We start from the raw sequence: 90,924 nt of genomic DNA on the forward strand, positions 1-90,924 counted from the left end.
CCCCTACCCCAACGCCCCCCCGTCCGAAGCCCGCCAGCGGGCGCTTCTCATTTGCCCGAAACCCCGCTGTCTGCTAGTGTCGCGCCGGTTTAACGTCAACCGGGATAGCCGCCATGGCCCGCAAAAAAGCTGCCTTAGATTTCGAACAATCCCTCGCCGACCTGCAAACCCTGGTCGAGCGTCTGGAGAACGGCGAGCTGTCGCTGGAAGACTCGTTGACCGCCTTCGAGCAAGGCATCGGCCTGACCCGCGATTGCCAGGCGGCCCTGGCCCAGGCCGAGCAGAAGGTGCAGATCCTCCTGGAGCGCGATGGCGAACTGGCGGAACAGCCCTTCGATGCGGAACAGCCGGAATGATTACCGCCTATCAGGCCTCCAGCCAGGCCCGCGTCGACGCTGCAATGCACACCCTGTTCACCGCCCCTAGCCCCGAACTTGCCCGCCTCTATGAAGCCATGCGCTACAGCGTGATGAATGGCGGCAAGCGCGTGCGCCCGCTGCTGGCCTATGCCGCCTGCGAGGCCCTGGGCGGCAAGCCCGAGCAAGCCAACGGCGCCGCCTGCGCGGTGGAGCTGATCCACGCCTATTCCCTGGTGCACGACGACCTGCCGGCCATGGACGATGACGACCTGCGCCGCGGCCAGCCCACTACCCACAAGGCTTTCGATGAAGCCTGCGCGATCCTCGCCGGCGACGGCCTGCAGAGCCTGGCCTTCAGCGCCCTGCTGGACCCGGCCCTGAGCGACGCCAGCGCCGAGATCCGCCTGCGCATGGTCACCACCCTGGCCCAGGCCGCGGGCCCGGCGGGCATGGTCGGCGGCCAGGCCATCGACCTCGGCTCCGTGGGGCTCAAGCTGGACCAGCAGGCCCTGGAATACATGCATCGGCACAAGACCGGGGCACTGATCGAAGCCAGCGTGATCCTTGGCGCCCTGGCCAGCGGCCGGGCCGAAAAGGGCGAGCTCAAGGCCCTGCAAACCTACGCTCAGGCCATTGGCCTGGCGTTCCAGGTGCAGGACGACATTCTCGATGTCGAAAGCGATACCGCCACCCTGGGCAAGCGCCAGGGCGCCGATATCGCCCGGGACAAGCCGACCTACCCGGCCTTGCTGGGCCTGGCCGCGGCCAAGGAGTACGCCCTGGAACTGCGCGACCAGGCGCTGCATGCCCTGCGTCCGTTTGACGCAGCGGCCGAGCCGCTGCGCGAGCTGGCGCGCTATATCGTCGAACGCCGCAGCTGATCGGCGGTCCGTAGCAGGACCGCATATCGGCCAAGTTCGGCGCTCTGCGTGGGCAGCTTGCGATGCATAAGGTAAACTGCCGCCTCTTTCTATACCTATAACGATTCGCCTGATGCCCACGACGTTTCATGAGATTCCCCGCAAACGCCCGACCACGCCGCTGCTCGACTGCGCCCAGACGCCGGACGGCCTGCGCCGGTTAGGCGAAGCCGAGCTGGAAACCCTGGCCGATGAGTTGCGCCTGGAATTGCTCTACACGGTCGGCCAGACCGGCGGGCACTTCGGTGCCGGCCTCGGAGTCATCGAGCTGACCATCGCGTTGCATTACGTGTTCGACACCCCGGACGACCGGCTGGTGTGGGACGTGGGTCACCAGGCGTATCCGCACAAGATCCTCACCGGGCGCCGTGAGCAGATGGCCAGCCTGCGCCAGAAAGACGGCCTGGCCGCCTTCCCGCGGCGCTCCGAGAGCGAGTACGACACCTTCGGCGTCGGCCACTCCAGTACCTCCATCAGCGCTGCCCTGGGCATGGCCATCGCCGCCCGCCTGCAGAACAGCGAGCGCAAGGCCATCGCCGTGATCGGCGACGGCGCCCTGACCGCGGGCATGGCCTTCGAGGCCCTGAACCACGCACCGGAGGTGGACGCCAACATGCTGGTGATCCTCAACGACAACGACATGTCGATCTCGCGCAATGTCGGCGGGCTGTCCAACTACCTGGCCAAGATTCTCTCCAGCCGTACCTACGCCAGCATGCGCGAAGGCAGCAAGAAAGTGCTGTCGCGCCTGCCCGGGGCCTGGGAAATCGCTCGCCGCACCGAAGAATACGCCAAGGGCATGCTGGTCCCCGGCACCCTGTTCGAAGAACTGGGCTGGAACTACATCGGCCCCATCGACGGCCATGACCTGCCGACCCTGATCGCCACCCTGCGCAACATGCGCGACCTCAAGGGCCCGCAGTTCCTGCATGTGGTGACCAAGAAGGGCAAGGGCTTCGCCCCGGCGGAAGTCGACCCGATCGGCTACCACGCCATCACCAAGCTGGAACCCCTGGACGCCCCGGCGGCCACGCCGAAAAAGGCCGGCGGGCCGAAGTACTCCGGTGTGTTCGGCGAATGGCTGTGCGACATGGCCGCCGCCGACCCGCGCCTGGTGGGCATCACCCCGGCGATGAAGGAAGGTTCGGACCTGGTGGCCTTCAGCGAGCGTTTCCCGCTGCGCTACTTCGACGTGGCAATTGCCGAGCAGCACGCCGTGACCCTGGCGGCCGGCATGGCCTGCGAGGGCGCCAAGCCGGTGGTGGCGATCTATTCGACCTTCCTCCAGCGCGGCTATGACCAGTTGATCCACGATGTGGCGGTACAGAACCTCGACGTGCTGTTCGCCATCGACCGCGCCGGCCTGGTGGGCGAAGACGGCCCGACCCACGCCGGCAGCTTCGACCTCTCCTACCTGCGCTGCATCCCCGGCATGCTGGTGATGACCCCAAGCGACGAGAACGAGCTGCGCAAGATGCTCAGCACCGGGCACCTGTACAACGGCCCTGCGGCCGTGCGCTACCCGCGCGGCACCGGCCCCAACGCGCCGATCGACAAGAGCCTGGAACCGATCGAGATCGGCAAGGGCGTGATCCGCCGCCAGGGCAGGCAAGTGGCCTTGCTGGTGTTCGGCGTGCAACTGGCCGAAGCCCTGCAAGTGGCCGAGAAGCTCGACGCCACGGTGGTCGACATGCGCTTCGTCAAGCCACTGGATGAAGCCCTGGTACGCGAGATCGCCAGCAGCCACGAACTGCTGGTGACCATCGAGGAAAACGCCATCATGGGTGGCGCCGGCGGTGCGGTCAGCGAATACCTGGCACGGGAAAACATCCTCAAGCCGATCCTCCACCTGGGCTTGCCAGACGCCTACGTCGAGCACGCCAAACCGGCGCAGATGCTCGCCGAGTGCGGCCTCGACGAAGCCGGCATCGAGGCCTCGGTGCGCCAGCGCCTGGCGCTGCTGGGCCTGGCTTGATCCACAACGGCCAGCTGTAGCCGCTGTTGCACGCCCGCCATGCGGGCGTCGCTTTTTGGCCTTCACTGTGCAGCCTCTCCCACTCTGCGGCGAAGGCCGAGCCGCGCCAACGGAATAGCCATGAAACTCTCTCGCCTGGCCCTGCCGCTTTGCCTTTTGCCTTGCGCCGAACTCTTTGCCGACACCCCCGACCGCGATCAGGCCCTGAAACTGCCGGAGATGCTGATCAGCGCCAACCGCCAGGTGGAAGCACGCAACGACAGCAGCGCCGCCAACACCGTATTCACCCGGGAAGACATCGACCGCCTGCAACCCGGCAGCCTCACCGACCTGCTGCAGCGGGTGCCGGGGGTGCAGGTAGCCCAGGGCGGCGGGCGCGGCAACCTGCCGAATATCTTCATCCGCGGCACCAACTCGGCCCAGAGCCTGGTGCTGGTGGACGGCCAGCGCATCAGCAGCTCATCGAGCGGCGACAGTAACCTGCAGTTCATCAGTATCGAGCAGATAGAAAGGGTGGAAGTACTGCGTGGCTCGCGCTCAGTGATCTATGGCAGCGACGCCATTGGCGGGGTGATCCAGATCTTCACCCGGCGCGGAGCGGACTCAGGGCTCCATGGGCGCATGCGCGTCGCCGCTGGCAGCAACCAGACCTGGGAGCGCAGCCTGGGACTGTCCGGTGGAGATCAACAGACACGCTTCAGCCTCGGCGCCAACCTGGATGAAACCGCCGGGATCGACTGGACCCACGAATCGTTCCCCAGCGATGCCGACCATGATGGTTACCGCAACAAGTCGTTGAGCTTCACCCTCAGCCATGCGCTGAACGATGACCTGGAGGTAGGCCTCAACCTGCTGGATAACCGTGGTCGCACGCGCTATGACAACCCCTTCGGGCGCTACGACTCAAGCTACGACGTCTTCGCCCAGGATCCTTACACCGATTTCAGTGTCAGCAGCGTCAGCGGCTATCTCGATGCGCACATCAATGATTACTGGACGTCGCGAGTAGAGCTGGGGCATAGCGAGAACCGCGACCTCAAGCGCGACAAACTCAGTGACGAACGAAACGTATTCAATACCTACCGGGACTCGCTGAACTGGCAGAACGATCTGCGCCTGGACGAACACAACAGCCTGATCCTCGGCGCTGACTGGTACGAAGACCGGCTCAATACCAGCCCGACGCGATTTGCCGAAGACAGCCGCTGGAACCGGGCAGCCTTCATTCAGCACCGCTTTCGCGGTGACAGTTTCTCCACCGAGCTGGGTCTGCGCCGCGACCAGAACCAGCAATATGGCAGCCAGAACACCTGGAGCGGCACCTTTACCCTGCCGCTCAACCCGGACAATGACTTGCTGCTCTCCTATAGCGAAGGTTTCCGAGCGCCCAACTTCAGCGACCTGTATTACCCCGGCTTCAGCAACCCCGACCTCAAGCCGGAACACTCCAAGAGCTATGAATTGCAGTGGCGTAACCAACTGACGCAAAGCACTCGCCTGGAGACCTCGATCTTCCGCACCGATATCAAGGACGCAATCATTTATGACCGCATAGCCCAACGCCCGGAAAACGTTGGCGCAGCGAGAATCAACGGTTTCGAAGCGGCCCTGAAACAGGAACTGTTCGGCTGGCAGACCAGCATCGGCACCGCGATCATTGATCCGCGCAATCGCAAGGATGGCCATCAACTGCCGCGCCGTGCCCGCCGCACCTTGAATCTGGATCTAGACCGGCAGTTCGACCAATTGGCGCTAGGTGCCAGCTGGCAACTGGTGAGCAAGAGCCGTGAGGACTTGAGCACGAAAAAGCAGGTCCCGATTGGCGGCTACGGCCTGCTCGGACTGCGAAGCAGTTGGGCGATCAATCAGGAAGTGAAGCTGGACCTGAAACTCGACAACATCTTCGACAAGTCCTATAGCCGCGCGCTCTACGAGTACAACGGCAACAACCATGGCTACCGCAGCGAAGGCCGTACCTGGATGCTCGGCGTGACCTGGACACCTGAGCTGTAAGGTCCGCCGCCTTCGCCGACAAGCCGGCTCCTACAGGCCCCCGAGGGCAAGGTCTGCCGGCGAAGGGGCTCAGCGCTCAGGTGCGATCAAGGCACAGAGCCTGGCCGTCGCGGCAATCATCTGCCCGCTGGGCCGCTCCAGGCCCTTGTCCCTTACCAGCAGCAACCGCCCCTGCTGCACCGCCGCGATCTGCGGCCAGGCCTTCCAGGCATCCAGCTGCCCCTGGGCGGTGGCCAGGATCGCCTGCGGATTGCGCTGCAACACCGATTCGATACTGACCTGGGGCGCCGGCAGGTGCTGGTCGGCAAACACGTTGCGCGCGCCGCAGACGCTCAAGGCGTCGCTGATGATCTGCCCACCGCCCACGGTGTACAGCGGCTGGTCCCAGACCTGATAGAACACCGGCAACGCCGGTTCGCGGTGATAGCGGACGCGCAATGCAGCCAGTTGCCCGTTCAACTCGGCGGCCAGCTCGCGGCCGGCCGTCGGGCGACCCAGGCGCTCGCCGATCTCGGCAATCTGCGCGGTCAGTTGCGGGAAGTCATGGGGTTCGGCAACCAGGGTGGGAATCCCCAGGCGCGCCAGCTGATCGCGCTGGGCCGGGCCGACACTGCCCGGCCAGAGCAACAGCAAATCAGGTTTGAGGCTCAGCAGGCGCTCGATATCCAGCTGGCCGTAGCGCCCCACCGAAGGCAGGTCCTTGAGCGGCGCGGGCCGTTCACCGGCATCCAGCACGCCCACCAGCAGCTCGGCGGCGCCTAGCTCTACAACGATTTCCGAGAGCGATGGCGCAAGACTCACCACCCGCTGCGCCGCCAGCGCCGAAACACTGGCCAGCAGGCACAGGACCGCCAGCCAGCGAAGCATCAGCCCAGTTGACGCGGAATGCGATAGAGGTAGAACAGCACCGCCGTGGACACCGCCAGAAGCATCAGCGGCACCGCTTCCAGGCCGACGAACACCGCCAGGGTACCGATCCAGGCCGGCAGCGACGCCGCCAGGAACGCCACCCGCCGGCTGGCCGCAAGGTTGATCCAGGCCGCCGGTTCCTCGGGAGTGTCCAGGGCTTTCTGGGTGGCGATCAGGGCGTGCTTGTAGCCGCCGAAGAAGCGCAGGCTGACGAACATCGATGCCACCCCGGCAATGAAGAACGGCATCGCCAGCACCGGCAGGATGGGCTCGCCCTGGCCGAACAGCGCGTTGATCACGAACAACGGCAACAGGCCCAGGGCCAGGTATTGCCACCAACTGACGGTCAGGCGCCGCTTGACTTGGCCCCGGGTCACGCGCGGTCGACCTCGCCCTGATGCTCGTTGCCCATCATGTGGTCGAGCTTGCTGGCCTTGGTCGCCAGGTAGAGTTTGTTGTGCGGGTTATGGCCGGTGTGCAGCGGTACGCGCTCGGCGACCTGGATCCCCATCTCGGTCAAGGCCTTGACCTTGCGCGGGTTGTTGGTCATCAGGCGCAGGGACTTGACCCCCAGGTGCTCCAGCATCGGCAGGCACATGGCGTAGTCGCGCTGGTCGGCGGCAAAGCCCAGGCGTTCGTTGGCCTCCACGGTGTCGGCGCCACCGTCCTGCAGTTCGTAGGCGCGGATCTTGTTCAAGAGGCCGATACCCCGGCCTTCCTGGCGCAAGTACAGCAACACCCCACGACCTTCGCGGGCAATGGCCTGCAGGGCGGCTTCCAGTTGCGAGCCGCAGTCGCAACGCTGGCTGAACAGTGCATCGCCGGTCAGGCACTCGGAGTGCAGGCGGCCGAGAACCGGAGCGCCGTCGGCGATATCGCCCAGGCTGAGCACCACATGCTCGCGGCCGGTAGCTTCATCGAGAAAACCATGCATGGTGAATTGCGCAAAAGGCGTAGGCAGCTTGCAAGCAGCAACAAAAACGACGGGCACTGTTGTGCTCCTGATCTGTATGAGGACTGGAGATTCGCAGAGGCGGCATTGTAACAGCAGCCTCCACTGGACGCTTAGGCTGAATTATCGGAGATAAAGATCGATAAGTTTGATCAACGCACCGCCGGCTAAGGGCTCCCGTCAAAGGGATAAGGCTGTTTCCAGCGCTCGAAGATCGGCCGCAAACGCCCGGTGCTCACCAGCTGTGCCATGCGCTGGTCGTACAGTTCGCGCATTTCCCGCCCGCGCGGGTTGCTGGCGAACCCCAGGTACAGCGGCAGCTCGGTCAGATGGGTACGCTTGAACTGGCTCGGATCGGAGGCCTGCCCCAGCACGTAGTCGATCTCGGTCTGGGCATCGATGTAATAGTCGGCGCGGCTGTACAGCAGCATCGGCAGGATGCCGATGCGCCGGCGGATCTCGTTGTAGCGACGGATATTGGGCAGGTAGTCCTGGTACTTGTAGCCGCGCACCCAGACCAGTCGGTAACTGGCGATAGTCGCCAGGCTCAACTCGGGGTTGCTGGCCAGTCCCAGGGCGTAGATGTGATCGGTGTCGTAGTTCCAGTGGGGGTAAAGCACACCCGGCGACTCATCACGGTAGGCACCCATGTGGGCGTCCACTTCGCCGCGCTGTACCAGCCCGACCGAACGGGTATAGGGCACGCTGCAACGTTCGATGGTCACACCCTGCGGCTCGAAGACTTCGCGCAGGATGTCCCAGCCCAGCCCCTCGCCGTTGGCTTCGGTGTAATCGCTCCAGACCTCGCTGGCGATGCGAATGTGCCTGGGCTGCGCCTGCGGCTCCGCGGCCCGGACGCTGCAACAGCTCAAGGCAACCAGCAATACCAGCAGCGCGCGGCACACACCCATGCCTATTTCCTCAGCTGAAGCACCACACCAGCCCTTGCATCGCCAGCCAGGCAAACACCCCGGCGAGGACGTCGTCGAGCATGATGCCGACGCCGCCATGCACATGCCGGTCGATCCAGCGAATCGGCCAGGGCTTGAGAATGTCGAAGAAGCGGAACATCAGGAAACCTGCCAGCAGCCAGTACCAGCCTTCGGGCACCAGCCACAGGGTGATCCACATGCCGACCATTTCATCCCAGACGATGCCTTCGTGGTCATGCACCCGCAGATCGTCGGCCACCTTGCCGCACAGCCAGAAGCCGAACAGCATGGTGATGCCGAGCATCAGCCAGTAGCCCCAGTCCGGCAACATCTGCCACAGCGGGATAAAGGGTAGCGCAACCAGCGAACCCCAGGTGCCCGGCGCCTTGGGCAAGGTGCCGGAACCAAAGCCGAAGGCCAGGAAATGCCAGGGGTTGCGCCACACCGACGGCGGTACGAACTCCGCCGGGACCTGTTTGGGATGATCTGTCACTGTGTCTCCGGAAAGTGTTGATAACCCCGGGTGCCGGGGGTGATGTCCTGCCCATCGGCATCCAGCAGGGTCACCCCCTGCCCGGCCACCACTCGCCCGACCACCCGCACTGGCCAGCCGGCCGTCAGTAGCGGCGCCAGTTCGGCCGGTGGCAGGGTGAAGGCCAGGACGTAGTCGTCACCGCCACTCAGGGCCGCGGCGCGAGCGCCCTGCTGGCCGAGAAAGCCCAGCAGCGCCGGCGACAGCGGCAGCTTCTCGACCTCGACCTGCAAACCAACCGCCGAGGCCGTGGCGATATGGCCGCAGTCGGCCAGCAAGCCATCGGAGATGTCCAGCGCCGCTGTGGCCTTGCCCCGCAGCGCCTGGCCCAGGGCCAGTTGCGGTTGCGGCGACCAGTAATGGGCCAGCAGTGGCTCAGCCAGCGCCGGCTCGGCGCTGCGCTGGCCCAGAACCAGCGGCAAGGCGCCGGCGGCGTTGCCCAGGTCACCGCCGACGCACAGCAGATCGCCTGCCCGAGCACCGCTGCGGGTCAGGGCCAGGCCGGCAGGTACCCGGCCGAATACCGTCAGGGTCAGGGTCAAGGGGCCGCGGGTGGTATCGCCACCGATCAGGCGCACCCCGCAGTTCTGCGCCATGGCATTCAAGCCTTGGGCATAGGCCTGCAGCCAATCGGTGCTTACCGTCGGCAGGGTCAGGGCAAGGGTAAAGGCCAGTGGCGTGGCGCCCATGGCGGCCAGGTCGCTGACAGCCACCGCCAGGGAGCGTTGGCCAAGAAGAAAGGGCTCGCAGGGATCGGCGAAATGCACACCGGCCACCAGGGTGTCGGTGGAAATCGCCAACTGCTCGCCAGGGGCAACTGCCAGCAAGGCGCAGTCGTCGCCGATCCCCAGGGCAACACCCTCGCCGCCCTGCGCACAAGGCGCGGCAGCGAAGAAGTTACGGATCAGCTCAAACTCGCCCATGGCAGCTGCAAGCGCGGTTCAGCGCTTGAACGCCTTCACTTCAGCTTCGCGCAGGCGTGGGGCCAGCTTGTCGAGTACGCCATTGACGAACTTGTGGCCATCGGTGGAACCGAAGACCTTGGCCAGTTCGATACCTTCGTTGATCACAACGCGGTACGGCACGTCGACGCGCTTGAGCAGTTCCCAGGTGGACAGGCGCAGAACCGCCAGCTCCACAGGGTCCAGCTCATCGATGGCCAGGTCCAGGCAAGGCACGAGCGCGGTGTCGATCTCGTTCTTGTTGGCCGGAACCCCGTGCAGGATTTCACGGAAGTAGGCGCCATCGATGTCAGTGAAATCGTTGTCGACCCGGAACTGCGCTTCGATCTCGTTCAGCGAATGCTTGGCCATGTGCCATTGATACAGCGCCTGGGTCGCGAGCTGACGGGCTTCGCGACGCTTGGCGCTCTTGGATGGCTTGCCGGCATTGGCAGGCTTGGGATCGCGCGGGTTGAAACGATCGCTATCGTCGCTAATCACTTGGCCTCCAACTGCGCCAGCAGGCTGACCATTTCCAGGGCGGACAGGGCAGCTTCAGCACCTTTGTTGCCGGCCTTGGTGCCGGAACGCTCGATGGCTTGTTCGATCGAGTCAACGGTCAGCACGCCGAAGGCCACTGGCACGCCGAACTCCATGGACACCTGGGCCAGGCCCTTGGTGCACTCGCCAGCCACGTATTCGAAGTGCGGAGTACCGCCACGAATGACCGCGCCCAGGGCGACGATTGCCGCGAACTCACCCTTTTGTGCCACTTTCTGTGCAACCAACGGAATTTCGAAGGCGCCAGGAGCACGGATGATGGTGATGTCGCTTTCGCTCACGCCGTGGCGAACCAGGGCGTCAACCGCGCCGCTGACCAGGCTTTCGACGACGAAGCTGTTGAAACGGCCGACCACCAGGGCATAGCGGCCTTTAGGGGCGATGAAGGTACCTTCGATGGTCTTCAGGGTCATTCGACAAATCTCTTAAAGAGCCAGAGCGTGTCTAGTACACGCTCTTCAGTGATATTTGAACCGCGAATAGGCTGCCGGAAACAGGCGGCTTTTATTCGGAGGGCACGTATTCTACAACTTCCAGGTCGAAACCGGATATCGCATTAAACTTCATCGGCGCACTCATCAGGCGCATTTTGCGTACGCCCAGGTCGCGCAGGATCTGCGAACCGGCACCGACGATGCTGTAGGTGGTGGGCTTCTTCGCCGGCTGGTGCTCCGCGGTTTCACGGATATGTGCCAGCAGCACGTCGCCATCCAGCGGGTGCCCGAGCAACAGCACCACGCCACTGCCGGCCTCGGCCACCGTGGCCATGGCCGCCCGCAGGCTCCAGCGGCCCGGTTGCTTGACCATCAGCAGGTCGCGCAGCGGATCCATGTTGTGCACCCGTACCAGGGTCGGCTCTTCAGCGCAGATCTCGCCCAGGGTCAGGGCCATGTGCACGTCGCCTTCCACGGAATCACGATAGGTCACCAGGTTGAACTGGCCCAGTTCGCTATCCAGCGGCTGCTCGGCAATCCGCTGAACGGTACGTTCGTGGATCATCCGGTAGTGGATCAGGTCGGCAATGGTGCCGATCTTGATGTTGTGCTCGGCGGCGAAGGCTTCCAGTTCGGTGCGACGGGACATGGTGCCGTCGTCGTTCATCACTTCGCAGATCACCCCGCTGGGCTCGAAACCGGCCATGCGCGCCAGGTCGCAGGCGGCCTCGGTGTGGCCAGCGCGGGCCAGGGTGCCGCCGGGCTGGGCCATCAGCGGGAAGATGTGGCCCGGGCTGACGATGTCCTCGGCCTTGGCGTCCTTGGCAGCGGCGGCCTGCACGGTACGGGCGCGGTCAGCGGCGGAGATGCCGGTGGTCACGCCTTCGGTGGCCTCGATGGAGACGGTGAACTTGGTGCCAAACCCCGAACCGTTGCGCGGCGCCATCAGCGGCAGCTTGAGCAGCTCGCAGCGCTCGCGGCTCATGGGCATGCAGATCAGGCCGCGGGCGTGCTTGGCCATGAAGTTGATGTGTTCGGCCTTGCAGCACTCGGCGGCCATGATCAGGTCGCCTTCGTTCTCGCGGTCTTCGTCATCCATGAGGATGACCATCTTGCCTTGGCGGATGTCTTCAACCAGTTCTTCGATGCTGTTGAGCGCCACTCGGCACCCCCTTGAGTCAGGATTTGAGATAGCCGTTAGCGGCCAGAAAACTTTCGGTAATGGTGCCGCCCGTGGCCTCGGCCGCCTTGTCGCCCAGCAGCAGGCGCTCCAGGTAGCGCGCCAGCAGGTCCACCTCAAGGTTGACCTGCCGACCCGGCCGGTAGTCGGCCATGATGGTTTCCGCCAGGGTGTGGGGAACGATGGTCAGCTCGAACTCGGCGCCATTGACCGCGTTGACCGTCAGGCTGGTGCCGTCGACGGTGATCGAGCCTTTATGGGCGATGTACTTGGCCAGCTCTTTCGGTGCGCGGATGCGGAACTGGATGGCCCGGGCATTTTCTTCCCGCGCCACCACTTCACCGACGCCGTCGACATGGCCACTGACCAGGTGACCGCCCAGGCGGGTGGTCGGGGTCAGGGCTTTCTCCAGGTTCACCCGGCTGCCGGCCTTCAACTGATGAAAAGCGGTGCAGTCCAGGGTTTCACGGCTGACATCGGCCCAGAAACCATCGCCAGGCAGTTCAACAGCGGTCAGGCAGACGCCGTTCACCGCGATGCTGTCGCCCAGTTTGACGTCGGCCAGATCAAGCTTGCCGGTTTCTACATAGACCCGCACATCTCCGCCTTTTGGGGTCAATGCGCGAATGCTGCCGATGGATTCGATGATGCCGGTGAACATGGAGTCCTCCTCGAGAACAGGGCCGCCGGGTAGGCGAAAGTCGGGAATTATACGCTCGCTGGCGGGGCCGGGATGGCAGTGACTCGCCAGTCATCGCCCACCGCACGCATTTCTATGATCTTCAGCAATGGCGCCTGGCTCATCTGCGCCAGCGGCCAGTCCAGCAACGGCCGCGCAGAGGAACCGAGGAACTTGCCGGCGACGAATATCTGGTACTCGTCCACCAGGCCCTGCTGGGCAAAGGCCCCGGCTAGGCGTGGGCCGGCTTCCACCAGCACTTCGTTGACCCCACGGGCCGCCAGCTCCAACAGCAGGCGACGCAGATCCACCTGGCCATCGGGGCCGGGAACAATCAGGCATTCCGGGCCGTTGGCGTATTGCTCTTCCACCGCCGCACAAGTGGCAACCAACGCTGGGCCGGCCTTGAAGAATGGCGCATCCAGAGGCACCCGCAGGCGGCCGTCGATCAGCACCCGCAACGGCGGCCGGCTCATGGCCAGGGCGGTCTGCTCGGCATCCAGGCCCAGTTCGGCGGCGCGCACGGTCAGCCGCGCGTCGTCCGCCAGCACTGTGTCGGCGCCGGTCAGTACCACGCTGGACTCGGCCCGCAGGCGCTGCACTGCAGAGCGCGCCGCAGGGCCAGTGATCCACTGGCTCTCGCCACTGGCCATGGCGGTGCGGCCATCCAGGCTCATGGCCAGCTTGACCCGCACATAAGGCAAGCCGTGCTCCATGCGTTTCAGAAAGCCTTTATTGATCGCCCGCGCCTCGCCTTCCAGCACACCGCCATGGGTGTCGATGCCGGCCTGGGCCAGGCGCTGCAAGCCACGGCCGGCCACTTCCGGGTTGGGGTCCTGCATGGCCGCGACCACCCGTGCCACACCGGCATTCACCAGGGCGTCGGCGCAGGGCGGCGTACGCCCGTGATGGCTGCAGGGTTCGAGGGTCACATAGGCGGTGGCGCCACGGGCCAGTTCACCGGCCGCGCGCAGGGCATGCACCTCGGCATGGGGCTCGCCGGCCCGCACGTGCCAGCCCTCGCCCACTACCTGGCCGTCGCGCACGATGACGCAGCCGACACGTGGGTTGGGATGGGTGGAGTAGCGACCCTTGCGCGCCAGTTCCAGAGCACGGGCCATGTAGTGGGCGTCGAGGACCGCTTGCTCGGCAGGCTGGCTCATTGCTTGGCCGGCTCACGGGCGAGACGGTCGATCTCTTCGCGGAATTCGTTGAGGTCCTGGAAACGGCGATAGACCGAGGCGAAGCGGATGTAGGCGACTTCATCGAGTTTTTGCAGCTCGGTCATCACCAGCTCACCCACGACCAGCGACTTGACCTCGCGCTCGCCGGTGGCGCGCAGCTTGTGCTTGATGTGCACCAGCGCCGCCTCCAGACGCTCGACACTCACCGGGCGTTTTTCCAGGGCGCGCTGCATACCGGCGCGCAGTTTTTCTTCGTCGAAGGGCTGACGGCTGCCGTCAGTCTTGATCAGGCGCGGCATCACCAGTTCGGCGGTTTCGAAGGTGGTGAAACGTTCACCACAGGCGAGGCATTCACGCCGGCGGCGCACCTGTTCGCCCTCGGCGACCAGACGCGAGTCGATGACCTTGGTGTCGTTGGCACCGCAGAAGGGACAGTGCATGGTGGCAGGCAACAAAAAAAGGGAGGGCCATGGTAGCGCATCCCACTGGCAAGACAAGCCATAGCCTTTACGGTATACAGACCGACTATTATGTTTCGCACACGGAAATTCGCCTTGTTGGAGCTTCAGATGCCGCTCAGACCGCTCGTTCTGCTCAGTCTTGTCAGCCTGTTGGTCGCTTGCAGCAGCGATGCGCCAAAAACCGCGGCCCCCTCCACTTCACAGCAGCAGGCGGTGAAAAAAAATCAGGAACCGGCCGATCCAGGCCCCTTGCCGGCCTACCAGCGCGAGTTGAGTGGCACCCTCGAGGGCGTACCGGCCGGCGCCGACGTCGAGCTGGCCCTGCTGGTGATCGATGAGCGCGGCCGTCCGCAACGCCTGCTGGCCAGCAGCAACCTGAGCGGCACCAGCCAGGCCCTGCCGTTCCGCCTGCGCTTTGCCACCGAAGCCTTTCCGGCCGGCGCCCGGGTCGAACTGCGCGGCCGCGCCAGCCAGTCCGGCCAATTGATCCTGCACCTGCCGGCCCAACGCATCGACCAACCCACCAGCCAGGCCCTGGGCCAACTGCAATTTGTCAAAGCCCCATGAATGTCCCGCTCGACCTGCAAGCTGCCCTCAGCGAACTGCTGGGGGACGCGCGACTGGTAGCCTGCGAGCTGCCCGATACCACGCTGAAACTCTGGCTGATCGACGCCGACAACATGGACCGCGCCTTCACCCCGGAAGAAACCCGGCGCATCCTCCACGAGCCGCCCTACTGGAGCTTCTGCTGGGCCAGCGGCCTGGCCCTGGCGCGCTACCTGGCCGAGCAGCCGCATTGGGTCGCGGGCAAGCGGGTGCTGGATTTCGGTGCCGGTTCCGGCGTGGCGGCGATTGCCGCGGCCAAGGCCGGGGCCCGGGAAGTGGTGGCCTGTGACCTTGACCCGCTGGCCATTGCCGCCTGCCGGGCGAATGCCCGACTCAATGGCGTCGAGCTGAGCTATTCCATGGATTTCTTCGCCGAGGCCGACCGCTTCGACCTGATCCTGGTGGCGGACGTGCTCTACGACCGGGCCAACCTGCCGCTGTTGGACCAGTTCCTCAGCCGTGGCCGCCAGGCCCTGGTGGCGGATTCCCGCGTACGGGACTTCCAGCACCCGCTCTATCAGCGCCTGGAAATGCTCAATGCCCTCACCCTGCCCGACCTGGCCGAACCCTGGGAATTTCGCAACGTGAGCCTCTATCACGCACAGCGGCGATAGCGATTTTCAGCCTCCCGGCCAGCCTTTATAGTGGTTCCATTCCCGCTTATTCGAGATACCCCATGAGTCAGGAAACGCCCTACATCTTCGACGCCCGCACCGCTGATTTCGACCAGTCGGTGATCGAGAACTCCTTTCACAAGCCGGTCCTGGTGGACTTCTGGGCCGAGTGGTGTGCGCCCTGCAAGGCGCTGATGCCGATGCTGCAGCAAATTGCCGAGAGCTATCAGGGCGAACTGCTGCTGGCCAAGGTCAACTGCGACATCGAGCAGGACATCGTCGCCCGCTTTGGCATCCGCAGCCTGCCCACCGTGGTGCTGTTCAAGGACGGCCAGCCCGTAGACGGCTTTGCCGGTGCGCAACCGGAATCCGCGGTGCGGGCCATGCTCGAACCCCATGTGCAGATGCCGCCACCGCCGGCCGCCGATCCGCTGGAACAGGCCGAAGCCCTGTTTGCCGAAGGTCGTATCGGCGATGCCGAGGCCCTGCTCAAGGTGCTGCTGGGCGAAGACAACAGCAACGCCAAGGCGCTGATCCTCTACGCCCGCTGCCTGGCCGAGCGTGGCGAGCTGGGTGAAGCCCAGACCGTGCTCGACGCGGTCAAGAGCGATGAGCACAAGGCGGCCCTGGCCGGAGCCAAGGCGCAGATCACCTTCCTCAAGCAGGCCGCGGACCTGCCGGACGCCGCCGAGCTCAAGGCGCGCCTGGCCAAGGACCCGCAGGACGATGAAGCGCTGTACCAACTGGCGATCCAGCAACTGGCGCGCCAGCAATATGAAGCGGCGCTCGAAGCCCTGCTCAAGCTGTTCATGCGCAACCGCAGCTACAACGAAGGCATCGCCCACAAGACCCTGCTGCAAGTCTTCGACCTGCTGGGCAACGACCACCCGCTGGTGACCGCCTACCGCCGCAAGCTGTTCGCCGCCCTGTACTGAGCCGGCTGGTGCAGGAGCTGGCTTGCCAGCGAAAGCGTTCTGACAGGCCGAACGCGTTCGCCAGCAAGCGGGCTCCTGCAGGGTCATTGCACCCAGCTGTAGATCGGCGTATCGGCGCCGCTCACCACCTTGACCTCGGCGCAGTGGCGCAAGCGCACCAACAAGCGCTTGCCTGCCGCAGCGCTACCGGCCAGCCCTTCCAGTTGCTCCAGCAACTCCGGCCCGCTGAGCTGCCCGGCCTTGCGCAGCAACTCCTTGGTGGTCTGCCACAGGGCATCGTCCTGGCTGGCCGGCTTCGCCGCCACCGCGACGCTCTCGGGCTTGGCCGCCTGCAACTGCGCACCCAGTTGCGCCCAGTCGCCTTCGTCCAGTTCCAGGGTCAAATCCACCGGCCAGTCGCCGATGCTTCCACGAATCCGCAACATTGCTGTGCTCCTGAGTTTTTCTGACGAGCATGCTCCCACGCGTCTTGCGCAACGCCAAGCGGACGGTCAAACTCAGCAGCCGATTGTTATAAGATCACATAACATTTATTTCATCTTCGCTCCGGAGACTTGCTATGCGCCGTCTGCTACTCGCCCTGCCGTTCGCCCTGTTGCCACTGGCCGCCGCCCAGGCCGCGCAAGCCCATGATCACGAGCATGAACATGGCAGCCTCGGCGCCCACGAACATGGAGTCGGCCGTTTGAACGCAGTGCTCGACGGCCAGACCCTGGAACTGGAGCTGGAGAGCCCGGCAATGAACCTGGTGGGCTTCGAACACGCTCCGAGCACCGACGCCGACAAGGCCAAGGTGGCTGCCGCCCGCACCCAGCTGGAACAGCCGCTGGTACTGTTCAGCCTGCCCAAGGCGGCGGCGTGCGTGGTGGCCAAGCAGGAGCTGGAGAGCCCGTTGTTCGGCGACAAGCCCGATGCCGATGATCACGATGACGACGACCACGACGAAGATGCCAAGGACACCGCTGGCCACGAGCATCACCATGAGCACAGCGAGATCCACGCCCACTACCAGTTCACCTGCGCCAAGCCGGATGCCCTGAAGACCCTCGATCTGGGGCAGGTCTTCAAGACCTTCCCCGCCACCCAGAAAATTCAGGTACAACTCATTTCGCCGAATGGCCAGCAGGGCGTCGAAGCCAGCGCCACGGCGGCAACCCTGAAGTTCTGAGCGCCACCCCTGTAGCCGCTGCCTTCGGCGGCTACAACACTCATCCGATGATCGACCCGACATGACCCAAGCACTTATCGAACTGTCCAACCTGGGCTTCAACTGGCCCGGTCATCCACCGTTACTGGACATCCCGGACTTTCGCCTGGAAGTCGGCGAAACCCTGTTCCTCAAGGGCCCCAGCGGCAGCGGCAAGACCACCCTACTGGGCCTGCTGGGCGGCGTGCAGAAACCCAACCAGGGCAGCATTCGCCTGCTGGGCCAGGAGCTGACCGAGCTTTCGGCCGGCGCCCGCGACCGCTTTCGCGTCGATCACACCGGCTACATCTTCCAGCAGTTCAACCTGCTGCCGTTTCTCTCGGTACGCGAGAACGTCGAGCTGCCCTGCCACTTCTCCAAGCTACGGGCCGGCCGCGCCGCACAGCGCCATGGCAGCGTCGACCAGGCCGCAGCCACCCTGCTGGCCCACCTGGGGCTGAAGGACCCGGAGCTGCTCGGCCGCCGCGCCGATTCGCTATCCATCGGCCAGCAGCAGCGGGTCGCTGCGGCCCGGGCGCTGATCGGCCAGCCGGAACTGGTGATTGCCGACGAACCGACTTCGGCGCTGGACCACGACGCCCGGGAAGCCTTCCTCCAATTGCTGTTCGCCGAATGCCGTGAAGCCGGGGCCAGCCTGCTGTTCGTCAGCCACGACCAGAGCCTGGCAGCGCTGTTCGATCGCAACCTGTCGCTGGCCGAACTCAATCGCGCCGCCAAGCCTGCAGAGGTCTGAGATGTATCTGTTCCGTCTAGCCATGGCCAGCCTGGCTAACCGTCGCTTCACCGCGATCCTCACGGCCTTCGCCATTGCCCTCTCGGTCTGCCTGCTGCTGGCGGTGGAGCGGGTGCGCACCGAAGCCCGGGCCAGTTTCGCCAGCACCATCAGCGGCACCGACCTGATCGTCGGCGCCCGTTCCGGTTCGGTGAACCTGCTGCTGTACTCGGTATTCCGCATCGGCAACGCCACCAACAACATCCGCTGGGACAGCTTCGAGCACTTCGCCAGCAACCCCAAGGTGAAGTGGGCGATCCCGATTTCCCTGGGCGACTCCCACCGCGGCTACCGGGTGATGGGCACCACCGACGCCTACTTCCAGCACTACCAGTACGGCCACCAGCAGAACCTGCAACTGGCGGTGGGCCGGGCCTTCGCCAGCGACCCCTTCGAAGTGGTGCTGGGGGCCGAAGTCGCCGATGCCTTGCACTACAAGCTGGGGGACAAGCTGGTACTGGCCCATGGCGTGGCGGCCATCAGCCTGGTCAAGCACGACGACAAGCCCTTCACCGTGGTCGGCATCCTCAAGCGCACCGGCACTCCGGTGGACCGCACCCTGCACATCAGCCTGGGCGGCATGGAGGCGATCCACATCGACTGGCACAACGGCGTGCCGGCCCGTGGCGAGGGGCGCATCAGCGCCGACCAGGCGCGCAACATGGACCTGACGCCCCAGGCCATCACCGCCTTCATGCTGGGCCTCAACAGCAAGATCTCGACCTTCGCCCTGCAACGGGAGATCAACGAATTCCGCGGCGAGCCGATGCTGGCGATCCTGCCCGGCGTGGCCCTGCAGGAACTCTGGAGCCTGATGGGCACCGCCGAGAAAGCCTTGTTCGTGGTGTCGCTGTTTGTGGTCCTGACCGGCCTGATCGGCATGCTCACGGCGATCCTCACCAGCCTCAATGAACGCCGGCGGGAGATGGCCATCCTGCGCTCGGTGGGCGCGCGCCCCTGGCACATTGCGACCCTGCTGATCTTCGAAGCCTTCGCCCTGGCGCTGTTCGGGGTGCTGGCCGGGCTTGGCCTGCTGTACCTGGGCATCGCCCTGGCCCAGGGCTACGTGCAGTCGAATTACGGCCTGTACCTGCCACTGTCCTGGCCCAGCCAGTATGAGTGGACGCTGCTGGGCGGTATTCTGATCGCCGCGCTGCTGATGGGCAGCGTGCCGGCCTGGCGCGCCTACCGGCAATCCCTGGCCGATGGCCTGTCGATTCGTTTATGAGCCCTGGTTTATGAAGACCCAACGCTTGCTGCGCTCTCTGCTTGCCCTGTCGCTGCTGTTCAGCTCACCGCTGTGGGCGGCGGGGGCTCCGAAAGACCTGACCTGGTCGGAAATGATCCCGCCGGACGCGCCGCCGGAAGTGCCGAACATGAAGCCGCTGCACGACCTGTCGCAGATGAGCGATGCGCTGTCCGCCGAATCGGCCCCCGCTGCCAAGCAGGACCTGCCCAATGCCCCGGTGGTGAAGAGCCTCGACGGCCAATCGGTGCGCCTGCCCGGCTACATCGTGCCCCTGGAAGTGAGCGAGGAAGGACGTACCACAGACTTCCTGCTGGTGCCCTACTTCGGCGCCTGCATCCACGTACCGCCACCGCCGTCGAACCAGATCGTCCACGTCACCAGCGAAGTCGGGGTGAAACTCGATGAGCTGTACCAGCCGTACTGGATCGAAGGCGACATGCAGGTCAAGCCCTCCACCAGCGAGCTGGCGGATGCCGGCTACCAGATGGCGGCGCAGAAGATCTACGTCTACGAGTTGCCGGAGTAAAAGAGTGCGGGTGGGCGACGCCCGGGGAACGTCAAAAGAGTGCGGGGCAAAAGAATAGTTCACCCCGCCAACCGGGGTTTGCCATTTCATTGAGCTGAGTCAAGGCGGTCAACTTGACGATCCTTACCATTGGACATAGCCAATCTGAATCGTCCTTTGGAGCTCCCATGCACAAGTCTCTGCTTAGCGCCTCCCTGATCGCGCTCGCACTCGCCGCCCCGATTGCCAACGCCCACGAAGCTGGTGACATCATCGTTCGTGCCGGTGCGATTACCGTCAAACCCAAAGCCAACAGCTCCGACGTCAAGGTCGACAGCGGCCCACTGGCTGGCGCCAACCTGGGCGGCAAGGCGACCATGGACAGCGACACTCAGCTGGGCTTGAACTTCGCCTACATGCTGACCAACAACATCGGTATCGAGTTGCTGGCCGCCACCCCGTTCGAACACGACGTGAAGATCCGCAACACGTCCCTGGCTCCGGCCAACGGCAAGCTGGGTACTCTCAAGCACCTGCCACCGACCCTGAGCGTGGTGTACTACCCGCTGGACCACAAGTCGGTGTTCCAACCCTACGTCGGTGCCGGTATCAACTACACCTGGATCTACGACGAGCACGTCGGCAGCCGCGCCCAGTCCGAAGGTTTCGACAACTTCCGCGCCAAGAACTCCTGGGGCCTGGCCTGGCAGATCGGTGCCGACTACATGCTGACCGACAACATCATGATCAACGCCCAGGCACGCTACATCGACATCGATACCCGCGCCTACGTGGACAACAACGCCCTGGCCGCCGGCACTCGTGCCAAGGTCAATGTGGACGTCGACCCATGGGTCTACATGGTGGGCCTGGGTTACAAGTTCTAAACCCGCCAGCAATAAAAAAGGCGCCTTGCAAGGCGCCTTTTTCATGTGCGTGTTTTCCCTCAGCGCCCCATCAGGCGGGCGAGGCCGACGCTCATCGGGGTCGGCTCGGGGAACTTGAAGCGCTGCAGCAGGCGCTGGTTGCCAGCCCGCGAATGGCGGATATCGCCCGCCCGAGCCGGGCCGTAGCTGATGGGTGGCAAGGCACCCACCACCTCGGCCAGGGCCGCGAGCATCTGCTTGAGGGTCGTGGCCTGGTTCAAGCCAACGTTGACCGCTCCCACTTCCAACTGCGGCGCCTCGATGGCCTGCACCAGCACCTGAACCAGATCGCCGACGTAGACGAAATCCCGGGTCTGCTCGCCATCGCCGAACACGGTGATCGGCAAGCCTTGCTGGGCCCGTTCGCTGAAGATGCTGATCACCCCGGAATAGGGCGAAGACGGATCCTGGCGCGGGCCGAAGATGTTGAAGAAGCGAAAGATCGCCGGTTCCAGCCCGTGCTGGCGCCGGTAGAAATCCAGGTAGTGCTCGCTGGCCAGCTTGTCCGAGGCATAAGGGGTCAGCGGCGCCTTGGCCGTGTCCTCGTCGATGGACTGGCCTTCCCCGTTGTTGCCATACACCGCGGCGCTGGAAGCGAACAGCACTCGCTTGACGCCGTGCTCACGCATGGCCTCACAGACATTCAGGGTACCGATGAAATTGCTCTGGTGGGTCTGCACCGGGTCGTCCACCGAGGCCTGCACCGAAGCCACCGCTGCCAGGTGCGCCACAGCGCAGCAGCCTTGCATGGCCTGGCTGACCAGCGACGCATCGGCCACATTGCCCTCGATCAGCTCGACCCGCGGATCAGCCAGCGGCAGGTTGCTCGGTTTGCCGGTGGACAAGTCGTCCAGCACCCGCACCGCGTAGCCCTTGGCGAGCAGGGCATCGGCCAGGTGCGAGCCAATGAAACCGGCACCGCCGGTGATCAATACGAGGCCTTCAGCCATGACGATAAAACCTATCCAGTAAAGCCGGGAGCGCGGCACGCCAGGCGCGCGGCTTGATCCCGAAGGTATGAAGGATTTTCTTGCAGGCCAGTACTGCGTGCTGCGGTTCCTCGGCGGCATCGGCGCTGGCGGCATGGGCCTGGGCGGTCGGCGCCTCGATGGCCAGCGGGTGCAATTGCCGGGCTTCGGTCAGCACCGCCTGCCCCAGGGCCAGGGGCGTGGTCGCTTCCTGGCCGGCATAGTGGTAGGTGCCCCAAAGCGGCGCGGCGCAATCGAGCTGCTTGAGCACCGAGATGATCACCCGCGCGGCATCGTCCACCGGAGTCGGATTACCCCGCCGGTCGTCGGCCATCAACAGTTCGTCCGGGGATTCGGCCCGGGCCAGGAAACGCCCGAGAATACCGTCCGGGCTGTCATCCAGCAGCCAGCCGAAACGCAGCAGCACGTGCTGCGGGCAGGTGGCGCGAACGCTTTGCTCGATCCGCCACAGAGCCTGGCCGCGCAGGCCCAGGGGCACCGGCTCGTCCTTTTCGCTGTAGGCAGTCGCCCGGGAGCCGTCGAACACCCGGTAGCTCGAAGGTTGCAGGAGGATGATGTTGTGATGCTGGCAAAGCTCTGCCAGGCGCTCGACCGCCCGTTCCTGGCCGCTCAAGCGCGCCTCGCTCACGCTCTCCGCCTGAAACCAGTCGAAGTAGTAAGCCAGGTTGATCAAGGCATCCGGGCGGGTGTCGTCGAGCAGTTGCGTAAGGCTCGCGGCATCCCAGCCGTCTTGCGGCGGACGGGGGGCGAGGAAACCGATGTCTTCCTCCGCACCCAGGCGAATCAGCGCCTGCCCAAGGGCATTTCCGCCGCCCAGTAACATAAGGCGCATTCGCATAGAGTCAGCAGGCCCAGTCTGTTCAGAACGATGGTTGGAGTCGGCCAGTCTCGTGGGGCTGGCCGTCGATAATTGCCGGAATCGTTGCATTTTGCGGGTTTGTGGCGCAAGCGTCACTCAGAAAGTGTCGAGGCCCCATGGAATCAACGGTGCTTGCAAGTTGCCGGATGCGGCCGCATAAATCCATCCATGAACCTTGCCCAATCCGTGAATCCGGTGCTGGACGGCTTCCACCCCGCTGTCAGCGCCTGGTTCAAGCATACCTTTGCCGCTGTGACCCCGGCCCAGGCCCGCGCCTGGCCGCTGATCGCCCAGCGCCGCTCGACCCTGATCGCCGCGCCCACCGGCTCCGGCAAGACCCTGACCGCCTTTCTCGCAGTGATCGATGACCTGGTGCGCCAGGGGCTGGCCGGCGGTGGCCAGCTGCCGGACGCCACCCTGGTGGTGTATGTGTCGCCACTCAAGGCCTTGAGCAATGACATTCAGATCAACCTGCAGCAGCCACTGGCGGGCATCACCGAGCAATTGCGCCGCATGGGCCTGCCGGAACTGTCCATCAGCACCGCGGTGCGCACCGGCGATACTCCGCAGAAAGACCGCAACGCCATGCGCAAGAGCGCGCCGCAGATCCTCGTCACCACCCCGGAATCCCTCTACGTGCTGCTGGGCTCGGATTCCGGCCGCAGGATGCTGGCCAGCACCCGCAGCGTGATCGTCGACGAAATCCACGCCCTGGCCGGCAGCAAGCGCGGCAGCCACCTGGCCCTGAGCCTGGAACGCTTGCAGGCCTTGTGCGCCGAACCCTTGCTGCGCATCGGCCTGTCCGCCACGCAGAAGCCCATCGAAGCCGTGTCGCGCTTTCTGGTGGGCCACGGCCGCCCTTGCGAAATCGTCGATATCGGCCACGCCCGGCCCCGGGACCTGGACATCGAAGTGCCGCCGGTGCCGCTGTCGGCGGTCATGGCCACTGACGTCTGGGAGCTGGTGTACGAGCGCCTCGCCAACCTGGCCAGGGAACACCGCACCACGCTGATATTCGTCAACACCCGGCGCCTGGCCGAGCGCCTGGCCCGCCACCTCAGCGAGCGCCTGGGCAAGCAGGCGGTGGCCGCGCACCACGGCAGCCTGGCCAAGGAGCAGCGCCTGGAAGCCGAGCAGCGGCTCAAGGCCGGCGACCTGCAAGTGCTGATCGCTACCGCTTCCCTGGAGCTGGGGATCGATATCGGTGATGTCGACCTGGTGTGCCAGATCGGCTCGCCGCGCTCGATCTCGGCCTTTCTGCAGCGGGTCGGCCGCTCCGGTCACCAGGTGGGCGGCACGCCCAAGGGCCGGTTGTTCGCCCTGACCCGCGACGACCTGATCGAATGCGCCGCCCTGCTCGACTGCGTGCGCCGGGGCGAACTGGACACTCTACTGATTCCCCATGCCCCCCTGGATGTGCTGGCCCAGCAGATCGTCGCTGAAGTCAGCTGCCAGGAGTGGTCGGAAGCCGCGCTGCTGGACATGCTGCGCCAGGCCGCGCCCTACGCCGACCTGGATCAGGCCCACTACCAGGCGCTGTTGCAGATGCTCGCCGAGGGCTTCAACGGGCGCCAGGGCCTGCGCAGCGCCTACCTGCACCGCGACGCCCTGGCCCGCACCCTGCGCGGGCGCCGAGGCGCCCAACTGACCGCGCTGACCAGCGGCGGGACCATCCCCGACAACGCCGACTACAGCGTGCTGCTGGAGCCCCAGGGGCTGAACATTGGCAGCGTCAACGAAGACTTCGCCGTGGAAAGCATTGCCGGCGACGTGTTCCAGCTGGGCAACACCTCCTATCGCATCCTGCGGGTGGAAACCGGCAAGGTGCGGGTCGAGGATGCCCAGGGCCAGCCGCCGAACATTCCCTTCTGGCTCGGCGAAGCCCCCGGGCGCAGCGCCGAACTCTCCGGTGCCGTGGCGCGCCTGCTGGCCCAACTCGACGAGTTGCTCGGCGCCACGCCCGGCCAGTTGCAAGCGGCCATCCACTGGTTGCACCACGAACTGGGCCTGAACCTGGCCAGCGCCGAGCAACTGGTGGATTACCTGGCACCGGCGCGCCTGGCCCTGGGCGCGCTGCCGTCCCAGGACACGCTGATCATGGAGCGCTTCTTCGACGAGTCCGGCGGCACCCAACTGGTGATCCACAGCCCCTTCGGCAGCCGCATCAACCGCGCCTGGGGCCTGGCCCTGCGCAAGCGTTTCTGCCGCACCTTCAATTTCGAATTGCAGGCGGCCGCCAGCGAGGACGCGATCGTCCTTTCCCTGTCCACCAGCCACAGCTTCGCCCTGGACGAGGTCTGGCGTTACCTGCACAGCAACAGCGCCGAACACATCCTGGTCCAGGCGCTGCTGGACGCACCGCTGTTCGGCGTGCGCTGGCGCTGGAACGCCGGAGTGGCGCTAGCCCTGCCGCGCTACAGCGGCGGGCGCAAAGTGCCGCCGCAGATCCAGCGCATGAAAAGCGAAGACCTGATCGCCAGCGTGTTTCCCGACCAGATCGCCTGCCTGGAAAACCTGGCCGGCGAGCGCGAGATTCCCGACCATCCGCTGGTGGAGCAGACCCTCGACGACTGCCTGCACGAAGCCATGGACAGCGAAGGCTGGTTGAACCTGCTGCGGCGCATGGAACAGGGCCAGGTGCGCCTGCTCAGCCGCGAACTGCCGGCGCCCTCGCCCCTGGCGGCGGAAATCCTCAGCGCCAAGCCCTACACCTTTCTCGATGACGCGCCCCTGGAGGAACGCCGTACCCAGGCGGTGCTGGCCCGGCGCTGGAGCGACCCGCAAGCCACCGACGACCTGGGCGCCCTGGATGCCGAAGCGATTGCCGCGGTGGCCGCCGAAGCCTGGCCAGCCCCGGCCAGTGCCGATGAAATGCACGAAGCGCTGATGAGCCTGGCCTGTATCAGCGAAGCCGAGGCCCAGGCCAACCTCCACTGGCCCGAGTGGCTGCAAGCCCTTTCCAGCCAGGGCCGCGCCTGCCGCTTGCAGGCCGGCCCGGGCGGCGGCTTGTGGCTGGCCCTGGAGCGCATCTGCTGTCTGCGGGCGCTGTACCCTCAGGCCGCCTTGCAACCCGCGCTGCAACCGGTCCCCGGTTTCGACCAGGCCTGGGAGGAACAGCCGGCCCTGGTGGAGCTGATTCGCGCCCGCCTCAGCGGCTTCGCTCCCCTGACCCTGGCGCAGATCGCCGCGCCCCTGGGCCTGCCCGCTTCCAGCATCCACCAGGCGCTGATCCAGCTGGAGAGCGAAGGTTATGTGCTGCGGGGGCGCTTCAGCCCTGGCGGCGATGAAGAACAGTGGTGCGAGCGTCACCTGCTGGCGCGGATCCACCGCTACACGGTGAAGCGCCTGCGCCGGGAAATCGAACCGGTGGCCTTGCAGGATTTCATGCGCTTTCTGTTCGACTGGCAGCACCTGTCGCCGGGTACCCAGGGCCAGGGCAGCGCCATGCTGGCCGAGCTGGTCGCGCAGTTCGAAGGCTACCCCGCAGCGGCCTCGGCCTGGGACAGCGACCTGCTGCCGGCGCGCCTGAAGGATTACTCCGCCAGTTGGCTGGATGACCTGTGCCGCAGCGGCAAGGTGGTCTGGAGCCGGATCAACAGCAGCGGCAAGATCGCCGGCAGCGCCCTGCGCAGCACCCCTATCGTGTTGCTGCCCCGGGCCCGCGTGGCGCTCTGGAACGCCCTGACCTGCCCCATCGACAGCAATGACCTGTCACCCAAGGCGCAGAAGGTTCACGCCGTACTGAGCCAGCTGGGCGCACTGTTTTTCGATGAACTGCTGCAGGAAGCCCACCTGCTGCGCAGCGAACTGGAAACCGTGCTGCAGGAACTGGTAGGCGCCGGATGGGTGAACGCCGACAGCTTCGCCGGGCTGCGGGCCCTGATCACCCCGGCCAGCAAGCGCCAGAACCGCAGCAGTCGACGGGGTCGCGGCGCCTTCGTCGGAGGAATGGACGACGCGGGGCGCTGGGCCTTGTTGCGCCGCGCCGCCAGCGAGGATAGCGCCGCCACCCTGGAGCACGTGGCCATGACCCTGCTACGCCGCTATGGCGTGGTGTTCTGGCGCCTGCTGGAGCGCGAGGCCGACTGGCTGCCCAACTGGCGCGATTTGCTGCGTACCTTCCATCGCCTGGAAGCCCGCGGAGAAATTCGCGGCGGGCGCTTCGTCAGCGGCCTGGCCGGCGAGCAGTTCGCCCTGCCGGAAGCCATACCGCTACTGCGCGAAGTGCGCCGCCGGCCCCATGACGGCAGCCTGATCGCGGTGTGCGGCGTCGACCCGCTGAACCTTGCCGGGACCCTGCTGCCCGGGCCCAAGGTCCCGGCCCTGAGCGGCAACCGCCTGGTGTTCCGCGACGGCCTGCCGGCGGCCGCCGACATCGGCGGCACCCAGCACCTGTGGCTGGAGCTGGAACCCCAGGCCGCCCAGGCCCTGCGCAACAAGCTCATCCGGCACTGACCTCCCCCCGAAGGAGCCGGCTGCCGGCGAAAGGGCCCGTGAGCCCTGAGCCACATCCAGCGGCCTCTTCGCTGGCAAGCCAGCTCCTACCCAGGCAGCAGGCGCCCTTCCAGACAATCCACGCCCACCCTCGTAGGAGCCGGCTTGCCGGCGAAAAGGCCCGTGAGCCCTGCGCCAGATCCAGCGGCCCTTACGCTGGCCGTCGTTGCGCAATCATTGCGGGCGTGGGGATTCGGGGAGCAGCAGCGCCGAGTCGTCCTGTTCCGGTTCGTCTTCATGCACCCGCCGCGCCGGTAGCACCACCGGCTGTGGATAAGTCTGGGCGAAATGCACCCAGGGGGAGTTATCCACAAGCTTTTTCAGACGCTGGTTGAAGGCCCGGCTCACCGCGTACTGGCCGCCGGACACCGTGCGGAACTGGGCCGTCAGCACCACGCCGTTGAGGTCCATCTTGTCCACCCCGAACACGTCCAGGCCGCCTTGCAGGTTGTAGCGCAGGAAGCTGTCCTCGCTGATGGAGCGCCCGGCTTCGCGGATCAGTTCGATGGCCTTGTCGACGTCGGTGTCGTAGGTGAACTGCACCGAGAAGAAGGCATAGGCGAACTGCCGCGACTGGTTGGTGACCGCCTTGATCTGGCCGAACGGCACCGAATGCACGAAACCCTTGCCGTCGCGCAGGCGCAGGGTGCGGATGGTCAGGCCCTCGACGGTGCCGGCATGGCCGGAGTCGAGCACCACCCAGTCACCAATGGACAGGGTGTCTTCGATGATGATGAACAGGCCGGTGATCACGTCCTGCACCAGTTGCTGGGAGCCGAAACCGATGGCCAGGCCCACCACCCCGGCACCGGCCAGCAGCGGCGCGACGTTGATCCCCAGGTTGGCCATGGTGGTGATCGCGCAGATCACCACCAGGATGATTTTGATCGCATTGCGCAGCAGCGGCAGGATGGTCTTGACCCGGGTACTGGGCTGACGCGCCGAACGCTTGTTGGCCGGTGGCTTGAGGGCCTCCTGGATCGCTGTGTCGAGCACCACCCACAGCAGCCAGGTCACCAGGAAGATCAGGCCGATGCTGCTCAGGGAGTCGCTGATGGCCCGGCCCACGGTATTGCGCTGGGCGAACTCGAACAGCGAGATCCCCCAGATGCGCCCGAGGATCTCGATGAAGGTGATGGCCATGACGATCCGCAGCAGGGCGTGCAACAAGCTCAGGAAACGCTCCTTGTAGGCGCTGCTGCGCTGAATCGTCTGGGCGCTACGGGACTTGAACAGGTGCTGCAGCACGGTGCTGAGGAACACCGTGGCGATCAGCAGCACGGTGGTCAGCAAGGCGCAGCGCAGGGCCTGCTGGCTGTCCTCGCCGGCACCGATCAGGCTCACCGCCGAGACCAGCACCATCAGCAGGATCGGCCAGTACCAGAGCCCGGAAAAGATCCGCAGCGACTCCTGCAACGCCGGCTGTTTCAGACGCTGGGCCAGAGAGCGGTTGCGGATCAGGTGCGCCACCGGCCGGCGCAGGCGGATCACCAGCACCGCGAAGATCAGCGAGGCCAGCAGGCCGGTGAATACCGCCACGCTGCTGGTGATATTGCCCCCCAGCTGGCGGGCGATCTGCGGGCTGGTCAGGGCATCGCTGAGAGCCGCAAGGAAACCGATCAGAAACAGCGGTTTCGGGCAGTAGCCACGGATGATCCGCACCGCGGGCCGCTTGTGCCCGACGTTGAACATCACGATCAGGCACAACAGCACCGAGGTCGAGACGATGCCGCTGCTGGTGGCATAGGCCAGGCACAGGGCCAGCGCCCGCCCCACCGAACCGTTCAGGGAATGGCTGACGTAAAGCGTCAGCGGCAGGCAGACCAAGGCCGGCAAGGTGTAAGGCAGCAGGTATTCCAACAGGCCCTGGCCTCGGGGCCGGGCTTGCAGCCAGGGCCGCTGGCTCAGCCGCCGTACCAGCAGCCCGGCCAGCACCGTGAGCAGGGCGAAGCTGCCCAGCCAGGTGCCGGACAAGGTGAGGAAATCCCCGGCCACGCTCCAGCCCGAACGGTCCGAGGGTTGGTTCACCAGGCGCCCCACTTCGTCCGCCGCGCGGTCGGCCCGCAGGCGCCAGGCGTCGATCAGGTTTTCATTGAGGTCGAGCTTGTCCTGGACATCGTCGATGCTCGAACTGATGGCGCCCAGCAGGCCCCCTTCCACCAGCAGTTCCGGCTTGGCCGGGGCCGCCGCCGGGGCTGTTGCGGCAGTGGCGGCGCAGAGCTCGCTGCTGCCCAGAACGAGCAGCATCCCGAGCAAGATCGCGGTCTTGAAATTCAACACAACGCAGGGCTCCTTCAGCAGGGTCTGTAAGGAACTGATCAGCAAACGCCCGGCAAGTTCGCTTCAGTTGCCCCCGGGGCCGGCGCGCCGGTGAACGACGGGCTCCGGGATCCTTGACCCACAGGCAAATATCTTGTGCCGATAGGGCTATTTTTCCGCACGAGTCAAACCCGGACACTGCGCGCCAATCCCACTTTCACCGGAGTTGCAGTGATGCCCATTGCCCTGCTCGCGCTGACCCTCAGCGCATTCGCCATCGGCACGACCGAGTTCGTTATCGTTGGCCTGCTACCCACCATAGGTACCGACCTCGGGGTCAGCCTGCCGTCCGCCGGCCTGCTGGTCAGCCTCTACGCTCTGGGCGTGGCGATTGGCGCCCCGGTGCTCACCGCCCTCAGCGGCAAGGTGCCGCGCAAGCTGTTGCTGCTGTCGCTGATGGTGCTGTTCACCCTTGGCAACCTGCTGGCCTGGAAGGCACCCGGGTATGAATCCCTGGTGCTGGCACGGATTGTCACGGGCCTGGCCCACGGGGTGTTCTTCTCCATCGGCTCGACCATCGCCACCAGCCTGGTGCCCAAGGAAAAAGCCGCCAGCGCGATCGCCATCATGTTCACCGGGCTCACCGTGGCCCTGGTCACCGGCGTACCCCTGGGCACCTTTATCGGCCAGCATCTGGGCTGGCGCGAAACCTTCCTCGCAGTGTCCGCCCTGGGGGTGATCGCCTTTATCGGCAGCCTGCTGTTCGTGCCGAAGAACATTACCCACCGCCCGCCGGCGTCGCTGCTGCAACAACTGCAGGTGCTCAAGCAACCGCGCCTGCTGCTGGTGTACGCCATGACCGCGGTGGGCTACGGCGGCTCGTTCATCGCCTTCACCTTCCTGGCGCCGATCCTCCAGGACATTTCCGGCTTCAGCGCCGGCACCGTGAGCCTGGTGCTGCTGGTGTACGGCGTGTCGGTGGCGGTGGGCAATATCTGGGGCGGCAAGCTGGCGGACCGGCGCGGACCGATCGGCGCCCTGAAGATCATCTTCGCCCTGCTCGCCGCGGTGCTGCTGATGCTCAGCCTCACCGCCGGCAACCCATGGCTGGCGCTGCTGACCGTGCTGCTGTGGGGCGCGGTGGCGTTTGGCAACGTACCGGGGCTGCAGGTCTATGTGGTACGTCAGGCCGAGCACTACACACCCCAGGCGGTGGACGTGGCGTCCGGCCTGAACATTGCCGCCTTCAACCTGGGGATTGCCGGTGGAGCCTGGCTGGGGGGCTTGATCGTCGCTCACCTGGGGCTGATCCACACCGCCTGGATCGGCGCGCTGGTGGTGCTGGTGGCCCTGGCCCTGACCGTCTTGAGCGGCCACCTGGATCGCCGCAACCCGCTAGCGTTCGCGCCGGCCGGCGGCAGCGTCCGGGCAGTGGCCGGCCACTGAACAGGCCGCAGCCGGGTTACGGTACCCGGCTTGCAGCCGTTGAGGTGGCACCGAAGCGATTGCGATATTCACTGGGCGCCAGCCCGGTGATTTTCCGGAACAGGCTGCGAAAGGTGGCAGGGTCCTGATAACCCACGGTCCAGGCGATGTGATCGATGCTGCCGTTGGTGAACTCCAGCAGTTCCCGGGCCTTGCCCACCCGCAGGTGCTGACAGTACTGGGTCGGCTTGAGGCCGGTGGCCGCCCGGAAGCGCCGCAGCAAGGTGCGCGGCTCAAGCCCCGCCTGCTGCGCCATCACCGGCAGCGAAACATCCACCGCGCCATTGGCCTGCAACCAGTGCTGGAGCTTGAGAATCGCCCCGTCGCCGTGGCTGAGGATCGGTGCGAAATTGCTGCCGCACTGGCTCGCGCTGGCACTGTGTTCCATCACCAGAAAGCGCGCCGTGGCACTGGCGATGCTCGGCCCCAGCAAGCGGTTCACCAGGCGCAGACCAAGCTCGGCCCAGGCCATCAGCCCGGCGCTGGTGATCAGGTCGCCGTCATCGACAATGGGTTTGTCCGCTTCCAGGCGCACCTGTGGGTAACGCTCGGCGAAGGCCTGGGCCGAGGTCCAGTGGGTGGTGGCGCTGCGGCCATCGAGCAGGCCGCTTTCGGCCAGCAGGATCGAGCCCACACAGACCCCGCCCAGGGTGGCTCCGGCGGCGTGTTGCTGGCGCAGCCAGTCCATCAGGGCGGCAGATGACTGATGGCTTGAGAAGCCCGCCAGCGAAGGCGGGATCAATACCGCCAACAAGGCCCCGGGGGCTTCGGCCAGGCTGTCGTGGACCCGCACCGGAGGCAGTTCGCCGCTGGCCTGCCAGTGGCTGACGCGCAACCGCGGCAACTGCGCCTGCGGCTGTTCGCCGGCAATCCGGTTGGCCACCTCGAACAAGTCGCTCAGGCCATGTACCGCCGCCATCTGCACACCGGGATAGAGCAGTACCCCCAATTCGGCGTGCGTGCCTTGAATACCCACTGTCAGTTTTCCCCCGGTTAATGTCGGTGCGGCCAATCCTCGAAGGAACGACCGATGGCGATACTGGCTCCCACGTCAATCACTCACCCGCAGGTATTACCCATGGCCAGACAGGCACTCATCGTAATCGATATCCAGAACGACTACTTCGCCGACGGCAAGTGGCCCCTGATCGGCGTCGACGCTGCAGCGGACAACGCCGCCCGGCTGATCCAGGCATTTCGCCAGAACGCTGAACCTGTGGTGCACATCCGCCACGAATTCACCTCCGACGACGCTCCCTTCTTCACTCCCGGCTCCCCAGGTGCGCAGTTGCACCCCAAGGTCCAGAACCACGCCGATGAGCCGGTGGTGCTCAAGCATTTCGTCAACGCATTCCGCGACACCGAGCTGCAATCGCTGCTCACGCGGCAGGGCATCGAAGAACTGGTGATCGTCGGCAACATGAGCCACATGTGTGTGGAAGGCACTGCCCGGGCCGCTGCCGACCTGGGCTACCCGGTCAAGGTAATCCATGACGCCTGTGCCACTCTCGACCTGGAGTTCGCTGGCCAGCGCGTGCCCGCCGCCCAGGTACAAAGTGCGGTGATGGCGGCCCTGGCGTTCGCCTATGCCAGCGTGCTGTCCACCGAGCAGTTTCTGGCGGCCGGGCAGGCCCCTGCGGCTTGATCACCCGCAAGCGGTGAGCCGTGGCTCACCGCAACTTCATGGCACCAGGCATTTCCCGGATTAAGTTCGCCGCTGTTTACCGAGAGGTTAATAGCGGCAAATGCCAATAGTTGCAGGACCTACAAGTTAACCACAATGCGCACGAATGATTCCTATTAACAAAAAAACACTCCCCGACAACCCGCTCGGACAGCTCTATGGAACAACTAAATAACTCCCCATTAATAAGCAAGCCATTAAATAGCTGACTAATAGTAATCAAGGGTTAATCCGTTATTTCAAAACCTGATTTGAAACATTTGTAAAAATCCATCAAGAGCTGCCCTCGCACATGACTTAGTGCGCTTTCATGAAACGATTTTTTCTATATATCCAATTTTCATAATATTTATAGCAAAGTAAAAAACAGCCCCACCGCCTATACCACCCCCAGCATTCATTGAGCAAGAACAGCCTCCATCAGACTTCTTGCAAGACGTTCAGCGGAGCCGTCCCGGACTAAACACGCACTTTCCCCTGAGGCCATAAAAATGCCTTGCAGGCCACTTCATTCAACTTACTTGCAAAACCCTCGGCCTTGACTAAGTTGATAGCTACTCGCCACTGAAGTGTTCTTCAGCCGCCAGAAGATCAATAAAAACCGTCGAGGAATTCAATAACCAGACGCCCTCCTGCCCTACCCAGCTGACACTGACACGGAATCCAGTCATATCAATCAAGAGGGACGCTTGATGAAGCGCAGCTCGTTGTCTCGTGCCTTTTCACTCAAGGGTGCGGCCGAAAATTACTGGCTCTCGTTATTACTATTCTCGATCCTGGTTATCGCCAGTTTCCTGTTGTTTGAACAGCAGATCCAACAGCTGCTGAGTCACCTGGGCACCTTCCTTCCCACCGATCCCGTACAGCGCCTGAGCCTGGCCCTGTTGCTGGTAACCCTGTTGGCCCTGGACGTGCTGCTACCCGTGCCCTCCAGCCTGGTGGCACTGCTGGCCGTGGCGGCCCTGGGCGCCATTGGCGGCTACCTGGTGATCTTCATCGGCCTGTGCCTGGGGGCCAGCCTTGGCTACTGGCTGGGGGCCGGCTACTTCCGCCTGCTGTCCAATTGGCTGGGGCTCAGGACCTGGCAACCCGGGCAACTGGCCTATCGCCTCAGCACCCTGTCGCTCGTGTGCCTGCGTGGCGTGCCGGTGCTGGCAGAAACCTCGGTGCTGGCCGCCGGCATGCAACGTTATCCGCTGCGCCAGTTTCTCCTGGTCACCACCCTGGCCAACGCCGGGCTGGCCCTGGCCTATGCCGCCATCGGCAGCCTGCTGGTGGAACAGAACGCCCTGCTGGCAACCATTCTCGCCAGCATGGTGCTGCCCGGGCTGTTCCTCGGCACCCGCAGCCTGTTCAAGAGCCGCCTGGCCCAGCCCCGGTACGATCAGGCGCAGTCTCTGGAGGGCCGCTTCCAGGTGAGCTACCACTACCCGGTGCTGTTCACCGATCACATCTTCCAGGCCGACAACCCCTGCCTGCACCAGCAACTGACCCGGCAGAACCCGGGGCGCACCACGGTGCTGGTATTTGTCGATGAACAACTGCTGCTGTGCTCGCCCCAGTTGCCGCTGCAGATCGACCACTACTTCAGCGCCCACGCCGCCGACCTGCATCTGCAGGCCGCACCGATCGCGGTGCCGGCCGGCGAATTGAGCAAGACCCCGGACGTGCTCCAGCAGCTGTACGCGCAGATGCTGGAACACGGCCTGGATCGCCACTGCTATGTGCTGGCCCTGGGCGGCGGCGCAGTGCTGGACGCAGTGGGCTATGCCTGCGCCACCTTCCACCGGGGCATGCGCCTGATCCGCATCCCGTCCACCGTGCTGGCGCAGAACGATGCCGGCATCGGGGTGAAGAATGGCATCAACGCCTTCGCCCAGAAAAACCTGCTGGGGGCCTTCTACCCGGCCACAGCGGTGATCAACGACTTCCAGCTGCTGCTCAGCCTTTCCCACCGGGACCAGATTGCCGGCCTGGCCGAAGCGGTCAAGGTCGCGGTGATCAAGGATGCCGCGTTCTTCCAGTGGATGGAGCAGCAGGCCGAAGCCCTGGCCGGCTTCGAGCACAACGCCAGCCGCTACGCCATTCGCCGCTGCGCCGAACTGCACCTGGGCCATATCACCGGTGCCGGCGATCCGTTCGAACGGGGCAATGGCCGCCCCCTGGACTACGGGCACTGGGCCGCCCACAAGCTGGAGAACCTCAGCCAGCATCGCTTGCGCCACGGTGAAGCGGTGGCCGTGGGCATGGCCCTGGATGCGCTGTATGCCAACGCCAGCGGCCTGCTGTCCGACGCCGACTGCCAGCGCCTGCTGCGACTGCTGGACAGGCTCGGCTTCAACCTCTGCCCGCCGGAACTGAGCCTGCGGGACAACCAGGGGCGTTCGCCGATCCTGGTGGGCCTGGAAGAGTTCCGCCAGCACCTGGGGGGCCAGCTGTCGATCCCGTTGCTCAACCGCCTGGGCCAGTCGGTGGATGTGCACCAGATCGACATGCCGCTGATGGAACAGGCCCTGCTGCGCCTGGCGGGTTTCGGCGGGCCGGATTTCGCCTGGGGCCCGGGGTGCGCGCAATGATCCAATCGTCGCTGACCACCTGGCTGACCCTGGGCCGGGTCTCCAACCTGCCAACGGTATGGACCAATGCCCTGGCCGCCGCGCTGCTGGCCAGCAGCGCTACCACCCTGGCGCCGCCCTCGCCGCTGGTCTGGACCCTGCTGCTGGTGGCGCTCTCGGCGCTGTACCTGGCGGGCATGCTGCTCAACGACCTGATGGACGCCGACTGGGACCAGCAGCACCACAACCCGCGGCCGATCGTTCTCGGCCTGGTCAGCCGCGCCCAGGTCCGCCTGGCCACTGCCGCGCTGCTGCTGCTGGCGGCGCTGGCGGTCCTCGGCCTGAGCCGGATGATTGCCCAGCCCCACTGGCTGCTGGCCAGCGCCGGATTGCTGCTGCTGTTTATCCTTGGCTACAACCTTCTGCACAAGAAATATCCCCACAGCGTCTGGCTGATGGGCGGCTGCCGCTCGGCGTTGTACCTGACCGCCGCCGCCAGCCTGGCCATGCCGCCCCAGCCATTGTGGCTGTGCGCCGCGCTGCTGGGCACCTACATCGCCGGCTTGACCTACCTGGCCCGCCTGGAGCATCGCAACCAGTTGCTCAGCCGCCTGCCGCTGCTGCTCATGCTCAGCCCTCTGCTCCTGGCCGCCTATGCCGGCAACAGCGTGTTCTGGCTGGTCCTGCTGCTGTGGCTGGGCTGGTTGGGCTGGCACTACCAGCGCCACCTGGCCAACCCGCAACAACGGCAGGTCCGCGCCTTCATCGGTGCCGGGCTGGCCGCCCTGCCGCTGTTCGACGCCCTGGTGCTGGCGGTGGCCAACCAGCCCTTGGGCAGCCTGCTGTGTGTGCTGGTGTTCTTTCTGCTTCCCCACCTTCAACGCTGGATCAAGCCGACATGAACATGGACCCCATCGCCCCTGCACCGCCGGCGCTTGCCATTCGCCATGGTGCCTTCGCCGAGCGCCAGCAATTGCTGGAACGGCATCTGGACGACGACAGCCGAAGCTGGTGGCAGCAAGCCCGGGAACAACTGGCCCGGCAGCCCTCGGCCAACACCCTGATGCTGCTCAGCAGTCAGTGTCGGCGCCGCTTGGCCAGCGCACCGCAGGCCCCCAGCCCGGACTGCAACTGCACTCAACTGGCCCGGGCGCTACTGCTGGCCCAGTTGCTGGAGCAGCAGGCCGGCGCCGGGCAACTGGCCCTGTTGCGCCAGCTGTTTCTCTGGGGCGACGACCAGGAAAAGGCTGCCCTGCTCAAGGCCCTGGATGACCTCGACAGCCAGGGGGCCAGCCTCGACCTGGCGCTCCAGGCCGGGCGCACCAACAACCGCGAGGTGTTCGCCGCCATCGCCCTGGACAACCCCTTTGCCGCGCGCCACTACCCGGAACGGGCCTTCCACCAGCTGGTGCTCAAGACCCTGGGCATGGGCCTGGACAGCCGCCACATCCAAGGCCTGGCAGAACGGCGCAGCGTCGACCTCAACCAGTTGGCCCTGGACCTGATGGAAGAACAGCTGGCCGCCGAACGCGAGGTCGCCGACGGCCTGCCCCAGGCCATTGCCTTCGAGCTGTTGAGCCAGGCCCAGCTGCAGCGCCTGCGAGGCCTGTACCAGCAGGGACGATTGCCTGCGCACTGGCGCGACCACTTCCCGGCAGGCGGTTGACCCCCGGCAGCTGAGCCCACGATTTTTCCCGCACTCAAGCAAGGAGCCACCATGGCGAAGTACTTCGACCCGCACATTCATATGGTCAGCCGCACCACCGACGACTACCAGAACATGGCCGCCGCCGGCATCACCGGGGTCATCGAGCCTGCGTTCTGGCAAGGCCAGGCGCGCACCAGCGTCGGCAGCTTCATCGACTACTTCGACACCCTGCTGGGCTGGGAGCGCTTTCGCGCCAGCATGTTCGGCATCCACCATTTCTGCACCATCGGCCTCAACCCCAAGGAAGCCAACGACCTGTCGGTGGCTAACGAAGTGCTGGAGATCCTGCCGCGTTACCTGGTCAAGGACGGCGTGGTAGCGGTAGGGGAAATCGGCTACGACGACATCACCCCGGAAGAAGATCGCTTTCTCGCCGCGCAACTGGAACTGGCCAGACAGTTCAACCTGCCGGTGCTGGTGCACACCCCGCACCGCGACAAGATCGGCGGCACCAAGCGCACCCTGGCGGTGATCCGCGAGGTGGGGATCGCCGAAAACCTGGTGATCATCGACCACCTCAACGAATTGACCCTGCCCCTGGTGCTGGACAGCGACTGCTGGCGCGGGCACTCGATCTACCCCAACACCAAGATGTCGGAACAGCGCATGGTGGCCCTGCTGCAGGAATACGGCAGCGAAAAAATGGTGGTCAACAGCGCTGCCGATTGGGGCATCAGCGACCCGCTCAAAGTGCCCAAGACCGGCCAGGCCATGCTCGCCGCCGGCTTCAGCGAAGCCCAGGTGGAGCAGGTGCTGTTCCACAACCCGGTGGATTTCTTCGCCCAGAGCGGGCAGTTGGACAAGCAACTGGTGAGCACCCCGCTGCCGATCGACCAGCGCCGCCAGTGGCAGGACAACTCGGCCCTGAGGGGCCAGGAACCGGTGGTCAAATGAGTGCCCGGGCCGGCTGGAACGCCGCGCAGATCGGCTACTGCAGCAACGTGCACCCGGCCCGTGACGTGGCCGGCCTGCGGGCGTCGATCCAGGAACATTTCCAGGGCGTGCGGCGTCAGCGTGGGCTGGCGGTGCAGGACAGCGGCCTGTGGATCAGCGCCCAGGCCGCCGCCGAACTACAGGTGCCCGAGGTGCGCGAGGCCTTCATCGAACTGCTGCACGATTGTGGCCTGCGCCTGACCTCGCTCAACGGTTTCCCCTATGGCCAGTTCCATGAAGGCGCAGTTAAGGCCGAGGTCTACCGGCCCACCTGGGCCGAACCCCAGCGCCTGGAATACAGCCTGCAACTGGCGCATCTGCTGGCCGCCGCTCTGCCCCTGGATTGCCAGCAGGGGGTGATTTCCAGCGTGCCCTTCGGTTATGCCGCCACCTGGGACGAGGCCCAGCAGCAACAGGCCGAAACCCACCTGCGGCAACTGACCGCCGAGCTGGCCAGCCTGCATCGCAGCAGCGGCAGGAAGATCCTGGTGTGCCTGGAGATGGAGCCGGATTGCGTGCTGGAAAACACCGATCAGGCCCTGGCCTTTTTCAAGCACTGGCAGGCCACCGATCCCCATCATGGCTACCTGGCGCTGTGCTTCGACGTCTGCCATCAGGCGGTGGTCTTCGAAGACTGCTACCAATCCCTGCAACGGCTGCTGGATGCGCGGGTTCCGGTGGGCAAGATCCAGCTGTCCAACGCCCTGATCTGCCAGTTGCCGTTTGCCGATCGCCCACGCCGCCAGCAGGTACTGCAGGCCCTGGGCAACTTCGCCGAAGCCACCTACCTGCATCAGGTCAAGGCCCGGGATCTGGCCGGGCAGCTACTGGCCTGGGCCGACCTGCCCGGGGCCCTGGACGCCGCCGAACCGGCCCAGGGGCAATGCCCCGAGTTGCGCATTCACTTCCATGTGCCGCTGTTCAGCGAACAGTTTCTACTGGCCGAGCTCAGCGGCAGCCAGCAGGCCTTGCTGCGCACCTTCGACTTTCTCGCCGCGCACCCGAACTTCCAGCCGGTGCTGGAGGTGGAAACCTACAGCTGGAACGTACTGCCCGGTGCGCTGCGCCCGGACAGCGAGCAGGCCTTGCTGCAAGGCATCGCCGCCGAGCTGCAATGGGTCGAGGGCCAACTGCGCCAGCGGCATCTGCTGCGTACCCACTCGTCTGCCCTGGAGGCTCCGGCCCATGCCTTCTGAACGCCCGCGCCAGCCCTTGCTGCTGATCAATGTGGTGGGCCTGACACCCAGCCTGCTGGGGCCGGCCACGCCGCGGATCAACAACCTGCTGCAACGGGCGCGGATGGCCCGGCTGCGCCCGGTGTTCCCCGCCGTGACCTCCACCGTGCAGGCCTCGATCCTCACCGGGCTGCCGCCTTCGGAACACGGCATCGTCGGCAACGGCTGGTATTTCCGCGATCAGGCCGAGGTGCGTTTCTGGCTGCAGCCCAACGCGCTGATCCAGGGTGAAAAGGTCTGGCAGGCGCTGCAACGGGAGATCCCCGGCCTGCGCTGCAGCCAGCTGTTCTGGTGGTTCAACATGTATGCCCAGGTGGAGGCAGCCATCACCCCGCGCCCCCACTACCCGGCCGACGGGCGCAAGATGTTCGGCCTCTATTCGTCGCCTCCGGGGCTGCACGAACGCATCGAACAGCAGATCGGCGAGTTCCCCTTTCCGAGCTTCTGGGGCCCGGCCGCGGGGATTGCCTCCAGCCGCTGGATCGTCGACTGCGCCATCGCCGAGTTCCAGATCAGCCGCCCCGACCTGCAACTGATCTACCTGCCGCACCTGGACTACAGCCTGCAACGCCTGGGGCCGGAGCATCCGTCCATCAGCGACGAAGTGCGGGCCATCGACCATGAAGTCGGGCGCCTGCTGGATTTTGCCCAGCAGCAAGGCGCGGCCGTGATGCTGGTCTCCGAATACGGCATCGAGGCGGTGCAGCAGTCCATCTCGATCAACCGCGTGCTGCGCGAGCAAGGTCTGCTGCAGGTACGTCGTTCACTGAGCTGGGAGCTGCTGGACCCCGGCGCCAGCGCGGCCTTCGCCGTGGTCGACCACCAGATCGCCCACGTCTATGTGCGCCAGCCCGAGGACATTGCCCGGGTCAAGGCCCTGCTGCTGCGCCAGCCCGGTATCGAGCAGGTGCTGGACAGGAGCGAGCAGCGGGCCTGCCAGCTCGATCACCCACGCAGCGGCGAGCTGGTGGCGGTGGCCGCCCCGGGCTTCTGGTTCGATTACTACTACTGGTTCGACGACCGCCTGGCCCCGGATTTCGCCCGCACTGTGGATATCCACCGCAAGCCGGGCTACGACCCACTGGAGCTGTTCATCGACCCGGCGATCCGCTTTCCCAAGCTGCGGGTCGCTCGCCGGCTGCTGCAGAAGAAGCTCGGCTTTCGCTACTACATGGACCTGATTCCCCTGGACACCTCACTGATTCGCGGCAGCCACGGACGCTTGCCCAGCAGTGCCGAGGCAGGGCCCCTGCTCATCACCGATTGCGATTTACCCCTGCCGGCGCACCTGCCGGCCACCGCGGTAAAGCACCTGCTCCTAGAGCATTTCCTAGGGCGCCCCTATGACGATACGGCTCAGGCCAAGGAGATTCCATGCGGCGAACCATCCCTATAGTCGTGCTCGGTGTGTTGAGCGGCCTCGCTCACGCACAGACCACGCCCGCCTTCAATTGCAGCAACTTCCTGACGTTCAATGGTGACCAGGCCGGCACCCTGAGCACCTTCAAGCAGAGCCCGGAAACCATGGCATGGAACTGGTTTGTGTGCCTCAACCAGCCGGCCGGCTCCGGTAGCCCGGAGCGGCTCTGGGAGACGTTCAAACCATCCGATGAGGTCTACCTGAGCAAGGGGCAGGCTCCCCAGCCCTACAGCACCCAGGCCAACCTGCCGAGCCAGGTGCAGACCCAGGCGCAGAAGATCCCGGGCATGAACACCAGCGGGCTGTTCCTCAACCTGGGCAACGACACCGACGGCAGCACCGACAACGGCACCCAGCAGGTCGATGGCCTGGCCCTGGAAATGGGCAACCAGGTGCCGGAAGCGCAACGGGGCCAGTCGGTGCGTTTTCACATGTTGATGGGCCAGGACACCTTCAACTACATCGTCCAGCAGAAGATCTACAACCGGAACGGCATTGCCGCCCTGACCAGCAGCCTGAACTTTCCCGCCACGGCCTGGGAGCTGAAGACCTCCTGGTTGTGGATCGGCAGCGATAGCACCTTCCAGGCGCAACTGGCAAAGGATGGCTACTTCATCGCCCAGGCCTACTACGTCGACAAGCAGGGCCAATACCACACCGGCTACGCCGGCCTCAGCGGCATGCACGTCATCAACAAGCTGACCCACGACTGGGTCTGGACCACCTTCGAGAACCGCAACAACAGCAAGTACACCGTGACCAACGGCACGCCGGCCAAGCCCATGACCAACATCACCGGGCCCACTGACGCGGCCCAGCCGGTGAATGCCACCTTCCAGCAGCAGAACCCCACGCTGGCCCAGTACGAGTTGATCGGCGTGCAGTACGACCAGGCCCAGGCCGAGCCCAAGCTGCTGGCCAACTCCCAGCTGGAATCAGCCTTCCAGAGCCACTCCTCGTGCCTGGCCTGCCACAACACCGCGGCCTATTCGAGCAACAACACCTACTTCAACTTCGCCTTGAAAGAGGATGGCGGGATCGTCTACCCCACCACCGTACTACCGGACTCCGACTTCGTCGGCTACCAGAAACTGGACTACGTCTGGTCGCTCAAACGCGCCCAGTGGCAGCGCTAAGGAGCAGCTCATGAGCGTCTTGAACTTTCCCCGGATCTACTTCAATGGCCACATGTTCTGGAACCCACCGACGGCCAACAACAACGACGTTTTCCCGCTATATGACGCGGTGAAGATGCGCATGAACTGGCCGTTCCTGTCCTACTACGGGATCAACGACCAGAACGCCCCGCAACAGCTGATGCCCTGGACCATCGCCCCGCTGGCCTACGAGAACGTGCCGGACTACGTGCTGCAGGTGCCCACCAATGGCTCGCCCAGTGGCTACCCGATGATTCCCGCCGAATGGGACCTGTTCGGCGACAACGCCTGCGGCTTGGTCGACTACGAGCAGACCCGCTCGGTGATCGTCGGTGGCGAGTTCCAGGCCAACACCTACATCGACAACGACCCGCTGGTGAACAAGTGTTACCAGTTGCAGGGCAACCCGTTCGGCAGCGCCGCGCCCACAGCCGCGCGCTTCGTCGATATCAGCCCCTGGCAGAACACCTTCACCGCCCTGTACTTCGACAAACTGGTACTGGGGGACGCCACCTGCGGCCTGACCTTGAAGCGCCGGTACCGCATGCTCGACCGCTTCCTCAACTTCAACTGGGGGGCCTTCGGCGGCTTGAGCTACGTAACTACCACCTGGCAGACCTGCTTCCCGAAAGACCAGCTGCAGTGGATCGTCGGCGACTCGCAACTGCTGAAGACCCTGCAACAGGAGATGATCAACCAGAACGCCAAGGGCCTGATGTTCCGGTTCACCACCTACCTGACCTTCTACGACAAGAACGGCATCTTCAACGACTTCCCGGTGGTGGACAGCCACTCCAAGACGCCCGAAGCCATGGCCGCGCTGCAGGCGATGTACCAGAAGGGCCTGGATAACGTCGCCGACATCTTCTTCAACCCGGCCTACAGCCGCACCGCCGGTACTCTGGGCCTGTGGTTCGACAATGAATACCCCACCGCTCCGGCTGGCCGGCGCCTGGAACCCAAGGCCCCGGTACCGGTGTGCAAGGCGGTTCCCAGAGACACCAAGCCTGCGGCCATGACCCTGGGGGTGATCAGCGCCCAAGTGCACGACAACACCCTGTCCCTGGACCTGGGCAATACCTTTCCGTTCTATCCCGCCGGAGACAGCGCCGCACTGCCGCCCACCAACACTGACCTGAGCCAGGGAATTCCGGTGCCCGGGAAATACCTGGCCGGTGATTACGACATCGGGGTACGGCCCACTGGCGGCGCTTTCCACAAAGTCGCCAGCTTTGGCTTCGAACAGTATCGCCAGACCGCCTTCGACAAGCGCGCCGGCCTGCTGGACCTGCCCATCAGCCCCGCCGACCAGGCCGCGTTGCAACAGGGCGCCCTGGAGCTGCAGTTGCAGGGCAGCCAGGAACTGGTCGCCGCCGCCCAGAATATGTGGACCGCCGAGGTCCTCGACAGCGGCTGCTTCATCGATGTGGGCGACACCCGGGTCCTGAGCATCATGGTGCAGTACGACGGCCAGCCCGCGCCCGCGGGCACCGTGCTGTGGGTGGCGGAGTACAACAACGCCTACATGCTGACCACCAGCGACTATTACCTGGCCTTCAGTAACGCGGCCAACTTCACCCTGTTCAACAACTACCCGAAGGACCCCGGGAGCAACACGTCGAACCGACCGCAGTTCGTCGGCACCCAGACCGCTGAAAGCCTGTTGCATGTGGGCAGCGGCCGCCGGCTCAGCGCGGTGCTGAACGTCGAGGACAGCGAGCCATCCGAGCCCATGCTCTACCAGAGCTTCCTGACCACGCCCTCGGCCGCGGCCCTGAGCCCCCGCCTGCAGTTCACCAATGGGCAGGCATGCAGCGGCACCCTGGCAGACCCGCTGAACGCCACCGTGCAGTACAGCCTGGCGCAGATCCTGACCGACGCCAATGGCATCGCCCAGGTATCGGTCAAGGCCGTGGCGGCCGGCTTCCCGACCTTGCGCTTCTTCATCCAGGACGGCCAGCAGCAACCGCCGGTGCCCTTCAGCTTCAACTACACCGACGCCTACACCGACTTCCTTGCGCCCCTGCGGGTCCTGCCCCAGGAGCCGGAGATGCTCAAGGACTTCATCGACTGCTGGAACCGGGTGTGCACCCAGGACGACGCCAGCGTGCGGATCTGGAAGGAGTTCATCTTCCCCAGAATCCTCCAGCCTTTCTATTACCTCTACCCGATCATGAACAAGTTCATGCCGCTCAACTCCCTGCAACGCATCGAGGGCGCGATCAACCAGTTCATCGTACTGATCAGCAAGGACTACCAGGAGGAAAGCACCCTGGCCATGCCGATCACCCGGGACCTGCCGCAAAGCCGGCGCAGGGTGCTGGAGATCTGGGCCCAGGACCTGGTGAGCAAGGGCTACCCACCGATCCCGCTGAAACTCAGCGACTACCCCCACGGCTGAGCCGCAAAGGCCAGCCCATGGAATGCCGGGCGACCCCGTCGCCCGGCGCTTTCAAAGGAGTGTCAGATGAACGCCAGTCTCTTCAAGCAACTGCTGTTGGCCGCCAGCCTGCTGAGCGCCAGCCAAACGCTATGGGCCGAGACCTACCCCGACAACGTCTACTTCAACATGGGCGTGCACAACGACCGGGGGTGCGACGCCAAGACCAACAACTGCATCGCCAAGCGCAAACCCGGCGAGCCGGCCGATCCGCTCTACCCGGCAACCTGGGTCAGTGACTGGATCATGTACCGGGTCACCGCCAACTACGTGAAGAACCCACCGCCCTACAGCAGCCCGCCCAGCACCCTGGAGCCGGCCGACTACACCGTGTCCCGGGGCACCAGCTACTACGACAACGACTATGTGCCGGCCGACAAGGACGGCACCGGGGCGATGATGGAGCACTACGAGAAGTACTGCCTGCCGATCTTCCCGATCAAGGACAACAACTACACCTGCTCCTTCGTTTCCCTGGGCAACAAGGCCTACTTCCTCACCTACCCCGAGGACCGGCCAAAGGACATGCCGGCCTGCTGCATGTTCTCGCCCATGAACCACCCGCCGCGCCGGGACTTCATCAAGCACCTGCCCTACAGCGCCGCCCGCAGCCAGCATCTGGATGGCAGCGTGCAGGCCTACGCGCTGGAGATCCCGGTCCAGCCGAGCCCGATTCTGTTCGGCTATGCGTTCTACAAGAAAGCCAGCAGCGACGGCCCGGGCCAGCCGGCCTATCAGCATCCACAATCGTTCTATTTCTCCGGTGACGAGAGCGTCGCCAACGCGCCAATCGTCAGCCAGAACTACCTCAACTGGCGCACCGAGAAACCAAATCCGGCCAAGACCTGGGACCAGGTGGCGAAGATGTGCCCGGCCAACCCGCCGGACTGCCAGCTCTTCACGCCACCGCCATCGCTGAAGAACGGTGCGCGGCCGCAGTGGAACCAACTTTCGCCCCCCTCGCCATGACAGGAGCCGCCTCATGAACCCTTGGAGCCGTTTCACCGCCCTGTTGTTGCTTGGCCTGGGCAGCCAGCAGGCCAGCGCCCTGCAGCCCAGCGCAGCGGCGCCGCAGACCAGCTGCCCGCCCACGGCTGCGGTGCCTGCTGCGGGCGCGTCGCAGCAGGCTTTCGATCAATACAGCTGGAAGATGTTCATCAACCTGAACTGGCCGGCCCAGGCGGGACAGCGCGGAGTGGCCGATTGCAGCAAGCCCCTGGGCAGCCCTGGCGATACCGTGTGGCAGACCTACAAGAGCGTCAGCGAGACCTTCCTCCCCGGGGCCAAGAATCCGGGCCTCTGGAACTCGCAACTGCCCCGCAGAAATCTCAGCCTGATCAACATCGCCGCGGTCAAGAACACCCAGGTGGTGCAAGCGGACAACCAGGCGGTGGGCGGCTGGCTGATTGACCAGCGCGGCAACCCGACCTACTACGACATCGCCGCCAACGAGGTCTCCTACAACTACATCGTCGATAACGACTTCTACAACGCGGTGGTCGTCAACGCAGCGAAGAACATCAGCTTTCCCAACAACGCCGGCGAGATCAAGAGCAGTTGGCGCATCCTCAGCAGCGCCGACGACAGCAGCCGCTATCTGACAATGAAGGCCCTGGTCACCCAGTTCGACAGTCAGGGACAGCCCAACGGCACCACCGAGGCCACTTTGGGATTGGTGGGGTTGCACATCATCAGCAAGGTGGAGGGGTTCCCGCAGTGGGTCTGGTCGACCTTCGAGCAGGTCGACAACGTGCCTCCCAAGACCCAGCTGGGGGGCCGTTGGGTGGACCAACCGGTCTCGGGGATTTTCTACTCCTACTTCAACGCCAAGGCGCCCGCCGAAAGCCTCAACCAATCCCCCTGCCTGTGGCAGCAACAAGCTGGACAAATGGTCTGTACCCCAAAACCCGGTAACAGCTTCAGTACCCCGGACCCGCTGAACCGGGTCACCCCGATCACGGACGTCACCCAGCAGATCAATACCCAATACCAGGGCGATCCGCAGGTACAGCAAAGCGTGTTCAAGTACTACCAGTTGATCACCACCCAACGCCCGCAGTCGCCGGATAACCCCGGCAACCCCTTGGGGCAACCAACGCCATCACTGTCGGCCAACGTCACCATGGAAAGTTACATCCAGACCAACAGCAGCTGCATGAACTGCCATTCCATGGCCGCACCGCTCAACAGCCAGTACAAGAGCGACTTCTCCTTCCTGTTCAGATTCGCCCAAGCCCCAGTCACCAGCGTCGCCAAGGATAAGGAATAGATCATGAGCATATTGAATGGACCCCGACTGAACTTCTGGGGCGGCATCTCTACCGACGTCAGCGTGCCAAACAACTCACCGACCTTGCCCAATGGCATCGCCACCTCCCTTGAGCTGTTCGACCTGACCACCTCGACCGTGGCGGACCAGGCCAAGACCTATAGCGATGAGCACCTGTACCAACTGATCAACGCCCCGGACCCGAGAATCGGCCCCAACAGTCGGTACACGGCCGGCGGCTGGAACCACTATGGCGAACACGTGGTGACGCTGCACAACGCGCTGATCAGTTCCCAAGGCACCCCGGGCAACATTGCGCTGGAAGGGGATATGGTCGGACAGCCGGTTTACCTGCTCGGCTCCGTGACCCCCGGCACCGGACAAGGTCCCTACTCCGGCCCAATGATGGTCGACCTGGACCCCACAGCCAGCACCACGACCCAGATCTTTGTCGGAGGCCTGCAGATCGGCAACGGCAACACGCCTCAGCTCTTGATTCGCTGGGATACCGTGTGCAGCAGTTTCGACCTCAATACCCGGGTGCTGGAACCTGCAACCATGGACTCGCCGGGCTCCTTCCACGCCAGCGGCACCTTTCAACTGACCTTTCCGCTGAGCAGCATCGTCAGCTACAACAAGGAAAGTGCCGGACTCCGGGCCCTGATCGAGGCGCCCAACGCTACCGGGATCGTGCTGCGTTTCGTGATGTTCGAAATGTGTCCGACCCTGACCACCGAGCAACTGAATGCCGACTACGCAGCCAACCAGTTCAGCCCGAACCCGAGCATCGGCCGGGTCATCGGTACCCTGGCCACGGCGTTTACCGATGAGCCGCAGATCTGTCCGCCGGGCCGCCAAATCATCAATGCCGACAAAGACCTGAACATCAACAGCGTGGCCTATGCCGAGGTCGCCAACGGGCAACTGAGCATCGACATGGTCAACCTGATCCCCAAGCAGACGTTCAGGGCTGTACGCGACGACATCACCAGCCCCATCGGCCCCAACGCCGACTTCGGGACCGTCACCATCGCGGCCGGAACCACGCCCCTGGCGAGCTTCGAGCCCAGCAATCCGCTGCTGCAAGACTACTACCGGTACGGCGGCATCATCGACGTGCCGCTCAACTCGACCCAGACACAGGTGGTGCAGAGCACGCCCTTGTGCATTAGTGCCCCCGGGACCACCCGCAACCCGGCGCTGTCGGCCCCCGAATGCCCCTATCGGGTCTACAGCGATCAGCGCAACACCTACCTCGATCCCGACAGCACAGGCGTGCAGATCACCTTGCAAGTCCGTTATCTGGGAGCGCCGGTGCAGAAGGCTACGCCGATCAGCATCGATGCCTCGGCGACCGCCGTCTATCAAGCCAACCGCTACTGGAACTTCCTGGAGCTTCCGAACTCGGTAACGGTGCCGGCCGGTCAACCTTCGGTGAGTTTCAACGTCGTTCCCGTCGCCGGTTCCAATACCCAGGCTGGCTTCACCACACTGACCTACACCATCGACAACAACCCTCTGACCCAGAGCTTCAGCAACTTCCGCAAGTACGCCTGGAGCGACTTCGGCGTTCCAACAGGCAGCATCGTCACCTGGGAACAGGCGTTTCAAAACGTGCTGCGCTTTCATTACCTGGCCTTCCCCGCCATGTCGCGCTACATCCAGCTCAATCAGCCCGACGCGGTGATGGGTTACAAACAGGCGATCCTGGCCCGGATATCCCCCGAGTACCAGAACACCACCTTGTACATGTCCGTGGTGCGTTCGATGTCGCCAAGCCAACGCTCCCTGCTGACCGCCTACCTCAACGGCACGCCCTGGCAGCCTTGAACAAGGAGAAGACCATGCCCGTTGCTCTGCATATTCCCACCCAGCTCGAGCAGGTGCTGCGACCGGATCACGTCATCGCCGAGGGCCTGCTCAACCCTCGCGGGGTTTGCCTGCAAGGCGATGGCAGCCTGCTGCTGGCGGAAGCCGGCTCGGGCCTGCCGGACCAGCCGTTCAGCGGCCGCATCAGCCGCCTGCGTCCGGATCCGGGCCAGCCGGGCGCCTACCTGCCGCCCCAGGTCGTGGCTCAGGGTTTTCGTTCGATGAACATGCAATCGCGCATGCTGCGCGACGAAATCATGGGCCTGTCGGACATCGCCCTGGGCGACGGGCGCTGCCTGGCCAGCCAAACCGACTACGTCGCCGGCTCCAAGCTGCTGGACCTGCAATACAACCCGCCCGAGCCGCTGTTCCATAGTCGCGGCAACCTCAACTCGCTGTGCTATCACCCGTCGCGCCGCAGCTGGCTGGCGGTCAAGCCCGATAGCAACCAACTGGTGGAGTTCACCGAAGGCGGTGAACAAGTCCTGGCGCAACTGCCCGATCTGGATCAGGGCCAGGAAGCCGTCCCGGTGACCCTGGTGCACGAGCCGCAGACGGATGCCGTGCTGATCAGCCTGTTCTCCGGCGAGCTGCGCCGGGACCCGGCGCGGATGGGTATCGACTTCGCCGACAAGGCGGGCCAGGTGATCCGGGTCTGGCCCGAGAGCGGCAGGATCGAGGTGCTGATTCGCGGACTGCAACTGCCCACCGGGCTGGCGCTGGACCCGCAGGAGCGGATCCTGGTGCTGGAACTGTGCGACCGGCTGCTGCAACCGTTGCCGCCGGACTGGGCCGGCGAAGTCCTGCACGGCGGCTTCGCCCGCTTCAGCGGCCGCCTGCTGCGCTGCGATTTGCAGCAACGCAGCGTGCAAGTACTCGCCAAGGGCCTGGATACGCCTTCCAACCTGTGCTGCGTCGGAGACGCGGTGCTGGTGAGTGAAGGCATGGGCCTGAGTGGGCGGCCGATTCCGACGCCGGAGCAGCAGGTGGTCGCACTGAGCGGCCGACTGCGGCGAGTGGCGCTTTGAGCTGAGTGATGCGGCACACCGGTTAAACCCGGGCATAAAAAAACGGGGCCATCTGCATGGCCCCGTTTTTATCGATGCTGAACGCTGAAAACAGCGATCAGAACGGAATATCGTCATCGAAGCTGTCGAAGTCCGGAGCCGGCTGCGGAGCGGCCTGCTGTGGCGCTGGACGCGACTCACGCTGTGGCTGCGGAGCAGGACGGGACTGCTGTGGACGCGGTGCCGAGTTGGACATGCCGCCCTGGCCTTGCTGGTCGCCCTGTGGACGGCCACCCAGCAGCTGCATGGTGCCCTGCATGTCGACGATGATTTCGGTGGTGTAGCGCTTGATACCGTCTTTTTCCCACTCGCGGGTCTGCAGCTTGCCCTCGATGTAGACCTGCGAACCTTTGCGCAGGTATTCACCGGCGATCTCCGCGACCTTGCCGAACATCGACACGCGGTGCCACTCGGTGCGCTCGACCTTCTGACCGGTCTGCTTGTCGGTCCACTGCTCGCTGGTGGCCAGACTCAGGTTGGTCACGGCGTTACCGTTAGGCAGGTAGCGAACTTCGGGATCCTGGCCGCAAGTGCCGACCAATATGACTTTGTTAACCCCACGGGCCATAACGTTCTCCTAGGCTTCGCTCGCCGACGGCGCTGGATTGACCAGCTGCTCGAGGGTCGTGCGATCCAATAATTCGGTGTCCAATTTGATGTAAATGGCGGCCTCTTCGGCCACCACTACGGCATCTGTTACCCCAACAACGGCCTTCAGGCGCTCGACCAGGCCGGCTTCGCGGATCGCTTCGGGCGATACCGGCAAGCGCAGGCTCGTCACATACGGGGGCTCGCGCATGGTAACAGCAAAGGCCAGCCAGAGTGCAGCCAGGACTGCGCATCCAAGGAACACAGCCGACAAACCGCCATGCTGGAACAACCAGCCGCCGAGGATGCCGCCCAGTGCCGAACCGAGGAACTGGCTGGTGGAATACACCCCCATCGCCGTTCCTTTACCACCCGCCGGCGAAACCTTGCTGATCAGCGACGGCAAGGACGCTTCCAGCAGGTTGAACGCGGTGAAGAACACCACGGTACCAATCACCAGCGCCCGCAGGCTGTCGCCGAACTCCCAGAAGAATAGCTCGGTGAGCAGCAGCGTACTGACCGCGCCCAACAGAACTCGTTTCATTTTGCGTTTCTTCTCGCCGTAGATGATGAACGGGATCATGGCGAAGAACGAAATCAGCAGTGCGGTGAGGTAGACCCACCAGTGCTGCTCCTTGGGCAGGCCGGCTTTTTCCACCAGCGCCAGGGGCAAGGCCACGAAGCTCGACATGAGCATCGCGTGCAACACGAAGATACCAAGATCCAGGCGCAGCAGATCGGGGTGCTTGAGGGTCGGGATCAGCGCCTGGCGCGCCACTCCGGATTCCCGGTGCTGCAGCGGCCCGGTTGAGCGCGGCACCATGAAGGCGATGATCAGAATGCCCACCAGGGCCATGGCCCCGGTGGCCAGGAACAGCCCCGAAAGCCCGAAACTGCGGGTCAGCAGCGGGCCAACCACCATGGCCACGGCAAAGGACAGACCGATGGTCATGCCAATCATGGCCATGGCCTTGGTCCGGTGCTGTTCGCGGGTCAGGTCGGAAAGCAGCGCCATCACCGCCGCGGAAATTGCGCCGGCGCCCTGCAGGATACGCCCGGCGATCACCCCCCAGATCGAATCGGCGTTGGCCGCCAGCACACTGCCCAGGGCGAACACGATCAACCCCAGGTAGATAACCGGACGACGACCGATACGGTCGGAAATGATCCCGAAGGGAATCTGGAACACTGCCTGGGTCAGGCCATAGGCACCAATCGCCAGCCCGATCAGGGTCGGGGTCGCTCCTGCGAGATCCATTCCATAGGTCGCCAGGACCGGCAGTACCATGAACATGCCAAGCATACGGAAGGCGAACACCAGGGCCAGCCCGCTTGCCGCGCGGGTCTCGCTGCCACTCATGCGTTCGTTGTGGGGATCGTGCATGGATAAACCTCATGTGAACCGGCGGCGATTCTACCAGTCGGATCGATTGAGGGGGTATATGGCGACGCTTTGCCGCGCAGCCCATGCCAGCGATCAAAAAAGCGCCGAACGATAGTGTGCATCCATCCAGTGTTTGGTTTTATACTCCTGCCTTTACGCCCGCCGATCGAGGCCACTTTTGGACAAGATTCTGATTCGTGGGGCCCGCACCCACAACCTGAAGAACATCGACCTGACCCTGCCGCGGGACAAGTTGATCGTCATCACCGGGCTGTCTGGGTCCGGCAAGTCGTCCCTGGCTTTCGACACGCTGTATGCCGAAGGCCAGCGCCGCTATGTCGAGTCGCTCTCGGCCTATGCCCGACAGTTCCTGTCGATGATGGAAAAGCCCGATGTCGACACCATCGAAGGCCTCTCGCCGGCGATTTCCATCGAACAGAAATCCACCTCCCACAACCCGCGCTCCACCGTCGGCACCATCACCGAGATCTACGACTACCTGCGCCTGCTCTATGCCCGCGTCGGTACTCCACGCTGCCCGGACCACGACATCCCCCTGGAAGCCCAGACCGTCAGCCAGATGGTCGACCTGGTGCTGGCCCAGCCCGAAGGCAGCAAGCTGATGCTGCTGGCCCCGGTGATCCGCGAGCGCAAGGGCGAACATCTGTCGGTCTTCGAAGAGTTGCGAGCCCAGGGCTTCGTTCGCGCCCGGGTCAACGGCAAGCTGTTCGAGCTGGACGAGCTGCCGAAGCTGGATAAACAGAAGAAGCACTCCATCGATGTGGTGGTCGACCGCTTCAAGGTCCGCGCCGACCTGCAGCAGCGCCTGGCCGAATCCTTTGAAACCGCCTTGAAACTGGCGGACGGGATTGCCCTGGTGGCGCCGATGGACGACGAGCCGGGAGAGGAGATGATCTTCTCCGCGCGCTTCGCCTGCCCGATCTGCGGCCACGCCATCAGCGAACTGGAACCCAAGCTGTTCTCCTTCAACAACCCGGCCGGTGCCTGCCCGACCTGCGACGGGCTGGGGGTCAAGCAGTTCTTCGACATCAAGCGCCTGGTCAATGGCGAGCTGACCCTGGCCGAAGGGGCGATACGCGGCTGGGACCGGCGCAACGTCTATTACTTCCAGATGCTCGGTTCGCTGGCCTCTCATTACGGCTTCAGCCTGGAAGTACCGTTCAACCAACTGCCGGCGGATCAGCAGAAGGTCATCCTGCACGGCAGCGGCACCCAGAACGTCGACTTCAAATACCTCAACGACCGGGGCGACATCGTCAAGCGCTCCCACCCGTTCGAAGGGATAGTGCCGAATCTGGAGCGCCGCTACCGGGAAACCGAGTCGGCCACCGTGCGTGAAGAGCTGGCCAAGTTCCTCAGCACCCAGCCCTGCCCGGATTGCCGTGGCACCCGCCTGCGTCGCGAAGCGCGGCACGTCTGGGTGGGCGAGAAAACCCTGCCGGCAGTCACCAGCCTGCCCATCGGCGACGCCACCGATTATTTCGGCACCCTGAAACTCACCGGGCGCCGTGGCGAAATCGCCGACAAGATCCTCAAGGAAATCCGCGAGCGCCTGCAGTTCCTGGTCAACGTCGGGCTCGACTACCTGACCCTGGACCGCAGCGCGGACACCCTGTCCGGCGGCGAAGCCCAGCGTATCCGCCTGGCCAGCCAGATCGGCGCCGGCCTGGTGGGGGTGATGTACATCCTCGACGAGCCGTCCATCGGCCTGCATCAGCGGGACAACGATCGCCTGCTGGGAACCCTGAAACACCTGCGCGACATCGGCAACACGGTGATCGTGGTTGAACACGATGAAGACGCCATTCGCCTGGCCGACTATGTCGTCGATATCGGCCCGGGGGCCGGTGTGCACGGCGGGCGAATCGTTGCCGAAGGCACCGCCGCAGAGGTCATGGCCCATCCGGACTCCCTGACCGGTAAATACCTCTCGGGCCGGGTGAAGATCGTGGTGCCGGCCAAGCGCACGCCGCGCAACAAGAAGCTCTCCCTGACCCTCAAGGGCGCTCGCGGCAACAACCTGCGCAATGTCGACCTGGAGATCCCCATTGGCCTGCTGACCTGCGTCACTGGGGTATCGGGCTCGGGCAAGTCGACCCTGATCAACAACACCCTGTTCCCCTTGAGCGCCACCGCACTGAATGGCGCCACCACCCTGGAAGCCGCGCCACACGACAGCATCAACGGCCTGCAGCACCTGGACAAGGTAGTGGATATCGACCAGAGCCCGATCGGCCGGACTCCGCGCTCCAACCCGGCGACCTACACCGGGCTGTTCACCCCGATCCGCGAGCTGTTCGCCGGGGTACCCGAGTCGCGCTCCCGGGGCTACGGGCCCGGTCGCTTCTCCTTCAACGTCAAGGGTGGGCGCTGCGAGGCTTGCCAGGGCGATGGCCTGATCAAGGTGGAAATGCACTTCCTGCCGGACATCTACGTGCCCTGCGACGTGTGCAAGAGCAAGCGCTACAATCGCGAAACCCTGGAAATCAAGTACAAGGGCAAGAGCATCCACGAGGTGCTGGAAATGACCATCGAGGAAGCCAGGGAGTTCTTCGACCCGGTGCCTGCCCTGGCGCGCAAGCTGCAGACCCTGATGGATGTGGGCCTGTCCTACATCAAGTTGGGGCAGTCGGCGACGACCCTGTCCGGTGGCGAAGCGCAGCGGGTCAAGTTGTCTCGCGAGCTGTCCAAGCGCGACACCGGCAAGACTCTGTATATCCTTGATGAGCCGACCACGGGCCTGCACTTTGCGGATATCCAGCAGTTGCTGGACGTACTGCACCGCCTGCGCGATCACGGCAACACCGTGGTGGTGATCGAACACAACCTGGATGTGATCAAGACCGCCGACTGGCTGGTGGACCTGGGGCCGGAAGGCGGTTCCAAGGGCGGCCAGATCATTGCCGTGGGCACCCCGGAGCAGGTTGCGGAGATGCCGCAGTCCCATACCGGGCACTACCTCAAGCCGTTGCTGACCCGCGACCGCGCCTGAGGCCCATGAAAAAGCCCCTGGCACTTGACGGTGCCAGGGGCTTTTTTGTCTCTAGGGGTTGCTGCGCTTCCCGCAGGAGCGAGCTTTGCTCGCGAACAGGCAGCAACACCTAACGCAATCAGAACTGCGATTGCAGGTAGTTCTCCAGGCCGATGGACTTGATCAGGCCCAACTGCTTCTCCAGCCAGTAGGTGTGATCTTCCTCGGTATCCGCCAGCTGGATGCGCAAGATGTCGCGGCTGACATAGTCCTTGTGCAACTCGCACAGCTCGATGCCTTTACACAACGCGGCGCGCACCTTGTATTCCAGGCGCAGGTCGCTGGCCAGCATCTCCGGCACCGTGGTTCCGGTGTCGAGATCGTCAGGGCGCATGCGCGGAGTGCCTTCGAGCATCAGGATGCGGCGCATCAGGGCGTCGGCGTGTTGCGCCTCTTCTTCCATTTCATGGTTGATACGCTCATAGAGCTTGGTAAAGCCCCAGTCTTCGTACATCCGCGAGTGGATGAAATATTGGTCTCGTGCTGCCAGCTCGCCCGTCAGCAACGTGTTGAGGTAATCGATTACGTCCGGGTGACCTTGCATCGCCCTACATCTCCCTGCTTGAAAGTGGATAGTTTGAACCAAGCTGACTTGCAGGTCACTTAGAAATAGCTGAAAAAGTGAAGAATATCTGAGAAAACCAGTAGAAATAACGCAAAAACCGCCCTAATGAGGGCGGTTCTGCTTCTTATTTAGACTTACTTGAGCGATACGCCCAAAGCTTTGGCGATGCCTTCGCCGTAAGCCGGGTCGGCCTTGTAGAAATGCTGCAACTGCCGATCAACCACATCAGCCGTCACTCCAGCCATGGCGCCCGCGATGTTATTGATCAGCAATGCCTTCTGCTCATCGTTCATCAGGCGGAACAACGCACCAGCGTGGCTGTAGTAGTCGGTGTCTTCACGATGATCGTAGCGGTCCGCAGCACCGCTGAGTGCCAGGGCCGGCTCGGCATAACGTGGAGCCTGCTTCGGCGCATCGCCATAGCTGTTGGGCTCGTAGTTAGGCGCCGCACCACCATTGGTACCGAAAGCCATGGAGCCGTCGCGCTGGTAGCTGTTCACCGGGCTCAATGGAGCGTTCACCGGCAACTGTTGGTGGTTGGTACCCACACGGTAGCGATGCGCGTCGGCGTATGCGAATACTCGGCCTTGCAGCATGCGATCCGGCGAAAGACCTACCCCAGGTACCATGTTGCTAGGGCCGAATGCAGCCTGCTCGACCTCTGCAAAGTAATTCAACGGGTTGCGGTTCAGTTCCAGCTCACCCACTTCGATCAGCGGGAACTCTTTCTGCGACCAGGTCTTGGTCACATCGAAGGGATTCTCGTAATGCGCGGCGGCTTGAGCTTCGGTCATGACCTGAATGCACACGCTCCATTTCGGAAACTCACCGCGCTCGATCGCATTGAACAGGTCGCGCTGGGCGTAATCAGGATCGGTACCGGCCAGGCGCGCTGCGTCAGCCGGCGCCAGGTTCTTGATGCCCTGCTTGGTCTTGTAGTGCCACTTGACCCAGTGCCGCTCACCCTTGGCGTTGATCAGGCTGTAGGTGTGGCTGCCAAAGCCATGCATGTGGCGGTAGCCGTCCGGAATACCTCGATCGGAAAACAGAATGGTTACCTGGTGCAGCGCCTCGGGCGAATGGGACCAGAAATCCCACATCATCTGGGCACTTTTCAGATTGCTCTGGGGCAAGCGCTTCTGGGTGTGGATAAAGTCGGGAAACTTCAGCGGGTCGCGAATGAAGAAAACCGGGGTGTTGTTGCCTACGATGTCCCAGTTGCCTTCTTCGGTGTAGAACTTGAGGGCAAAGCCGCGTGGGTCACGCTCGGTGTCTGCCGAACCACGCTCGCCGCCTACCGTGGAAAAACGCAGGAAGGTCGGAGTCTTCTTGCCTACCGCCTCAAACAACTTGGCGCTGGTGTATTCGGTGATATCACGAGAAACGGTGAAAGTGCCATAGGCGCCTGAACCCTTGGCGTGCACGCGACGCTCGGGAATATTCTCGCGGTTGAAATGGGCGAGCTTTTCGATCAGGTGAAAATCGTCGAGAAGCAGAGGGCCTCGGGGGCCGGCGGAACGAGAGTTCTGGTTATCAGCGACAGGAGCGCCACTTGCGGTAGTAAGAGTTTTGGTCTGGCTCATGCTCAATCTTCCTCTGTCAGTCTGTGAAACTGCCGGCTAATCGGCTGACAAAGAGTATTGACCACCAGTGTTACAACATCCAATGCATTACACATTAGCTAACGATAGAAATATCCAATATAGGCAGACACAAAAAACCGGGCGCTAGGCCCGGTTCCTTGTTTCAGACTGACGTCTTACTCAGCGGATACAGCTTCACCGCCGACAGCACGATCAACCAGTTCAACGTACGCCATAGGAGCGTTGTCGCCAGCGCGGAAACCGCACTTGAGGATGCGCAGGTAGCCACCCTCACGGGTAGCGTAGCGCTTGCCCAGGTCGTTGAAGAGCTTACCAACGATAGCTTTCGAACGAGTACGGTCGAAAGCCAGACGGCGGTTAGCCAGGCTGTCTGTCTTGGCCAAAGTGATCAGCGGCTCGGCAACGCGGCGCAGTTCTTTAGCTTTCGGCAGTGTAGTTTTGATCAGCTCGTGCTCGAACAGCGACACCGCCATGTTCTGGAACATGGCCTTGCGGTGCGAGCTGGTGCGGCTCAGGTGACGCCCACTTTTACGATGACGCATGGTTCATTCCTTACCAAACACAACGTTCGGTGATTACGACGATCAGGCAGTCGCCTTGTCGTCCTTCTTAAGACTTGCAGGCGGCCAGTTGTCGAGGCGCATGCCGAGGGACAGACCGCGGGAGGCCAGAACGTCCTTGATTTCAGTCAAGGATTTCTTGCCCAGGTTCGGAGTCTTCAACAGTTCTACTTCGGTACGCTGAATCAGGTCGCCGATGTAGTAAATGTTTTCCGCCTTAAGGCAGTTAGCCGAACGTACAGTCAGTTCCAGATCGTCAACCGGGCGAAGCAGGATCGGATCGATCTCGTCTTCCTGCTCGACTACCACTGGCTCACTGTCACCCTTGAGGTCGACGAACGCAGCCAACTGCTGTTGCAGGATGGTTGCAGCACGACGGATAGCCTCTTCAGGATCCAGAGTACCGTTGGTTTCCAGATCAATAACCAGCTTGTCCAGGTTAGTACGCTGCTCGACACGGGCATTTTCAACCACGTATGCGATACGGCGAACCGGGCTGAACGAAGAGTCGAGCTGCAAGCGACCAATGCTGCGGCTTTCGTCTTCATCGCTCTGACGCGAGTCGGCCGGTTCATAACCACGACCACGAGCTACTACGAGCTTCATGTTCAGGGCGCCGTTAGACGCCAGGTTAGCGATTACGTGATCGGGATTAACGATCTCGACATCATGATCCAGCTGAATATCGGCAGCGGTAACCACCCCCGAACCCTTCTTCGACAAGGTCAGCGTAACTTCGTCACGGCCGTGCAGCTTGATAGCCAGACCTTTAAGGTTCAACAGGATTTCAATTACGTCTTCCTGTACACCTTCGATGGCGCTGTACTCGTGGAGCACACCGTCAATCTCGGCCTCGACTACTGCACAGCCGGGCATTGAGGACAACAGGATGCGGCGCAGCGCGTTGCCCAGGGTGTGGCCAAAACCACGCTCGAGAGGCTCGAGGGTGATCTTGGCGCGGGTTGGACTGACAACCTGCACATCAATGTGGCGGGGTGTCAGGAACTCATTTACCGAAATCTGCATGGATGCACCTATTTTCTAGCCCTTACTTGGAGTAGAGCTCGACAATCAGGCTTTCGTTGATGTCGGCGGACAGATCACTGCGAGCTGGAACGTTCTTGAAAACGCCCGACTTCTTCTCAGTGTCTACTTCTACCCATTCTACGCGGCCACGTTGAGCACACAGATCGAGAGCTTGGACAATGCGAAGTTGATTTTTTGCTTTCTCGCGAACAGCGACCACGTCACCAGCACGAACCTGGTAGGACGGAACGTTAACGGTCTGACCGTTCACGCTGATCGACTTGTGCGATACCAGCTGACGGGATTCGGCACGAGTAGAACCGAAGCCCATGCGGTACACAACGTTGTCCAGACGGCATTCGAGCAGTTGCAACAGGTTTTCGCCGGTTGCGCCCTTCTTGCCAGCTGCTTGTTTGTAGTAGCCGCTGAATTGACGCTCGAGTACGCCGTAGATACGACGAACTTTTTGCTTTTCACGCAGCTGGGTGCCGTAGTCGGATTGACGACCGCGACGCTGGCCGTGGATGCCAGGAGCTGCTTCGATGTTGCACTTGGATTCGATAGCGCGCACGCCGCTCTTCAGGAAGAGATCGGTGCCTTCGCGACGAGCCAGTTTGCATTTTGGACCAATGTAACGAGCCATTCTTTACAATCTCCTGGATTACACGCGGCGCTTCTTCGGCGGACGGCACCCGTTGTGCGGGATTGGCGTCACGTCGGTGATGCTGGCGATCTTGTAGCCACAGCCGTTCAAAGCGCGGACTGCGGATTCACGACCTGGACCTGGACCCTTGACGTTGACGTCGAGGTTTTTCAGGCCATATTCCAGCGCAGCTTGACCAGCACGCTCAGCAGCTACTTGAGCAGCGAACGGGGTGGACTTGCGAGAACCGCGGAAACCCGAACCACCGGAGGTTGCCCAGGAAAGAGCGTTACCTTGACGGTCGGTGATGGTCACGATGGTGTTGTTGAAAGACGCGTGGATGTGGGCGATGCCATCAACCACTGTCTTTTTAATCTTTTTACGAGGACGAGCAGCAGGTTTTGCCATGACTAAATTCCTGTCGATTCGCTGGTGCGATTACTTGCGGATCGGCTTACGCGGACCTTTGCGAGTACGCGCGTTGGTCTTGGTACGCTGACCGCGCACTGGAAGACCACGACGATGGCGCAGACCGCGGTAGCAGCCCAGATCCATCAAGCGTTTGATTTTCATGTTGATTTCGCGACGCAGGTCACCTTCAGTGGTGAACTTCGCCACTTCGCCACGCAGCTGTTCAATTTGCTCGTCGCTCAGATCCTTGATCTTCGCAGCTGGGTTGACCCCAGTCACCGCGCAGATTTTCTGCGCAGTAGTGCGACCAACACCATAGATGTAGGTCAGCGAGATAACAGTATGCTTGTTATCTGGAATGTTAACGCCTGCAATACGGGCCATTCAGTGGGACTCCAATTGACAGCTACCTACGCCCCGGAAGCCAAGAAATAGGGCGCGAGATAATATCGCTGTAATAACAAATAATCAACCCGGCAGCGCACTAGCTGCCGGGCTTGAAGCACAATCACACTCAGCCTTGGCGCTGTTTGTGACGCGGTTCCGCGCTGCAAATTACTCGAACAACACCTTCGCGGCGAATAATCTTGCAGTTACGGCACAGCTTTTTCACCGATGCACGAACTTTCATCACCAACTCCTCGAACCTTATGGATTAGCGCAGCATGCCGCTGCCGTAACCCTTCAGGTTGGCTTTCTTCATCAGGGATTCGTACTGGTGGGAAACGAGGTGCGATTGTACTTGCGACATAAAGTCCATAACAACCACGACCACGATCAGCAACGAGGTCCCGCCAAGGTAGAACGGAACGTTTGCAGCAACCACCAGAAACTGGGGCAACAGGCAGACGGCCGTCATATATAGAGCACCGAACATGGTCAAACGAGTCAGAACGCCATCAATGTAGCGCGCCGACTGCTCACCTGGACGGATGCCCGGAATAAAGGCACCGGACTTCTTCAGGTTTTCCGCTACGTCTTTCGGATTGAACATCAACGCCGTATAGAAGAAGCAGAAGAAAATAATCCCTGCACTAAACAGCAGAATATTCAACGGCTGACCAGGAGCGATCGACTGCGAGATGTCCTGCAACCAGCCCATACCTTCAGACTGACCGAACCAGGCACCCAACGAAGCCGGAAACAGCAAAATGCTGCTCGCGAAGATAGCAGGAATAACACCGGCCATATTCACTTTCAGCGGCAAGTGGCTGGTCTGCGCAGCAAATACCTTGCGGCCCTGCTGACGCTTGGCGTAATGAACAGCAATACGACGCTGACCACGCTCAATGAACACCACAAAACCGATAATCGCTACTGCCAGCAAACCGATCGCAACCAGGGCAAAAATGTTGATATCACCCTGACGTGCAGACTCGAAAGACTGCCCGATCGCTCTCGGAAGACCGGCGACGATACCTGCGAAAATCAACATCGAGATACCGTTGCCAACACCACGCTCAGTAATCTGCTCACCCAGCCACATCATGAACATCGCACCAGCCACAAAAGTGGATACCGCGACGAAATGGAAGCCAAAGTCACCAGTGAACGCAACACCCTGACCCGCCAAGCCAACGGACATGCCGATAGCTTGAACCAGGGCCAGGATGACAGTGCCGTAGCGGGTGTACTGGCTGATCTTGCGACGGCCAGCTTCACCTTCCTTCTTCAACTGCTCCAACTGCGGGCTGACGGCTGTCATCAGCTGCATGATGATCGATGCCGAGATATACGGCATGATCCCCAGTGCAAAGATGCTCATCCGTTCCAGCGCGCCGCCGGAAAACATGTTGAACAAGCTAAGAATGGTCCCCTCATTCTGTCGAAACAGGTCCGCGAGTCGGTCAGGGTTGATACCTGGAACCGGGATGTGTGCGCCTATTCGGTAGACGATAATCGCCAAGAACAGAAAACGCAGACGAGCCCAAAGTTCAGACATACCGCCTTTGCCGAGCGCAGAGAGAGCACCTTGCTTAGCCATTTATTCCTCGAACTTGCCGCCAGCTGCTTCGATAGCCGCACGCGCACCTTTGGTGGCTGCGATACCCTTGATGGTCACAGCGCGAGTAACTTCGCCGGACAGCATGATTTTCACACGCTGAACGTTTTGGTTAATCACGTTGGCATCTTTCAGGGACTGCACGGTGACGATGTCGCCTTCCACTTTAGCCAGCTCGGACAGACGCACTTCTGCGCGATCCATGGCCTTCAGGGAAACGAAACCGAACTTCGGCAGGCGACGATGCAGCGGCTGTTGACCGCCTTCAAAGCCTGGAGCAATGGTGCCACCGGAGCGGGAAGTCTGACCTTTGTGACCACGGCCACCAGTCTTACCCAAACCACTACCGATACCACGGCCCGGACGATGCTTTTCGCGACGGGAACCCGGCGCTGGACTCAGATCATTGAGTTTCATCGATTAACCCTCGACACGCAGCATGTAGTAAGCCTTGTTGATCATCCCGCGATTCTCGGGAGTATCCTGGACTTCTACAGTGTGACCGATGCGACGCAGACCCAGACCCTTAACGCACAGTTTGTGGTTAGGGATACGGCCGGTCATGCTTTTGATCAGCGTTACTTTTACGGTAGCCATGATCAGATGATCTCCTGGACGCTTTTGCCACGCTTGGCGGCAATGGATTCAGGGGACTGCATTGCTTTCAAACCCTTGAAAGTGGCGTGAACCACGTTTACTGGGTTAGTCGAGCCGTAGCACTTGGCCAGAACGTTCTGAACGCCAGCTACCTCGAGGACAGCACGCATAGCGCCGCCAGCGATGATACCGGTACCTTCAGAAGCAGGCTGCATGTACACCTTGGAAGCGCCGTGAGCGGACTTCATTGCGTACTGCAGAGTGGTGCCGTTCAGGTCAACTTGGATCATGTTGCGGCGAGCAGCTTCCATTGCCTTCTGGATCGCAGCAGGCACTTCACGCGACTTGCCACGGCCGAAGCCAACACGGCCCTTACCATCACCAACCACGGTCAACGCGGTGAAAGTGAAGATACGGCCGCCTTTTACGGTTTTGGCTACGCGGTTAACTTGAACCAGCTTCTCGATGTAGCCTTCGTCGCGCTTTTGGTCGTTATTTGACATAACTTAGAACTCCAGCCCAGCTTCACGAGCAGCATCAGCCAGCGCCTTGACGCGGCCGTGGTACTTGAAGCCAGAGCGGTCGAAAGCCACCTGCGAGACGCCAGCGGCTTTCGCACGCGTAGCGACCAGCTGGCCAACCTTAGTGGCCGCGTCGATGTTGCCAGTGGCGCCATCACGCAGTTCTTTATCCAAAGTCGAGGCACTTGCCAGGACTTTGTTGCCGTCGGCCGAAATGACCTGGGCGTAGATGTGCTGCGAAGAGCGGAACACGCAGAGACGCACGACTTCGAGTTCGTGCATTTTCAGGCGTGCTTTGCGAGCGCGACGCAGTCGAGTAACTTTTTTGTCGGTCATTTGCTATGCCCTACTTCTTCTTGGCTTCTTTACGACGGACGACTTCGTCCGCGTAGCGCACACCTTTGCCTTTGTAAGGCTCTGGTGGACGGAAGTCGCGGATCTCAGCGGCCACTTGACCTACCAGCTGCTTATCGATGCCCTTGATCAGGATATCGGTCTGGCTAGGAGTCTCAGCGGTGATGCCTTCCGGCAGTTCGTAATCCACTGGATGCGAGAAGCCGAGGGCCAGGTTCAGCACTGTGCCTTTTGCCTGTGCCTTGTAACCAACACCGACCAGCTGGAGCTTGCGCTCGAAGCCTTGGCTTACGCCTTGGACCATGTTGTTTACCAGAGCACGAGTGGTACCGGCCATTGCGCGAGTTTGTTGGTCGCCGTTGCGAGCAGCGAAACGCAGCTCACCAGCTTCCTGAACAATTTCAACGGACGAGTGTACGTTCAGTTCGAGAGTGCCCTTGGCACCCTTCACCGAAAGCTGTTGGCCGGCGAATTTGACTTCGACACCAGCTGGCAGCTTAACGGGGTTCTTAGCGACGCGAGACATGCTTATCCCCCCTTAGAACACAGTGCAAAGAACTTCGCCGCCGACACCGGCAGCGCGCGCAGCACGATCAGTCATCACACCTTTGTTGGTGGAGACGATAGACACGCCAAGACCGCCACGTACTTTCGGCAGTTCTTCAACGGACTTGTACTGACGCAGGCCTGGACGGCTAACGCGCTTCACTTCTTCGATGACCGGACGGCCTTCGAAGTACTTCAGCTCGATGGACAGCAGAGGTTTGATTTCGCTGCTGATCTGATAACCCGCGATGTAACCTTCGTCCTTCAGGACTTTTGCTACAGCCACCTTCAGCGTGGAAGACGGCATGCTTACGACGGACTTTTCAGCCATCTGGGCATTACGGATTCGAGTTAGCATGTCCGCTAACGGGTCCTGCATACTCATGGGCTAGATGCTCCTGATACAAAAAGAATTAGCCTTGCGGCTACAACTGTCGCCGAGAAATTCCGGGCAAAAAACACGGGCTCAGGCGAGCCGGTCATTCTAGACACACCCCAGAAATGAATCAAGCCCCAAAAGGGGCTTGATTCACGTTCAAGGCCACCGGCGATCGGGATCTTGCGAGCCCGAACACCGAGACTTTGATAGCTATTACCAGCTGGCTTTAACCAGACCTGGTACGTCACCACGCATTGCAGCTTCACGCAGCTTGTTACGGCCCAGGCCGAACTTGCGGTAAACGCCGTGCGGACGACCAGTCAGGCGGCAGCGGTTACGCATGCGCGAAGCGCTTGCATCACGTGGCTGCTTCTGCAGAGCTACGGTAGCTTCCCAACGAGCTTCTGGACTTGCGTTCAGATCCACGATGATAGCTTTCAGCGCTGCACGCTTGGTGGCGTACTTGGCAACGGTGAGCTGACGCTTCAGCTCACGGTTCTTCATGCTCTTCTTGGCCATTTTCCTACTCCAATCAGTTGCGGAACGGGAATTTGAAAGCACGCAGCAGAGCGCGGCCTTCATCATCGTTCTTAGCAGTGGTGGTCAGGGTAATGTCCAGACCGCGGAGAGCATCGATCTTGTCGTAATCGATTTCCGGGAAAATGATCTGCTCTTTAACGCCCATGCTGTAGTTGCCACGACCGTCGAAGGACTTGGCATTCAGGCCGCGGAAGTCGCGAACCCGAGGCAGGGAGATCGACAGCAGACGATCCAGGAACTCGTACATACGCTCACGGCGCAGGGTCACTTTGACGCCGATCGGCCATCCTTCGCGGACTTTGAAGCCAGCGATGGATTTACGAGCGTAGGTCACAACGACTTTCTGGCCGGTGATCTTTTCCAGGTCAGCAACAGCATGCTCGATGACTTTTTTGTCGCCGATTGCTTCGCCCAGACCCATGTTCAGGGTGATTTTGGTAACGCGCGGAACTTCCATCACGTTCGAAAGCTTAAGTTCTTCCTTAAGTTTCGGAGCGATTTCCTTCCGGTAAATCTCTTTTAGTCGTGCCATGGTCTTCTACCTAGCAGTGTTCAAGCATCAACCGCTTTTTGGGTCGACTTGAAGACACGAATTTTTTTGCCGTCTTCTACTTTGAAACCAACGCGGTCAGCCTTGTTGGTTTCGCTGTTGAAAATGGCGACGTTGGAAGCGTGCAGTGGCGCTTCTTTCTCGACGATACCGCCCTGTACGCCCGACATCGGGTTAGGCTTGGTATGACGCTTGACCAGGTTCAGGCCACCGACGACCAGACGGTCGTCAGCCAGAACCTTAAGCACCTTACCGCGCTTACCTTTGTCTTTGCCGGCGATCACGATGATCTCGTCGTCACGACGAATCTTTTGCATGTCGGATCTCCTTACAGCACTTCTGGGGCGAGCGAGACGATCTTCATGAACTTCTCGTTGCGAAGTTCACGGGTCACTGGCCCAAAGATACGGGTGCCGATCGGCTCTTGCTTGTTGTTCAACAGAACAGCAGCGTTGCCATCAAAGCGGATGATGGAGCCGTCTGCACGACGAACACCATGGCGAGTGCGGACTACAACAGCAGTCATCACTTGGCCTTTTTTCACCTTACCGCGAGGAATTGCTTCCTTGACGGTAACTTTGATGATGTCACCGATACCAGCGTAACGACGATGGGAGCCACCCAGCACCTTGATGCACATAACGCGGCGAGCGCCGCTGTTATCGGCCACATCGAGCATGGATTGAGTCTGAATCATATAATTTCTCCGACCCCTAGCCCTTAGACTTCCACAGCGCGTTCGAGAACATCAACCAGGGCCCAAGACTTGGTCTTGGCCATCGGACGAGTTTCACGAATAGTGACTTTGTCGCCGATGTGGCACTGATTGGTTTCGTCGTGCGCGTGCAGCTTAGTCGAACGCTTAACGTATTTACCGTAGATAGGGTGCTTAACGCGACGCTCGATCAGAACGGTGATGGTCTTGTCCATCTTGTCGCTGACAACACGGCCAGTCAGCGTACGGACAGTTTTTTCGGCTTCAGCCATGATTACTTACCTGCCTGCTGGTTGAGCACAGTCTTCACGCGAGCGATGTCACGCTTAACTTGCGAGAGCAGATGAGACTGCCCCAACTGGCCAGTTGCTTTCTGCATACGCAGATTGAACTGGTCGCGCAGCAGGCCGAGCAGTTGCTCGTTCAGCTGCTGTGCGGATTTTTCACGAAGTTCATTCGCTTTCATCACATCACCGTCCGTTTAACAAAGGAGGTGGCGAGCGGCAGCTTTGCAGCAGCCAGGGCGAAAGCCTCACGCGCCAGCTCTTCAGAAACACCCTCGATTTCATACAGGACTTTGCCTGGCTGAATCTGGGCTACCCAGTATTCGACGTTACCCTTACCTTTACCCATCCGAACTTCGAGAGGCTTTTTGGAAATAGGCTTGTCCGGGAATACACGGATCCAGATCTTGCCACCACGTTTTACGTGACGGGTCAGAGCACGACGCGCTGACTCGATCTGACGAGCGGTGAGACGACCACGAGCAACAGACTTCAGCGCGAACTCGCCGAAGCTGACTTTGCTACCGCGCAATGCCAGACCACGGTTGTGGCCGGTCATTTGCTTGCGGAACTTCGTACGCTTTGGTTGCAACATTTGGCGTACCCCTTACTTAGCAGCTTTTTTACGAGGCGCAGGTGCTTGCGGCTTCAGCTCTTCTTGGCGACCACCAATTACTTCGCCTTTGAAGATCCAAACCTTCACACCGATCACACCGTAAGTGGTGTGAGCTTCGTAGGTGGCATAGTCGATATCGGCACGCAGGGTGTGCAGTGGCACACGACCTTCGCGATACCATTCAGTACGTGCGATTTCAGCACCGCCGAGACGACCGCTCACTTGGATTTTGATGCCTTTGGCACCAATGCGCATGGCGTTCTGTACGGCGCGCTTCATAGCACGACGGAACATTACGCGACGCTCCAGCTGCTGAGCTACGCTCTGCGCAACCAGCATACCGTCGAGCTCCGGCTTGCGGATCTCTTCGATATTGATGTGCACAGGCACACCCATTTGCTTGGTCAGGTCCTGACGCAGCTTCTCAACATCTTCACCTTTCTTGCCGATCACGATGCCGGGACGAGCGGTGTGGATGGTGATGCGTGCAGTTTGAGCCGGACGATGGATATCGATACGGCTTACGGACGCGCTTTTTAGTTTGTCTTGGAGATACTCACGCACATTCAGATCTGCGAGCAAATAGTCCGCATAAGTCCGACCGTCTGCGTACCAGACGGAGGTGTGCTCCTTGACGATTCCCAGGCGAATGCCAATGGGATGTACTTTCTGACCCATCTCTTCGACTCCGTTACTTGTCAGCAACCTTGACAGTGATATGGCAAGACCGCTTGACGATGCGATCAGCACGGCCTTTGGCACGTGGCATGATGCGCTTCAGCGAACGCCCTTCGTTGACGAAAACGGTGGAGACCTTCAGGTCATCAACGTCTGCGCCTTCGTTATGCTCGGCGTTGGCTACGGCCGACTCCAGCACTTTCTTCATGATCTCGGCGGCTTTCTTACTGCTGAAAGCCAACAGGTTGAGCGCTTCGCCCACCTTCTTCCCGCGGATCTGGTCGGCGACCAAGCGGGCTTTCTGGGCGGAGATTCGAGCGCCCGACAACTTAGCGGCTACTTCCATCATTCCTTACCCCTTAACGCTTGGCTTTCTTGTCAGCCACGTGCCCGCGATATGTACGGGTACCGGCGAACTCGCCCAGTTTGTGGCCGACCATGTCTTCGTTCACGAGAACTGGAACATGCTGACGACCGTTATGCACAGCAATGGTCAGACCGACCATTTGTGGCAGGATCATGGAACGGCGCGACCAGGTCTTAACTGGTTTGCGATCGTTCTTTTCCGCCGCCACTTCGATCTTCTTCAGTAGGTGAAGATCAATAAAAGGACCTTTTTTCAGAGAACGTGGCACTGTCGTATCCCTCTATTTACTTGCGACGACGGACGATCATTTTGTCGGTACGCTTATTACCACGAGTCTTCGCGCCCTTAGTCGGGAAGCCCCATGGCGATACCGGATGACGACCACCAGAGGTACGACCTTCACCACCACCATGTGGGTGGTCAACCGGGTTCATGGCAACACCACGAACGGTTGGGCGAACGCCACGCCAGCGTTTGGCACCAGCTTTACCCAGCGAACGCAGGCTGTGCTCGGAGTTCGAGACTTCGCCCAGGGTCGCGCGGCATTCAGCCAGCACTTTACGCATCTCACCAGAACGCAGACGCAGGGTCACGTAGACACCTTCACGAGCGACCAGCTGAGCCGAAGCACCAGCCGAACGAGCGATTTGCGCGCCTTTACCTGGCTTCAGTTCGATGCCGTGTACGGTGCTACCAACTGGAATGTTGCGCAGTTGCAGAGCGTTGCCCGGTTTGATCGGTGCCAGAGCACCTGCGATCAGCTGGTCGCCAGCGCTCACGCCTTTAGGGGCGATGATGTAGCGACGCTCGCCATCTGCGTACAGCAGCAGAGCGATGTGAGCAGTACGGTTTGGATCGTATTCGATACGCTCGACAGTGGCAGCGATGCCATCTTTGTCGTTGCGACGGAAGTCGACCAGACGGTAATGCTGCTTATGACCACCACCAACGTGACGAGTGGTAATGCGGCCATTGTTGTTACGACCACCAGACTTCGATTTCTTCTCGAGCAGCGGTGCGTGAGGAGCGCCTTTATGCAGCTCCTGGTTGACCACCTTGACCACAAAACGGCGGCCAGGGGAAGTCGGTTTGCATTTAACGATTGCCATGATGCACCCCTTCCTTACTCAGCACTGCTGCTGAAATCGAGATCTTGGCCTGGCTGAAGGGAGATAACTGCCTTCTTCCAGTCATTACGCTTGCCCAGACCGCGAGCGGTACGCTTGCTCTTACCCAGAACATTCAGGGTAGTAACGCGTTCCACTTTCACGCTGAACAGGCTTTCGACGGCCTTCTTGATTTCCAGCTTGGTTGCGTCAGTAGCAACCTTGAAAACGAACTGGCCTTTCTTGTCTGCCAGAACCGTAGCCTTCTCGGAAACGTGCGGGCCAAGCAGAACTTTAAATACGCGTTCCTGGTTCATCCCAGCAGCTCCTCGAATTTCTTCACGGCCGACACAGTGATCAACACTTTGTCGTATGCGATCAGACTAACTGGATCGGAACCTTGCACATCACGAACATCAACGTGTGGCAGGTTACGAGCAGCCAGGTACAGGTTCTGATCAACAGCGTCCGACACGATCAGAACGTCGGTCAGGCTCATGTTGTTCAGCTTGCCCAGCAGATCTTTGGTTTTCGGAGTTTCAACAGCGAAATCCTGAACCACGACCAGACGATCAGTACGCACCAGCTCAGCAAGGATGGAACGCATTGCTGCGCGATACATCTTCTTGTTCAGCTTCTGGGAGTGATCCTGAGGACGAGCTGCGAAAGTGGTACCGCCGCCACGCCAGATTGGGCTACGGATAGTACCGGCACGAGCACGGCCAGTACCTTTCTGACGCCATGGGCGCTTGCCGCCACCGGAAACGTCGGAACGGGTCTTTTGCTGCTTGCTACCTTGACGGCCGCCGGCCATGTAGGCCACGACTGCTTGGTGAACCAGCGTCTCGTTGAATTCGCCGCCAAATGTCAGTTCGGAAACTTCGATCGCTTGAGCGTCATTTACATTTAATTGCATGTCAGCTTCCCCTTAACCGCGAGCCTTGGCCGCCGGACGTACAACCAGGTTGCCGCCAGTAGCGCCAGGAACAGCACCCTTGACCAACAACAGATTGCGTTCAGCGTCGACGCGCACTACTTCCAGGGACTGCACGGTCACGCGCTCAGCGCCCATATGACCGGACATTTTTTTGCCCTTGAATACACGACCAGGAGTCTGGCACTGGCCAATAGAGCCCGGGACGCGGTGGGAAACGGAGTTACCGTGGGTGTTATCTTGACCGCGGAAATTCCAACGCTTGATGGTACCGGCGAAGCCTTTACCTTTCGACTGACCGGTAACGTCTACCAGTTGGCCTGCAGCGAAGATTTCTGCATTGATCAGATCGCCAGCTTGGTACTCGCCTTCTTCAAGACGGAATTCCCAAACGCCACGACCGGCAGCAACGTTCGCTTTAGCGAAGTGACCTGCTTGAGCAGCAGTCACGCGCGAAGCACGACGCTCACCTACAGTGACCTGCACTGCACGATAGCCATCGGTTTCTTCAGTTTTGAACTGGGTGACGCGATTCGGCTCGATCTCAATGACCGTGACCGGAATGGAGACACCTTCTTCGGTGAAAATACGGGTCATACCGCATTTACGACCGACTACACCAATAGTCATGTTGTAAACCTCATGAGTGTACGGGGCTTTCACCCGCTATGGCCGCCCATTTCAGAGCGTTACACGACTAAGACCGAGTCTTAGCCGAGGCTGATCTGCACTTCCACACCTGCCGCAAGATCAAGCTTCATAAGAGCATCAACGGTTTTATCCGTTGGCTGGACGATGTCCAGTACGCGCTTATGAGTACGGATCTCGTACTGGTCACGCGCGTCTTTGTTGACGTGCGGGGAGACCAGAACGGTGAACCGCTCTTTACGGGTAGGCAGTGGAATTGGACCACGCACTTGAGCACCAGTACGTTTCGCGGTTTCCACGATTTCCTGGGTGGATTGGTCGATCAGGCGATGGTCGAAAGCCTTCAACCTGATACGGATTTGCTGATTTTGCATTGGATTTCAGACTCCAGGCTGCTATTCCCACCGGGCGCAATACGCCCGTTAAAAGGAGGCGCAATTCTATAGACGGCCCCACAGAGTGTCAACCCAATAAAAAAGCCCCCGCAAGCGGGGGCTTCTTCATGAGTCGTCGATTACTCGATGACTTTGGCTACGACGCCAGCGCCGACGGTACGACCGCCTTCACGGATAGCGAAACGCAGACCATCTTCCATCGCGATGGTTTTGATCAGAGTGACAGTCATCTGGATGTTATCACCTGGCATTACCATTTCAACGCCTTCTGGCAGCTCGCAGTTACCAGTCACGTCAGTAGTACGGAAGTAGAACTGTGGACGGTAGCCTTTGAAGAACGGAGTATGACGGCCGCCTTCTTCCTTGCTCAGAACGTAAACTTCAGCGGTGAACTTGGTGTGCGGCTTAACGGTGCCTGGCTTAACCAGAACCTGGCCACGCTCAACGTCGTCACGCTTGGTACCACGCAGCAGAACGCCGCAGTTCTCGCCAGCACGACCTTCGTCGAGCAGCTTGCGGAACATTTCAACGCCGGTGCAGGTAGTTTTCTGAGTGTCGCGCAGACCAACGATCTCAACTTCTTCCTGGATGCGAACGATACCACGCTCAACACGGCCAGTTACCACGGTGCCACGGCCGGAGATCGAGAATACGTCTTCGATTGGCATCAGGAACGGCTTGTCGATTGCACGCTCTGGCTCTGGGATGTAGGTATCCAGAGTTTCTACCAGACGCTTAACAGCGGTGGTACCCATTTCGTTGTCGTCTTGGCCGTTCAGAGCCATCAGAGCCGAACCGATGATGATCGGAGTGTCGTCACCTGGGAAGTCGTAAGTGCTCAGCAGATCGCGCACTTCCATCTCAACCAGTTCCAGCAGCTCAGCGTCGTCAACCATGTCAGCCTTGTTCAGGAAGACAACGATGTACGGAACGCCTACCTGACGGGACAGCAGGATGTGCTCACGAGTTTGTGGCATCGGACCATCGGCAGCCGAGCAAACCAGGATCGCGCCGTCCATCTGGGCAGCACCAGTGATCATGTTTTTAACGTAGTCGGCGTGACCTGGGCAGTCAACGTGCGCGTAGTGACGAATGTTCGAGTCGTACTCTACGTGCGCAGTGTTGATGGTGATACCACGAGCTTTTTCTTCTGGGGCGCTGTCGATCTTGTCGAAGTCAACACGAGCCGAACCGAAAACTTCGGAGCAAACGCGAGTCAGAGCAGCGGTCAGAGTGGTTTTACCGTGGTCAACGTGACCGATAGTGCCAACGTTGACGTGCGGTTTGTTACGTTCAAATTTTTCTTTAGCCACGACAATTAACTCCTAGCCTAAAGGGGAGACTGAATCAGCCTTGTTTTTTAACGAGAGCTTCGACGATGTTCGACGGAGCTTCGGCGTATTTGGAGAATTCCATGGAGTAGCTCGCGCGACCCTGAGACATGGAACGAACGTCAGTTGCATAACCGAACATTTCACCCAGTGGCACTTCAGCACGGATAACCTTGCCGGACACCGAGTCATCCATACCCTGAATCAGACCACGACGACGGTTCAGGTCACCCATCACGTCACCCATGTAGTCCTCTGGGGTTACAACTTCAACCTTCATGATCGGCTCGAGCACAACGCCGCCACCCTTCTGGGCCAGCTGCTTGGTCGCCATGGAGGCTGCCACCTTGAACGCCATCTCGTTGGAGTCGACGTCGTGGTAGGAACCATCAAACACGGTAGCCTTCAGGCCGATCAGCGGATAACCGGCAACGACGCCGTTCTTCATCTGCTCTTCGATACCCTTCTGGATAGCCGGGATGTATTCCTTAGGAACCACACCACCAACAACCTCGTTGGTGAAGACCAGACCTTCGGTGATGTTGCCGTTCGCATCGACGTCTGGCTCCGAGAAACGGATCCAGCAGTGACCGAACTGACCGCGACCGCCGGACTGACGAACGAACTTGCCTTCGATCTCGACGTTGCTCTTGCTGATCTTCTCGCGATACGAAACCTGCGGCTTGCCGATGTTGGCTTCGACGTTGAACTCGCGCTTCATGCGGTCAACGAGGATGTCCAGGTGCAGCTCACCCATACCGGAGATGATGGTCTGGCCAGTCTCTTCGTCGGTCTTGACGCGGAACGACGGGTCTTCCTGAGCCAGCTTGCCCAGTGCAATACCCATCTTTTCCTGGTCCTGCTTGGTTTTCGGCTCTACCGCTACCGAAATTACAGGCTCAGGGAAGTCCATACGCTCAAGAATGATCTGCTTGTCGAGATCGCACAGAGTGTCACCAGTGGTGACGTCCTTCATGCCGATCAGAGCAGCGATGTCGCCTGCACGTACTTCTTTGATCTCTTCACGCTGGTTGGCGTGCATCTGCACCATACGACCAACGCGCTCTTTCTTGCCCTTGACCGAGTTGATCACGGAGTCGCCCGAGCTCAGGAAGCCCGAGTAAACGCGCACGAAAGTCAGAGTACCAACGAACGGGTCGGTAGCAATCTTGAATGCCAGAGCCGAGAACGGTTCAGCATCGTCAGCATGACGCTCGTCGTAGTCAGCCTCTACCAGCTCATCCTTCGGCTTCTCGATGAGATCCGGATGGATACCCTTGATCGCCGGGATCTCGGTAGGAGCAGGCAGGAAGTCGATAACGGCATCGAGAACCAAGGGAACGCCCTTGTTCTTGAACGACGAACCGCAGACGGCCGGAACGATCTCGCTAGCCAGGGTGCGCGCACGCAGACCGGCCTTGATCTCTTCGACAGTCAGGTCACCTTCTTCAAGGTACTTGTTCATCAGCTCTTCGTTGGCTTCAGCAGCAGCTTCAACCATGTTGGAGCGCCACTCGTTAGCCAGGTCCAGCATATCGGCAGGAATTTCTTCCTCGCGATAGGTAGTACCCTTGTCGTCGTCGTTCCAGTAGATAGCCTTCATCTTGATCAGATCAACCTGACCTTCGAAGTTATCTTCAGCACCGATAGCCAGCTGGACCGGAACCGGGGTATGACCCAGGCGGTTCTTGATCTGGCCAACAACGCGCAGGAAGTTGGCACCGGCACGGTCCATCTTGTTCACGTAAACAACACGTGGAACACCGTACTTGTTGGCTTGACGCCATACGGTTTCAGACTGAGGCTCAACACCGGAAGTACCGCAGAACACAACGACCGCGCCGTCGAGTACACGCAGGGAGCGCTCTACTTCAATGGTGAAGTCAACGTGGCCAGGGGTATCGATAACGTTTACACGATAGTTATCGTATTGGCCGCGCGAACCTTTCCAGAAGGTAGTTACAGCAGCGGAGGTAATGGTAATACCGCGCTCCTGCTCCTGCACCATCCAGTCGGTGGTCGCAGCGCCGTCATGCACCTCACCCATCTTGTGGCTGAGACCTGTGTAGAACAGGATCCGCTCGGTAGTGGTAGTCTTGCCCGCGTCAACGTGGGCACAGATACCGATGTTACGGTAGCGGTTGATTGCTGTAGTACGAGCCATAAAGCCCTCGCAAAATGAATGATGCCGATATTAGAAGCGGTAGTGCGAGAAAGCCTTGTTGGCTTCAGCCATACGGTGAACGTCTTCACGCTTCTTAACTGCAGCACCTTTGCCTTCGGCAGCGTCCAGCAGTTCGCCAGCCAAACGCAGAGCCATAGACTTCTCGCCGCGCTTGCGGGCGAAGTCTACCAACCAGCGCATTGCCAGAGCGTTACGACGGGACGGACGAACTTCGACCGGAACCTGGTAAGTAGCACCGCCTACACGGCGCGACTTCACTTCGACCAGCGGAGCGATGGCGTCGAGAGCTTTCTCGAAGATTTCCAGGGGATCACTGTTCTTGCGCTCTTTAACTTTTTCCAGCGCGCCATAAACGATACGCTCGGCAACGGCTTTCTTGCCGCTTTCCATTACGTGGTTCATGAACTTGGCGAGGATCTGGCTTCCGTATTTCGGATCGTCCAGAATCTCACGTTTGGCTGCTACGCGACGTCTTGGCATTGATAAGCCCTCAAACGGTCTTCAGGTTAGCTCGGGACAGTTGATCCAATGGACGCGTGCCCGACCTTACTCTTATCGACTCAATATAATTAAAAACTGCAAAACGACCGATTACTTCGGACGCTTGGTACCGTACTTCGAACGACCTTGGTTACGACCTTTAACGCCGGAGGTATCCAGGGAGCCGCGAACGGTGTGGTAACGAACACCTGGCAAGTCTTTTACACGGCCGCCGCGAATCAGTACGACGCTGTGCTCTTGCAGGTTGTGGCCTTCACCACCGATGTACGAGGAAACCTCGAAACCGTTGGTCAGACGCACACGGCACACTTTACGCAGTGCCGAGTTAGGTTTTTTCGGCGTAGTGGTATACACGCGAGTGCACACGCCACGACGTTGCGGGCAGTTCTGCAGCGCAGGCACGTCGGATTTCTCGACGATACGCTTACGCGGCTGACGTACCAGCTGGTTGATAGTTGCCATCTACTAGCTCCACTGTTGTCTTTCGACATAAACAAAATGGCAGAGCAGGAGCTCCACCAAATTTAGGGGTACAAGAGTCTAAAGAGGATCTTGCCCCCAGTCAAGGCAAGGCCCCGGCCTCCCCGATCAGCGAACCTCGACAAAAAGTGTCTTGATTCTCAATCGAAAAAGCCGGGGCCCCGTCTCAATCTACTGCAGACCTCAATTACCGCTGGAGTTCAGCGCTTCAGTCAGTGCTGCTTCGACTTCGCTTGCGCTTACGCGCAGCGGCTTGTCTGCATCACGACGACGCTTACGCTCGCTGTGGTACGCCAAGCCAGTACCGGCCGGGATCAGACGACCCACGACCACGTTTTCTTTCAGGCCACGCAGGTAGTCGCGCTTGCCAGTTACCGCCGCTTCGGTCAGTACACGGGTGGTCTCTTGGAAAGAGGCCGCCGAGATGAACGATTCGGTGGACAAGGACGCCTTGGTGATACCCAGCAGTACGCGGGTGAACTTGGCGACGAACTTGTCTTCGGTGCTCAGACGCTCGTTTTCTACCAGTACGTGAGTCAGTTCCATCTGGTCGCCCTTGATGAAGCTGGAGTCGCCGGACTCGGCGATTTCAACCTTACGCAGCATCTGACGCAGGATGGTCTCGATGTGCTTGTCGTTGATCTTCACGCCTTGCAGACGGTAAACGTCTTGGATCTCGTTGACGATGTACTTGGCCAGCGCACTGACACCCAGCAGACGCAGGATATCGTGTGGATCGCTCGGACCGTCGGAGATAACTTCGCCGCGGTTCACTTGTTCGCCTTCGAAGACGTTCAGGTGACGCCACTTCGGAATCAGCTCTTCATACGGATCGCTACCGTCGTTCGGAGTAATGACCAGACGGCGCTTGCCCTTGGTCTCTTTACCGAACGCGATGGTGCCGCTGACTTCAGCCAGAATCGACGCTTCCTTCGGACGACGAGCTTCGAACAGGTCGGCAACACGCGGCAGACCACCGGTGATGTCACGGGTCTTCGAAGTTTCTTGCGGAATACGAGCGATAACATCACCGATCGCAATCTGCGCACCGTCGGCAACACCGACCAGGGCGTTAGCCGGCAGGAAGTACTGTGCCGGTACGTCGGTACCTGGCAGCAGCAGATCCTTGCCATCCATACCCACCATCTTCACAGCAGGACGGATGTCCTTGCCGGCAGCTGGACGGTCTTTGACGTCAAGCACTTCAATGTTGGTCATACCGGTCAATTCGTCAGTCTGACGCTTGATCGTGATGCCTTCTTCCATGCCCACGTAGGTCACGGTACCTTTCATTTCGGTAACGATCGGGTGAGTGTGCGGATCCCACTTGGCCACGATAGCGCCAGCGTCGACCTTGTCACCTTCTTTAACCGAAATCACAGCACCGTACGGCAGCTTGTAACGCTCGCGCTCACGACCGAAGTCATCAGCGATTGCCAGCTCACCGGAACGGGACACAGCAACCAGGTGGCCATCCACACGCTCAACGTGCTTCAGGTTGTGCAGACGGACGGTACCGCCATTCTTCACCTGAACGCTGTCGGCTGCGGAAGTACGGCTTGCCGCACCACCAATGTGGAACGTACGCATGGTCAGCTGGGTACCCGGCTCACCGATGGATTGGGCAGCGATAACGCCGACCGCCTCACCAATGTTCACCTGGTGACCACGAGCCAGGTCACGGCCGTAGCACTTGGCGCAGATGCCATAGCGGGTTTCGCAGCTGATCGGCGAACGCACGATCACTTCGTCGATGCTGTTGAGCTCGATGAATTCAACCCACTTTTCGTCTACCAGGGTGCCAGCAGGAACGATGACGTCCTCGGTACCCGGCTTGAATACGTCACGGGCGATAACACGACCCAATACGCGCTCACCCAGTGGCTCTACAACATCGCCGCCTTCAATGTGCGGAGTCATCAGCAGGCCGTGTTCGGTGCCGCAATCGATCTCGGTTACAACCAGATCCTGCGCAACGTCCACCAGACGACGAGTCAGGTAACCGGAGTTCGCAGTTTTCAACGCGGTATCCGCCAGACCTTTACGAGCACCGTGAGTCGAGATGAAGTACTGGAGTACGCTCAGACCTTCACGGAAGTTCGCAGTAATCGGCGTTTCGATGATGGAGCCGTCCGGCTTGGCCATCAGACCACGCATACCGGCCAGCTGACGGATCTGTGCTGCGGAACCCCGCGCACCCGAGTCAGCCATCATGTACATCGAGTTGAACGATTCTTGCTCGACTTCGTCGCCATTGCGGTCGATGACCTTCTCTTTCGAGAGGTTGGCCATCATCGCCTTGGATACTTCGTCGTTGGCCTTCGACCAAAGGTCGATCACTTTGTTGTACTTCTCGCCCTGGGTTACCAGGCCGGAGGCGTACTGGCTCTCGATTTCTTTCACTTCGTCGGTGGCAGCACCGATGATGCGAGCTTTTTCATCCGGGATAACGAAGTCGTTAACACCGATGGAAACGCCGGAAATGGTCGAGTAAGCGAAACCGGTGTACATCAACTGGTCAGCGAAGATCACGGTCTCTTTCAGACCAACCACGCGGTAGCACTGGTTGATCAGCTTGGAGATCGCCTTCTTCTTCATCGGCAGATTGACGACGTCGAACGACAGGCCCTTCGGCACAACCTGGAACAGCAGAGCACGGCCGACAGTGGTGTCGACGATACGGGTGGCGCTCACGCTGCCGCCATCACGATCATTGACGGTTTCGCTGATGCGAACCTTGATCTTGGCGTGCAGAGCAGCTTCGCCGGCGCGGAATACGCGGTCGACTTCCTGCAGGTCGGCGAAAACGCGACCTTCGCCCTTGGCGTTGATCGCTTCACGGGTCATGTAGTACAGACCCAATACAACGTCCTGCGACGGAACGATGATTGGCTCACCGTTGGCTGGCGACAGAATGTTGTTGGTCGACATCATCAACGCACGCGCTTCCAACTGGGCTTCCAGTGTCAGCGGTACGTGCACGGCCATTTGGTCGCCGTCGAAGTCGGCGTTGTACGCAGCACAGACCAGAGGGTGCAGCTGGATAGCCTTACCTTCGATCAGTACCGGTTCAAACGCCTGGATACCCAGACGGTGAAGGGTCGGTGCACGGTTGAGGAGAACCGGGTGTTCACGGATCACTTCAGCGAGAACGTCCCAAACCTCTGGCAGTTCGCGCTCGACCATCTTCTTGGCGGCTTTGATGGTGGTGGCCAGGCCACGCATTTCCAACTTGCCGAAGATGAACGGTTTGAACAGCTCGAGAGCCATCTTCTTCGGCAGACCGCACTGGTGCAGACGCAGGGTCGGACCTACGGTAATTACCGAACGACCGGAGTAGTCAACACGCTTACCGAGCAAGTTCTGACGGAAACGACCTTGCTTACCCTTGATCATGTCAGCCAGGGATTTCAGAGGACGCTTGTTGGAACCGGTGATAGCGCGGCCACGACGACCGTTGTCGAGCAGTGCATCGACAGCTTCCTGCAACATACGCTTTTCGTTGCGCACGATGATGTCCGGAGCGGACAGATCCAGCAGGCGCTTCAAACGGTTGTTACGGTTGATCACTCGACGATACAGATCGTTGAGGTCGGAAGTCGCGAAACGACCGCCATCCAGCGGGACCAGTGGACGTAGATCTGGCGGCAGAACCGGCAGAACGGTCAGCACCATCCACTCTGGCAGGTTGCCGGAACCCTGGAAGGCTTCCATCAACTTCAGACGCTTGGACAGCTTCTTGATCTTGGTTTCCGAGTTGGTTTGCGGAATCTCTTCACGCAGACGGCCAATCTCGTGCTCCAGGTCGATAGCGTGCAGCAGCTCGCGGACAGCCTCGGCACCCATGCGGGCGTCGAAGTCATCGCCGAACTCTTCCAGCGCTTCGAAGTACTGCTCATCGTTCAGCAGCTGACCTTTTTCAAGGGTGGTCATGCCTGGATCGATAACGACATAGCTCTCGAAGTAGAGAACGCGCTCGATATCACGCAAAGTCATGTCCATCAGCAAGCCGATACGGGACGGCAGCGATTTCAGGAACCAGATGTGGGCAACCGGCGAAGCCAGTTCGATGTGCGCCATGCGCTCACGACGAACCTTGGCCAGCGCAACTTCAACGCCGCACTTCTCGCAGATCACGCCGCGATGCTTCAAGCGCTTGTACTTACCGCACAGGCACTCGTAATCCTTTACCGGGCCAAAGATCTTGGCGCAGAACAGGCCGTCACGCTCAGGCTTGAACGTACGGTAGTTGATGGTTTCCGGCTTTTTAACTTCACCGAACGACCACGAACGGATCATCTCAGGCGAGGCCAATCCGATACGGATGGCGTCGAACTCTTCGACTTGACCCTGGTTTTTCAGCAAATTCAGTAGGTCTTTCAAGGCCTTTCCTCCTGGCGGAGCAGAGAGCGGGCAATCCTGCCCCGCTCTCGATTCGCGTCACGTGTTATTCGGTTTCCAGATCGATATCGATGCCGAGGGAACGAATTTCTTTGATCAACACGTTGAAGGACTCGGGCATGCCCGGCTCCATACGGTGATCACCGTCCACGATGTTTTTGTACATCTTGGTACGACCGTTCACATCGTCCGACTTCACTGTGAGCATTTCTTGCAGAGTGTATGCAGCACCGTATGCTTCCAGTGCCCAGACCTCCATCTCCCCGAAACGCTGACCACCGAACTGCGCCTTACCACCCAGCGGCTGCTGGGTAACCAGGCTGTACGAACCGGTAGAACGAGCGTGCATCTTGTCGTCTACCAAGTGGTTCAGTTTCAGCATGTACATGTAGCCAACGGTAACTGGACGCTCGAACTTGTTGCCGGTACGGCCGTCGGTCAGTTGCATCTGGCCGCTTTCTGGCAGGTCTGCCAGTTTCAGCATGGCCTTGATTTCGCTTTCCTTGGCACCGTCGAACACCGGAGTGGCCATCGGAACACCGCCGCGCAGGTTGTTCGCCAGATCCAGGATCTCCTGATCGGAGAAGCTGTCCAGGTCTTCGTTACGACCGCCGATCTGGTTGTAGATCTCGTCCAGGAAGGTACGCAGTTCTGCGACCTTGCGCTGCTCTTCGACCATGCGATTGATCTTCTCGCCCAACCCCTTGGCCGCGAGGCCCAGGTGAGTTTCGAGGATCTGACCAACGTTCATACGCGAAGGTACGCCCAGCGGGTTGAGGACTACGTCGACCGGGGTGCCATTGGCATCGTGCGGCATGTCTTCAACCGGCATGATCACGGAGACCACACCCTTGTTACCGTGACGACCGGCCATCTTGTCGCCCGGCTGGATGCGACGACGGATTGCCAGGTAGACCTTGACGATTTTCAGCACGCCTGGAGCCAGGTCATCGCCCTGCTGCAGCTTGCGCTTCTTGTCTTCGAACTTGTCGTCCAGCAGACGGCGACGATCAACGATGTAGGCCTGGGCCTTCTCGAGCTGCTCGTTCAGAGCATCTTCAGCCATGCGCAGTTTGAACCACTGGCCGTGCTCAAGACCGTCGAGAACTTCGTCGGTGATTTCCTGGCCTTTCTTCAGGCCGGCGCCGCCTTCGGCTTTATGGCCGACCAGAGCGGAACGCAGACGTTCGAAAGTAGCACCTTCAACGATACGGAACTCTTCGTTCAGGTCCTTGCGGATCTCGTCCAGCTGGCTCTTCTCGATCGACAGTGCACGAGCATCGCGCTCAACGCCGTCGCGAGTGAAGACCTGTACGTCGATAACAGTACCCTTGGTACCGGTAGGTACACGCAGGGAGGTGTCTTTAACGTCGCTGGCTTTTTCACCGAAGATCGCACGCAGCAGTTTCTCTTCCGGAGTCAGCTGGGTCTCGCCTTTCGGAGTGACCTTGCCCACCAGGATGTCGCCTGCGCCAACTTCAGCACCTACATAAACGATACCGGCTTCGTCCAGCTTGTTCAGTGCAGCCTCACCCACGTTCGGGATGTCTGCAGTGATTTCCTCTGGGCCAAGCTTGGTGTCACGAGCCACACAGGTCAGTTCCTGGATGTGGATCGTGGTGAAACGGTCTTCCTGAACCACACGCTCGGACAGGCAGATGGAGTCTTCGAAGTTGAAGCCGTTCCACGCCATGAACGCGATACGCATGTTCTGACCCAGTGCCAGCTCACCCATGTCGGTGGACGGACCATCGGCCATGATGTCGCTGCGCTGAACCCGATCACCCTTGCTCACCAGCGGACGCTGGTTGATGCAGGTGTTCTGGTTGGAGCGGGTGTACTTGGTCAGGTTGTAGATGTCGACACCGGCTTCACCGGTTTCAACTTCGTCATCAGCAACACGAACCACAATACGGCTGGCATCGACCGAGTCGATCACACCGCCACGACGAGCCACGACGCAAACGCCGGAGTCACGGGCAACGTTGCGCTCCATGCCGGTACCTACCAGTGGCTTGTCAGCACGCAGGGTCGGTACAGCCTGACGCTGCATGTTGGAACCCATCAATGCACGGTTGGCGTCGTCGTGCTCGAGGAACGGAATCAGCGACGCTGCAACCGAAACTACCTGCTTCGGCGAAACGTCCATCAAGGTGACGTCTTCCGGCGCCTTGACGGTGAATTCGTTCAAGTGACGAACAGCTACCAGCTCATCGACCAACTGACCTTTGTCGTTCATCGTCGCCGAAGCCTGGGCGATAACGTGATCGGCCTCTTCGATAGCGGACAGGAACACGATCTCGTCGGTTACCAGAGCGTCTTTCACCACACGGTACGGGCTCTCGAGGAAGCCGTACTGGTTGGTGCGCGCATAGGCCGCCAGGGAGTTGATCAGACCGATGTTCGGACCTTCCGGCGTTTCAATCGGGCATACACGACCGTAGTGGGTCGGGTGTACGTCACGGACTTCGAAGCCTGCACGCTCACGGGTCAGACCACCTGGGCCAAGTGCAGAAACACGACGCTTGTGGGTGATCTCGGACAGCGGGTTGTTCTGGTCCATGAACTGGGACAGCTGGCTGGAACCGAAGAACTCTTTCACTGCCGCAGCCACTGGCTTGGCATTGATCAGGTCTTGCGGCATCAGGCCTTCGCTTTCAGCCATCGACAGACGCTCTTTGACCGCACGCTCTACACGCACCAGGCCAACGCGGAACTGGTTCTCGGCCATTTCGCCAACACAGCGAACACGACGGTTACCCAGGTGGTCGATGTCGTCGACGATGCCTTTACCGTTACGGATGTCGACCAGAGTCTTCAGTACGGCAACGATGTCTTCTTTGCACAGAACGCCGGAACCTTCGATCTCGGTACGACCGATACGACGGTTGAACTTCATCCGGCCAACGGCGGACAGATCATACCGCTCAGGGCTGAAGAACAGGTTGTTGAACAGAGTCTCGGCAGCATCTTTGGTCGGTGGCTCGCCAGGACGCATCATGCGATAGATCTCGACCAGGGCTTCCAATTGGTTGCTGGTGGAGTCGATCTTCAGAGTGTCAGAGACGAACGGACCGCAGTCGATGTCGTTGGTGTACAGAGTCTCGATGCGAACGACCTGAGCCTTGGCGATTTTCGCCAGGATCTCGGTGTTCAGCTCGGTGTTGCACTCTGCCAGGATTTCACCGGTAGCCGGGTGCACGATAGCCTTGGCGGTGGTACGACCCAGGACGTAGTCCAGAGGTACATCCAGCTCTTTGATACCGGCTTTTTCCAGCTGGTTGATGTGACGAGCGGTGATACGACGACCCTGCTCGACAATAACCTTGCCCTTGTCATCCTGGATGTCCAGAACGGCAATCTCACCACGCAGGCGCTGAGGCACCAGCTCCAGGCTCAGGCTCTCGCCTTTCACGTGGAATACGTTGGTGGTGTAGAAAGCGTCCAGCACTTCTTCAGTGGTATAGCCCAGCGCGCGCAGCAGAACCGATGCCGGCAGCTTGCGACGACGGTCGATACGGACGAACACGCAGTCTTTCGGGTCGAACTCGAAGTCCAGCCACGAACCGCGGTAAGGAATGATCCGCGCGGAATACAGCAGCTTACCGGAGCTGTGCGTCTTGCCACGGTCGTGGTCGAAGAATACGCCAGGGGAACGGTGCAGCTGGGAAACGATTACACGCTCGGTACCGTTGATTACGAAGGTACCGTTCTCAGTCATCAGGGGAATTTCACCCATGTAGACTTCTTGCTCTTTGATGTCCTTGATCGCTTTGTTCGACGATTCTTTGTCGAAAATGATCAGACGGACTTTTACCCGCAAAGGTACGGCGTAAGTTACACCACGCAACACGCATTCTTTAACATCAAACGCCGGTTCGCCCAGGCGATAACCGACATACTCCAACGCAGCATTGCCGGAGTAGCTGATGATCGGGAAAACGGATTTGAAGGCCGCATGCAGGCCCACGTCGCGGAACTGATCTTTAGTCGCTCCCGCTTGCAAGAATTCACGATACGAATCCAGCTGGATGGCCAGGAGGTACGGCACATCCATGACGTCCGGCAACTTGCTAAAGTCCTTGCGGATACGTTTTTTCTCAGTATATGAGTAAGCCATCAGCGTTCCCCAGCTTGGTCACCTGCTTATTCGGCTCCTCCCGACGGGAGCAGCCAGAAAATCGTGCAAACCCTTTGGTTTGCGCCACCGCACAGGGTGGGCTACAGCACGTTACTGGCACCGACCCAGTCGGTCGCCAATAACGGAAAAAGGCCGGTGGCAAGAGCCACCAGCCATCAGCCGTTCGCTTAACGCTTGGGCTGGAGACACAAAGTCGATGCTTACTTGAGCTCGACTTTAGCGCCTGCTTCTTCCAGAGCTGCTTTGGCTTTGTCAGCTGCTTCTTTAGCAACAGCTTCCAGAACCATGGCAGGAGCGCCGTCAACTACAGCCTTGGCTTCTTTCAGGCCCAGACCGGTCAGTTCACGTACAGCCTTGATCACGTTAACTTTCTTCTCGCCAGCTTCGGTCAGCATGACGTTGAATTCAGTTTGCTCTTCAACAACAGCGGCAGCAGCAGCTGGGCCAGCAGCGGCAACAGCAGCGGTAACGCCGAAGGTTTCTTCCATTGCTTTGATCAGCTCAACAACTTCCAGAACGGTTTTCTGGCCGATTGCTTCGATGATTTGCTCGTTAGTCAGAGACATGACTATAAATTCCTGTATTGGGGTGACAGCCTACGCAGCCATCAAATTAAACATATGATTTTGAAAGGGCTTGCAGTGCCTTAGGCAGCAGCAGCTTCTTTCTGGTCGCGAATAGCCGCCAGAGTACGAGCCAGCTTGCTGGTAGCGCCTTGAATCACGCTCATCAGCTTCGCAATAGCTTCGTCGCGAGTTGGCAGCGAAGCCAACACGTCGATCTCGTTTGCTGCGAGGTACTTGCCCTCGAACGCAGCTGCCTTGATCTCGAACTTTTCCTGACCCTTTGCGAACTCTTTGAAAATACGAGCGGCAGCGCCCGGATGTTCCTTGGAGAATGCAATCAGGGTAGGGCCGACGAACGCGTCGTTGAGCACGTCATATTGAGTGCCTTCAACAGCGCGCTTGAGCAGGGTGTTACGTACGACACGTACATAAACACCAGCTTCGCGGGCCTCTTTACGGAGTCCGGTCATAGCGCCTACTGTCACACCACGGGCATCAGCCACGACAGCGGACAGAGCGGCTTTGGCAGCCTCGTTGACTTCAGCGACGATGGCCTTCTTGTCTTCGAGTTTAATTGCCACGGGTTTAACTCCTGCTTGTTACCGTTTCATCCAACCGGAGCTGGATGTCGTTTTGGTGTCTGATTCGGTAAGGAACCGGGAGCACCATCTGCGTAGGCTTGAGGTTTAAGACTTGCGTCGCCTACGGTCTTGGATAGCCCCCGCCAGGCAGGGACCCCAATTTTTCAGCGCGCGCAATTACTTGCACGCGCTTGTGTCTTATACGTCCAGCGAACCCTGGTCGATGACCAGACCTGGGCCCATAGTGGTGCTCAGGGTAACGCGCTTGACGTAGATGCCTTTCGAAGAAGCTGGCTTGATACGCTTCAGGTCAGCGATCAGGGCTTCAACGTTTTCCTTCAGCTTGACGGCGTCGAAGCCGACCTTGCCAACGGAAGTGTGGATGATGCCGTTTTTGTCGGTGCGATAGCGAACCTGACCAGCCTTGGCGTTCTTAACTGCCGAAGCTACGTCTGGAGTAACGGTACCGACTTTCGGGTTAGGCATCAGGCCGCGAGGACCCAGAACCTGACCCAGCTGACCCACAACGCGCATTGCATCCGGGGAAGCAATAACCACGTCATAGTTCAGGTCGCCGCCTTTCATTTCGGCAGCCAGATCGTCCATACCTACGCGGTCTGCACCGGCAGCCAGAGCAGCTTCAGCTGCTGGCCCCTGGGTGAACACAGCTACACGTACAGTCTTGCCAGTGCCGTGTGGCAGCACAGTAGCGCTACGAACAACCTGGTCAGATTTACGTGGGTCTACGCCCAGGTTCACAGCAACGTCTACGGACTCGCTGAACTTAACGGTCGACAGCTCGGTCAGGAGAGCGGCGGCTTCTACGAAGTTGTAGGCCTTGCCTGCTTCAATCTTGCCGGCGATAGCCTTTTGGCGCTTGGTCAGCTTAGCCATTACACACCCTCCACGTTAAGGCCCATGCTACGAGCAGAACCGGCGATAGTACGCACGGCTGCATCCATATCAGCTGCAGTCAGATCCGCGTTTTTGGTTTTCGCGATTTCTTCCAGCTGAGCACGGGTAACAGTGCCAACCTTAACGGTGTTTGGACGAGCGGAACCGCTGGTCAGGCCAGCAGCTTTCTTCAGCAGAACCGAAGCAGGGGTGCTCTTAGTTTCGAAAGTGAAGCTGCGGTCACTGTAAACAGTGATGATCACAGGAGTCGGCAGGCCTGGCTCAAGACCCTGAGTACGGGCGTTGAAAGCTTTGCAGAACTCCATGATGTTCACGCCGTGCTGACCCAGAGCTGGACCAACGGGTGGACTTGGGTTGGCCTGAGCGGCCTTAACTTGCAGCTTGATGTAAGCAGTAATCTTCTTAGCCATGAGGCACTCCAATTACGGGTTCAGACGCCTAGATAGGCTCCCCGGTTACTTGCGCGTTTATCCCAGTGACGACAAAACCCCACAGCCTAAGGCTGCGGGGTATGGGATTCTCGTTCAGCTATGCCTTCTCGACCTGACTGAACTCTAGCTCTACCGGAGTAGAGCGACCGAAAATGAGCACTGCCACCTGAATGCGGCTCTTTTCGTAGTTAACTTCTTCAACCGTACCGTTAAAGTCAGCGAATGGGCCGTCAGTAACACGGACCACCTCACCCGGCTCAAACAGGGTCTTAGGCTTGGGCTTGTCGCTACCATCAGCAACGCGACGCAGAATCGCTTCCGCTTCTTTGTCAGTGATAGGAGCCGGCTTATCGGCAGTACCACCAATAAAGCCCATGACACGAGGAGTATCCTTGACCAAGTGCCAAGTACCCTCGTTCATATCCATCTGTACCAGCACATAGCCTGGAAAGAATTTACGCTCGCTTTTGCGCTTCTGGCCATTGCGCATCTCAACCACTTCTTCAGTGGGGACCAGAATCTCGCCGAAGCCATCTTCCATGCCAGCCAGCTTCACACGCTCGATCAACGAACGCATTACATGCTTCTCGTAACCCGAGTAAGCATGCACAACGTACCAACGCTTAGCCACGGGACACCCTTAGCCAACAATCAAGGAAACAAGCCAGCCGAGCAGGGAATCTAGCCCCCACAACAGCAACGCCATGACCAGAACCACAGCCACAACAATCAATGTGGTCTGCGTGGTCTCTTGGCGAGTTGGCCATACGACTTTACGAATCTCAGTGCGCGCCTCCTTAACCAGGACAAAGAACGACTTACCCTTGGCAGTCTGCAAACCAACGAAGGCAGCAACTGCAGCAATGACAAGTAGCGCCAAGACGCGGTACAGGATCGGCGAAGCAGAGTAGTACTGATTGCCAACAACACCAACAATCACCAAGGCAACAACAACCAGCCACTTGAGCAGATCGAAGCGAGAGCCTTGAGCTTCAGCCTTAGGAGTCATCTATGAAGATCCTGTGAAAAGAAAGCCAGACACATTGAGTGAATCTGGCAGGTCAGGAGGGAATCGAACCCCCAACCTACGGTTTTGGAGACCGTCGCTCTGCCAATTGAGCTACTGACCTAAAAACAAAATCAGGCCGACCATTATGTCGGCCCGATGGAGATATATCAAGAACTTATTCGATGACTTTGGCTACGACGCCAGCGCCGACGGTACGACCGCCTTCACGGATAGCGAAACGCAGACCATCTTCCATCGCGATGGTTTTGATCAGAGTGACAGTCATCTGGATGTTGTCACCTGGCATTACCATTTCAACGCCTTCTGGCAGCTCGCAGTTACCAGTCACGTCAGTAGTACGGAAGTAGAACTGTGGACGGTAGCCTTTGAAGAACGGAGTATGACGACCGCCTTCTTCCTTGCTCAGAACGTAAACTTCAGCGGTGAACTTGGTGTGCGGCTTAACGGTGCCTGGCTTAACCAGAACCTGGCCACGCTCAACGTCATCACGCTTGGTACCACGCAGCAGAACGCCGCAGTTCTCGCCAGCACGACCTTCGTCGAGCAGCTTGCGGAACATTTCAACGCCGGTGCAGGTAGTTTTCTGAGTGTCGCGCAGACCAACGATCTCAACTTCTTCCTGGATGCGAACGATACCACGCTCAACACGACCAGTTACCACGGTGCCACGGCCGGAGATCGAGAATACGTCTTCGATTGGCATCAGGAACGGCTTGTCGATTGCACGCTCTGGCTCTGGGATGTAGGTATCCAGAGTTTCTACCAGACGCTTAACAGCGGTGGTACCCATTTCGTTGTCGTCTTGGCCGTTCAGAGCCATCAGAGCCGAACCGATGATGATCGGAGTGTCGTCACCTGGGAAGTCGTAAGTGCTCAGCAGATCGCGCACTTCCATCTCAACCAGTTCCAGCAGCTCAGCGTCGTCAACCATGTCAGCCTTGTTCAGGAAGACAACGATGTACGGAACGCCTACCTGACGGGACAGCAGGATGTGCTCACGAGTTTGTGGCATCGGACCATCGGCAGCCGAGCAAACCAGGATCGCGCCGTCCATCTGGGCAGCACCAGTGATCATGTTTTTGACGTAGTCGGCGTGACCTGGGCAGTCAACGTGCGCGTAGTGACGAATGTTCGAGTCGTACTCTACGTGCGCAGTGTTGATGGTGATACCACGAGCTTTTTCTTCTGGGGCGCTGTCGATCTTGTCGAAGTCAACACGAGCCGAACCGAAAACTTCGGAGCAAACGCGAGTCAGAGCAGCGGTCAAAGTGGTTTTACCGTGGTCAACGTGACCGATAGTACCCACGTTAACGTGCGGCTTATTACGTTCGAACTTTTCCTTAGCCATCGAAATCACCCCTAGGAGAAGAATTGAGCAAGTCACCCAAGCCATTAAAACAAAGGCAGATATTTTCATATCTGCCTTGTTATATGGAGCTCTTGAGCGGATTTGAACCGCTGACCTCACCCTTACCAAGGGTGTGCTCTACCAACTGAGCTACAAGAGCGTAACACTTTGCAAAACCTGCAAACTTGGAGCGGGTAGCGGGAATCGAACCCGCATCATCAGCTTGGAAGGCTGAGGTTCTACCACTAAACTATACCCGCGGAGCCTGCAGCTCTCGCTAAATCTGGTGGAGGGGGAAGGATTCGAACCTTCGAAGTCGTAGACGTCAGATTTACAGTCTGATCCCTTTGGCCGCTCGGGAACCCCTCCTAAGCGAGGCGACATTCTATACCATGCCACCCTTCTGTCAAGCATTTTCTCAATAAAATCTTGAGGTTAGCTGCGTTGACCTCGCTTCGCGACGCTGACTTCGTGAAGTCTTCGCTGCGGAGCGGGCGCCATTCTATGCAACCTATTCGACAGTTGCAACCCCCTCGCAAGGCATTATTTTATGTTTTAACTCATTGAATTCTTTAGCAAGGTTCTGCAGTTGCATATCATCCAGCAAATGCTTGCTCTCGGGAGTCACACGAAGCCAAAAACCAGAAGAACCAGGAACACTCAAGGACTGCAGCCTGACATCAGCCCCCAGCCCTACCAGCCGCTGCTCCAACATCTGAGCCGTATCACGACGAGCAAAGCCCCCCAGATAAAGACAGCTTGCATCAACCTCCCCTGACTTACCCTTATCCCGCCGCTCGACCGAATCAGAAGACTCACTCAACAAACGGATATCTTGCTGAGTACCTCGATAGAGCGAGAGAGGCATGACCTCTTTCGCACGAAGCGGCGCTTCCTGCTGATGCCAGATGTAATAAAAGCAATTGAGGACCAATAACAACAGAAACAACCAGCGCATAAAAACCTCAAGACAGAGGACAAGGCTTAAACAACTCGAAAAGATGGATCACGTACAAGCTGATCTTGCGGAACCGATGCAACACTCAAAGTCCCACCCCACACAAGGAATCAGCCCCTACCTCCTAGCCGTAGATCGCGCAAGCGCACATTGATGGCCGAACTCATGAGCCATCACGCAACCTTAGACTGAGCTCCCCGCCGCTATACGTTTTCTCCTCCCCCTCAACGCTCAACCGCAAAGCTCCTTGGCGATCAATACCCAACACAACACCATCGATCTTATTTACGCCCGCGATCAGAGACACAGCACGCCCCTGCCAGAGGTGACCTTGCTCCCACTCGCCCTGGATCGCGGAGAAGCCATTCAGCCGATGACGCTCCAGATAAGACACAAGAACCTCATTCAATCGAGCAACAAGCTGATTGCGATCAATAACCTTGCCAGACTCCAACCTAACCGAAGTCCACTCCTGATCGATCTCTTCAGCGCTTTGCATATTCACATTGATCCCAATGCCCAGGACCACATGACACACATCCGCAGGATCACCCACCAACTCCAAAAGTATCCCCGCGACCTTCTTCTGACCAACCAAAACATCATTTGGCCACTTCAAACCCGCACCAGGAATTCCATACTCACGAAGGGTATGCATGACTGCCAACCCAACGACCAGGCTAAGCCCTTCCAATTGCCGGAGACCTCCGTCCATACGCAAGACGAGGCTGTAATAGATATTTTCGGCAAAAGGGCTTACCCACTTACGACCACGACGGCCTCGCCCCACCGTCTGGCGCTCAGCTAGCACAAGAAAAGGAGCCACACTCCCTTCTTCAATGGATCGCAGCGCCTGTGCATTCGTGGAGTCGATAGAGTCGAGAATTCGGATATCCCAGGAGCCACTGGAAATAGAGGAGCGGCCTATCTCAGCACTGCTCAGCAATGTGATTGGAGTGGCCAGCTGGTAACCGCGGCCTCGCACCTTATGAATGACAAGCCCCAACTCCGCCTCAAGAAGCTGTAACTGCTTCCATATAGCACTACGGCTAACACCCAGCGCCTGACCGAGCGCCTGACCCGAGTGAAATCGCCCATCTTTCAGAAGCTCTAACAACGTCGACATGCAGTTTCCGCCTCACCATGAGGCAGGCATGATAGCCATGCCCAGCGCTATTGCATAGAAACCCCCACCTGACGAGCAAGTCGATCGAGACAGCAAAAAATCAAACCCATTTTTTGCGCGCAAAAACAAAACCCCAACTGCATGTGCAGTTGGGGTTTCGGAATTTAATCTTGACGATGACCTACTCTCACATGGGGAAACCCCACACTACCATCGGCGATGCATCGTTTCACTTCTGAGTTCGGGATGGGATCAGGTGGTTCCAACGCTCTATGGTCGTCAAGAAATTCGGTAGCCAGTCCGTTGCTTGTGCAACGTGCCAGCGAATGGGTATGTAATAGCTTTGTGTGTTCGCAAACTTTCGGTTTGTATCGTCTTCACACACCGCAACTCGCTTCTTAAGCAAATTGCTTGGGTGTTATATGGTCAAGCCTCACGGGCAATTAGTATTGGTTAGCTCAACGCCTCACAGCGCTTACACACCCAACCTATCAACGTCGTAGTCTTCGACGGCCCTTTAGGGAACTCAAGGTTCCAGTGAGATCTCATCTTGAGGCAAGTTTCCCGCTTAGATGCTTTCAGCGGTTATCTTTTCC

General features: G+C 60.8%; 92 protein-coding genes, 4 tRNA genes and 2 rRNA genes. 28 read left to right on the forward strand and 70 right to left on the reverse strand.

Going from position 1 to position 90,924, the window contains the following annotated elements; genetic code table 11:
- Positions 1 to 113: 113 nt before the first annotated feature.
- The 4 genes from A9971_RS00525 (at position 114) to A9971_RS00540 (ending at position 5,267) form a co-directional block, all read left to right on the forward strand.
- Complete coding sequence (locus A9971_RS00525) at positions 114 to 356, forward strand: exodeoxyribonuclease VII small subunit (RefSeq protein ID WP_011063724.1); 243 nt, start codon at positions 114 to 116, stop codon at positions 354 to 356.
- Entirely contained in the window at positions 353 to 1,240 is an 888-nt protein-coding gene (gene ispA, locus A9971_RS00530; RefSeq protein WP_011063725.1) for a (2E,6E)-farnesyl diphosphate synthase, read from the forward strand. Before A9971_RS00525 ends, ispA begins: the two co-directional genes overlap by 4 nt.
- A 112-nt stretch (positions 1,241 to 1,352) precedes the next feature.
- Complete coding sequence (dxs, locus tag A9971_RS00535; RefSeq protein WP_183001549.1) at positions 1,353 to 3,254, forward strand: 1-deoxy-D-xylulose-5-phosphate synthase; 1,902 nt, start codon at positions 1,353 to 1,355, stop codon at positions 3,252 to 3,254.
- A gap of 120 nt (positions 3,255 to 3,374) precedes the next feature.
- Positions 3,375 to 5,267, forward strand: coding sequence for a TonB-dependent siderophore receptor (locus A9971_RS00540; protein ID WP_183001550.1), 1,893 nt, complete (start codon positions 3,375 to 3,377; stop codon positions 5,265 to 5,267).
- Between the two features lie 69 nt (positions 5,268 to 5,336).
- On the opposite strand, the gene A9971_RS00545 is transcribed toward A9971_RS00540, so the two are convergent.
- The 12 genes from A9971_RS00545 to nrdR form a co-directional block, all read right to left on the reverse strand.
- On the reverse strand, positions 5,337 to 6,134 hold the full coding sequence (locus A9971_RS00545) for a cobalamin-binding protein (RefSeq protein WP_183001551.1): 798 nt from the start codon (positions 6,132 to 6,134) through the stop codon (positions 5,337 to 5,339).
- Positions 6,134 to 6,553, reverse strand: coding sequence for a hypothetical protein (locus tag A9971_RS00550; RefSeq protein WP_011063729.1), 420 nt, complete (start codon positions 6,551 to 6,553; stop codon positions 6,134 to 6,136). The genes A9971_RS00545 and A9971_RS00550 overlap by 1 nt, the downstream gene beginning before the upstream one ends.
- Positions 6,550 to 7,167 (reverse strand): GTP cyclohydrolase II, encoded by a 618-nt coding sequence (gene ribA / locus A9971_RS00555; RefSeq protein ID WP_011063730.1) that lies wholly within the window; start codon positions 7,165 to 7,167, stop codon positions 6,550 to 6,552. Before ribA ends, A9971_RS00550 begins: the two co-directional genes overlap by 4 nt.
- 128 nt (positions 7,168 to 7,295) lie before the next feature.
- Positions 7,296 to 8,039: an ABC transporter substrate-binding protein gene (locus A9971_RS00560; protein WP_161467296.1), complete on the reverse strand. Its 744-nt coding sequence runs from the start codon at positions 8,037 to 8,039 to the stop codon at positions 7,296 to 7,298.
- A gap of 10 nt (positions 8,040 to 8,049) precedes the next feature.
- Entirely contained in the window at positions 8,050 to 8,553 is a 504-nt protein-coding gene (locus tag A9971_RS00565; RefSeq protein ID WP_011063732.1) for a phosphatidylglycerophosphatase A, read from the reverse strand.
- Positions 8,550 to 9,515: a thiamine-phosphate kinase gene (gene thiL / locus A9971_RS00570; protein ID WP_011063733.1), complete on the reverse strand. Its 966-nt coding sequence runs from the start codon at positions 9,513 to 9,515 to the stop codon at positions 8,550 to 8,552. Before thiL ends, A9971_RS00565 begins: the two co-directional genes overlap by 4 nt.
- Before the next feature lie 18 nt (positions 9,516 to 9,533).
- Positions 9,534 to 10,034: a transcription antitermination factor NusB gene (nusB, locus tag A9971_RS00575; RefSeq protein ID WP_011063734.1), complete on the reverse strand. Its 501-nt coding sequence runs from the start codon at positions 10,032 to 10,034 to the stop codon at positions 9,534 to 9,536.
- Positions 10,031 to 10,507 carry a 6,7-dimethyl-8-ribityllumazine synthase gene (ribE, locus tag A9971_RS00580; protein WP_011063735.1) on the reverse strand — a complete coding sequence of 159 codons (477 nt, stop codon included), beginning with the start codon at positions 10,505 to 10,507 and terminating at the stop codon, positions 10,031 to 10,033. Before ribE ends, nusB begins: the two co-directional genes overlap by 4 nt.
- A gap of 91 nt (positions 10,508 to 10,598) precedes the next feature.
- Entirely contained in the window at positions 10,599 to 11,690 is a 1,092-nt protein-coding gene (gene ribBA, locus A9971_RS00585) for a bifunctional 3,4-dihydroxy-2-butanone-4-phosphate synthase/GTP cyclohydrolase II (protein ID WP_011063736.1), read from the reverse strand.
- Positions 11,691 to 11,706: 16 nt separating this feature from the next.
- Positions 11,707 to 12,369, reverse strand: a complete 663-nt coding sequence (locus tag A9971_RS00590; protein ID WP_011063737.1) for a riboflavin synthase — start codon at positions 12,367 to 12,369, stop codon at positions 11,707 to 11,709.
- A gap of 47 nt (positions 12,370 to 12,416) precedes the next feature.
- Positions 12,417 to 13,550 carry a bifunctional diaminohydroxyphosphoribosylaminopyrimidine deaminase/5-amino-6-(5-phosphoribosylamino)uracil reductase RibD gene (ribD, locus tag A9971_RS00595; protein ID WP_072444894.1) on the reverse strand — a complete coding sequence of 378 codons (1,134 nt, stop codon included), beginning with the start codon at positions 13,548 to 13,550 and terminating at the stop codon, positions 12,417 to 12,419.
- Positions 13,547 to 14,011, reverse strand: a complete 465-nt coding sequence (gene nrdR, locus A9971_RS00600; RefSeq protein ID WP_019095943.1) for a transcriptional regulator NrdR — start codon at positions 14,009 to 14,011, stop codon at positions 13,547 to 13,549. The genes ribD and nrdR overlap by 4 nt, the downstream gene beginning before the upstream one ends.
- Positions 14,012 to 14,140: 129 nt before the next feature.
- On the opposite strand from nrdR, the gene A9971_RS00605 reads away from it, so the two are divergent.
- From A9971_RS00605 to trxA, 3 genes are all read left to right on the forward strand, one after another.
- A complete protein-coding gene (locus tag A9971_RS00605; protein WP_011063740.1) occupies positions 14,141 to 14,599 on the forward strand; it encodes a hypothetical protein in 459 nt (152 codons plus the stop codon).
- Positions 14,596 to 15,252, forward strand: coding sequence for a methyltransferase (locus tag A9971_RS00610; RefSeq protein WP_053154128.1), 657 nt, complete (start codon positions 14,596 to 14,598; stop codon positions 15,250 to 15,252). Before A9971_RS00605 ends, A9971_RS00610 begins: the two co-directional genes overlap by 4 nt.
- A gap of 62 nt (positions 15,253 to 15,314) precedes the next feature.
- Positions 15,315 to 16,187 carry a thioredoxin gene (trxA, locus tag A9971_RS00615; protein WP_011063742.1) on the forward strand — a complete coding sequence of 291 codons (873 nt, stop codon included), beginning with the start codon at positions 15,315 to 15,317 and terminating at the stop codon, positions 16,185 to 16,187.
- Between the two features lie 83 nt (positions 16,188 to 16,270).
- Here trxA and A9971_RS00620 read toward each other — a convergent pair whose 3' ends face one another.
- On the reverse strand, positions 16,271 to 16,612 hold the full coding sequence (locus A9971_RS00620; protein ID WP_015637205.1) for a hypothetical protein: 342 nt from the start codon (positions 16,610 to 16,612) through the stop codon (positions 16,271 to 16,273).
- Between the two features lie 134 nt (positions 16,613 to 16,746).
- Here A9971_RS00620 and A9971_RS00625 point away from each other — a divergent pair, with 134 nt between their 5' ends.
- The 5 genes from A9971_RS00625 (at position 16,747) to A9971_RS00645 (ending at position 20,807) form a co-directional block, all read left to right on the forward strand.
- Positions 16,747 to 17,355, forward strand: a complete 609-nt coding sequence (locus A9971_RS00625; protein WP_011063744.1) for a DUF2796 domain-containing protein — start codon at positions 16,747 to 16,749, stop codon at positions 17,353 to 17,355.
- A 61-nt stretch (positions 17,356 to 17,416) separates the two neighbouring features.
- Positions 17,417 to 18,127, forward strand: a complete 711-nt coding sequence (locus A9971_RS00630) for an ABC transporter ATP-binding protein (RefSeq protein WP_019093216.1) — start codon at positions 17,417 to 17,419, stop codon at positions 18,125 to 18,127.
- 1 nt (position 18,128) lies between these two features.
- Positions 18,129 to 19,394 carry an ABC transporter permease gene (locus A9971_RS00635; protein ID WP_015637208.1) on the forward strand — a complete coding sequence of 422 codons (1,266 nt, stop codon included), beginning with the start codon at positions 18,129 to 18,131 and terminating at the stop codon, positions 19,392 to 19,394.
- Positions 19,395 to 19,419: 25 nt separating this feature from the next.
- Entirely contained in the window at positions 19,420 to 19,941 is a 522-nt protein-coding gene (locus A9971_RS00640) for a DUF3299 domain-containing protein (RefSeq protein ID WP_026019988.1), read from the forward strand.
- A 167-nt stretch (positions 19,942 to 20,108) separates the two neighbouring features.
- On the forward strand, positions 20,109 to 20,807 hold the full coding sequence (locus A9971_RS00645) for an OmpW family protein (protein WP_011063748.1): 699 nt from the start codon (positions 20,109 to 20,111) through the stop codon (positions 20,805 to 20,807).
- Positions 20,808 to 20,866: 59 nt separating this feature from the next.
- Here A9971_RS00645 and A9971_RS00650 read toward each other — a convergent pair whose 3' ends face one another.
- Entirely contained in the window at positions 20,867 to 21,796 is a 930-nt protein-coding gene (locus A9971_RS00650) for an NAD-dependent epimerase/dehydratase family protein (protein ID WP_011063749.1), read from the reverse strand.
- The gene (locus A9971_RS00655) at positions 21,789 to 22,673 is read right to left on the reverse strand and encodes a sugar nucleotide-binding protein (RefSeq protein ID WP_036995925.1); all 885 of its coding nucleotides are present in this window, start codon (positions 22,671 to 22,673) and stop codon (positions 21,789 to 21,791) included. The genes A9971_RS00650 and A9971_RS00655 overlap by 8 nt, the downstream gene beginning before the upstream one ends.
- Positions 22,674 to 22,862: 189 nt before the next feature.
- Here A9971_RS00655 and A9971_RS00660 point away from each other — a divergent pair, with 189 nt between their 5' ends.
- On the forward strand, positions 22,863 to 27,149 hold the full coding sequence (locus A9971_RS00660; protein ID WP_183001552.1) for a DEAD/DEAH box helicase: 4,287 nt from the start codon (positions 22,863 to 22,865) through the stop codon (positions 27,147 to 27,149).
- A 213-nt stretch (positions 27,150 to 27,362) separates the two neighbouring features.
- Here the strand turns inward: A9971_RS00660 and A9971_RS00665 are convergent, their stop codons facing one another.
- On the reverse strand, positions 27,363 to 29,468 hold the full coding sequence (locus A9971_RS00665) for a mechanosensitive ion channel family protein (protein ID WP_183001553.1): 2,106 nt from the start codon (positions 29,466 to 29,468) through the stop codon (positions 27,363 to 27,365).
- 213 nt (positions 29,469 to 29,681) lie between these two features.
- On the opposite strand from A9971_RS00665, the gene A9971_RS00670 reads away from it, so the two are divergent.
- On the forward strand, positions 29,682 to 30,893 hold the full coding sequence (locus A9971_RS00670; protein ID WP_041120030.1) for an MFS transporter: 1,212 nt from the start codon (positions 29,682 to 29,684) through the stop codon (positions 30,891 to 30,893).
- A 16-nt stretch (positions 30,894 to 30,909) separates the two neighbouring features.
- On the opposite strand, the gene A9971_RS00675 is transcribed toward A9971_RS00670, so the two are convergent.
- Positions 30,910 to 31,851: a GlxA family transcriptional regulator gene (locus tag A9971_RS00675; RefSeq protein ID WP_217438384.1), complete on the reverse strand. Its 942-nt coding sequence runs from the start codon at positions 31,849 to 31,851 to the stop codon at positions 30,910 to 30,912.
- A gap of 159 nt (positions 31,852 to 32,010) precedes the next feature.
- Between A9971_RS00675 and A9971_RS00680 the strand changes: the two genes are divergently transcribed.
- From A9971_RS00680 to A9971_RS00740, 13 genes are all read left to right on the forward strand, one after another.
- The gene (locus tag A9971_RS00680; protein WP_011063754.1) at positions 32,011 to 32,577 is read left to right on the forward strand and encodes a cysteine hydrolase family protein; all 567 of its coding nucleotides are present in this window, start codon (positions 32,011 to 32,013) and stop codon (positions 32,575 to 32,577) included.
- A 731-nt stretch (positions 32,578 to 33,308) separates the two neighbouring features.
- On the forward strand, positions 33,309 to 35,192 hold the full coding sequence (locus A9971_RS00685; RefSeq protein WP_183001554.1) for a 3-dehydroquinate synthase: 1,884 nt from the start codon (positions 33,309 to 33,311) through the stop codon (positions 35,190 to 35,192).
- Positions 35,189 to 36,073, forward strand: a complete 885-nt coding sequence (locus A9971_RS00690; RefSeq protein WP_011063756.1) for a UbiA family prenyltransferase — start codon at positions 35,189 to 35,191, stop codon at positions 36,071 to 36,073. The genes A9971_RS00685 and A9971_RS00690 overlap by 4 nt, the downstream gene beginning before the upstream one ends.
- Positions 36,070 to 36,837 (forward strand): EboA domain-containing protein, encoded by a 768-nt coding sequence (locus A9971_RS00695; RefSeq protein ID WP_183001555.1) that lies wholly within the window; start codon positions 36,070 to 36,072, stop codon positions 36,835 to 36,837. Before A9971_RS00690 ends, A9971_RS00695 begins: the two co-directional genes overlap by 4 nt.
- 51 nt (positions 36,838 to 36,888) lie before the next feature.
- Complete coding sequence (locus A9971_RS00700) at positions 36,889 to 37,773, forward strand: TatD family hydrolase (protein ID WP_011063758.1); 885 nt, start codon at positions 36,889 to 36,891, stop codon at positions 37,771 to 37,773.
- Positions 37,770 to 39,008, forward strand: coding sequence for a metabolite traffic protein EboE (gene eboE / locus A9971_RS00705; protein WP_065363599.1), 1,239 nt, complete (start codon positions 37,770 to 37,772; stop codon positions 39,006 to 39,008). The genes A9971_RS00700 and eboE overlap by 4 nt, the downstream gene beginning before the upstream one ends.
- Entirely contained in the window at positions 38,998 to 40,443 is a 1,446-nt protein-coding gene (locus A9971_RS00710; RefSeq protein ID WP_015637220.1) for an alkaline phosphatase family protein, read from the forward strand. Before eboE ends, A9971_RS00710 begins: the two co-directional genes overlap by 11 nt.
- Positions 40,422 to 41,603, forward strand: a complete 1,182-nt coding sequence (locus tag A9971_RS00715) for a hypothetical protein (protein WP_011063761.1) — start codon at positions 40,422 to 40,424, stop codon at positions 41,601 to 41,603. Before A9971_RS00710 ends, A9971_RS00715 begins: the two co-directional genes overlap by 22 nt.
- Positions 41,604 to 41,613: 10 nt before the next feature.
- Positions 41,614 to 44,025 carry a hypothetical protein gene (locus tag A9971_RS00720; RefSeq protein ID WP_183001556.1) on the forward strand — a complete coding sequence of 804 codons (2,412 nt, stop codon included), beginning with the start codon at positions 41,614 to 41,616 and terminating at the stop codon, positions 44,023 to 44,025.
- A gap of 66 nt (positions 44,026 to 44,091) precedes the next feature.
- Positions 44,092 to 45,033: a hypothetical protein gene (locus A9971_RS00725; protein ID WP_103291422.1), complete on the forward strand. Its 942-nt coding sequence runs from the start codon at positions 44,092 to 44,094 to the stop codon at positions 45,031 to 45,033.
- A 13-nt stretch (positions 45,034 to 45,046) separates the two neighbouring features.
- Positions 45,047 to 46,333 (forward strand): hypothetical protein, encoded by a 1,287-nt coding sequence (locus A9971_RS00730; RefSeq protein WP_015637223.1) that lies wholly within the window; start codon positions 45,047 to 45,049, stop codon positions 46,331 to 46,333.
- 3 nt (positions 46,334 to 46,336) lie between these two features.
- The gene (locus A9971_RS00735; protein WP_015637224.1) at positions 46,337 to 48,163 is read left to right on the forward strand and encodes a hypothetical protein; all 1,827 of its coding nucleotides are present in this window, start codon (positions 46,337 to 46,339) and stop codon (positions 48,161 to 48,163) included.
- A 14-nt stretch (positions 48,164 to 48,177) separates the two neighbouring features.
- On the forward strand, positions 48,178 to 49,230 hold the full coding sequence (locus A9971_RS00740) for a hypothetical protein (protein ID WP_041752624.1): 1,053 nt from the start codon (positions 48,178 to 48,180) through the stop codon (positions 49,228 to 49,230).
- Positions 49,231 to 49,327: 97 nt separating this feature from the next.
- Here A9971_RS00740 and A9971_RS00745 read toward each other — a convergent pair whose 3' ends face one another.
- Together A9971_RS00745 and A9971_RS00750 are read right to left on the reverse strand one after the other, a co-directional pair.
- Positions 49,328 to 49,837 carry a single-stranded DNA-binding protein gene (locus A9971_RS00745; protein ID WP_011063767.1) on the reverse strand — a complete coding sequence of 170 codons (510 nt, stop codon included), beginning with the start codon at positions 49,835 to 49,837 and terminating at the stop codon, positions 49,328 to 49,330.
- Between the two features lie 9 nt (positions 49,838 to 49,846).
- Complete coding sequence (locus A9971_RS00750; RefSeq protein WP_183001557.1) at positions 49,847 to 51,241, reverse strand: MFS transporter; 1,395 nt, start codon at positions 51,239 to 51,241, stop codon at positions 49,847 to 49,849.
- 178 nt (positions 51,242 to 51,419) lie between these two features.
- On the opposite strand from A9971_RS00750, the gene uvrA reads away from it, so the two are divergent.
- Entirely contained in the window at positions 51,420 to 54,254 is a 2,835-nt protein-coding gene (gene uvrA / locus A9971_RS00755) for an excinuclease ABC subunit UvrA (protein ID WP_019094235.1), read from the forward strand.
- 118 nt (positions 54,255 to 54,372) lie between these two features.
- On the opposite strand, the gene bfr is transcribed toward uvrA, so the two are convergent.
- The 51 genes from bfr to A9971_RS01010 form a co-directional block, all read right to left on the reverse strand.
- A complete protein-coding gene (gene bfr / locus A9971_RS00760) occupies positions 54,373 to 54,837 on the reverse strand; it encodes a bacterioferritin (protein WP_011063770.1) in 465 nt (154 codons plus the stop codon).
- Between the two features lie 155 nt (positions 54,838 to 54,992).
- On the reverse strand, positions 54,993 to 56,441 hold the full coding sequence (locus tag A9971_RS00765) for a catalase (protein WP_019094236.1): 1,449 nt from the start codon (positions 56,439 to 56,441) through the stop codon (positions 54,993 to 54,995).
- A 176-nt stretch (positions 56,442 to 56,617) separates the two neighbouring features.
- Positions 56,618 to 57,004, reverse strand: coding sequence for a 50S ribosomal protein L17 (rplQ, locus tag A9971_RS00770; RefSeq protein WP_007924175.1), 387 nt, complete (start codon positions 57,002 to 57,004; stop codon positions 56,618 to 56,620).
- 42 nt (positions 57,005 to 57,046) lie between these two features.
- Complete coding sequence (locus tag A9971_RS00775; RefSeq protein ID WP_007970428.1) at positions 57,047 to 58,048, reverse strand: DNA-directed RNA polymerase subunit alpha; 1,002 nt, start codon at positions 58,046 to 58,048, stop codon at positions 57,047 to 57,049.
- A 22-nt stretch (positions 58,049 to 58,070) separates the two neighbouring features.
- Entirely contained in the window at positions 58,071 to 58,691 is a 621-nt protein-coding gene (gene rpsD / locus A9971_RS00780) for a 30S ribosomal protein S4 (protein WP_011063772.1), read from the reverse strand.
- Between the two features lie 18 nt (positions 58,692 to 58,709).
- Positions 58,710 to 59,099, reverse strand: a complete 390-nt coding sequence (gene rpsK / locus A9971_RS00785) for a 30S ribosomal protein S11 (RefSeq protein WP_007924177.1) — start codon at positions 59,097 to 59,099, stop codon at positions 58,710 to 58,712.
- 30 nt (positions 59,100 to 59,129) lie between these two features.
- Positions 59,130 to 59,486: a 30S ribosomal protein S13 gene (gene rpsM, locus A9971_RS00790; RefSeq protein WP_003186020.1), complete on the reverse strand. Its 357-nt coding sequence runs from the start codon at positions 59,484 to 59,486 to the stop codon at positions 59,130 to 59,132.
- Between the two features lie 130 nt (positions 59,487 to 59,616).
- Entirely contained in the window at positions 59,617 to 59,733 is a 117-nt protein-coding gene (rpmJ, locus tag A9971_RS00795) for a 50S ribosomal protein L36 (RefSeq protein ID WP_002555468.1), read from the reverse strand.
- Between the two features lie 24 nt (positions 59,734 to 59,757).
- Complete coding sequence (gene secY / locus A9971_RS00800; RefSeq protein ID WP_003210064.1) at positions 59,758 to 61,086, reverse strand: preprotein translocase subunit SecY; 1,329 nt, start codon at positions 61,084 to 61,086, stop codon at positions 59,758 to 59,760.
- A complete protein-coding gene (rplO, locus tag A9971_RS00805) occupies positions 61,087 to 61,521 on the reverse strand; it encodes a 50S ribosomal protein L15 (RefSeq protein ID WP_007924183.1) in 435 nt (144 codons plus the stop codon). It lies immediately after the preceding gene.
- 3 nt (positions 61,522 to 61,524) lie between these two features.
- Positions 61,525 to 61,701, reverse strand: coding sequence for a 50S ribosomal protein L30 (rpmD, locus tag A9971_RS00810; RefSeq protein WP_003176408.1), 177 nt, complete (start codon positions 61,699 to 61,701; stop codon positions 61,525 to 61,527).
- 2 nt (positions 61,702 to 61,703) lie between these two features.
- Positions 61,704 to 62,204, reverse strand: coding sequence for a 30S ribosomal protein S5 (rpsE, locus tag A9971_RS00815; protein WP_007924184.1), 501 nt, complete (start codon positions 62,202 to 62,204; stop codon positions 61,704 to 61,706).
- A gap of 3 nt (positions 62,205 to 62,207) precedes the next feature.
- Positions 62,208 to 62,558, reverse strand: a complete 351-nt coding sequence (rplR, locus tag A9971_RS00820; protein WP_003186037.1) for a 50S ribosomal protein L18 — start codon at positions 62,556 to 62,558, stop codon at positions 62,208 to 62,210.
- A 10-nt stretch (positions 62,559 to 62,568) separates the two neighbouring features.
- Positions 62,569 to 63,102: a 50S ribosomal protein L6 gene (rplF, locus tag A9971_RS00825; RefSeq protein WP_007924185.1), complete on the reverse strand. Its 534-nt coding sequence runs from the start codon at positions 63,100 to 63,102 to the stop codon at positions 62,569 to 62,571.
- A 12-nt stretch (positions 63,103 to 63,114) separates the two neighbouring features.
- Positions 63,115 to 63,507 (reverse strand): 30S ribosomal protein S8, encoded by a 393-nt coding sequence (gene rpsH, locus A9971_RS00830; protein WP_011063773.1) that lies wholly within the window; start codon positions 63,505 to 63,507, stop codon positions 63,115 to 63,117.
- Between the two features lie 207 nt (positions 63,508 to 63,714).
- Complete coding sequence (gene rpsN / locus A9971_RS00835) at positions 63,715 to 64,020, reverse strand: 30S ribosomal protein S14 (RefSeq protein ID WP_003228726.1); 306 nt, start codon at positions 64,018 to 64,020, stop codon at positions 63,715 to 63,717.
- 13 nt (positions 64,021 to 64,033) lie between these two features.
- Positions 64,034 to 64,573 (reverse strand): 50S ribosomal protein L5, encoded by a 540-nt coding sequence (gene rplE, locus A9971_RS00840; protein WP_003210069.1) that lies wholly within the window; start codon positions 64,571 to 64,573, stop codon positions 64,034 to 64,036.
- 20 nt (positions 64,574 to 64,593) lie between these two features.
- Complete coding sequence (gene rplX, locus A9971_RS00845) at positions 64,594 to 64,908, reverse strand: 50S ribosomal protein L24 (protein WP_010443924.1); 315 nt, start codon at positions 64,906 to 64,908, stop codon at positions 64,594 to 64,596.
- Between the two features lie 11 nt (positions 64,909 to 64,919).
- The gene (gene rplN / locus A9971_RS00850; RefSeq protein ID WP_011063774.1) at positions 64,920 to 65,288 is read right to left on the reverse strand and encodes a 50S ribosomal protein L14; all 369 of its coding nucleotides are present in this window, start codon (positions 65,286 to 65,288) and stop codon (positions 64,920 to 64,922) included.
- 23 nt (positions 65,289 to 65,311) lie between these two features.
- Complete coding sequence (rpsQ, locus tag A9971_RS00855; RefSeq protein ID WP_003194644.1) at positions 65,312 to 65,578, reverse strand: 30S ribosomal protein S17; 267 nt, start codon at positions 65,576 to 65,578, stop codon at positions 65,312 to 65,314.
- A gap of 2 nt (positions 65,579 to 65,580) precedes the next feature.
- Complete coding sequence (gene rpmC / locus A9971_RS00860) at positions 65,581 to 65,772, reverse strand: 50S ribosomal protein L29 (RefSeq protein WP_002555481.1); 192 nt, start codon at positions 65,770 to 65,772, stop codon at positions 65,581 to 65,583.
- On the reverse strand, positions 65,772 to 66,185 hold the full coding sequence (gene rplP / locus A9971_RS00865; RefSeq protein ID WP_003228729.1) for a 50S ribosomal protein L16: 414 nt from the start codon (positions 66,183 to 66,185) through the stop codon (positions 65,772 to 65,774). The genes rpmC and rplP overlap by 1 nt, the downstream gene beginning before the upstream one ends.
- Positions 66,186 to 66,197: 12 nt before the next feature.
- A complete protein-coding gene (gene rpsC / locus A9971_RS00870; protein WP_007924192.1) occupies positions 66,198 to 66,884 on the reverse strand; it encodes a 30S ribosomal protein S3 in 687 nt (228 codons plus the stop codon).
- Positions 66,885 to 66,897: 13 nt separating this feature from the next.
- The gene (gene rplV / locus A9971_RS00875; protein WP_003103908.1) at positions 66,898 to 67,230 is read right to left on the reverse strand and encodes a 50S ribosomal protein L22; all 333 of its coding nucleotides are present in this window, start codon (positions 67,228 to 67,230) and stop codon (positions 66,898 to 66,900) included.
- Positions 67,231 to 67,243: 13 nt separating this feature from the next.
- Entirely contained in the window at positions 67,244 to 67,519 is a 276-nt protein-coding gene (gene rpsS, locus A9971_RS00880; RefSeq protein WP_002555486.1) for a 30S ribosomal protein S19, read from the reverse strand.
- A gap of 16 nt (positions 67,520 to 67,535) precedes the next feature.
- Positions 67,536 to 68,360 carry a 50S ribosomal protein L2 gene (rplB, locus tag A9971_RS00885; RefSeq protein ID WP_011063775.1) on the reverse strand — a complete coding sequence of 275 codons (825 nt, stop codon included), beginning with the start codon at positions 68,358 to 68,360 and terminating at the stop codon, positions 67,536 to 67,538.
- Positions 68,361 to 68,374: 14 nt separating this feature from the next.
- Positions 68,375 to 68,674, reverse strand: a complete 300-nt coding sequence (gene rplW, locus A9971_RS00890; protein ID WP_002555488.1) for a 50S ribosomal protein L23 — start codon at positions 68,672 to 68,674, stop codon at positions 68,375 to 68,377.
- Positions 68,671 to 69,273, reverse strand: coding sequence for a 50S ribosomal protein L4 (gene rplD / locus A9971_RS00895; protein WP_007924200.1), 603 nt, complete (start codon positions 69,271 to 69,273; stop codon positions 68,671 to 68,673). The genes rplW and rplD overlap by 4 nt, the downstream gene beginning before the upstream one ends.
- 12 nt (positions 69,274 to 69,285) lie before the next feature.
- Complete coding sequence (gene rplC / locus A9971_RS00900; protein WP_007924205.1) at positions 69,286 to 69,921, reverse strand: 50S ribosomal protein L3; 636 nt, start codon at positions 69,919 to 69,921, stop codon at positions 69,286 to 69,288.
- A gap of 80 nt (positions 69,922 to 70,001) precedes the next feature.
- On the reverse strand, positions 70,002 to 70,313 hold the full coding sequence (rpsJ, locus tag A9971_RS00905; RefSeq protein ID WP_003186070.1) for a 30S ribosomal protein S10: 312 nt from the start codon (positions 70,311 to 70,313) through the stop codon (positions 70,002 to 70,004).
- 140 nt (positions 70,314 to 70,453) lie between these two features.
- Complete coding sequence (gene tuf / locus A9971_RS00910; RefSeq protein WP_011063776.1) at positions 70,454 to 71,647, reverse strand: elongation factor Tu; 1,194 nt, start codon at positions 71,645 to 71,647, stop codon at positions 70,454 to 70,456.
- 34 nt (positions 71,648 to 71,681) lie between these two features.
- A complete protein-coding gene (gene fusA, locus A9971_RS00915; RefSeq protein WP_011063777.1) occupies positions 71,682 to 73,829 on the reverse strand; it encodes an elongation factor G in 2,148 nt (715 codons plus the stop codon).
- 30 nt (positions 73,830 to 73,859) lie between these two features.
- Entirely contained in the window at positions 73,860 to 74,330 is a 471-nt protein-coding gene (gene rpsG / locus A9971_RS00920) for a 30S ribosomal protein S7 (protein ID WP_007925959.1), read from the reverse strand.
- 111 nt (positions 74,331 to 74,441) lie between these two features.
- Positions 74,442 to 74,813 (reverse strand): 30S ribosomal protein S12, encoded by a 372-nt coding sequence (rpsL, locus tag A9971_RS00925; RefSeq protein WP_003186084.1) that lies wholly within the window; start codon positions 74,811 to 74,813, stop codon positions 74,442 to 74,444.
- A gap of 201 nt (positions 74,814 to 75,014) precedes the next feature.
- On the reverse strand, positions 75,015 to 79,214 hold the full coding sequence (gene rpoC, locus A9971_RS00930; RefSeq protein ID WP_011063778.1) for a DNA-directed RNA polymerase subunit beta': 4,200 nt from the start codon (positions 79,212 to 79,214) through the stop codon (positions 75,015 to 75,017).
- 64 nt (positions 79,215 to 79,278) lie between these two features.
- Positions 79,279 to 83,352, reverse strand: coding sequence for a DNA-directed RNA polymerase subunit beta (rpoB, locus tag A9971_RS00935; protein ID WP_011063779.1), 4,074 nt, complete (start codon positions 83,350 to 83,352; stop codon positions 79,279 to 79,281).
- Positions 83,353 to 83,573: 221 nt separating this feature from the next.
- On the reverse strand, positions 83,574 to 83,939 hold the full coding sequence (gene rplL / locus A9971_RS00940; protein ID WP_011063780.1) for a 50S ribosomal protein L7/L12: 366 nt from the start codon (positions 83,937 to 83,939) through the stop codon (positions 83,574 to 83,576).
- Positions 83,940 to 84,019: 80 nt separating this feature from the next.
- Positions 84,020 to 84,520: a 50S ribosomal protein L10 gene (rplJ, locus tag A9971_RS00945; protein WP_011063781.1), complete on the reverse strand. Its 501-nt coding sequence runs from the start codon at positions 84,518 to 84,520 to the stop codon at positions 84,020 to 84,022.
- Between the two features lie 198 nt (positions 84,521 to 84,718).
- Positions 84,719 to 85,414, reverse strand: coding sequence for a 50S ribosomal protein L1 (gene rplA / locus A9971_RS00950; RefSeq protein ID WP_011063782.1), 696 nt, complete (start codon positions 85,412 to 85,414; stop codon positions 84,719 to 84,721).
- Entirely contained in the window at positions 85,414 to 85,845 is a 432-nt protein-coding gene (rplK, locus tag A9971_RS00955) for a 50S ribosomal protein L11 (protein WP_003176435.1), read from the reverse strand. The genes rplA and rplK overlap by 1 nt, the downstream gene beginning before the upstream one ends.
- A 118-nt stretch (positions 85,846 to 85,963) precedes the next feature.
- The gene (nusG, locus tag A9971_RS00960) at positions 85,964 to 86,497 is read right to left on the reverse strand and encodes a transcription termination/antitermination protein NusG (protein ID WP_002555501.1); all 534 of its coding nucleotides are present in this window, start codon (positions 86,495 to 86,497) and stop codon (positions 85,964 to 85,966) included.
- A 9-nt stretch (positions 86,498 to 86,506) separates the two neighbouring features.
- On the reverse strand, positions 86,507 to 86,875 hold the full coding sequence (gene secE, locus A9971_RS00965; RefSeq protein ID WP_011063783.1) for a preprotein translocase subunit SecE: 369 nt from the start codon (positions 86,873 to 86,875) through the stop codon (positions 86,507 to 86,509).
- A 45-nt stretch (positions 86,876 to 86,920) separates the two neighbouring features.
- Positions 86,921 to 86,996, reverse strand: a tRNA-Trp gene (locus A9971_RS00970).
- A gap of 54 nt (positions 86,997 to 87,050) precedes the next feature.
- Positions 87,051 to 88,244 carry an elongation factor Tu gene (gene tuf, locus A9971_RS00975; RefSeq protein WP_011063776.1) on the reverse strand — a complete coding sequence of 398 codons (1,194 nt, stop codon included), beginning with the start codon at positions 88,242 to 88,244 and terminating at the stop codon, positions 87,051 to 87,053.
- An 84-nt stretch (positions 88,245 to 88,328) separates the two neighbouring features.
- Positions 88,329 to 88,404 (reverse strand) — tRNA-Thr (locus A9971_RS00980).
- A 26-nt stretch (positions 88,405 to 88,430) separates the two neighbouring features.
- A tRNA-Gly gene (locus A9971_RS00985) sits at positions 88,431 to 88,504 on the reverse strand.
- A gap of 24 nt (positions 88,505 to 88,528) precedes the next feature.
- Positions 88,529 to 88,613: transfer RNA gene (locus A9971_RS00990), tRNA-Tyr, on the reverse strand.
- A gap of 142 nt (positions 88,614 to 88,755) precedes the next feature.
- The gene (locus tag A9971_RS00995) at positions 88,756 to 89,202 is read right to left on the reverse strand and encodes a hypothetical protein (RefSeq protein WP_161467487.1); all 447 of its coding nucleotides are present in this window, start codon (positions 89,200 to 89,202) and stop codon (positions 88,756 to 88,758) included.
- A 163-nt stretch (positions 89,203 to 89,365) separates the two neighbouring features.
- Positions 89,366 to 90,328, reverse strand: a complete 963-nt coding sequence (birA, locus tag A9971_RS01000; protein ID WP_053160208.1) for a bifunctional biotin--[acetyl-CoA-carboxylase] ligase/biotin operon repressor BirA — start codon at positions 90,326 to 90,328, stop codon at positions 89,366 to 89,368.
- Positions 90,329 to 90,496: 168 nt separating this feature from the next.
- Positions 90,497 to 90,612, reverse strand: a 5S ribosomal RNA gene (rrf, locus tag A9971_RS01005).
- A 138-nt stretch (positions 90,613 to 90,750) separates the two neighbouring features.
- A 23S ribosomal RNA gene (locus tag A9971_RS01010) occupies positions 90,751 to 90,924 on the reverse strand; the annotation flags it as partial.

The sequence above is a fragment of the Pseudomonas sp. UME65 genome, from assembly GCF_014170225.1.
Taxonomy (GTDB): Bacteria; Pseudomonadota; Gammaproteobacteria; order Pseudomonadales; family Pseudomonadaceae; genus Aquipseudomonas; species Aquipseudomonas protegens.

Coding starts and splice junctions, on each gene's coding strand:
- rpsK (WP_007924177.1), bottom strand. CDS start 59,099: ATGGCAAAACCTGCTGCTCGTCCTCGTAAAAAGATTAAAAAGACAGTG.
- rplQ (WP_007924175.1), bottom strand. CDS start 57,004: ATGCGTCATCGTAAAAGTGGGCGTCACCTGAGCCGCACCAGCTCGCAC.
- A9971_RS00670 (WP_041120030.1), top strand. CDS start 29,682: ATGCCCATTGCCCTGCTCGCGCTGACCCTCAGCGCATTCGCCATCGGC.
- A9971_RS00695 (WP_183001555.1), top strand. CDS start 36,070: ATGAACATGGACCCCATCGCCCCTGCACCGCCGGCGCTTGCCATTCGC.
- secE (WP_011063783.1), bottom strand. CDS start 86,875: ATGACTCCTAAGGCTGAAGCTCAAGGCTCTCGCTTCGATCTGCTCAAG.
- A9971_RS00625 (WP_011063744.1), top strand. CDS start 16,747: ATGCGCCGTCTGCTACTCGCCCTGCCGTTCGCCCTGTTGCCACTGGCC.
- fusA (WP_011063777.1), bottom strand. CDS start 73,829: ATGGCTCGTACTACAGCAATCAACCGCTACCGTAACATCGGTATCTGT.
- rplW (WP_002555488.1), bottom strand. CDS start 68,674: ATGAACCAGGAACGCGTATTTAAAGTTCTGCTTGGCCCGCACGTTTCC.
- A9971_RS00590 (WP_011063737.1), bottom strand. CDS start 12,369: ATGTTCACCGGCATCATCGAATCCATCGGCAGCATTCGCGCATTGACC.
- rpsQ (WP_003194644.1), bottom strand. CDS start 65,578: ATGGCTGAAGCCGAAAAAACTGTCCGTACGCTGACTGGCCGTGTTGTC.
- A9971_RS00635 (WP_015637208.1), top strand. CDS start 18,129: ATGTATCTGTTCCGTCTAGCCATGGCCAGCCTGGCTAACCGTCGCTTC.
- rpsD (WP_011063772.1), bottom strand. CDS start 58,691: ATGGCTCGTTACATTGGTCCAAAATGCAAACTGGCTCGTCGCGAAGGC.
- rplX (WP_010443924.1), bottom strand. CDS start 64,908: ATGCAAAAGATTCGTCGTGACGACGAGATCATCGTGATCGCCGGCAAA.
- A9971_RS00525 (WP_011063724.1), top strand. CDS start 114: ATGGCCCGCAAAAAAGCTGCCTTAGATTTCGAACAATCCCTCGCCGAC.
- rplN (WP_011063774.1), bottom strand. CDS start 65,288: ATGATTCAGACTCAATCCATGCTCGATGTGGCCGATAACAGCGGCGCT.
- rplB (WP_011063775.1), bottom strand. CDS start 68,360: ATGGCAATCGTTAAATGCAAACCGACTTCCCCTGGCCGCCGTTTTGTG.
- A9971_RS00735 (WP_015637224.1), top strand. CDS start 46,337: ATGAGCATATTGAATGGACCCCGACTGAACTTCTGGGGCGGCATCTCT.
- ispA (WP_011063725.1), top strand. CDS start 353: ATGATTACCGCCTATCAGGCCTCCAGCCAGGCCCGCGTCGACGCTGCA.
- rplK (WP_003176435.1), bottom strand. CDS start 85,845: ATGGCTAAGAAGATTACTGCTTACATCAAGCTGCAAGTTAAGGCCGCT.
- A9971_RS00545 (WP_183001551.1), bottom strand. CDS start 6,134: ATGCTTCGCTGGCTGGCGGTCCTGTGCCTGCTGGCCAGTGTTTCGGCG.
- A9971_RS00650 (WP_011063749.1), bottom strand. CDS start 21,796: ATGGCTGAAGGCCTCGTATTGATCACCGGCGGTGCCGGTTTCATTGGC.
- rpmC (WP_002555481.1), bottom strand. CDS start 65,772: ATGAAAGCGAATGAACTTCGTGAAAAATCCGCACAGCAGCTGAACGAG.
- rplE (WP_003210069.1), bottom strand. CDS start 64,573: ATGGCACGACTAAAAGAGATTTACCGGAAGGAAATCGCTCCGAAACTT.
- rpmD (WP_003176408.1), bottom strand. CDS start 61,701: ATGGCTACCGTAAAAGTAACGCTGATCAAAAGCATGACCGGCCGTATC.
- A9971_RS00730 (WP_015637223.1), top strand. CDS start 45,047: ATGAACCCTTGGAGCCGTTTCACCGCCCTGTTGTTGCTTGGCCTGGGC.
- A9971_RS00740 (WP_041752624.1), top strand. CDS start 48,178: ATGCCCGTTGCTCTGCATATTCCCACCCAGCTCGAGCAGGTGCTGCGA.
- rpsH (WP_011063773.1), bottom strand. CDS start 63,507: ATGAGTATGCAGGACCCGTTAGCGGACATGCTAACTCGAATCCGTAAT.
- rpoB (WP_011063779.1), bottom strand. CDS start 83,352: ATGGCTTACTCATATACTGAGAAAAAACGTATCCGCAAGGACTTTAGC.
- A9971_RS00655 (WP_036995925.1), bottom strand. CDS start 22,673: ATGCGAATGCGCCTTATGTTACTGGGCGGCGGAAATGCCCTTGGGCAG.
- rplO (WP_007924183.1), bottom strand. CDS start 61,521: ATGAAACTCAATGATCTGAGTCCAGCGCCGGGTTCCCGTCGCGAAAAG.
- rpsJ (WP_003186070.1), bottom strand. CDS start 70,313: ATGCAAAATCAGCAAATCCGTATCAGGTTGAAGGCTTTCGACCATCGC.
- rplV (WP_003103908.1), bottom strand. CDS start 67,230: ATGGAAGTAGCCGCTAAGTTGTCGGGCGCTCGAATCTCCGCCCAGAAA.
- tuf (WP_011063776.1), bottom strand. CDS start 88,244: ATGGCTAAGGAAAAGTTCGAACGTAATAAGCCGCACGTTAACGTGGGT.
- rplD (WP_007924200.1), bottom strand. CDS start 69,273: ATGCAATTAAATGTAAATGACGCTCAAGCGATCGAAGTTTCCGAACTG.
- rpsN (WP_003228726.1), bottom strand. CDS start 64,020: ATGGCCAAGAAGAGCATGAAGAACCGTGAGCTGAAGCGTCAGCTCACC.
- A9971_RS00660 (WP_183001552.1), top strand. CDS start 22,863: ATGAACCTTGCCCAATCCGTGAATCCGGTGCTGGACGGCTTCCACCCC.
- rpsC (WP_007924192.1), bottom strand. CDS start 66,884: ATGGGTCAGAAAGTACATCCCATTGGCATTCGCCTGGGAATCGTCAAG.
- rplA (WP_011063782.1), bottom strand. CDS start 85,414: ATGGCTAAGCTGACCAAGCGCCAAAAGGCTATCGCCGGCAAGATTGAA.
- dxs (WP_183001549.1), top strand. CDS start 1,353: ATGCCCACGACGTTTCATGAGATTCCCCGCAAACGCCCGACCACGCCG.
- trxA (WP_011063742.1), top strand. CDS start 15,315: ATGAGTCAGGAAACGCCCTACATCTTCGACGCCCGCACCGCTGATTTC.
- rpsG (WP_007925959.1), bottom strand. CDS start 74,330: ATGCCAAGACGTCGCGTAGCAGCCAAACGTGAGATTCTGGACGATCCG.
- rpsL (WP_003186084.1), bottom strand. CDS start 74,813: ATGGCAACTATCAACCAGCTGGTACGTCAGCCGCGTAAGCGTATCGTC.
- secY (WP_003210064.1), bottom strand. CDS start 61,086: ATGGCTAAGCAAGGTGCTCTCTCTGCGCTCGGCAAAGGCGGTATGTCT.
- A9971_RS00720 (WP_183001556.1), top strand. CDS start 41,614: ATGAGCGTCTTGAACTTTCCCCGGATCTACTTCAATGGCCACATGTTC.
- A9971_RS00700 (WP_011063758.1), top strand. CDS start 36,889: ATGGCGAAGTACTTCGACCCGCACATTCATATGGTCAGCCGCACCACC.
- rpmJ (WP_002555468.1), bottom strand. CDS start 59,733: ATGAAAGTTCGTGCATCGGTGAAAAAGCTGTGCCGTAACTGCAAGATT.
- rpsM (WP_003186020.1), bottom strand. CDS start 59,486: ATGGCCCGTATTGCAGGCGTTAACATTCCAGATAACAAGCATACTGTT.
- A9971_RS00775 (WP_007970428.1), bottom strand. CDS start 58,048: ATGCAGATTTCGGTAAATGAGTTCCTGACACCCCGCCACATTGATGTG.
- A9971_RS00745 (WP_011063767.1), bottom strand. CDS start 49,837: ATGGCCCGTGGGGTTAACAAAGTCATATTGGTCGGCACTTGCGGCCAG.
- A9971_RS00630 (WP_019093216.1), top strand. CDS start 17,417: ATGACCCAAGCACTTATCGAACTGTCCAACCTGGGCTTCAACTGGCCC.
- A9971_RS00715 (WP_011063761.1), top strand. CDS start 40,422: ATGCGGCGAACCATCCCTATAGTCGTGCTCGGTGTGTTGAGCGGCCTC.
- A9971_RS00690 (WP_011063756.1), top strand. CDS start 35,189: ATGATCCAATCGTCGCTGACCACCTGGCTGACCCTGGGCCGGGTCTCC.
- A9971_RS00685 (WP_183001554.1), top strand. CDS start 33,309: ATGAAGCGCAGCTCGTTGTCTCGTGCCTTTTCACTCAAGGGTGCGGCC.
- A9971_RS00675 (WP_217438384.1), bottom strand. CDS start 31,851: ATGGCGGCGGTACATGGCCTGAGCGACTTGTTCGAGGTGGCCAACCGG.
- A9971_RS00610 (WP_053154128.1), top strand. CDS start 14,596: ATGAATGTCCCGCTCGACCTGCAAGCTGCCCTCAGCGAACTGCTGGGG.
- A9971_RS00710 (WP_015637220.1), top strand. CDS start 38,998: ATGCCTTCTGAACGCCCGCGCCAGCCCTTGCTGCTGATCAATGTGGTG.
- A9971_RS00750 (WP_183001557.1), bottom strand. CDS start 51,241: ATGCACGATCCCCACAACGAACGCATGAGTGGCAGCGAGACCCGCGCG.
- rplF (WP_007924185.1), bottom strand. CDS start 63,102: ATGTCTCGCGTCGCTAAGAACCCCGTTAAGCTGCCAGCTGGTGTCGAA.
- rpsE (WP_007924184.1), bottom strand. CDS start 62,204: ATGTCAAATAACGACCAAAAGCGCGACGAAGGCTACATCGAGAAGCTG.
- thiL (WP_011063733.1), bottom strand. CDS start 9,515: ATGGGCGAGTTTGAGCTGATCCGTAACTTCTTCGCTGCCGCGCCTTGT.
- A9971_RS00605 (WP_011063740.1), top strand. CDS start 14,141: ATGCCGCTCAGACCGCTCGTTCTGCTCAGTCTTGTCAGCCTGTTGGTC.
- A9971_RS00725 (WP_103291422.1), top strand. CDS start 44,092: ATGAACGCCAGTCTCTTCAAGCAACTGCTGTTGGCCGCCAGCCTGCTG.
- bfr (WP_011063770.1), bottom strand. CDS start 54,837: ATGCAAGGTCACCCGGACGTAATCGATTACCTCAACACGTTGCTGACG.
- A9971_RS00560 (WP_161467296.1), bottom strand. CDS start 8,039: ATGGGTGTGTGCCGCGCGCTGCTGGTATTGCTGGTTGCCTTGAGCTGT.
- A9971_RS00680 (WP_011063754.1), top strand. CDS start 32,011: ATGGCCAGACAGGCACTCATCGTAATCGATATCCAGAACGACTACTTC.
- A9971_RS00620 (WP_015637205.1), bottom strand. CDS start 16,612: ATGTTGCGGATTCGTGGAAGCATCGGCGACTGGCCGGTGGATTTGACC.
- eboE (WP_065363599.1), top strand. CDS start 37,770: ATGAGTGCCCGGGCCGGCTGGAACGCCGCGCAGATCGGCTACTGCAGC.
- rplL (WP_011063780.1), bottom strand. CDS start 83,939: ATGTCTCTGACTAACGAGCAAATCATCGAAGCAATCGGCCAGAAAACC.
- ribE (WP_011063735.1), bottom strand. CDS start 10,507: ATGACCCTGAAGACCATCGAAGGTACCTTCATCGCCCCTAAAGGCCGC.
- rplP (WP_003228729.1), bottom strand. CDS start 66,185: ATGTTGCAACCAAAGCGTACGAAGTTCCGCAAGCAAATGACCGGCCAC.
- rplR (WP_003186037.1), bottom strand. CDS start 62,558: ATGACCGACAAAAAAGTTACTCGACTGCGTCGCGCTCGCAAAGCACGC.
- A9971_RS00540 (WP_183001550.1), top strand. CDS start 3,375: ATGAAACTCTCTCGCCTGGCCCTGCCGCTTTGCCTTTTGCCTTGCGCC.
- birA (WP_053160208.1), bottom strand. CDS start 90,328: ATGTCGACGTTGTTAGAGCTTCTGAAAGATGGGCGATTTCACTCGGGT.
- rplC (WP_007924205.1), bottom strand. CDS start 69,921: ATGACTATTGGTGTAGTCGGTCGTAAATGCGGTATGACCCGTATTTTC.
- ribD (WP_072444894.1), bottom strand. CDS start 13,550: ATGAGCCAGCCTGCCGAGCAAGCGGTCCTCGACGCCCACTACATGGCC.
- A9971_RS00765 (WP_019094236.1), bottom strand. CDS start 56,441: ATGAGCCAGACCAAAACTCTTACTACCGCAAGTGGCGCTCCTGTCGCT.
- A9971_RS00995 (WP_161467487.1), bottom strand. CDS start 89,202: ATGCGCTGGTTGTTTCTGTTGTTATTGGTCCTCAATTGCTTTTATTAC.
- nrdR (WP_019095943.1), bottom strand. CDS start 14,011: ATGCACTGTCCCTTCTGCGGTGCCAACGACACCAAGGTCATCGACTCG.
- A9971_RS00645 (WP_011063748.1), top strand. CDS start 20,109: ATGCACAAGTCTCTGCTTAGCGCCTCCCTGATCGCGCTCGCACTCGCC.